Origin of the sequence: Bradyrhizobium sp. cir1, from assembly GCF_014198245.1 — a bacterium.
In the GTDB taxonomy this organism is placed as follows: domain Bacteria; phylum Pseudomonadota; class Alphaproteobacteria; order Rhizobiales; family Xanthobacteraceae; genus Bradyrhizobium.
Window position 1 is genome coordinate 1 of the sequence record NZ_JACIHE010000012.1, and the last position, 115,343, is coordinate 115,343.

Consider the following 115,343-nt stretch of genomic DNA (forward strand, 5'->3'; position numbering starts at 1 on the left):
TCTCTCGCCAAGGCATCGGCTGGTCCTCCCAGCCGACAGAGAACTGTCACCCATCCATCCGGTCTACTGTGTTACCTCTCTATCCGGTCTGGACATTCGCGCCACCTTCTCCCGCAAGGGGAGAAGGGAAGAGGCATCTCGTTCGATTTCCGCAGTCCCCTCCCAATAGCAATCGCCAACGAGATGCGGTTAGATGCCCGCGACAAGCGGGGAGGACATAAAGATGACAGAAACCAGCGGCGAACCCAAGGACGCAACGCCCACCATCATCGCGCAGCATGAGGCGATGCTGAATGCGCTGCCGTTTTCCGACACGCGGGATTTCGATGATGCCGCGCGCGGCTTCCTTGGCACGATCGAGCACGCGGAGATCACGAACCCGCAGGGCCGGACGGTCTGGAGCCTGAAGCCCTACGGCTTCCTGTCGGCCGAACAGGCGCCGCCCACGGTCAACCCGAGTCTGTGGCGGCAGGCGCGGCTCAACATGCATCACGGCCTGTTTGAGGTGGTGCCCGGCGTCTATCAGGTGCGCGGGCTCGACATCGCCAACATGACGCTGATCGAGGGCGACAGCGGCGTCATCGTCGTGGACACCCTGACCTCGAACGAAGGCGCGCGCGCTGCGCTCGATCTTTATTTCAAGCATCGGGGCCTGAAGCCGGTCGCGGCCGTCATCTTCACGCACACCCACACCGATCACTGGGGCGGCGCGCGCGGCGTGCTGGAGGAGGATGCGCTCGCCAGTGGCAGCGTGCCCATCATCGCGCCGAACCTGTTCATGGAACATGCCGTCTCCGAGAACATCATCGCAGGCCCCGCGATGCTGCGCCGGGCGCAATATCAGTTCGGCCCGTTTCTCGCCAAGGGGACGCGGGGGCAGGTCGACAACGGGCTCGGCAAGTCGATGGCGGCAGGCGGCGTTGCGCTGCTGCGCCCGACCGACCTGATCATGGCGACCGGCGACAAGCGTGTGATCGATGGCGTCGAATTCGAATTCCAGATGGCGCCGAACAGCGAAGCGCCGGCGGAGATGCATTTCTTCATTCCGCGCTACAAGCTGCTGAATCTCGCGGAGAACTGCACCCACAATTTCCACAATCTGCTGCCGTTCCGCGGCGCCGATGTACGCGATGCGCTGGCATGGTCGAAGTACCTGGGCGAGGCCTTGCAGCTGTGGAACGGCAAGGCTGAGGCGATGTGCGGCCAGCACCACTGGCCGGTATGGGGACGCGAGCGCATCGGCACGATGATCCGCCAGCAACGCGACCTCTACAAGTTCGCGCATGACCAGACCATCCGCCTGATGAACCATGGCCTCAACGCCGCCGAGATCGCCGAGACGATTCAGCTCCCGAAGAGCCTCGAGGGCGCCTGGCACGGCCGCGGCTATTACGGCCACATCCGGCACAATGTGAAGGCGATCTACCAAAAGTATCTCGGCTGGTACGACGCCAATCCGGTCAATCTCGATCCGCTGCCGCCGGTGGAGTCGGGCAAGAAGTACGTGGAGTATATGGGAGGCGCGGACGCTATCCTCGCGCGGGCGCGCGCGGATTTTGACAAGGGCGAATTCCGCTTCGTCGCGCAGGCGCTCGGCCATCTCGTCTTCGCCGAGCCCGACAATGCGGCGGCACGCAGCCTGCTTGCCGATACGCTGGAGCAGCTCGGCTATGCCGCCGAGAGCTCGACCTGGCGCAACGCCTATCTGTTCGGCGCGCAGGAGCTGCGCCAGGGCATGCCGAACATCCCGCCGCGTCCGCCGATGCCGCGCGAGACACTGGCCGCGCTGCGCACCTCGCAGCTTTGGGACGTGCTCGGCATCCGCCTCAATGGCCCCAAGGCGGAAGGAAAGCACATCGTGCTGAACTGGCGTTTTTCCGACACCGGCGAGACCTTCGTGCTCAACCTGGAGAATTCGGCGCTGACCTATACCGAGGGCGTGCAGGCAGAAGGCGCCGATGCCAGCTTCACGCTGGCGCGCGCGACGCTGGACGAGGTGATCGCGAAGCTGACGAGTTTTCCGGAGGCAGTCGCCGCCGGCAAGGTCAAGCTTGCGGGCAATCCGATGAAGCTCGCCGAGCTGATGGGCCTGATGGACGAGTTCCCGCGCATGTTCGAGATCGTGGAGCCGAAGCGGGCGGTGGTGAGGTAGGGGAGCGCGGTCCGCCGCGTTCTAGCGCTCGCTGTCATCGCCCGGCTTGACCGGGCGATCCAGTATTCCAGAGACCGCGGTGCTTGAGCCGAGAAGCTGCGGAGTACTGGATGCCCCGGTCAAGCCGGGGCATGACAGTGTGCCTTGAGGTGAGAGCGACCAGCTACTCCGCGCTGCTGACCAGCTTGATCCGCGGCGCTTGCTCCTCGGTCAGGCTGCGATAGGCGGCGAGATAGTCCAGCGCCATCCGCCGCGCGGTGAAGCGCGTCTCGAATTGCTTGCGGATCGCGGCGCGGCTCAGTTGCGGGAGCCGCTTGACGACGCCGGCGGCGCTGATGACGTCCTCGACCACGAAGCCGGTCAGGCCCTCGTCGATGATCTCAGGCACAGAGCCGCGGTTGAAGGCGATCACCGGCGTTCCGCAGGCCATGGCCTCGATCATCACGAGGCCGAACGGCTCCGGCCAATCGATCGGCAGGAGGAGTGCAAGCGCGCCGCTGAGGAAGTCGGACTTCTCGTGATCGCTGATCTCACCGATGAACTCCACCAGCGGATTGTTCTCGATCATCGGACGGATCAGCTCGTCATAGTAGTCCTGGTCGGCACGATCGACCTTGGCCGCGATCTTCAGCGGGATGCCGCAATGGGTTGCGATCTTGATGGCGCGATCGACGCCCTTCTCCGGCGCGATGCGGCCGAGCACGGCGAGATATTCCTGTTTCACCGGTTTCGGCGTCAGCAGGTTCTCCGGCAGGCCATGGTGGATCGTCGTCACCCAGCTCGCCTGCGGCACCGGCCGCCGCTGCGCGTTCGAGATCGAGATGACAGGCATTTTGGTGAAGGTATTGAAGACGGGCTGATGCTCCGGCAGGTCGAGCCGGCCGTGCAGCGTGGTCACGAACGGTGTCGGCTGCCGGTAGAACAGCGACCACGGATAGTAATCGAGATGGAAGTGGAGGAAGTCGAACTCCTCGTCGTCACATTTCTGCCGCACGCGCTCCAGGAGCACCATGTGCAGGGCGTTGGGGTCGCGTACGGAACCGTCGAGGCGAAGCGCCCGCGGCCATAATGCATCGAGCTTCGCAGATGTCTGCGAGTCGCCGCTGGCGAACAGCGTCACGTCATGTCCCAGGGCCACCAGCTCTTCCGTCAACCAATGCACCACCCGCTCGGTGCCGCCATACAGCTTGGGTGGAACAGCCTCCGTCAACGGAGCTACCTGCGCGATGCGCATCTCGCCATCTCCTCTGCGATCATGAATGTTGAAACCCCCGCCTGTACGGCACCGGCAATGCCAGCCAAGGGAACGTTCCCGCACTTGCGAAGTTCCTTCCCCCAAACGTTACTTATTCGACACGTTGGGGCTCGTCGCGATGATGCCACGACATCTTCGCAGATCGTCCGCATCCGCATGTCGTGATCACTGAGCCCGGGAACCGGGACGAAGCGGTCGATGTTCAAGTCGATCAGTACGAATTGAAAAAACCATCACGACGGGGCGATAGCCATATGGATCAGCTTTCTGGATACGCGCGCAGACCATTTGCCTTTGTATTGCGCTATCTCAGGCGTCGCCTCGCATCACATCTGGTGATCTTGACCGCGGTCGTTGCGGCGGTTGCCTGCTCCGTGGGCACGCAGTACGGCGTCAAATCCCTGGTCGACGGTCTGTCGGCGGGAACTTCGCATGGCGGCAGCGTATGGCTGGCATTCATTCTGCTCATGTCACTGATCGCTGCCGACAACTTCCTGTGGCGGATCGCGAGCTGGACGGCGAGCTTCACCTTCGTCCGCGTCACCGGCGATCTCAGGCGTGACATCTTTCGCCATCTCACCGGGCACGCGCCGAGCTATTTCTCCGATCGCATGCCCGGCATGCTGACGAGCCGCATCACAGCGACCTCGAACGCGGTGTTCACGGTCGAGAACATGTTCGTCTGGAATGTCCTGCCGCCGTGCATTGCCACAATTGCGGCAATCATGCTGATTGGAACCGTCAGTCCCTATATGGCGCTCGGCCTGATCGTGATCGCCGGCGGCATGGTGATCGCGATGTTCCACCTGGCCGCCGCCGGCAAGCCGCTGCACGACGACTTCGCGGACAAGGCGGCTGTCGTCGATGGCGAGATGATCGACGTCATCAGCAACATGCCGCTGGTCCGTGCCTTCTGCGGCATCAGCCATGAGCACGAGCGGTTCGATGCGACCGTCAATCGCGAGCTCACCGCGCGCGGCCGCAGCCTGCGCTATCTGGAGAAGCTGCGGCTGACCCATGCCGGCGTGACCGTTCTCCTGACGGTGGCGCTGATGGCCTGGGCCATCACGCTCTGGCAGCAGGGCGAGGCGACCACCGGCGACGTCGTGCTGGTCTGCACGCTCGGCCTCTCCATCCTCAACGCGACGCGAGATCTCGCGGTGGCGCTGGTCGATGTCACCCAGCACGTCGCGCGGCTGACGGAGGCGATTGCGACACTTCTCGTGCCGCACGAATTGCGTGACCATCCCGAGGCCGAACCCCTGGTCAAGAGCGGTGCCGCGATCGCGTTCAACAACGTCACCTTCGGCTATCCCGGGGCTGAGAAGATCTTCGAGCGTTTCAGCCTGCGGCTGCAGCCCGGCCAGCGCGTCGGTCTGGTCGGCCACTCCGGCGGCGGCAAGTCGACGATGTTCACGCTGCTTCAGCGCTTCTACGATGTCGACGAGGGCAGCGTCACCATCGACGGCCAGGACATTGCCAAGGTGACGCAACTGAGCCTGCGCGAGGCGATCTCGGTGGTGCCGCAGGATATTTCCTTGTTTCATCGCTCCATTCGCGAGAATATCCGCTATGGTCGCCCCAACGCCACAGACGACGAGGTGCTGCGCGCGGCGATCGCGGCGCGCTGCGACTTCGTCGAGAGCCTGCCCGAGGGCCTAGACACCATGGTCGGCGACCGCGGCGTCAAGATGTCCGGCGGCCAGCGCCAGCGCATCGCCATCGCGCGCGCCTTCCTGAAGGACGCGCCGATCCTGCTGCTCGACGAGGCCACCGCGGCGCTCGACAGCGAGTCCGAGGAGGCGATCCGCGAGGCGCTGACCCGCCTGATGCGCGGCCGCACCGTGGTTGCGATTGCGCATCGCCTTGCGACGCTGCGCAATTTCGATCGCGTGGTGGTGCTGAAGGCCGGCAGGATCATCGAGGACGGCGCGCCCGACCGCCTGATGCAGGGCCACGGCCCGTACCGTGAGCTGGTGACGCAGGAGATGAGCCGGCTCGCGAAAGTCGCCGCGTAAGCCCGACAGTCGCCTTCGCGTTGGTTGCGTCTCGAAACAAGCGCAGGGGAGCCGCTTATGGCAGCCGAAGTCATCACCAAGTTCGTCTCTATGGCGCGGACCGTGGAGCAGGTCGTGGAGCAGCCCTTCTATATCCCGATGACGGGGCCCTCGGCGCGCCCGCGACGCTCGCTCAAGCACGATGACACCTTCATCGTGCTCGACAGTCATGGCGACATCGGCGCATCGGCGGGCGGGCCGGACGGCCTGTTTCACCACGACACACGCTATCTCGCGCGGCTGGAGCTCGTGCTCGACGATCTCCAGCCCTTGCTGCTCGGCTCGAACCTGCGCGACGACAATTCGGCGCTGACCGTCGATCTCACCAACCCCGACATCTACCGCGAGGGCAGCCTCGTGCTGCAAAAGGACCTGCTGCACATCGTGCGCACGGTCTTCCTGTGGCGCGGCACGGCCTATCAGCGCATCGGCGTGCAGAACCACGGCGACCGGCGGGCCGGCTTCGAGCTGACGCTGCTGTTCGACAACGATTTCGCCGATCTGTTCGAGGTCCGCGGCGAGCGGCGCCCGCGCCGCGGGACGGGTACGAGCCGGTTGCTCGGGCCGACCGACGTGCTGTTCGAATATCGCGGTCTCGACGATTGCGAGCGCACCACCGGCCTGCATTTCGATCCGCGTCCGACGCGGCTCTCCGTCAATGCCGCCACGTGGCAGCTCGAACTGGATCCGCACGAATCGAAATCGCTGTTCGTGGCAGCATCCTGCAACCGGCCGATCGCGGAGAAACCGGCGCGCTTCTTCAGGGGCCTGCTCGCCCACCGCCGCGAGATGCGGCAGTCGACGATGGGCGCGGCCAGCATCGAGACCTCCAACAACATCTTCAACGAGGTGCTGTGCCAGGCCATGGCCGACCTCAACATGCTGATGACGGAGACGCCGCAGGGCCGCTATCCCTATGCCGGCATTCCCTGGTATTCGACGACCTTCGGGCGCGACGGATTGATCACCGCGCTGCAGATGCTGTGGATCGATCCGCGGATCGCCAAGGGCGTGCTCAGGCGGCTCGCGCATTTCCAGGCCAGGGCGATCGATCCGCTGGCCGATGCCGCGCCCGGTAAGATCCTGCACGAGATGCGCGGCGGCGAGATGGCGGCGCTGCGCGAGGTGCCGTTCGCGCAATATTACGGCAGCGTCGATTCGACCGCGCTGTTCGTGTTGCTCGCCGGAAGCTATTTCGAGCGCACCGGTGACCAGACGACGCTGATGGAGCTGTGGCCCGCAATCGAGGCCGGGCTCGCCTGGATCGACGGTCCCGGCGATCCCGACCAGGACGGCTTCGTCGAATACCAGCGTGCGACGGAGAAGGGGCTGGCCAACCAGGGCTGGAAGGATTCCTACGACGCGATCTTCCATGCCGACGGCCAGCTTGCGGAGGGCAATATCGCGCTCGCCGAAGTCCAGGGCTACGTCTATGCGGCCAAGCAGCTGGCCGCGCGCTGCGCGTTGCGCCTCGGCAAGCCCGACCTCGTGCGCAAGTTCGAAGCCGAAGCCAAGGCACTGGCCGAGCGCTTCGAGCAGGCGTTCTGGTGCGAGGAGCTCGGCACCTACGCCCTGGCCCTCGACGGCAAGAAGCGGCCCTGCAAGGTGCGGACCTCAAATGCCGGGCAGGTGCTGTTCAGCGGCATGATCCGGGAGGACCGCGCCCGTCTCGTCGCCGCCGACCTGATGCGGCCGCATTTCTTCTCGGGCTGGGGCATCCGCACGGTCGCGCAGGGCGAGGTGCGCTACAATCCGATGTCCTATCACGACGGATCGATCTGGCCGCACGACAACGCGCTGATCGCGCTCGGGCTCGCGCGCTACGGCCTGAAGCATTCGGTGGCGCATGTCTTCAAGGGCCTGTTCGACGCCGCCACCTATATGGACCTGCGCCGGCTGCCCGAACTGTTCTGCGGCTTCCGGCGCGAGAAGCGGCGCGGGCCGACGCTCTATCCGGTCGCCTGCGCGCCGCAGGCCTGGGCCAGCGCGACGCCGTTCACGCTGCTCGAGGCGGCGCTGGGCATCGAGTTCGACGTGGCGCGCGGCGAGATTCGCCTGCGCAATCCGCATCTGCCGGCGTTTCTGAACGAGGTCATCCTGCGCGATCTGCGCCTCGGCGATTCCAGCGTGGACTTGCGCGTCAGCCGCCATGGCGACGACGTCGCGCTGGAGGTGATGCGCACGCGCGGCCAGATCCAGGTGTCGATCGTGCTGGCGCGCTAGCGGCGCGCGGTGAGGAGGGTGTTATGCGTGCGATCGGAGTGCTGATACTCGGCATGGCCGTCGTCGCGGGCCTGGCGGTCGCCACCTCGCGCGCCGCCGACGGGCCGCCCGCGGGCCAGACTGAAGCAAATGCGCCGGCGACGGCTCAGCCGCCGACCTCGACCGTTCCGATCACGCCGAAGGACGCCGCACCGCCGCCGTCGGTCACCATCATCGGCGCGAGCGATGCACATGGCGTGCTCGGCCGCGACGTGCGTAGCGCTGCGGACGAGGACATGGGCCGCATCGTCGATGTCATCGTCGACCGGGACGGGCGCGTGCGCGCGGCGGTGATCGATTTCGGCGGCTTCCTCGGCGTCGGCAGCCGCAAGATCGTGGTGGACTGGAACGCGATGCGGTTCGGCAAGATTGCCAACAAGAAGGACAGCATCACGCTGGAACTGACCAAGGCGCAGGTCGCGGCCGCGCCGGAATACAAGGAAGACACGCCGATGGTCGTGCTCGGCGCGTCCGGCAGCCTTCAACCGCTGCAAACGATCCAGTGAGGTGTCGGGAGGGCTGACCGCCTGTGCTGTTGTCGAGGAAGCCGAAGCATGCAGATCGCGATGGCCACGTTGAACGGGACAACGTCGCCGCGCTGCCGCCTGCGGGCATTCCGGCGCCGTCGCGTCAGAGCCTGCGCGGCCTCGACTGGTTCATCTTCTTCCTCGCCGACGTGCAGACCGGCTTCGGTCCCTTCATCGCGGTCTACCTGACGACGCAGAAATGGACCCAGGTCGAGATCGGCCTCGTGCTGTCGATCGGCGGCATCATCGCCCTGATCGGACAGATGCCGGGCGGCGCGATCATCGATGCCGCGAAGTCCGAACGGCTGGTCGCAGCGCTCGCGATCGCGACCATCGGCGCCTGCGCGCTCGCCTATGCAGCGATGCCGGTCTTCCCCGTGGTGGTGACGGCCGCCACCCTGCATGCGATGGCGAGCTGCGTGCTGGGGCCGGCGATCGCGGCGATCAGCCTCGGTCTCGTCGGCCCGCTCGCGATCGGCGAGCGGCTCGGCCGCAACGCGCGGTTCGCCTCGCTGGGTAACGGCGTCGCGGCCGCCGTGATGGGCACGGCCGGATATCTGCTGTCGAGCCGCTCGGTCTTCCTCGTCACCTTCCTGCTCGCGATCCCGACTCTGATCGCGCTGTCGCGCATCCGCGAGGAGGAGGTCGACATCAGGCGTTGTCACGGCGAGATGCCGCCGGAAGCCGCGGACCGCGGCGACACCAATATCTGGCACCTGATCCGGCAGCGTCCGCTCATCGTCTTCGCGCTCAGTGTGCTGCTGCTGCAGCTCGCGAACGCGGCGATGATGCCGCTGATGGCGAGCGCAGTGACGGCGCGGTCGAGCCAGTGGGCGACGGTGCTGGTCGCGGCCTGCATCATCGTGCCGCAGGCGATCGTGGCGCTGCTGTCGCCAACCATCGGGCGCAAGGCGCAAGCCTGGGGCCGCCGGCCGCTGCTGTTGATCGGATTCGGCGCGCTGACGATTCGCGGTCTGCTGTTCGCGACCGTGCGCGATCCCTATCTGCTGGTCGCGGTGCAGGTGTTCGACGGTCTCACCGCGGCGGTGTTCGCGGTCATGATTCCGCTGATCGTCGCCGACGTCGCCTTCGGCAGCGGTCACTTCAACCTGGCGCAAGGCATCGTCGGCACCGCGACCGGCATCGGCGCGTCGCTGAGCACGGCGCTCGGCGGCTATGTCAGCGACAAGTTCGGCAACGCCACCGCCTTCATCGGGCTGTCCGGCGTCGCCGCGACGGGGCTGCTGCTGATCCTGTTCGTCATGCCGGAGACCCGGCGCACCGGCATGATCGTGACAAAAGAAATGGCCGGCTGAGGACTTCAGCCGGCCAAAGTGGGCAGGGAGGAAGAATGTCAGGCGTCGAGATTGTGCAGGCGCTGGCGGTTGCGTAGCACGATCTGGCGGGCGCCGGAGAAGCCGAGAATGCCCTGGGTGTGAAGCTGGGACAGCGCACGCGAGACGGTTTCGAGCGTGAGGCCGAGATAGTCGCCGATGTCGCGGCGGCACATCGGCAGCGCCATCATGCCGGCAACCGCGAGGCGGCGGTCCATTTCGAGCAGGAAGGTCGCAACGCGCTCCATCGCGGTTTTGCGGCCGAGGAGCAGCATGTGGTCTTCGGCGTGACGCAGCTCGGAGGCCGTCATGGCCCAGAGCTTGCGGGCGACCTGCACGTCGGTGCCGGCGGCCTTCTCGAGACTGCCGCGCTTCACGAGGCGCACGGTGGTGTCGATGATGGCCTCGGCGGCAAGGCGATGGCTGGGACCGGATTCGAGGCCGAACACGTCGCCGGGAAGATGGAAGGCGCCGATCTGGCGGCGACCGTCGGAGAGAAGCTTGTAGCTGCGCACCGCGCCCGACACGACCTGGTAGACATATTCGGCCGGCTCGTCCTCGCCGTAGATCTCCTCGTCCTTGCGGTAGGAGAACTCGGTGGCGACGAGACCGACATGGCCGGTGATCGCGCCGAACTGGTCGGAAACGGGGTGAGCAGGGGCAATCTTGCCACCGATTTGGGTGTTGATCGCCTGGGTCTTGAGTGTCTGGGTCAGCATCTGCGCCATCTCCGTTGTGATGACGCATTGGTACGCGGTATCGGGGGGTTCGAAAATTTCGAGCGATATCTTAAGGGGGTCTACCTACGTAGAAGCCCGTAGGTCGGCATGACATGGACCTGCAGCGCCAAATCAACGCAGGGCGCGCCGCGGTTTTCCAGAAAAATCATGCTCGAACAATCGGTTACCGAGGCCGGTCCTGGATGGCGCGGCGGATGCGCTTGAGCAGGTTTTCATCGAGAAGCGGCTTCAAGACCACGTCCTTGACCCCCGCTGCGGCCGCCCGGGTCGAGATGTTCTCGTCAGGATAGCCGGTGATCAGGATCACGGGCGTCTCGCTGTCGGACTTGCGCAGGCGGCCGGCGAGTTCGATGCCGTTGATGTCGGGCATCTTGTAGTCGATGACGTAGCAATCGGCTCCCAGCGCGCCGCTGGCATTGAGCAGCGCCGTGCCGCTCCTGAAGGTCCGCACGGCAAAGCCGTCGGTTTCCAGCAGGAACCGCAGGGATCCCAAGACGGCGGCGTCGTCATCAACCACAAAGACGGTAGGTTTTGCGGGGGACGGCAGCTGCTCATGGTGTGAGCTGACCTCGATCATTTTGCTTGGCTAGCACAGCACCGCGAAAGGGCCTTGACCTGCCTCAATCGTTGAGCATGCCGGCGCGCATCGCGAGGCGCACCAGCTCCGAGAGACTGTTGGCCTGCATCTTGGTCATGACGTTGGCCCGGTACACCTCGATGGTGCGCGGGCTGATGTCGTATTCGCGGGCGATCAGCTTGTTGGAAAGGCCTGCGATCAGTCCTTCCATTACCTGGCGCTCCCGGGGACTCAAGGACGCGACGCGGGCGGCGATGTCATGCGCCACGGCCTCGTTCTTGGCAGCCGGCTCGGCCTGGCGTATCGCCGCCTCGATCATCGCGGTGAGACGATCGTCCTCGAACGGCTTCTCCAGGAAGTCGACTGCCCCGAGCTTCATCGCCTCGACCGCGAGCGGCACGTCGCCGTGACCGGTCATGATCAGGATCGGAAACGAACTGTGCTGCGCCTTCATCCACTTCAGGAGCTCGATCCCGTCGAGGCCCGGCATGCGCACGTCGGAGACGACGCAGCCGAAGGCGAGGCCAGGCAGGGCGTCGACGAAGCTCTGCGCATTGTCGAACAGCGTGACGCCGAAGCCGGCGGAATCCAGCAGAAAATTCAGCGAGTCCCGCATCGCGTCGTCGTCATCGATGACGTAGACATGTCCCTTGGTCGTCATGCATCAATTCTCATCCGCTGCCGGGAGGGTGAAACGGAATGTCGCCCCGCCCGATGCGTTGCTCTCGGCCCACATGCGCCCGCCGTGAGCCTCGATGATCGAGCGGCTGATGGACAGTCCCACGCCCATGCCGGTTTCCTTGGTGGTGAAGAAAGTTTGAAACAGGTTCGGAATGACGTCGTCCTGGAAGCCGGAGCCGGTGTCGGACACCTCGATCTCGATCATGTCGTCGGCGACGGGGGTGTTGGTGACGACGAGCTCGCGCCGCGGCGACTGCGCCATCGCCTCCAGCGCGTTGCGGAACAGGTTGACCAGGACCTGCTGGATCTGCACCCGGTCGGCGAGAACGAGGTCTGCTTCCGGATCGAGGCTGAAGCGGAGCTGCACGTTCTGCTCGCGCGCGCCGGCGAGGCCGAGCGCGCCGGCCTCCTCGATCAGCTTGGACAGGCTCTCGACCCGCTTCTCCGATTCGCCGCGGGAGACGAAGTCGCGCAGGCGACGGATGATCTGGCCGGCGCGCAGCGCCTGCTCGGCGGCACGGTCCAGCGCGCTCTCGACCTTCGGCGTGTTCGGATCGACGCTGCCGGCAAGCAGCCGCCGCGAGCCCTTCATGTAGTTGCTGATCGCCGCCAGCGGCTGATTGAGCTCATGCGCGAGCGCAGACGCCATTTCGCCCATGGCGCTCAGCCGCGAGACGTGGACGAGCTCGGATTGCAGCTCCTGCAGCCGCGCCTGGGTCTGCTGGTGCTCGGTGAGGTCGCGGACGAAGCCGGTGAAATAGGGCTCGCCGCCGGACTGCATCTCGCCGATCGACAGGTGCATCGGGAAGGTGGTGCCGTCGCGCCGCCTGCCGGTCACGATGCGGCCGATGCCGATGATGTGGGGATCGCTGGTGGTGCGGTAGCGCGCAATGTAGCTGTCATGCCGCGAGCGATCGGGCTCCGGCATCAGGATGCTGACGTTCTGGCCGATCGCCTCGTGTTCGGACCAGCCGAACAGGCGCTCGGCGGCGGTGCTGAACAGCTGGATGATGCCGTGGCCGTCGATGACGATCATGGCGTCGGGGATCGTGTGGAGGATCGAGCGGAGGTGGGTCTCGCGGGTCCGGAGCGCACTCTCGACCTGCTTCTCCTCGTCGATATCGAGGAAGATGCCGCGGAGATGGCGGGCCGAGCCGGTTTCGTCCCGAATGACGCCCGCCCGGGCGCGAATCCACTGTCCTCCATTGGAGGCGCCCGCGACCTTGAAGGACACGTCGAAGCCGCCGCCGCGTTCGCTGACGTGCTTGATTGCGCTTTCGACGCGGTCGCGGTCCTTTGGCTCGAGCCGCGACAGGAAGAGGTCGTAGCTCGCCGGCTGGTCCTGCCCGATCCCGAGCAGGGTCCGCGCGGTATCCGACCAGTCCAGAGCCCGAGTTCTGAGGTCGAGATCCCAGGTGCCGACGCCGAATCCCTCGATCCGGACCCGAAAATGCTCGCCCCTGCCGTCGTCAGGCGGTTGCGTTACGCGGGTCGGCATCAAGCGGTCACTCCCCTTGTCATGCTGCGGGCAGGGTGCCGCAAGCGCGCCGGTAATTTTCGCCTAAGCGCGAGCCGGAGGCAAGTTCCGATGTTTGATTTTGTTGGTGTAATTCCGGCGATCCCGGACGGCGAGCGGTTTGATCTATCTCATCCCGCTTTGCGTCGGCAGGACTAGATTTCGCATAGTTCATTGCCTGCGGAGAATCCCGATGACATACGCGACCGTGATGGTCAGCCTGGCGCTCGATCAATCCAACGAGGCGCGTCTTCAGGTCGCGGGTGAGCTCGCCGAGCGATTCGAAGCGGCCATCGTCGGGGTCGCCGCGGCGCAGTTGGCCCCGCCGCTCTATTTCACCGACGGCGCCGAGGCCCAGAGGCTGATCGACGAGGGCGAAGCTTCCGTCAAGCGGCGCCTGGCGGGTCTGGAGGCGCAATTCCGTGCGGCGACGAAGAATCGTGGCGGGCACGTGGAGTGGCGCAGCGCCCTGGATTTTCCGGCGCGATTCGTCCTGGCGCAGGCGCGCTGCGCCGACATCGTCGTCAGCGGCGGGCACAGCACGGTCTTCTCCGACGCTTTCGCGCTGGCAAGCCCCAGGGATCTGGTGATGCAGGTCGGCCGTCCGCTTCTCGTCGTGCCCGACCGGGCCAACTGGCTCGATCTGCGCAGCGTGCTGGTGGCGTGGAAGGATACGGCAGAGGCGCGGCGGGCGGTGGCCGACGCGCTGCCGATGCTGCGCAAGGCGAGGGACATCACCATCGTCGAGATTCCGGAGCAGGGCGACGACCGTTCGAGCGTGATGGCCGGCGTCACCGACGTCGCTGCCTGGCTCGCCCGTCACGGCGTCACCGCGACCGCGCGCGTGCTGGACAGCGCGCGGAACGAAACCGCCGCCGCCCAATTGGAGAAGGCCGCCGGCGATGTCGGCGCCGGCCTGATCGTGGCGGGCGCCTACGGGCATTCGAGATTTCGCGAGCTGATCCTGGGCGGCGTCACCCAGTATCTGGTCACGCAATCCGCCCGCAGCGTGCTGCTGTCGCACTGACGGCCGGTCGGCCACAATAACAAGTTGAGGAGGACGCGCCGTGTACAGATTTATCGAGCAGACCGTCGACGGCTACATGACCCGCAACGTCAAGACGGTGCAGCGCGACCTCAACATGCTCCAGCTCAGCGAGATGTTCGAGCGTGACGATTTCAACTCCTATCCGGTCGAGGACGACGGACAGGTGGTCGGCATCGTCACCAAGTTCGACATCCTGAAGTGCTTCGCCTTCACCCCAAACCAGATGCTGCCGCGCTATCATGACCTGATGAGCCGCAAGATCGGCGACGTCATGACGCCGGAGTTCATCTATGTCAGCCCCGACACGCGCCTGACGCGCGTGCTCCAGATCATGGTCGAGCACCGCATCAGGAGCATCATCGTGCTCGACGGCACGCAGAAGCTGGTCGGAATCATCGCGCGCGAGGACGTCATCAAGGCGCTCAAGGCTACCGCGCGCGACTGACCTCTCCTGCTCAATTCCCTCGATCGAGCTCCGTGATTTCACGGCTACGCTTTCCCTTACCTTCTCCCCTTGCGGGAGAAGGTGGCGCGAAGCGCCGGATGAGGGGTGTCTCTCCGCGGAAAGACTCTTGTTGAGGAACTAACTCCTCACCCAACCGAGTTTGACGCAAGGTCCTCGCCGCCCTCTCCCGCAAGGGGAGAGGGAACTTCATCTGGCGCCACGCCGTCTCACATTAACAGAAATCCATCTGTCTTGATTTCAATCAATTCCCCGCGAGGGTGAATGTGGTTTCTGGCCCTGTGTTCTTTCAGAGAGAATCCGCATGAGCCAGCCCTCCATCTCCAAATCCATGACCATCGGTGAAAGCGGCTTGGCTGTCGTGTTCGCAGCCACCGCCTTCCTCTGCGTGATCGCCGCGGCCAAGGCGCTCGACGCGCCCTTCGCCTTCCATGCTGCGCTCAGCGCGGCGGCGAGCCTGGCGGCGGTGTTCTGCATCGTCAACCGCTACTTCGAGCGCCCGGCGGCGCTGCCGCCGGCGGAGATCAACGGCCGCCCCAATTACAACATGGGGCCGATCAAGTTCTCCTCCTTCATGGCGATGTTCTGGGGCATCGCCGGCTTCCTCGTCGGTCTCATCATCGCTTCGCAGCTGGCCTGGCCCGCGCTGAACTTCGATCTGCCCTGGATTCAGTTCGGCCGGTTGCGGCCGCTGCACACCTCGGCCGTGATCTTTGCCTTCGGCGGCAACGTGCTGATCGCGACGTCCTTCTACGTCGTGCAGAAGTCCTGCCGCGTTCGTCTCGCCGGCGACCTCGCGCCCTGGTTCGTCGTGCTCGGCTACAACTTCTTCATCCTGGTCGCGGGCACGGGCTATCTGCTCGGCGTGACCCAATCGAAGGAATATGCCGAGCCGGAATGGTACGCGGACCTCTGGCTGACCATCGTCTGGGTGGTCTATCTGCTCGTCTTCCTCGTTACCGTCATCAAGCGCAAGGAACCGCACATCTTCGTCGCGAACTGGTTCTATCTCGCCTTCATCGTGACGATCGCGGTGCTGCATCTCGGCAACAACCCGGCGCTTCCCGTCTCGGTGTTCGGCTCGAAGTCCTACGTCGCCTGGGGCGGCATCCAGGATGCGATGTTCCAGTGGTGGTACGGCCATAACGCGGTCGGCTTCTTCCTGACCGCGGGCTTCCTCGCCATCATGTACTACTTCATTCCGAAGCGCGCCGACCGGCCGATCTATTCCTACCGCCTGTCGATCATCCACTTCTGGGCGCTGATCTTCCTCTACATCTGGGCAGGTCCCCACCATCTGCACTACACGGCGCTGCCGGACTGGACGCAGACGCTCGGCATGACCTTCTCGATCATGCTGTGGATGCCCTCCTGGGGCGGCATGATCAACGGCCTGATGACGCTGTCGGGCGCCTGGGACAAGCTGCGCACCGACCCCGTGCTGCGCATGCTGGTGGTCTCCGTCGCCTTCTACGGCATGTCGACCTTCGAAGGCCCGATGATGTCGATCAAGGTGGTCAACTCGCTCAGCCACTACACCGACTGGACCATCGGCCACGTCCACTCCGGCGCGCTCGGCTGGGTCGGCTTCGTCTCCTTCGGCGCGCTGTACTGCCTGGTGCCGTGGGCGTGGAATCGCAAGGGCCTCTACAGCCTGAAGCTCGTCAACTGGCACTTCTGGGTCGCAACGCTCGGCATCGTTCTCTACATCTCGGCGATGTGGGTGTCCGGCATCCTCCAGGGCCTGATGTGGCGCGCCTACACCTCGCTCGGCTTCCTCGAATATTCCTTCATCGAGACCGTCGAGGCGATGCATCCCTTCTACATCATCCGCGCCGCAGGCGGCGGGCTGTTCCTGATCGGCTCGCTGATCATGGCCTACAATCTCTGGATGACCGTTCGCGTCGGCGAGGCGGAAGTCCAGATGCCCGTCGCTCTTCAGCCGGCGGAATGAGGAGCTCCAACATGTCGTTCTGGACACGCCACCAAGTCTTCGAAAAGAACTCGATCATCCTGATCGTCGGTATCCTGCTGGTGATCGCGATCGGCGGTCTCGTCGAGATCACCCCGCTGTTCTACCTCAAGAGCACGATCGAGAAGGTCGACGGGGTGAGGCCTTACACGCCGCTGGAGCTCGCCGGTCGCAACGTCTATGTCCGCGAGGGCTGCTATCTCTGCCACTCGCAGATGGTCCGGCCGCTGCGTGACGAGGTCGAGCGCTACGGCCACTTCTCGCTCGCCGCCGAGAGCATGTTCGACCACCCGTTCCAGTGGGGCTCCAAGCGCACCGGTCCGGACCTTGCCCGCGTCGGCGCCAAATATTCCGACGACTGGCACGTCACCCACCTGATCAACCCGCGCGCGATCGTGCCGCAGTCGGTGATGCCGGGCTATCCGTTCCTCAGCCAGAACGAGGTGGATCCGGGCACGATCGCCGACCACATGCGCACGCTGCGGACCGTCGGCGTGCCCTACACCGACGATCAGATCGCCAATGCAGGTGCCGATCTGAAGGCCCAGGCCGATCCGGACAATGCCGGCGGCGATGCCTTCAGCAAGCGCTACGCCAAGGCGGTGGTGCGCAACTTCGACGGCAAGACCGGCACGCCGACCGAGATGGACGCGCTGATCGCGTACCTGCAGATGCTCGGCACGCTGGTCGACTTCAAGATCTACAACGAGAAAGCCAATCTTCGCTGAGAAGGCATCAACGATGAAAGCCATTCTGACAGCCCACAATCTTGCGTCCGAGCTGGTGACGACGATCTGGACGCCGGTGTTCGTCGCGATCTTTCTCGCGATCATCGCCTACGCATTTTGGCCCCGTAACAAGGCCGCGTTCGACGAAGCGGCACACCTGCCGTTGCGGGAGGAGTGAGAGACCATGACCGATCATAGCGAAGTCGATACCGTCACCGGCAAGTCCACGACCGGACATGAATGGGACGGCATCAAGGAGCTCAATACGCCGCTGCCGCGCTGGTGGGTGATCACCTTCTACCTCACCATCGTCTGGGCGATCGGCTACTGGATCGTGTATCCGGCCTGGCCGCTGATCTCCAGCAACACCATGGGCGCGTTCGGCTACTCCTCGCGTGCCGACGTCGCGGTCGAGCTCGCCAATCTCGAGAAGATCAGGGGCGACAAGATGGTGGCGCTGGGCGCGGCCTCACTCGCCGACATCGAGAAGGACCCGGCCTTGCTGGCGCTCGCCCGCGCCAAGGGCAAGACCGTGTTCGGCGACAATTGCGCGCCGTGCCACGGCTCCGGCGGTGCCGGCGCCAAGGGCTTCCCGAACCTGAATGACGACGACTGGCTGTGGGGCGGCACGCTCGACCAGATCATGCAGACCATCCAGTTCGGCGCGCGTTCCGGCCACACCAAGACGCATGAGGGCCAGATGCTCGCCTTCGGCAAGGACGGCGTGCTGAAGGCCGACGAGATCGTCACGGTCGCGAATTATGTGCGCTCGCTGTCGGGCCTTCCGACCCGCAAGGGCTTTGACGCGGCCAAGGGCGAGAAGATCTTCGCCGAGAACTGCGTCGCCTGCCACGGCGATGGCGGCAAGGGCAACCAGGAGCTCGGCGCGCCGAATCTGACCGACAAGATCTGGCTCTACGGCTCGGATGAGGCCGCCCTGATCGAGACCATCAGCCAGGGCCGCGCCGGCGTGATGCCGGCCTGGGAAGGGCGGCTCGATCCCGCCACCATCAAGGCGATGGCGGTCTACGTCCACTCGCTGGGCGGCGGCAAATAGTCGATCGGCGGCCAATGGGTTCGAACGGGGGCGAACAAAAGCGCCCCCGTTTGAGCTGGATCAACTGACGCGGCGGTGTCGGGTCTAGGTTTAATCGCACCTTTTCGAGAAGCTCCAGGCGATGAACAAGACCGTGAACCCCAAAGACCTCACATCGGGCGATGACGACGGGCCGCTCTACGCAGCCCGGAAAAAGGTCTATCCCCAGAGCGTCTCCGGCACGTTCCGGCGGATCAAATGGGGCCTGATGGCGTTCTGCCTCGGCGTCTACTACTTCCTGCCCTTCGTGCGCTGGAATCGCGGTCTCGGCGCGCCCAGCCAGGCGGTGCTGATCGATCTTCCCAACAGCCGCTTCTATTTCTTCTTCATCGAGCTGTGGCCGCAGGAGGTCTACTACTTCACCGGCCTGTTGATCGTCGCCGCAGTGGCGCTGTTCCTGCTGAACTCCATCGGCGGCCGGATCTGGTGCGGCTATCTCTGCCCGCAGACGGTCTGGACCGACCTGTTCTATGCCGTCGAGCGCCTGATCGAGGGCGACCGGCGCGAGCGGATGAAGAAGGACGCCTCGACCGATCCGATGAAGCTCGAGCGCATCTCCGAGATCGTGCTCAAGCATTCGATCTGGCTGCTGATCGCCTGGTGGACCGGCGGCGCCTGGGTGCTCTACTTCAACGATGCGCCGACCCTGGTGAAGGAGCTCGTCACCTTCCAGGGGCCGATGATCGCCTATGTCTGGATCGGCATCCTCACCGCAACGACCTATCTGCTCGCCGGCTACATGCGCGAGCAGGTCTGCACCTATATGTGCCCGTGGCCGCGCATCCAGGCGGCGCTCACCGACGAATGGGCGCTCAATGTCACCTACCGCTACGACCGCGGCGAGAAGCGCACCTCGGTGAAGAAGGCGGCCGAGCTGCGGGCGCTCGGCCAGCAGGTCGGCGATTGCGTCGATTGCTACCAGTGCGTCGCGGTTTGCCCGACCGGCATCGACATCCGCAACGGATCGCAGATGGAATGCATCCAGTGCGGGCTCTGCATCGACGCCTGCGACAACGTGATGGCCAAGATCGGCCGGCCGAAGCGGCTGATCGGCTACGACAACGACATCAACATTCATCGCCGCCAGGAAGGCAAGGCGCCGATCTACCGGATCGTGCGGGCCCGTACGATCGTCTACAGCGTGATCATCGCCGCGGTCGGCGGCATCATGGTCTATACGCTGGCGACACGCAGCCTGCTCGACGTCAACGTGCTGCACGACCGCAATCCGGTCGCGGTCAAGCTCAGCGACGGCTCGATCCGCAACGCCTACACGGTGCGGCTGCTCAACAAGAGCGGCTATGACCGTGCCATTGCCATCGACGTGGAGGGGCCGGTCAACCCCACCATGCACGTCGTCGGCGCAGATTCGGTGACGCCGGACCGGCCGATCATCGTGATACCGCGCGACTCCACCAGCGAGCTGCGGCTGCTGGTCACCGCACCTGCTGAAAACAATCCGGAGAAGTCGATTCCGGTCCGCTTCCACGTCATGGATATCGGACTGGGCGTCGCCGCGAGCGCCACCGACAATTTCGTCTCGCCGTAGGACCAGGAGACTGCCATGGCATCCAAGCCGCTGACCGGAACCAAGGTGCTCCTGATGCTGGTCGCCTTCTTCGGCCTCGTGATCGGCGTCAACGTGACCATGATGAAGCTCGCGATCGCGACGCTGCCGGGCACGGACGTCGACAGCCCCTATGCCGCGGGCCTGACCTATGAGCGCGAGATCTCGGCGGCGCAGGACCAGGCCGCGCGCAAATGGCAGGTCAGCGCGCATATCGAACGCCGCACCGACGGTGGCGCCGCGATCCGGGTCGAGGCGCGTGATGCGAGCGGCCAGCCGCTCGCCGGATTGAAGTTCGGCGGACGCCTGGAGCGGCCGACCGACAAGCGCGCCGACCTCTCGGTCGAGCTCGCGGAAGCCGGCATCGGCGTCTATCGCGGCAATGCTGCGTCCGTCGCGCCGGGGCAGTGGGATCTGGTGATCGAGGGTGAGACGCGAGGAGCGCGTGTGTTCCTGTCGCGCAACCGCGTGATCCTGAACTGAGGCTCTCGTCATGCAGATCACGCGCGATTTCTCTCACTATGTTCGCGACGCCGGCGCGGGCGTTCAGCATATCGACCTCGCGGTCGAGGGCGTTCACTGCGCCGGCTGCATGGCCAAGATCGAGCGCGGCCTGTCCGCCATCCCCGACGTCACGCTGGCGCGCGTCAACCTGACCGACCGCCGTGTCGCGCTGGAATGGAAGGCCGGCACGCTCGACCCCGGCCGTTTCATCGACCGGCTCGAAGAGCTCGGCTACAAGGCTTATCCGTTCGAGACCGAGAGCGCGGAAGTGGCCGAGGTCGCCGAATCCCGCTTCCTGCTGCGCTGTCTCGGCGTCGCGGCGTTCGCCACCATGAACGTGATGATGCTGTCGATCCCGGTGTGGTCCGGCAACGTCTCGGACATGCTGCCGGAGCAGCGCGACTTCTTCCACTGGCTGTCGGCGCTGATCGCGCTGCCGGCGGCGGCCTATGCCGGCCAGCCGTTCTTCCGCTCGGCCTGGCGCGCGCTGTCGGCGAAGACCACCAACATGGACGTGCCGATCTCGATCGGCGTGATCCTGGCGCTGGGCATGTCCGTGGTCGAGACCATCCACCACGCCGAGCACGCCTATTTCGACGCGGCGATCATGCTGCTCACCTTCCTGCTGGTCGGCCGCTTCCTCGACCAGAACATGCGGCGGCGGACCCGCGCGGTCGCCGGCAATCTCGCCGCGCTCAAGGCGGAGACGGCGGCCAAGTTCGTCGGGCCCGACGAGATCTCGCAGGTGCCGGTCGCGGCGATCAATCCCGGCGACATCGTGCTGCTGCGGCCCGGCGAGCGCTGTGCGGTCGACGGCACGGTGATCGAGGGCCGTTCCGAGATCGACCAGAGCCTGATCACCGGCGAGACGCTCTATGTCACGGCCGAGCACGGCACGCCGGTCTATGCGGGATCGATGAACATCTCCGGCACGCTGCGGGTGCGGGTCTCGGCGGCCTCCGAGGCGACGCTGCTCGCCGAGATCACGCGGCTGCTCGACAATGCGCTGCAGGCGCGTTCGCGCTACATGCGGCTCGCCGACCGTGCCTCGCGGCTCTACGCGCCGGTGGTGCACGCGACCGCGCTGATCACCATTTTGGGCTGGGTCATCGCCGGCGCGAGCTGGCATGATGCAATCGTCACCGGCGTCGCCGTGCTGATCATCACCTGTCCCTGTGCGCTCGGGCTCGCGATCCCGACCGTGCAGACGGTGGCCTCGGGCGCGATGTTCAAGGCGGGTGTGCTGCTCAATGCGGGCGATGCGATCGAGCGGCTGGCGGAAGCCGACCATGTCATCTTCGACAAGACCGGCACGCTGACGCTGCCCGATCTCGAAGTGATGAACGCGGCCGATATCCCCGGCGACATTTTCGAGCTTGCCGGCCGCCTCGCGCTGTCGAGCCATCATCCGGTGGCCGCTGCGGTCGCGCAGGCCGCCGGCGCCAGGTCGCCTGTTGTCGGCGCGGTCGAGGAAGCCGGGCAGGGCGTGCGCGCGGTGGTCGACGGCGTCGAGATCCGTCTTGGCCGTCCGTCGTTCTGTGGTGCCGAAGCGCTGGCCGGCAGCGTCACTCTCGATCCCGAGGCCTCGATCGTGGCCTTCAGCAAGGGGACTGAAAAATTCGTCCTGACGGTGCGCCAGGGCCTGCGTCCGGACGCGAAGGCGGTGATTGCCGCGCTGAAGGCGCGCGGCATCGGCATCGAGATTCTCTCCGGCGACCGCGAGCAGGCGGTGAAGGCGGCGGCTGATGCGCTGGCGATCCCGGAATGGCGCGCCGGCGTCACGCCGGCCGACAAGATCGCGCGGATCGAGGAATTGAAGCGGCGCGGCGCAAAGGTGCTGATGGTCGGCGACGGCATGAACGACGCGCCTTCGCTGGCCGCAGCCCATATCTCGATGTCGCCGATCTCGGCCGCGCATCTGAGCCAGGCCACCGCCGACCTCGTCTTCCTCGGCCGGCCGCTGGCTCCCGTGGTCGCCGCCATCGACGCTTCGCGCAAGGCGCTGCATCTGATGCGGCAGAACCTCTGGCTCGCGATCGGCTATAATGTGCTCGCCGTGCCGGTCGCGATCAGCGGCGTCGTGACGCCCCTGATTGCAGCGGCCGCCATGAGCGGGTCGTCGATCCTGGTCATGCTGAATTCGCTGCGCGCGCGCAGCGCCTCGCGGGAGATCGTGTGATGGAGATCCTGGTCATCCTGGTGCCGCTGGCCCTGATGCTCGGAGGCGCCGGTCTCGTCGCCTTCCTCTGGTCGCTCCGAAGCGGCCAGTACGACGATCTCGATGGCGCCGCCTGGCGCGCCATCGCCGACGACGAGCCGCCGCAGGAAGCCCCGGTCAAGCGCTAGGGCTTCAAGGCGAAGGTGAGCAGGGCCGCCAGCACAAGGGCGGCGCCGACACCGGCGACGCAGGCGTACCAGCCAAAAGCGTCGAACAGCCGTCCGAGCACGGCCGTGCCGACCAGCCCGCCGCAGAAGTAGCAGGCAAGATAGGTCCCGCTGGCGAAGCCGCGGTTGTCGGTTGCCGCCTGTCCGACGAACCCTGTTGCAGCGGCCTGTGCGAAGAATGTGCCGACGCCGACCAGAACCATGCCGGCGAGGACTTCGCCGAGATGCGGCGCCAGCATCAAGGGCAGGCCGAGCCCGGCGACGGCGAGCGCGCCCCAGATCGTCGGCCGCGTTCCCAGCCGCGCGGCCACCTTGCCGGCCAGAAGCGTCGTGACGACAGACGGCAGGAAGACGACATAGACGAGACCCAGATCCATCATGCCGAGCGAGAGCGGCGGCCGCACCAGCACGAAATTGACGAATGTGAAGGTGCCGATGAAGGCGAACAGGATGCAGAAGCCGATGCCGAAGGCCGCGCGCAGCCGCCGATTGCGCCAATGCGCGATGGTGGCTTCGAACGGCGATGCCGCAGGCATCATCGCATGCATCGGCTGCACGCGTCCGATGGTGAAATAGACCAGCACCGCGCCGGCCAGATTGAGCGCTGCGAAGAAATAGAAATTCCAGGCGAGGCCGAGGCCGTCGGCAATGGCCGCCGAGATCAGCCGGCCGACGAGATTGCTCGCGACATTGCCGGTGATATAGGCGGCAAAAGCGCTGCCGGCGTCCGTGGCGCTGCATTGCTCGCCGAGATAAGCGAGGGTGAGCGCGAAGGCGGACGCCATGCACAGGCCTTGCGCGACGCGCAAGGCGGTAAAGACGGCAAGATTTGGCGCAGAGGCCAGCAGGCTGGTAGGGATCGCCAGCAGCGTCAGGCTGAGCAGGATGCCGGTCCGCCGGTCGATGTGCGGGCTGAAGAAGCCGACGACGAGGCTGGCTGCCGCCATGCCGAAGGTGCTGGCGTTGACGGCAAAACCCATAGCTGCGGGCGTGACGCCGTAGTGTCGCGTCAGCGAGGGCAGGATCGCCTGCGTCGCGAAGAGGTCGACGACGGTCAGGAATGCGGTGAGGCCGATCACGAGCGAGCGCAGCGCGAGGCTTGGTGAATGCGCATCCATCGGCATCGCCGCAGGTTTGATCGATGTGGAAAGTTCGGTCATGGCGTGCTCGTCTGTTGATCCGTCATTCCGGGCTGGTGCGAACGGGGCGCAGAGCGGCCCGGAGCACCAGACCCGGAATCTCGAGATTCTCAGGTGCGCAATTGCGCACCAGAGTTCGCTTCGCGCCCCGGAATGACGTCCCGCTCAGGCGCTCGTCACATGTGATGGTCGTTGGGATCCTTGCGGACGTCGCCGACATAGAGAATGACCGTCTCCTTGCCGAGGTTCTTCCACCAATGCGAGGTGCCGTAGACTTCGGGGCGGATGTCGCCGGCCTTGTGCACGATGGGGTCGACGCAGTTGGAGGCGTATTCGACGATTTCGCCCTGCTGCACGAAGATCAGCGCGGGGCGGTCGTCATGGCTGTGCCAGGGCACGATGCCGCCGGGCGCGATGGTCAGCTTGCGGAAGCGCAACTCGCGGCCCTCGATATGGGCCGGCTGCTTGCCGAGATCGATCGCGCCCAGCGTCACGTCGGTGACGCCGACCGGCTTATAGTCGACCATCTGCTGTGCGCTCGGCTTGATCTTGTCGGCCGGGCATTCGCCGGCAAGCACCGGCTGTGCGGAGAGCGTCAGTGCGCCGACGATGGCAAGGCCCGGCCAGATCAGGCGTGACAAAGCATGGCTCGTAAACATGTGAGGTCTCCTGTGTTGGCCGCGACCTCGGTGGTCGCCGGCAATGGCAGGAGCTTCGTCGAAACCGTCTCCATGTTGAAATGCCGGCTTGCTTTCGATGCGATAGCCCGGCGCTATATCGATGCGCGGCGGCTATCGAACCGATTGGGCATCGGCATTTCCGCTTTCGGGATATCCGTTGTCCGATGGCAGCGCGCCCGATTGGCGGGCGTCCACGTCAATCGGAGGAACATCCCATGACGAAAGTATCCAAGACCCTGATTTTTACCGCCGCCTTCGCGGTGATCGCCACGTCGGCCTTCTCGGAAGCGGCCTGGGATCTGAAGGCCGGCATGGCCTATGTCTATGGCGGGCCCGGCAAGATGTCGGCGATGGCCATGGCCCCGGCCGAGAGGAACCACGAGGCCATGATGAAGAACGCCAAGAAGGTGCCCGACAACACGGTGTTCTTCATGGACAACGGCACGCTGTATTCCACGTCGGGGCGGCTCGATCCCACCGGCAATTTCTACGTGAACTGAACCGGACCTCGCGCGCGGCCGCCCCTTGCGGGCGGCCGGACCTGGAACCTAAGATCACCCTTCTAACGCCGGAGCGGAAGATGACGTTTCTCTCTCCAGCCGACGCCGAGCAGCTCAGGCTCGCGTTCCAGCGCTGCCGCGACATGGAGGGGACGCTGAACGAGCAGCTCCGGGCCTATGCCGATGCCAGCCGCAAGGTGTTTCCGGCCTATGGCGAGGCGGTCGATCGCCTGGTGGTGCGATTGAACGGGAACGGCGGCGGCGAGACCGCGCCGCGTCCCGGCGATGCGATGCCGCCGTTCATGTTGCCTGACGAAAGCGGGCGTCTCGTCACGCTATCCGCACTGCTGGAGCGGGGCCCCATCGCAGTGATGTTCTTCCGCGGCCACTGGTGTCCCTATTGCCGGCTCAATGTCCGCGCCGTGGTGCAGGCGCAGGAGCGCATCAAGGCGATGGGCGCACAGGTCGTCGCGATCATGCCGGAGACGCAGGAATACACGAGGCAGGTCAAGGCCGACTCCGGCGTACCGTTTCCTATCCTGACCGATCTCGACAACGGCTATGCGCTGTCGCTCAATCTCGCGATCTGGCTCGGCGCCGAGATCCAGCGCCTGTTGTCCTATCAGGACATGGCAAAGTTTCACGGCAATGATGGCTGGATCTTGCCGATCCCGGCCGTGTTCGTCGTCGGCCGCGACGGACTTGTGAAGGCGCGGTTCGTCGACCCCGACTTCCGCAAGCGCATGGAGATCGATGATCTGATCGAAGCGCTGGAGAGCGCGAGCCGGGAGAATTGAGGGGAGGGGAAGCGCAGCGATCGTTGTCGCTGCTACCCCGCGATCTCCCGCCAATCGGCACCGCGCAGCATCCGCATCACTGCATTGGCGACGGCGGTGCGCTGGCGGCCGGCGACGCCGTAGAGGCTGACGGTGCGGCGCGCATCGAGGCCGGTGACTGCGGCGCGTCTTAGGCTCTCCGGCACCGGCGAGGTGTGGGGCATCATGGCGATGCCGATATCGGCCTCGACCAGCTCGATCAGGTCGCGCTCGCTCGAAATCTCGTGGTCATGATCCACGTCGATGCCGTGCTCGCGCAGGCTCGCGGAGATGCGTCTGGAATGCTCACAATAGCTCCGGCCGAGCAATTGCTCTGCGCGCAAATCATCCGGCTCGATCGTGTCGCGCCCGGCGAGCCGGTGCTCCCTGCTGACGACGAGATCGAAGCCTTCCGTGAACAGCGGCCATACGTCGAGCCGCTCCCAGGCCTCGTCGATCTCGGCGGCGATGCCGAGCTCGGCTTCCCCCTTCTTCAGGAATTCACCAACCTCGCGGCTCGTTCCGCGCAGGAAGCGCAATTCGAGCCGGTTGAACTGCCGCCTGATCTCGTTGAGATGCGGGATGAGCAGCGCGAGGTCGATCGAATGCGTCAGCGCGATGCGCAGCGCGCCGATCTCGCCGCTCCTGAACGAGGAGGCGAGCGAGCGCGCGCCGGTGGCGGCGTCGTAGCATTGCTTCAAGAGCGGATGCATGCGCTGGCCGAGCTCGGTCAGTTGCGCGGCCGGCCGTTCGCGGCGGAACAGGTCGCCGCCGAGCTCGGCCTCGAGCTGCTTGATCGCGCGTGTCAGCGAGGGCTGCGTCACGTTGCATTCCTCGGCGGCGCGCGTAAAATTCAAGAGCTGCGCCACCGCGAGGAAATAGCGGACCTGGTGCATTTCCATGGATCGGCTCCCCAGCAGGATCGACCGGAAATCTAGCCGATCCGGACAGGGAATGACATCCCGGGCTCAATAGCGCCTGCGTATGGTTATGGAAGCCAGCCGGCATTTCCAAAAGGCCCGACAATTGCCGAGAGTGGCAGGACGTAACAATGGCCTTACGCCTGACGAATGATAACCATAGGCTCGACAGGAGCGAGACATGAACGGCATGCAGGACAATTTGCAGCGTAAAGGTCTGGACCTGCCGGGGCAGGTCGTGCTCGTGCTGCAAGGCGGGGGCGCGCTTGGCTCGTATCAGGCCGGGGTCTACCAGGCCTTGCACGAAGCCGGCATCGAGCCGGACTGGATCATCGGCACGTCGATCGGCGCGATCAATGCGAGCCTGATTGCGGGCAACGCAAGGGAGCACCGCCTGGCGCGCCTGAGGGAGTTCTGGAAGCGGATGGAGCAGCAGCCGGTCTGGGACTGGCGCGCCACGTTTCCCGGCTTCAACGAGAAGCTGGCCTACTGGTCGACCGTCACCCACGGCATTCCAGGATTCTTCCGGCCCAATCCGCTGGCGCATGCGGGCGATTCCTATCCGCTGGGTGCCGATCACGCCGGCTTCTATTCGACCGCGCCGCTGGAGAAGACGCTGAGTGAGCTGGTCGATTTCGATCTGGCCAACCGCTGCACGCCGCGCCTGACGGTCGGTGCGGCTCATGTCGGCACCAGCGAAATGCGCTATTTCGACAGCCGTGACGGCGAGCTGACGGCCAAGCACATCATGGCCTCGGGCGCGCTGCCGCCCGCTTTCCCGGCGGTGCGCATCGACGGCGAGCTCTATTGGGACGGAGGCATCCTGTCGAACACGCCGACGGAAGCGGTGTTCGACGACAATCCGCGCAGGGATTCGCTGATCTTCTCCGTGCATCTGTGGAATCCCGTCGGGCCGGAACCGACCACGATGGCGGAGGTGCTGAATCGGCACAAGGACGTGCAATATTCCAGCCGCATCGCCAGCCAGATCGTGCGTCAGCAGCAGGCCCATCGCCTGCGCCATGTCATCAACCAGATCGCGGCGCGGCTGCCGGAGAGCGAGCGCAACGATGCCGCGGTGAGGGAGCTGATGGGCTACGGCTGCTCGACCCGCATGCATGTGGTGCGGCTGCTGGCGCCGCAGCTCGAGCACGAGACCCATACCAAGGATATCGACTTCAGTCCGTCAGGGATCACGCGGCGCTGGCACGCCGGCTACGCTCACACGCGATCGGTGCTGGCGCGCAGGCCCTGGATCGGCGAGTTCGATCCGCTCGCCGGCGTGGTGCTGCACGAGCATACGGACGAGATGCCGATTGCGGCGGAGTGAAGGCCTTGTCCGTCATTTGTCTTGTGCGGTGACGATGTCGCGAGCGCGCGGTCTGGGCTATGATCGCGGCGTCTTCGTCGTGAGACTCGCAAGTGGTCGCTGAGAAGGATCTGGAAGCAGCACTCGATCAGCTCCGCGCTGACGCGGCGGACCCGATCGCCGGCGTGTTCGGTCCTGACTCGGTGACCTGGCAGATCGACCGGGAGGCCGTGAACTTCCTCGGCGCCGGCCGCGCGCTGCTGCTGCAACTCGCCCACCCCTGGGTCGCCGCCGCCATCGCCGAACATTCCACAACCTTTGCCGATCCGATCGGCCGCTTCCATCGCACCTTCGACATCGTCTTCGCCATGGTGTTCGGCTCGCTCGATCGGGCCTTGCTGTCGTCCCGGCAATTGCACCGGCGCCACAGCATGATTGTCGGCGAGATGCCCGAGACGGTCGGCCCGTTCGCGGCCGGCTCGCGCTACTGCGCCAACGACATTCCGTCGCTGCGCTGGGTTCACGCCACGCTGGTCGAGACCGCGCTGATGGCGCATGACCTCGTCCTGCCACCGCTCTCGGCGGAGGAGCGCGAGCATTATTGGGCCGAGAGCCGGACGTTCGGCGCGCTGTTCGGACTGACGGCGGATGACCTGCCGGCGGACTGGTCCGGCTTCGCTGCTTACACCGCAGCGATGACGCAATCGGACACGCTGACGGTCAGCACCGCGGCACGCGAGATCGCGACGCAGATCTTCACGGGCGCGCGTCCGTGGTTGCGTCCGCCGCGCTGGTATCGCGCGCTCACGGCAGGGATGTTGCCGGAGCGCTTGCGTGCGGGTTTTGGTTTTGAGCTCGATGAGCGCGACGCCAGATCCGCCGACAATGCATTGAGATGGATCAGGCGCGTCTATCCGAAACTGCCTCACAGACTGCGCTATGTCGGCCCCTATCAGGAAGCACAGGCGCGGCTGCGGGGCGAGGCGCAGCCCGACTGGATGACCCGCTGTCTCAACCGCGCCTGGATCGGCCGGCCGCAGATGGACGTGCGCGGTAAGGGGTGATAGCCGCCGCCTTTTAGATCCGTCATCCTGAGGCGCGAGCGGCGCGATGCGGAAGCATTGCGCCGGGAGCCTCGAAGGATGCACGGCCCCGCTGCTGCAGCCGGGCCGTCGCCCTTCGAGGGCCGCTGAAGAAGCGGCCACCTCAGGTTGACGGTGATGGATGGGTGCGCTCGCAATGACGGCGTCTGAGGAAGCGTCGTCGCTTCCTCACACCGACGCCAGCTTGCGGTACAGCGCACTGTAGCTGCCGGCCGAGATGCTCCAGGAGAACGATCGTCCCATGGCGCTGCGGCGCATGGTGTCGAGCTGGTCCTGCGCCATGAAGGCCGAGAAGGCGCGGCGGACGCCGCCGAGGAAGGATTCATGCGAGGGCTTCGAGAACAGGAAGCCGGTCTCGCCGTCGCTGATGGTCTCGGCGAGCCCGCCGGTCTGGTGACCGATCGGCAATGAGCCGAAGCGCTGGGCGTACATCTGGCTGAGGCCGCAGGGCTCGAACCGCGACGGCATCAAGGTGAAGTCGCTGCCGGCAAAGATGCGCCGCGCCTGGGCGTCGTTGAAGCCGATCGCGACCCCGATGGCATCGGGACGGCGGCGATGGGCGTTGATCAGCTCCTGCTCGAGCGCCGGCTCACCGGAGCCGGTGACCACGATCTGCCCGCCGGCATCGATGATCTCGTCGGCCGCCGCCAGCACGAGGTCGATGCCCTTCTGGTGCACGAGGCGGGCGACGATGCCGAATATCGGTCCGCGCGACACCGCAAGCCCGAACTGCTTGCGCACGTAATCCGCATTGGCCTTCTTGCCGACCCAGTCGCCGGCGCCGAACTGCTGGGCGAGCTGCGCGCAATAGCGCGGGTCCCAGCTCTCGTCGATGCCGTTGAGGATGCCGGTGAGCTCGGCCGCATCCGAGCGCAGGCGGAGCAGGCCCTCGAGGCCGCAGCCGAATTCGGCCGTGGTGATCTCGCGCGCATAGGTGGCGCTGACGGTGGTGAGGTGCGAGGCGTAGACGAGTCCCGCCTTGAGGAAGGAGACCTGGTCGTAGAACTCGACGCCGTCGATGTGGAACGAGCTCTCCGGTGCGCCGATCCGTCGCAGCGCCTCCTTCGGGAAGAGGCCCTGATAGGCGAGGTTGTGGATGGTCAGGATCGACGGCAGCTTGGCGCCGCGCCAGGCGAGATAGGCCGGCACGAGCGAAGCCTGCCAATCGTTGGCATGGACCAGATCCGCTGCCCAATTCTTGTCCAGCTTGCCCATGGCAAGCTCAGCGGCCGCCGAGGCGAGGCGCGCGAAGCGGATGTCGTTGTCGGGCCAATCGCGCCCGGACTCGTCGCCATAGGGATTGCCGGGCCGGTCGTAGAGCTGCGAGCACAACAGCACATAGACCGGCAGGCCGTCCTTGGTCGCGGCACGGCCGAGCGAGCAGGCCGGCATCTCCGCGAACGGCGGGCAGCGGCCGACGATCTGGATATGCGTGAGCTGCTCGATGATGTCGCGATAGCCGGGCAGCATGATCCGGATATCGGCGAAGGGACGTAGCGCTCGGGGGAGAGCAGCAGAAACGGCTCCAAGTCCGCCGACGCGGACGAAGTCGTCCATCTCTGTCGTAACGAACAAGACCCTCAAGAACTGCCGCCCTCTTCCGATCCCCGTTTGCTGCTATGCAAGAACGGGTCCAGTTGCCCAGGAAATTCTCAAGCCCCCCGCAAGACGCCTCTGTTCCGTAAAGACTTTCCTACTCAGCCGCCGCCCTCTAGGGTCGCCGCACCAACAAGAGAGAACATCCACGGTTCCCAATGGGAGCCTCAGGGAGACGCGGCACGTATGCAGCTACCAGACAAGCATGAGGGGACGACGACAAAGGCTTTTGCGGGCCTGCGGGTCCTGGATTTTTCGACCACGATCGCCGGTCCGCACTGTGGGCGCATGCTAACCGACATGGGCGCCGAGGTCATCAAGATCGAGACCGACGGCGGGGAGACGATGCGGACCCGGCCACCGCTGCGCAAGGGGTGCAGCACCGCGTTCGGCCAGCTCAATGTCGGCAAGAAGAGCCTGGTGCTCGACCTCAAATCCGAGGATGGCAGGGACGCCGTCTACCGGCTGGCCGCGACCGCCGACATCCTGGTCGAGAACTTCCGCCCCGGCGTGATGCACCGGCTGCGGCTCGACTATGACAGGCTGCGAGTGGAGAACCCGAAGCTGATCTATTGCTCGATTTCCGGCTACGGTCAGACCGGCCCCTCGGCCGAGCTGCCGGCCTATGCGCCGGTGATCCACGCCGCCTCCGGCTACGACATGGCGCATCTCGCCTACCAGCCCGGCCGTCACAGGCCCGACTATTGCGGCATCTACCACGCCGACGTCGTCACCGGCACCTACGGCTTTGGCGCGATCGCCTCGGCGCTCTATCAGCGCACCGTGACCGGGCTCGGCCAGCACATCGACGTCTCCATGCTGGAATCGATGCTGACCTTGACCCTGACCGAGTTGCAGAGCTCGCAGTTCGCAGTGGCGCCGCCGCCGCGCCCGATGTTCGGACCGACCGAGACGGCCAGCGGCTATGTCATGATCACCGTCGCCAGCGAGAAGACGTTCCAGGCCTTGATGGGCGTGATCGGCCGCCCCGAATGGGTCTCCGATCCACGCTTCGCCACCTACGCCCCGCGCCGCGAGAACTGGGCGGCGTTGATGGACGGCGTCGAGGTCTGGTCGCGGCAGCTCTCGACCGATGCATGCCTCCTCGCGCTCGGCGCTGCCGGCGTCCCGGCCTCGGCCTATCGCACCGTGTCAGAGGCGTTGGCCGATCCGCAGCTTGCGCATCGGCAGGCGCTCTCCGAGGTGCGGGACGAGGGCGGCTCCTTTAGGGTGCTCAACCTGCCGTTCCGGATGTCGGGCGCCGACACGACGCCGGCCAGGACGGTGTCCGTGCTCGGCGCGCACACGGAGGCATTGCGTGAGGAGATCGGCCTTGCCGAGAAGGCGCCAATTCCGTCAGGCAAAACGGCCGCGACAGGCTGAACGGCTTCGTGCCGCAAGCAATGCGGCCCTGCGCGCCGCCGGATTGCCATCCTCGATCGCCGTAAACTAGACAGGAGCGAGTTTGTCTCGCTCCCCCGGGCATGGCATGGTGGCGTGACAACAAGAAGCATGCCGGGAGGACGCCGATGAAGAGTTTCAAGGTCACCGATTTCAAGGCGCCGCTGCAGGAGTTCGACGAGGCGACGCCGCAGCCCTCGGGCACGCAGGTGCTGATCAAGGTGAAGGCCGCCGGCGTCTGCCACAGCGACCTCCACATCTGGGAAGGCGGCTACGATCTCGGCCACGGTCGCAAGCCGCTGTCGCTGAAGGACCGCGGCATCAACCTGCCGCTGACCATGGGCCACGAGACCGTCGGCGAAGTCCTCGCTTTCGGCCCCGATGTGAAGCCGACTGACCAGGGCGACCTGAAGCTGGGCGATATCGGCCTGGTCTATCCCTGGATCGGCTGCGGCAAATGCGCGACGTGCCTTGGCGGCGACGAGAACATGTGCCTGACGCCGCGCTCGCTTGGCGTCTATTGCGATGGCGGCTATTCCGACCACATGCTGGTGCCGCATCCGCGCTATTTGCTCAATCTGAAAGGCCTCGATCCCGCGACGACCGCGCCTTACGCCTGCTCGGGCGTCACCACCTACAGCGCGCTGAAGAAGGTCGAGCAACACTTCGACACGCCGATCGTGATGTTCGGTGCCGGCGGCCTCGGCCTGATGGCGCTGTCGCTGCTCAAGGCGATGGGCGGTAAGGGCGCGATCATGGTCGACATCGACGCCAGGAAGCGCGAAGCGGCCGAGAAGGCCGGCGCGCTCTCAACCGTCGATCCCAAGGCGCCGGATGCGCTGGAGCAGCTTGCGAAGAAAGCGGGCGGGCCGATCCGCGCCGTGATCGACCTCGTCGGCAACTCTGCCACGACACAGCTCGGCTTCGATTGTCTCACCAAGGGCGGCAAGCTCGTCATCGTCGGCCTGTTCGGCGGCGGCGCGACCTGGGCGCTGCCGCTGATCCCGATCAAGGCGGTGACGATCCAGGGCAGCTATGTCGGCAACTTGCGCGAAACGCAGGAACTGCTCGATCTCGTTCGCACCAAGAAGGTGCCGCCGATCCCGGTGACGACGGCACCGCTCGCCAAGGCCAATGACGCGCTGCTGCAATTGCAGCAGGGCGCGGTGGTCGGCCGCACCGTGCTGACGCCGTAGCTAACACTCCATTCCCGTCATTGCGAGCGCAGCGAAGCAATCCAGAAATCCCTCTGCGGAGACAGTCTGGATTGCTTCGTCGCAAGAGCTCCTCGCAATGACGAGATCACTCTGACCTTCGCGCAGGAACCCCATGTCCGCAAACAACGCCTTCCACATTGCCGTGCTCGCCGGTGACGGCATCGGTCCCGAAGTCATGGCGCCGGCGCTCGAGGTGTTGTGCAAGGTCGGCGAAAAGTCCGGTCTCGGCTTCCGCTTCACGGAGGCCCCCGCCGGCGCCAACAATTATCTCGCCACCGGCAAGTCGATGCCGGATACGACGATCAAGCTGTGCGAGGAGGCGGATGCGATCCTGCTCGGCGCCTGCGGCCTGCCGTCGGTCCGCTACCCCGACAACACCGAGATCGCGCCGCAGATCGAGCTGCGCTTCATCTTCGATCTCTATGCCGGCGTGCGGCCGGCGCGGCTCATTCCGGGCGTGCCGAGCCCGATTGTCGGCGCGGACAAGCGCGGCATCGATCTCGTCGTGATCCGCGAATCCACCGAGGGCCTGTTCGCCTCGATGGGCAAGGGCGTCGTCACCCACGAGGATGCGCGCGAGACCATGGTGATCACGCGCCGGACGTCCGAGCGCCTGTTCGAATTCTCGTTCCGCCTCGCCGAGCGCCGCAAGGCGCGCGGCAAGCCCGGGATGCTGACCTGCGTCGACAAGGCGAACGTGTTCAAGGCCTTTGCGTTCTTCCGCGGCATCTTCGACGAGATCGAGAAGAAGCATCCTGACGTGAAGACTGACCGGCTCTATGTCGACGCCTGCTCGGCGATGCTGGTCAAGCGTCCCTGGGATTTCGACGTGATGGTGATGGAGAACATGTTCGGCGACATCGTCTCCGACATCACCGCGAGCCTGATCGGTGGTCTCGGCATGGCGCCGTCCGCCGACATCGGCGACAAATATGCCGTGTTCCAGCCCTGCCACGGCACCGCGCCTGACATCATGGGGCAGGGCAAGGCCAACCCCACCGGCATGATCCTGTCGGCCGCGATGATGCTGGACTGGCTCGCCGAGAAGCATGGCATCGAGAGTGCGGCCGAGGCGGGCGAGACCATCGAGCGCGCGGTGGACCAGGTCTATGCCGGCGGCATCAAGCCGATGGAGTTCGGCGGCAGCAACGGCACCGCCGACATCACGAAGGCGGTGCTGGGAGCGCTGTAGTCGAGAATGCCGTCAGGAGAAGGGGCCTGCCGGCCCCTTTCGTCATCTACCAGCCGCGCCAGTGGTGGTGATGATGCCAGCCCCACGGACGCGGGCCGTAAAAGCGTCGTGGGCCACCGTAATAGCCATAGGCACCGTAATAGTTCGGTCGCCACCAGCAGCGGCCCCAGGCATTGCAGACCATGCGGACCTGATCGACGTCGACAGCCGGGCCTTTTGCAATCTGGTCTGCCTGCGGAATGCCGTTCGGCATCGCCGCAAGGGCCGGTCCCGAAGCGAGCGCCATACCGCCCATGGCAGCCAGACCAAGAACAGCAAGTTTGAGTGTCATCGCAATCTCCCTCGTTGGTTGCGGGAGAACCGGCGGAAGATCAATTGGTTGCTACCGCGTCGCAGCTGGCCGAGGAATTTAATCTTCCTGAACGAAGGTTCAGCCTGCTCAGGAATACGGTTCCAAGTCTGTGGTTCGATCTCCCACGACGTCATTGCGAGCGCAGCGAAGCAACCCAGAATCCCTGCGCGGAGGCAGTCTGGATTGCTTCGTCGCAAGGGCTCCTCGCAATGACAGTGGTGAGAGATGTGCGCTCACAAATGCGCCTTGATTACTTCCCCTGGAACCGCGGCTTGCGCTTCTCCATGAAGGCCTGCCGGCCCTCGCGGAAATCCGCGCTGTCCATGCATGCGGTGCCGATCGCCTTGATCGCGTCCATGTCGCGTGCGCTCTCGTCCTTCAAGACCTGCGCGATGGTGATCTTGGCGGCCTTGATCGCGAGCGGGGCGTTCTGCGAGATCGTCTCGGCAATCGCCATGGTCTCGCCCCAGAGCTCGGCTTCCGGGAACACGCGCTCGACGAGGCCGATGCGCAGCGCCTCGGCGGAATCGATGCGCATGCCCGTGTACATCAGAAGTCGCGCCCAGGACGGGCCGACCAGCGACACCAGGTGCCGCAAGCCGTCATAGCCATAGGCGATGCCGAGCCGCGCCGCGGGGATGCCGAACTGGCTGCCATCTGCAGCGAGGCGGATGTCGGCGAGCATCGCGACCTGCATGCCGCCGCCGAGGCAAAAGCCCTGGATGCAGGCGATGGTCGGCTTCGGATAGTCGGCGAGCAGCGCGCGCTGGGCGACGCTGCGCCTGGCGTATTCCTCGGACGCGGCGGCGTTGTGGCGGGTCTTCTCGAACTGGCTGATGTCCGCCCCCGAGACGAACGCCTTGCCGCCGGCACCGCGCAGGATCACGACGCGCACGGCGTCGTCGTCGCGTAAGGCCGTCAGCGCCTCGCCAAATCCCTCCCACATCTCCAGCGACATCGCGTTGCGCTTGTCGGGATTGTTGAAGGTGATCACGCCGACGCCGTCAGTGGCGTGCTGGAGGATCTTGCCGTCGGCGTAGGATTTTTCACTGGAGATGTCGGGCATCGCGCGCTCGCTGTGTGGGCCGAGCGCAATGTGCGGCCGGGCTGAGGCCGCGGTCAACCGCGGCAAGGCGAGGGGCTTTGCACGAGCCTGTGCCGCGATTGCATGGCGCAAGAAGCGCCTACTGCGTCACATGCATGTGCGCAGTCAGCGGATGGTCGACGGCCCTGCCGAAGAACGCCGCCTCTTCGGCTGTCGCCTCCAGCAGCTGCTCGTCCTGGTTATAGACGTCGTTGCGGAACTGGATGGTCTGGTCCTTGGTCATCCACGCCGTGAGATAGATCCAGGCCACCGGCACCTTCTTCGCCATGGCGACCTCGAGGTGCTGGCCGCTGGCGATCTCCGCGTCAATCGCGGCGCGGCTCCATTTCGGCTGGTCCTTGAGCAGCCAGGCGGCGAGATCGCGCACATTGTCGACGCGCGAGCAGCCGTGGGAATCGAAGCGGTAGTCATCGCTGAACAGGTTGCGCTGGTTGGTGTCGTGCATGTAGACCGAATAGGAATTCGGCATGTCGATCTTGACCGCGCCGAGCGCATTGAAGGTGCCGTTGTGCTGGCGCACGGTGAAGTTCGGCGTGTGCGTGCCGGACCAGTCGACCGAATGCGGATCGATCGGATTGTCGTGCGCATCGAGCACCTCCATGTGCATGCGCGACAGATAGGTCGGGTCCTTGCGCATATGCGCCGAGATCTCGGTCTTGGCGATCGAGGCAGGCACCGTCCAGGTCGGATTGAGGACGACACTGGTGATATGGGCCGTCAGTGTCGGCGAGGGCTTTTCGGTCTTGCCGACGATGACGCGATAGCGCCGCACCACGACGTCGTTCTCGACCGCTTCGGCAAAGGCGGCGGGAATGTTGACCACGACATAGCGCGGGCCGAAGCTGAAATTCATGTTCTCGAGCCGCTCGAGCGAGGCCTCCAACTGGCGGATGCGCTTCTGCACGGGGACGTTCATCGCCGCGAGCGTGCGCGGCGTCACCGTGCCGGTCGGCGCGAGGCCGTGACGTGCCTGGAAGCGCTTCACCGCGTCGGCGAGATCCTGGTCGAAGGCGCCGCTGGCCTTGTCGGCGGAAAGATCCCCGGAAAGGATCAACCGCTTGCGCAGGAGATCGTCGCTTGCGCCCTGGACGCCGGGCGCGAACTTGGCATCCGCGGGGATCGTCGGCCAGCCGCCGCGCACTGCGAGCGCGGAATAGCTGAACGCGGCCTCCTTGATGCGCTGGGCGGAGCCTTCGTCATAGGTCGGCTCGTGCGTCAGCGCGAGCGCCGCGACCGAACGGCTTTCCGGCGTCGAAGCGGGCGTCGTGGCGGGTTTCGGCGCGGCCGCGTGGGAAGGGCTAGCCGCAGCCGGCACTGTACCGGCAGCGGTCGGCGGCTTCGGGCCGGCCTGTCCGGTGGTCTCGGTCTGCGCGAGCGCGGAGGCGCTGGCGACGAGGCCCATGGCAATGATCACGGCGTGGCGCTTCGACATCTGTCTTGTTCTTCCCCATGAGGGCGAGGCCCGGACGGGCGCTCGCATTGGCAATTCCCGGTCGCCGTGCCGTGTGCGCCGGTTGGTAAAATCGGCGGAAAGTTAAGACGTCAGGGTTGAGGTCCCATTAAGCACGGCAGTCGAAAGCTCCGCACGTCCGCCCGCGGAGGCTCTCGATTGGGTCGCGGCAAGGCCGGAATGGGTTCGCGAAAACCGCGATGGGAGAGAGAAAAGGGCAAGAAAAAAGGGGCGGTCAGGCCGCCGCGAAAAACGATGGCCACGCGCGAACCGCGCGCGGGCCAAATCTGGTTCAGAAGATCTGATCCAGTCGATCTCGTCCAATCCGGCCGCGCCCCCGCGACGCGGCGGATTGAACGTTGGCCGTCAAGGCCAGGCCGTCGATCGGCTCAGCTTTCGTTGGCCGCGATCGATTCCATCAGCGAGACGAGCTGACGCTGCACCGTCTGGTCCTTGATCTTGCTGTAGGCACGCAGCAGGCGGAGGCTGAAAGCCGAGTCGAGGAAGAGCAGGCTTTCGACTTCGCGCGCCTTGTTGTCGCCGTCATAGAAGAAGGTCACGGGCACGTCGAGGGCGGAGGCGATCTGCTGCAGGCGGGCTGCGCCGACGCGATTGACGCCCTTCTCGTATTTCTGGACCTGCTGGAAGCTCACGCCGAGCTTTTCACCGAGCTCGGCCTGCGAGATCTTCATCTCGACGCGCCGCAGACGGATCCGCTTGCCAAGCTCAATGTCCGGCTTGCCGGCACTGCGCTGCTTCATTCTTTTCGCCGCTGTTTTCATAGTCGTTTCTCACCGTTCTTCGGTTGAAAATCCCCCGAAGAGCTGGGTCAGGGGTTCGCCCATATACGAGTCCTTGAATTCATGCGGGTGCACGAACTCTTCCTTAAACCACGGGAAGCGAGCCGGATTGAAAGCCTCGATCAGCCAGTCAATCATGTGCCGTACGCGCGGGATGCGGCCGCTACCGGGATGGTAAGACAACCAGATATCCAGCGGTCGGTTCAATTCGACCTCCAGTGGAATCAACTTCCCGCCAAGCGCAATGGCGTAACTCGGGAATACGCCGATTCCGGCGCCATTCGCGACCGCCCAGTAATTGGCGCTTGAGACGTTCGTCTTCATGACCAGAAGGTCACGTTCAGGAACGCCCGGGAAGAAGCTCTCGAAAGTTTCCTTGGCGGCGAGCTGGTCGGCGAATTGCAGCACCAGGCGGTGCTTGATCAATTCATGGGCCGAGCGCGGCGTGCCGTATTTCTCGAGGTATTTCTCCGAAGCCCAGAACATCAGATGCATGCGGCCGAGCCGCACCAGCTTGACGTCGAGCGCAGAAGGCCGGGACAGGTGGATGGCGACATCGGCCTCGTGGCGCGAGACGTCGGCCGAGCGCATCGCGCAATGCAGGTCGACCAGGATCTTCGGATAGGCCTGCTGGAATTCGACCAGCCTCGGGGCGAGCCAGAACGTGCCGAGACCCTCGGTGACGGCGACGCGGACCTCGCCGGACAGGGCATTGCCGGTCGAATCGCTGGTGCGCAACACGTCGAACGCCGCTGCTTCCATCCGCTCGACGGCGGAGACGACGAGCGCGCCCTCGTCGGTCAGATGCGTGCCGTGGACGTCGCGGGTGAACAGAGTGGTGCCGGTCTGGCGCTCGAAATCATCGATGCGACGGCGGACAGCGTTGATCGACAGAGACAGCCGTTCGGCCGCCGAGCGGAAACTTCCGCTGCGGACGACTTCCAGGAAGATGCGCGCCGCATCCCAATCGGAGAGGCCGCTGAGATTTGTTTTTAGGCGTTCCTCTGGAGGAACGCCCCTTTCCGCCAAGGAGTGCATACAAGTCCCTTCAGGTGGCTAAACTGGCAGAATCTGGCGCAAACCACAACCACGGCGGGTTGCGGGGTTGCGAGTTTTGAACGGCATCCTTACTACCTCGCGGGTGGTATAATGGTGCGGTCATAGGCTGGGAATCGGGCAGACGATCGCCTGAATTGAGGGGTGTCGCGTGAGTTCCGTTGCGAGCCTTGAGATGGCTGCGGGATTGTCGGCGCTGTCCGCAATGAACGTCGTTGCGCAAGCCGCGCTTGCAACTCCCGGCGTGGATCAATCACAACGCAACGGGCGTTCTGTCCCTGGCGATGGCCAACGGTGCCGCGGGACGATATTCGCCGGAACCGCGGATTCAGCGCAAAAACACTTTGAAATCATGTTCAGAGGCGTAGCGGCCCCGTGTTATCCTTGGCCTTCGATGGGGGCCAAAGGGGTCGTCGCAAATACGTCTCGCAGGCCGAATTAACGGAAAGAACGCCCGGTGTCGCATTCAGACGAACAATTGCAGTCGGTGCTGGAAACGCTTGAGGAGTGCCGCAGGGCGCTCAACGAGATGAACAGTCGTGAGTCGGCCGAGCTGCTGTCGATTGTCATCCTCGACGTGCGGATGAAACTCAAAGGAATTGACGGTGCCGATCTCAAGGCGCTGTGCGACGAAATGCTGCGGAGCGCGGCAAGCGAACCGCAGCCCTCTTCCAAGCAGACGCAGGACCAGCCCCGGCGTCCGCTGCTCCGCGTGGTGAAGTAGCCGCGCCGCCGAGTCTCGCTTTTTGGCGAGGTTTGTGCGCGTCCCGATGCCGCATCTGTGATCACAGACGGCATCGGGAGGAGCCCTGGCTTTGTGCGCCTCTGTTGCGCATTCTCCGGCATCGGCTACACCAGAACCGGTGCTCCGGGCCGCGCGCATTTCCCGCGTGCCGCGCCGGCGCCTGAGATGGCTCCGACTGCATCATGCAAAATGTTTCGATCCCGGCGGCGCTGATTGCCGGCCTCGTCAGCTTCCTCTCCCCTTGCGTCCTGCCGCTGGTCCCGCCCTACCTGATCTATCTCACGGGCGCGACGATCGAGCATGTCGAGAGCGACGAGCCGGCCGCGGCCTCCAAGCGCGCGATCATGATGTCGGCACTGTTGTTCGTGCTCGGTTTCTCCACGGTGTTCGTCGCGCTCGGCGCCAGTGCCTCGCTGATCGGCGGATTGATCCGGGCCTGGTCGGCCGAATTGTCGATCCTTGCCGGCGTCGTCATCATCATCATGGGCCTGCACTTCCTCGGCCTTACGCGCATCGGCCTGTTGATGCGCGAGGGACGGCTGCCGATCCCAAAACCCGTCGGGCTCTGGGGCGCCTACATCATGGGGCTTGCCTTCGCCTTCGGCTGGACGCCCTGCATCGGCCCGATCCTGGCTGCGATCCTCTCGATCGCCGCGGCCGAGACCACGGTGACGAAGGGGGCGGGGCTGCTTGCGGTCTATTCGGCCGGCCTCGGCATTCCCTTCCTGATCGCCGCGCTGATGATCGAGCAGTTCTCCACGCTGTTCGCGCGCATGAAGGGCCATCTCGTCAATGTCGAGCGCGCCATGGGCGTGTTGATGGTGATCACAGGCGTCGGCTTTCTCACCGGCGCGGTCTCGAATGTGAGCATCTGGCTGCTCGAGACCTTCCCGGCGCTGCAGACATTCGGGTAGGGCGGGCGGCTTCCGGGAGTGGAGCCTGGGAGTGCTGCGATCATTCCATGCGTAGCAAAGCCGGAAGATCGCTCATTCGATGAAAGAGGTCGTCGCAGACCTCCGCTAACTCTCGCTCAGCTCCTGAATCCCCTCCGGTAAAGCCGAGGACTCTCATTCCTGCGGCCTTCGCCGCGCGAACTCCGGACAACGAGTCCTCAACAACGACGCAACGTGAGGGGTGAACGCCCAACGTTTGTGCGGCATGCAGAAACAGGCCGGGGTCCGGCTTCCACGAACCAACCTCATACGCGCTAAAGATGCGTCCTTCGAAATGCCCCAGCAGTTTCGTCAATCCGAGTGCATGCGTGAGCTTCGACATTGGGCCGTTGGATGCCACGCAAACCGGAACGTCGATTTCGGCCAATGCCGCATGGATTCCTTCGACGGGCTTCAGGTCGGCATCAAAAGCCAGCGCGGTTGCTCGCCGAACGTCGTCGATGAAAGTGTCTCGGACGCCGCGGCCTAGCCGGTGCTCGATTTCGCGCACGCAATCGGCCATCTTGACCCCGCGGAAAGAACGTATGGCGTCTTCGACGCTGATCGATATGCCTTCCTCGGATGCCGTTTGAACCAGCACGGTCAGTGCAATGATCTCGCTATCGACCAGGACCCCGTCCGAATCGAAGATGACAAGCTCGGGACTTGCAGAGACCATTCTTGCGATGCTCCAGGTACATCGTTCACTGGGATGTCTCGCTATATCCGGGACGATGGACGGAGGCCATACCGGGCCGTTTGGAATTGTCGCCGGCAGGACGGTGAGGACCCGAAGCGGATTCTCGAATTTGTCGCGGATGCCGAGTGTCTCACTGATGATTTGAACAGGGTGCGCACTCACAACGTCACGAGCACGCGCCCTGATTCGGCCTAACCCATCAAGCGTTCAGTAGTCCCAGAACACCGGCACCCAGCGATAGGCGTCGCCATCGACCGCCACCCGGCCCACGGACGGGAACGGCAAATGCGTGGCGACCAGCATCTCGCCGGTCGCCGCAAGCTCCCGCAGAAGCCTGGCGCGAACGCGCGCCGCCTCCTCGGGGTCGTGCTCGAAACCGTTGTGCCATTCGGGCTGCTCGAAGCCGACGGCAAAAACGGCATCGCCGGCAAAGGTCAACGCGTCACCGCCGGAGGCGATGCGAACCACGCTGTGTCCGGGGGTGTGACCGCCGGTGCGCCGGGCGATGACGCCGGGCGCAATCTCCTGCGTGTCATCGAAGGTCCGCAGCTGACTGCCGTACGCCTTCACGAACCGCTTGGCGGTTGCCCGAAGCGCATCCGGGAATCCCTGCGGCATGTTGGTGTGGGAGAAGTCGGGCGCCTCCCAGAACTTGACCTCGGCGGCCGCGACGTGGATGCGCAGGTCCTTGCGCAGCCGCTCCTTGACGCCGTCGACGAGCAGGCCGCCGATGTGGTCCATGTGCATGTGGGTCAGCACGAGGTCTGTCACGGACGACAGATTGATCCCGGCGGCTTCCAATCGTTTGATCAACTGCCCGGCCCGCGGCAGGTGCAGATTCGGGTCGGATCCGAGGCCGGCGTCGATCAGGATGGTCTTGCCGCCGCTCCGCACCATGACCGCATTCAGCGCCCAGTCGAAGGCGTCCTGCGGCAGGAACATGTCGTGCAGCCAGGCCGCACGCTCGGCCGGGGCCGCGTTGTGCGCCAGCATCGTGGTTGGCAGCGGAAGCACGCCGTCGCTGACCACCAGCACGTCGATCTCGCCGACCTTGAGCGCATAGCGCGACGGAACGAGCTCTTCGCGTCCCGATGCCGCGGGATATGAGGTGTTGTGCAGGTTCATGTTCGTCTCCTGTTTCGTGGAAGGCTTCTGGCTGGACTTGGTTGAGTGGCCGCGCCGCCAGGACGCGCGGCCGCTATGCTTCGCGCGTCTAGAGGTCGGTCACACGCTCCGGATCGGCCGAGGCGAGCGCAGCCGCGCGCTCGGCCTTCGGCGGATAGATCCAGACGGTGTTGATCTCCCGCTTCGTCTTCCTGGCGACGTCGCCGACCATCTCGACCTTGCGCTCCCAGCCGCGCGTGAACAGCGCGCCGGCTTCGCCGAGATCGAGGCAGGTGACGTAGGCTTTCTGGTGATAGGGCCTGGCCGGAACGCCCAGCAGCTCCGCGACGGCGTTGTTGCCGGCAAAGGCGCCCATGCGCGTGGCGTGCTGGCACGACATCAGCGCGTAATTGCCCTCGTCGTCGCAGGCGGCACGGGCGGCATCGCCTGTGGCGAAGACGCCGGCGACACCGGGCACGCGCAGATCGCGATCCACCAGCAGCCGGCCGAAATTGTCGCGCTCGGCGGGAATCTGCGCCGTCAACGGCGCGGCGCGGATGCCGGCGGCCCAGACCACTGTCTCGGTTTCGATGTGCTCACCGGTCGACAGCGTCACGCCGGATTTGTCGAGCGAGGCGACGCCGGCCCCGAGCCGGGTCTCGACGCCGAGCTTGCGCAGCGCTTCCTCGATGAGCGGGCGGGGACCTTCGCCCATGTCGGGTGCGATCACGCCGTTACGCTCGACGATGATCACGCGCGTCTTCGAGTCCTTGCCGAAGATCTTGCGCAGGCGGGCGGGCAGCTCGGTTGCGGCCTCGATGCCGGTGAAGCCGCCGCCGGCGACGACAATAGTGTCGCGTCTGTTGACGGCCGGCCGGTCGGCGAGAGCGTGCAGATGTTTGTCCAGTGCGACGGCGTCATCGAGCGAATCGACGCTGAAGCCGTGCTCGGCAAGGCCGGGAATGTTGGGGCGGAACAGGCGGCTGCCGGTCGCGATCACCAGGCGGTCGTAGGACAGGGTCTTGCGTGTGTCCCTGGACGTCGCGATCTGCACCGTCCGCGCCTCGGTGTTGACGGTCTCCGCGCTGCCCTGGATGTAGTTGACGTCGATCGCCTTGAGGACGTCGAGCAACGGCGCCGTCAGGGTCTCCGGCTTCGGCTCATAGAGCCGCGGGCGGACCACCAGTGTTGGCTCCGGCGCGATCAGCGCGATTTCGAGATCGTCGGGCGAGACACCCTGGATGTCGCGCAGGCGGGCGGAGGAGAGGGCGGCGTACATGCCGGCAAAGCCGGCGCCGATGATGAGCAGTCGCATGTGGTTCACTCCTGGATTGGGTTGATCGGGACAGACGTGCGTCGTCGCCGCTGCCCAAGGTCGGCGGTGCCTGCTGCGATCGGCGATGACGCGAAGAGGTGAAGCGGAGACTGATTGCCCGTTACGGAGCCGTGCAGCCTGGCAGTGACGATAGCAGCGCGGGGCTTCCACAGGCGGCCTGGCAGCTTCTCGGGCTCAATGGCCACCCGCGCAGGGCGACCGGCACTGCGGGTTTCCTCGGCCAATCGTGATTGATCAGGATTGACGCCAGGGGACTTGCGCTCTGCGCCGCTTGAGCCGGCGCTTCTTCGGCCGTCGGCGAGGTGAACCGCACGGTCAGTGAGAGCCCGTACAGGAGCGCCGTTGCGATGGCTTTCCGTCGCGGTGCGATGACAAGGCGTTTCCAGTCCATTGTTCGTCTCCGTCCGCGTGGTGTGTGTGCTATGCGATGTTTAGCGAACCAGGTATTCGACCGCGCCAGAGCGATTGCCGTCGCTGTCGAGAGATTGCTGCTAGCGCACGCGCCTGCGCCAATCGCTTGGCGTCTCGCCGGTCAGCTTCCTGAAGGCTGCTGCGAACGCCGTCTGCGACGAATAGCCAAGCGCCGCGGCGATCGAGACGACCGGTGCGTCGCTGTCGCGCAGCATGTTCATAGCCTGCTCGAGTCGGTGCTGGCGCAGCCAGGCATGCGGAGAAAGCCCGGTGCTCTCCTTGAACGCACGGCAGAAGTGGAAGCGCGACAGCCCGGCATCGGACGCCAGCGCATTGAGGGAGACGTCCGCATCGCTGTCCGAGCGCAATCGTTCGATCGCACGGAGCAGCACCTTCGGCGACAGCCCGCCCATGGTCGGTTGGAACGTGCTGGGCGAGCCCGTGTGGGCGACCAGCAGCCGCGTGGCCAGGAGGTCCGTCAGCTGATGCCGGAACAGCGTATCGAGGGCTCCGTTGCCCTCCAGCGAATCCGCCGCGCTCAAGATCAGCCTGGACGTGATCGGGTCAGGGTGCGCCGTACGCTCCAGCAGCTCGGCCGGCTTCGCGATCCCGGCTTCGCCGGCCACGCGCTTCAGTGTTGCATCCGGAAGATAGAGCTGGACCACATCGACCGGCTTCGGAATGTCCCATCGCGAGCTCGATCCCTCCGGAATGATGATCACGACTCCAGGACGAAACGTACCGATCGCTACCGATCTTCCCGAACGCCGCTCCATGCGCTGCATCATGCCGTTGTACGCCATGATCACGTGATGGCTCATCGGCTCGACCACGTCGTGCAACGGCTCGTGTTTCCAGTGGGCGATTCCGGCACCGGAGGCGTCCAGTGCCATGCGAGCGGGCTCGGTCCTGAGCACCCGCGCCATCTCGGCATCGGCGGCACGCCGCTCGGATGTCGCACTATCGTCCGGCTGTGCGCGAGGTATGGGTGGCAAGCCCTTGTGCGAGGGACTGCGCATGAGTGCGGTGCTCCCGGTCATCGTGTGGATCCTCGTGGTCGTCTCGGGCTACGCATCAGGTGTCCGTATTCGTACGGGTCGGCGCGCGTTGTATGCAGGCGGCGGCACAGCGTCTTTCCTGAAGCGGGCGTGCTTTGTCCGATCCTGCTCCGGGCGGGCGCGCGTTTTCGCAAACGCACGTCGGGCGCCGACCGGTCGCGGTATTGAACGGAGATCGTGCGAGAGGCGGCTAGATGCCGCTGAAATGGTGGGTGAAACAGCGGCTTGCTGCGAGGACGTGCGCGCGGACATTGGCAATCGTCATTGCCATTCGTTCGGTCCCTTCACCGCGCCTCGTCCAGCGTGCACGTCACCGTGCAGACGACGCCGCGCGGCAGGAAGTCGACGGTTGCCTCGCCGCCGAGCTGGTCGCGCGCGCTGCGCTCGATCAGGCGCGAGCCGAAGCCACGCTGCACCGGCGCGGTCACCGGCGGCCCGCCGATCTCGGTCCAGATCAGGCGCAGCTGCGGCTTCGGCGCCTCGGCGATGACCTCCCAGTCGAGTGTTACCCGGCCGGTCTCGTTCGACAGCGCGCCGTATTTCGCCGCGTTGGTGGCGATCTCGTGCACGATCATCGACAGCACCACGGCAAACCGCGGCGACAGCGGCACCGCGGGGCCGGCCATGCGGATGCGGTCGGGATTGCTCAGCAGGAACGGCTGAATCGCACGGGTGATCACGTCCCTCAGCTCCGAGCCCGCCCATTTCTCCTGGCTGAGCAGATTATGCGCCTCGGCGAGCGCGCCGAGCCGTCCCTCGAACTTGGCCCGCTCGTCACGGCTGGCGCTGCGAAAGGTCTGCACCGCGATCGCCTGCATCAAGGCCAGCGTGTTCTTGACGCGGTGGTTGAGCTCCTCGATCAGGAGATTGTGCAGCATCTCGCCGCGCGCGATCGTGGTTGCCATCCGCACCGCGAAGGTGAGGCCGATCAGCAGCAGGATGCCGCCGATCAGGCTGGTGATCGCGATGTTGCGCCAGAGCGGGGCGATCAATGAGCTTTCGGGGACGCCAGCGGCCACCGTCCATCCGGTGAGCTGAGATCGGGTGTAGGCGGAGGCGAGCGCGACGTCGTCCAGCGAGATCGACGATAGCGTTGCCTCGGGCGCACGAAACATTTCCGTATAGAGCGAGGGCGATGCGCGCTTGCCGAAGTTCTCAGCTGGGTTGGGCACGCGGGCGAATACCGTGCCTGTGGTGTCGAGCAGGGACACTGTCCACTTCTGGTCGGGCCGCTGCTTCTCGATCAGCTCCTGGAAGATGCCGATCGGCGGGCTGAAGCTGAGGTCGTAGATCACCTCGCCGTTCCGGAACACCGGCACTTCGACGGTCAGCACCTGACGTCCGTTGATTGCGCCGGTGAACAGGTCGGAATATTGCGGCGACCTGGTCGCAAACACCTTCTCGACGATCTCCAGATTGCCGCGCAGCGGCAGGCTCGCGGTGTCCTCCGTCGCGGTGGAGAACAACAGCCGGCCCTTGCGGTCGGAGATCAGCATCAGGCCACCCTTGCCGTACTGGTCGAGGAAGCCGAGCGCGATGCGGCGAAAGGTTTGGAAGTCGTCGTTGCGCAGCGAGTTCGTCAGCGCCAGCACCTGCAAGCTGCCGGTCATGCGCTGCACCTCGGAATCCAGCACGAGGCGCATGCTGCGCACGCTCTCCAGCACGCGGCGCGTCGCGTCGCTGCGGTCCTGCTTGTAATGATAGAAGGCGATGCCGACCGCGAAGACGATCATCGGCAGCGTCGTTCCTGCGACCAGGAGAGCGAGCCGGACCGGCAGGGTGAGCTTTGACAAGCGCGGGCGTCCCGGTTCCGGCGCGGCGGCGCCGGATTATGATTTTAGCGAGAACCATACGAGCAGCACTTGCATCGCGCCACGATTTTCGCGTGCGCGGCGCCGTCCGCTTGGATTTTGCATCGCAGTGCGCGGAGCCCTGCGCCTCAGCTCATGCTGATTGCGGTCAGTAGCAGACACATGGCGTAGACGGCCGCCAGACTGAGCCCGACGATCCGCGCCTCTCGATGCGGTTTCATACGGTCAACTCCGGCAGGCGGCCGCTTCGCAGCCGCCGCCCGTCAGTCCTGATCAATCGATTTCCTGAACGACGGTCCGCGTGCCCGGATCCACCAGCATCACGCGTTCGCCGGAATAGACGTAGCGATATTTGGTGAGGGACGGGCCCCAATCGGCCGGAACTGCTTCGAGCTCGACCTCGCTCGGCACCGTTGCGCCGACGATGATCTTCTCCTTCGTCACAACCGGTCGCACCCGGTGCTCGGTGACGTAGGATTTGATTTTCGTGCGATATTCCGGCTCGATCTGAACCACCGCGGCGTGACCGGTTCCGGTCGTGGTCACGGTGGATTGCGCGAATGCGCCGGTCGAAATCAGAACGGCCGCGGCGGATAACAGGAACAGCTTCTTCATCTTGTCCTCCTCACAAGCATAAGCGCCGCAACAACCTTTCGCCGCGCGCGACGTTCCTGCGCGCATAGGAACAAATCGCCATTTTTTCCCGTTTTCAGATCGGCCGGACCGAAGTCCGGCAACTGGAGGAGGAGACAAGATGAAGCTGAAGATGGCGACTGCAACACTGATGGTTGCTGCGTTTTCCCTGCCGGCGTTCGCGGCCGACGAGTTCTACGTGGTCCAGGACGTCAAGACCAAGAAGTGCACCGTCGTCGACAAGAAGCCGGTGGACGCTTCCATGACCGTCGTCAGTCCGTCGGGCACGATCTACAAGACGCGCACAGAGGCTGAGAGCGGCATGAAGACCGTCAAGGTCTGCACATCCAATTAAGGAGCATATGATGCCGGTATTCATTCTCTGGGCCGTTCCGGCGATCATTGTGATCGGTGGCGGCATCTATCTGATTGGTCACATGCACTAGGCCAGTCGAGGAAGACGCGCGGATCTCTGCGTGCAGCGCACCGGTCCGCGCGTCTTGCTTCGGCCGGGAGCGGGGAGGCCGTCCATGCGGCGTACCGCGCGCCGGGAGGAGCGCGAGTTGCAGTGCAACAGGTCGTGCAGGAGCAAGTCCTGCGACGAAGAGTACCTCCAGCGCGCGCGAAATGACTTCCGTCCCGCCGGGGTTTTTCATACGCTTCCCTCTCGCAAGCCGCATACCGGCTGCACGCACGGCCCGGCGACAGGGCCGGAGCATCAAAGGGAGGGGAGACGATGAAGCGAAGGTCATTTCTCGCTGGTATCGGTGCAACCACTGCGGCGGCCACGATCGGCATGCCGTCGATCCTCAGGGCGCAGGCGCCGATCACGCTGAACGGCGCGGTCCAGTTCAACGACGACCATGCCTTCAACCGGGCACTGATCCGGTTCGAGGAGCTGGTGAAGAAATATTACGGCAAGCCCGTCAATTTCACGCTGCACAAGAACTCCTCGCTCGGCCTCGAGAAGCAGTATTTCGAATACATGTCGCAGGGCAAGGCGGTCGATTACGGCATCGTCTCGCCGGCCCACATGTCGACCTTCGCCAAGGCGGCTCCGTTCATCGATGCGCCCTTCGTGTTCAGGGGCATCGAGCACATGAACAAGGTCGTCGAGGCCAATATCCTGGCGCCGATCGCCGACGAGGTCGCGGCCAAAGCCGAGGTCGTTCTGATCGGCTATGCCGGCGGCGGCATCCGCAACATCTTCGCCAACAAGCCGCTCAGGAACCTCGCCGATCTCAAGGGCCTCAAGGTTCGCGTGCAGGGCGCCCCGATCTGGTCGAAGACTTTTGCGGCCGTCGGCATGAGCCCGACGGTGATCGCCTATAACGAAATCTACAATGCGATCCAGAACGGCGTGATATCGGCCGGCGAAAACGAGGCGGCGGGCGTCGAGGCGATGAAGTTCTACGAAGTGGCCCCGCATCTCAGCCTCACCCAGCACGCCGTATCGATCCGGCCGATCTGCTTCTCGGTGAAGACGCTGAAGACGTTACCGAAAGATTTGCAGGACGCGATCATGAAGGCCGGCAAGGAGGCCGGCGACTACGGCCGTCAGCTCGAATCGAGCGAAGAGGTCGTCAAGCTCGACACGCTCGAGAAGGCCGGCAAGCTCAAGCGCGTTCCCTTCGAGGAGCGGGAGGCCATGAAGAAGCTCGCCGATCCCGTGATGGCCACCTACGCCAAGGAGATTGGCGCGGAGGGCATTTTCGAGAAGATCAACGTCGCCTGATCTCGTTGCATTCGCCAACGGCACGTCCGGGCAAGCCCCGCTTCTTGCCCGGCCGTGGCGGATGAGCTGCCGCACGGAGTCCCAATGTCTGAAATGCCCGTCCCGTCCACACCGTCGCTGTGGCGTCGCGTTACGGCGGCCTATGCGAAATTGCTGGAAATCCTGCTCGCCGCCTGTGTCGGCATTCTCGTCATCCCCGTGACGCTGCAGATCGTCTCGCGCTACACGCCCTTCATCCCGTCCTACATCTGGACGGAGGAAATGGCCCGCTTCCTGTTCGTCTGGACCATCATGATCGGCGCCATGGTCGGTGTGCGGGAAGCGCAGCATTTCGAGGTCGATGTGTGGCCGGACCTGTCGCGGCGGTCGGAGGCCGCGGTGCGGATCCTCGCGCGGCTCGGGGTGCTGGCGCTGGCACTGGTGTTCGTGTTCGCCGGCCTGGAGTTCACCCGCTTCGCCTGGAACAGAACTTCGGAACTGGCCGATCTGCCGCTTTGGCTGATTCACGTCGCCTGGCCCGTGACCGGTGCGACGTGGATCGTCTTTGCGGGTGAACAGATCGTCGCTGAAATGCGTGTTCTGCTCGGGGCACGGCGATGAGCGGCAATGTGCTCTCTGCCGGACAGGCTGCGATGGTGCTGTTCGGGGTGTTCATCGGCCTGCTCATCGTGCGCGTGCCGGTCGCCTTTGCGCTCGGCCTTGCCTGCGTGCCGATCCTTTTGATCGAGCCACGTCTGTCTTTGATGACGCTCGCGCAGGAGACCTTCAATGCGTACAATTCATTCATTCTGCTGGCGGTGCCGTTCTTCCTGCTGACGGCGAACCTGATGAGCATCGGCGGCATCACCGATCGCCTGGTGGCGTTGTCGCGCTCGATGGTCGGGCACTGGCCGGGATCCCTGGCGCAGATCAACGTCGTGCTGTCGGTGTTCTTTGCCGGCATCTCGGGCTCGTCGACCGCCGACGCGGCGAGCCAGTCCAAGATCTTCATCGATGCGCAGACCAAGGAGGGCTACGACCTCTCGTTTTCCATCGCCATCACGGCGGTGTCGGCGGTTCTGGCGGTCATCATCCCGCCGTCGATCCTGATGATCGTGTGGGGCGGGCTGATCTCGACCTCGATTGCGGCGATGTATCTGGCCGGCATCGTGCCGGGTCTGCTGATCGCGGGCGCGCAGATGGCGACGGTGCACATCTATGCGGTGCGCCGTGGCTACCCGACCTATCCGAAGGCGACCTGGGTCGAGATGCGACGCGCCATCTGGCGGTCGATACCGGCCATGATGACGCCGTTCATCATCGTCGGCGGCATTCTGCTCGGGTGGTTCACCGCGACCGAGTCCGCCTGCGTCGCGGTGCTCTATTCCGTGGCGCTCTCGGCGTTCTTCTACCGCGAGACGGGTCCTCGCGAATTGTACAAGGCCTTGCTCGACACCGGGCGCCTTGCCGGAGTCGCGCTGTTTTGTGTCGGCACCGCAAGCGCATTTGGCTGGCTGCTGGCCTATTACAGGATCCCGCAGGAGCTGCTGGCCAACGTCTCGGCATGGGGCATGGGCCCCGTCGCGGCCGGCTTCTTCATCTGCTTCTGCTTTCTGGTGGTGGGCTGCTTCCTCGACGCCATCCCGGCCATCATCATTGTCGGCACCGTGCTGGAGCCGCTGGCGAAGTCCGTCGACCTTCATCCGGTCCAGTTCGCGATCATATCGATCGTGTCGCTGGCTTTCGGGCTGGTGACGCCTCCTTACGGCTTATGTCTGATGATCGCCTGCGCGGTCGCCGGCGTGCGGCTGCGCTATGCGCTGAAGGACACCGTGATCATGCTGGTTCCGATGCTGCTCGTGCTGGCGGCGGTCATCGTCTGGCCGAGCGTGTCGCTGTTCCTGCCGCGTTTGCTCGTGCCGGAGATGCTCAAATGAGTTTCATCGTGCGATCCCGCGGCCGTCGGCCGCGGGATCGGTTCAACGGTTACAGATTGCTCTCGGTGATCGCGGCGTAGACCATGCTGCGCAGCTCGCGGCGGAGCGGATAGGCGCTCGACGGCAGCACCTGCGTCATGAAGATGGTGATCAGCTCCTCGGCCGGATCGATCCAGAACGAGGTCGTGGCCGCGCCGCCCCAATTGTATTCGCCGGGGCTGCCGGCGATCAGCGTCTCGGCCGGGCGCATGGTCACGGCGAAGCCGAGGCCGAAGCCGATGCCGTTATAGGCGGCTTCCGAGAACAGCGAGCGCGACACTTCCGGCAGCGCACGGCCGCCCGGAATGTGGTTGGTCGTCATCAGCGCCAGCGTCTTCGGCCCGATCAGCCTGACGCCGCCGAGCGCGCCGCCGTTGAGCAGCGCGCGGCAGAAGGTGAGATAGTCGGCGGCCGTCGAGCACAATCCGCCGCCGCCGGAGATGAAGGAAGGCGGGGACAGGAACGAGCTCGTCGTCGGATCGTCCTGAAGCGTCAGCCCCTCGCGGCGCTGGCCGGCATGGAAGGTCATGCCGCCGCCCGGGTCCGCCGAATAGCAGGCCGCGAGGCGGTGCGCCTTGGAGGCCGGGACGTGGAAATCGGTGTCGGTCATGCCGAGCGGATCGAGAATGCGTGCCTTCAGGAACTGCTCGAACGGCACGCCTGAGATCTTGCCGATGAGATAGCCGATCACGTCGGTCGCGACCGAATAGTTCCAGGCCTCGCCCGGCGAGAATTCCAGCGGGATTTTCGCCAGCCCCTCGATCATGGTCTGGAGCGTGCCCGACTTCTCAACCTCGCCGAGTTTCTCGGCGCGATAGGCGGCGTCGACATTGGAACGCTGCTGGAAGCCGTAGGTGAGGCCGGAGGTGTGGCGCAGCAGGTCGACGATCAGCATCGGCCGCGATGGCGGCCGGGTCAGGAAGGAAGGTGCAGTGCCGGCGACGAACACGCCGAGATCCGTCCATTCCGGAATGTATTTGGCGACAGGCTCGTCGATCGCGACGAGGCCCTCCTCGACCAGCATCATGAAGGCGACGCTGGTGAGCGGCTTGGTCATGGAATAGATGCGGTAGATGGTGTCGTCCTTCACCGGCACCTTGCGCTCGACATCGGCGAGGCCCTGCACCGAGCTGTGGGCGATCTTGCCGCGGCGATAGACCAGGAGCTGCGTGCCCGGGAAACGGCCGGCATCGATGTACCGCTTCTTCAGATGCGCATCGACGCGGTCGAGCGCAGCCTTGGACATGCCGACGGATTCGGGCGAGGCGGGGGTGGGTGCGAGCATCGGTTCCTCCGGGCAGTTTCTCGACCATGGTGATAGCCAAATGGCGGGCTCATTCCAAGCCGGTCGCGCTTAACGCGGGGCGGCCGACTGGTGTAGACTCCACCTTGGAACGCCTCCAGTGAGCCCGTCCGGGCCAACGAGAAAAACGCGAGGGCAACGCACCATGACCCAGTTCAACGAGACCGACCTCACCGAAGCCGTCGTCAAAAGCTTCGACCAGACGCCGAACCCGCGGGCAAAATTCCTGCTCCAGGAATTGGTGAAGTCGCTGCACGATTACGTGAGCAAGACCGGTCTCACCTTCGAGGAATGGGAATACGCCATCGATTTCCTGACCCGGACGGGGCAAAAATGCACCGATACCCGCCAGGAATTCATCCTGCTGTCCGACGTGCTCGGCGTCTCCATGCTGGTCGACGCCGTCAACCACCGCGACCGCGAGGGCGCGACCCAAACGACAGTGCTCGGGCCGTTCTATGTCGGCGAGCACAAGGTGACTGCGCATGGCACCGACATCTCGCCGAACAATCAGACGGGCGAGCGGATGTTCGTGCAGAGCCGCGTCACGGATCTGAAGGGAAAGCCGCTCGCAGGCGTTCCCGTCGATGTCTGGCATGCCGATGACGACGGATTCTACGATTCACAGAAGCCAAATTATGACGAGGTCGGCGCCTCGGCGCGGGCGCGCTTCATCACCGATGATGATGGCCGCTTCTTCTTCCGCACCATTTTGCCGTGCAGCTATCCGATCCCGACCGACGGTCCTGTCGGCGAGATGATTGTGCAGACCAAACGCCATCCGATGCGTCCGGCGCATGTGCACTTCCTCGTCAATGCGAAGGGTTACGAGCCGCTGATCACCCACGTCTTCATGGATGGCGACAAATATCTCGATTCCGACGTGGTGTTCGGCGTGAAGGACGACCTGGTGGCCAAGGTCGAGCCGCGCAACGAGCCGGTGATGCCTGACGGCACTAAGGCGAGCGGGCGGTGGCATCTGATGACCTACGAATTCCACCTCAAGCCGGGCGGCGGCATGGCGCCGAAGCCGCTGGGGGTGAAGGCGGCAGAGCCGGCGTGATCCGGTTATCGCAGCCGGAGCGCTGCGAGCAGCACGATGACCGCGCAGGCGAGGATCGCCGTGGTCAGCTTCCAGAACAGCAGCGGATTGCGCTCCAGCAGGGGCGTGGTTCGCGTGTTCAGATAGGCCGGATTGGGATTTCTGAGCTCGAAGACGAACTCGGAGAGGTCTTCGTGGCGCTTGTAGGGATCGGGATGCAGCGCTTTCCTCAGCGCGCCGTCGATCCAGCCCGGGATGCCCCGCTCGGCATCGACTGCGGGGCGGTATCGCAATTTCCACGCGTCCGATCGTCCCCGGATTTTAGCAAGCTGGGCGCCGTAGGGCAGATGCCCGGTGAGCATCTGGTAGCAGATGGCGGCCAGCGAGAACATGTCGGACCGGGGCGATCCGCCTTCGCCCAGGAAATACTCCGGCGCCGTGTACTGGACCGTGCCGAGAATTTCCGCGTCAGCCGATCTCGGCGCAGCTTCAGCGACGCCTGCGACCCTGACCGATCCGAAGTCGATGATCTTCGCGGTGCCGGTCTTGTCGATCAGGACGTTGTCGGGCCTGAGATCCTGGTGCAGCATCTCCATCCGGTGGAAGGCGCGAAGCCCGGTGGCGATCTGCTCGATGATCCTGCGCACCGTCTCCAGATCGGGACGGGGGTTGTCGAGCATCCACTGCCGCAGCGTCTGCCCCTCGACGAACTCGGTCGCGACGTAAAGATAGTTGCGCCGCGTCGTTCTCGACCGCGGCTTGAGCACGTACGGACTGTCGATCCGCCGCGCGATCCATTCCTCCATCAGGAAACGTTTCAGATAAGCCTGGTTGTCGCGCAGGTCGATCGACGGAATCTTGAGCGCGACCGTTTCCTCGGTGTCCGCATCGACGGCGAGATAGATGTGGCTGCGGCTGCTGCCGTGGATCTCCCTGACAATCCGGTAGCCATCGAACATCGCCCGCGGCTCCAGCAGAGGCGGCAGCGGCAGCGTCGAGCTCCGATCGAAAACGCCGGATTCCTCCGGCGTTGCGTCGATGCGCAGGATCTGCACGGTGATGTTGTCGTCGCTGCCGCGCCGATAGGCCTCCTCGACGATCGCCTTCGCCGCCCTGTCGAGTTCGGCTGCATGCTCGTTGATCGCGCTCGTGACGAAACGCGGCTCGACGAATTCGTACGCACCGTCCGTTGCCAGCAGGAAGGTGTCGCCGGCCTGGATCTCGACCGTCTGATAGTCGATCTCGAGCTGCGGATTGATGCCGAGCGCGCGGCCGAGATAGGTCTGCTCCGATGACACGATGATCCGGTGATCGTCGGTCAGCTGCTCCAGCGCCTTGCCGGCGACGCGGTAGATGCGGCAGTCGCCGACATGGAAGATGTGTGCGGTGGCCGCCTTGATGACCATGGCGCTGAGGGTGCAGACATAGCCCTTGTCGCGGTCATAGGCATATTGGCTCTTGCGGGTCTGCGCATGCAGCCAGGAATTGGTCGCCTCCAGCACGCGGCGGGCGGAGGTCTTCACTGTCCAGGATTCCGACGTGCAGTAATAGTCCATCAGGAAGCTCTTGACCGCCGACTCGCTGGCGATCTGGCTCACCGTGCTGCTGGAGATGCCGTCGGCGAGGACCGCCGCGATGCCCTTCAGGCTGAGCAGCGGCTCTTCCGGAATCAGGACGCCGTGAAAATCCTGGTTGACGGGCTTGCGACCCCTGTCTGAGTGCTGGCCGACCGAGATCTGGAGTCCGCGGGACATCGTCATCACCGGTAAAGGCATGGCTATCGCATATGGCTTCCTGGCGACGGCCTGAGCGCGCGCCTCGTCCTTCGAGACGACCGCTCCGCGGTCTCCTCAGGATGAGGCTAATCGGCATCGGTCGACGTTGAAACTGCTGCCGCACACTCCGCCCTCATCCTGAGGGCCCGCCAGAGGCGGGCGTCTCGAAGGATGGGCCGCAGGAACCGCTTTTCGCGTGCGATAGCCCTGCGAGCAAAGGGGAGCCTCACCCTGATCGGGCGAGGCTCCCCTGTCGAGACGTATTCGATCAGGCCGCGATGCGGGGCTTCGCAGCCTTGTCGGCCTGGCGCTTCGGCAGGGTCATGACGTGGGTGGCGTAGAGGGTCATGCCGGTGAAGGCGAGGCCGCCGACGAGGTTGCCGAGCACGGTCGGGATCTCGTTCCAGATCAGATAGTCCATGATCGAGAACTTGGCGTGCAGCATCAGGCCCGACGGGAACAGGAACATGTTCACGACGGAATGCTCGAACACCATGTAGAAGAACACCAGGATCGGCATCCACATCGCGATGACCTTGCCGGGGACCGAGGTCGAGATCATGGCGCCGACGACGCCGGTCGAGACCATCCAGTTGCAGAGCATGCCGCGCATGAACAGCGTCGCCATGCCGGCTGCACCGTGCGCGGCATAGCCCAGCGTGCGGCCTTCGCCGATATTGCCGATCGCCGCGCCGACCTTGTCGGGGGCCTGGGTGAAGCCGAAGGTCGTGACAAAGGCCATCATGAAGGCCACCGTGAAGGCGCCGGCGAAGTTGCCGACGAAGACGAGGCCCCAGTTGCGCAGCACGCCACCGAGGGTGACGCCCGGGCGCTTGTCGATCAAGGCGAGCGGGGAGAGCACGAACACGCCGGTCAAGAGGTCGAAGCCCAGCAAATAGAGCATGACGAAGCCAACCGGGAACAGCAGTGCGCCGATCAGTGGCTGACCGGTGTTCACGTTGATCGTGACGGCGAACCATGCGGCGAGGGCGAGGATCGCGCCGGCCATGTAGGCCCGGATCATGGTATCCCGGGTGGACATGAAGATCTTGGACTCGCCCGCATCCACCATCTTGGTGACGAATTCCGAAGGCGCGAGATACGACATCAAGGGTTCCTTTTGCTTCGTAAGTGAGATCGACACGCCCTCCCGAAGAGAGCGCGGCTGAACGTTTTGGCCGTGCGGACGGCTCTGCCGCGCACGAGGGCTATGGAAAGTCTGGAAGCCTTGGGAATCGCGTCACGACAAACTGAGCCGGGGAGGGCCGCGAAGCAGTTGAGCTTCCGGGATGCAGCCGGCAGAGGCTGCAACAATGCGGCAAGCCGCAGTCTTCGTTGACGCAAATGAAGAAGCAAGTTGCGTGCCGCGGCATGTAGGCCGAAAAAGCAAGTAAGATCAGTTAGATGCGTCCTGCTATGCGATGACCTTCGCGCGCCGCGCCGCCTTTTGCTTGGGCGCCTGCACAATGTTTGTGCGTCGCACAAGTATTGGGCAGATCGCAAGTTTCGCGAGCGGGACGGGCCTGCGACAGTCTGGCGCGGCGTCCATAACATATTGTTTTTTTGGTGCTTTTGACGGCGTTAGGCTTGGCATGAAGCTTGAATGTTTCCCGGCCGACGCCATTGAAGCCGTCCCGCGAGACTTCTCATCCGAATTGCTGACGCCACCCGAACGGGGGTCTCCCCGTCGCGCGTTCGCATGCGCTCTTTTGGAGCGTCACGGACGGACGGGCTGCTCGTGCGCACTGACGCAATCATTCCGCAACGACGCAAAAGGACGACATTACCGATGACCAAGCGCATCCGCCGGCCCTCCGAGACTGGCCTCAGCCGCCGTCAATTGTTGAAAGCCGCTGGCTCTACCGCTGCCCTTCTCGCCGCCGCCAAACTCAATTTCCCCGCCGGCGCCTTCGCGCAGGATGGAGGGCCCGAGGTCAAGGGCGCCAAGCTCGGCTTCATCGCGCTGAGCGATGCCGGTCCGCTCTTCGTCGCCAAGGACAAGGGCTTCTTCGCCAAGCACGGCATGCCTGACACTGACGTGCAGAAGCAGGCCTCCTGGGGCACCACGCGCGACAACCTCGTGCTCGGCTCCGAAGGCAATGGCATCGACGGCGCGCATATCCTCACCCCCATGCCGTACCTGATCTCGGCCGGCAAGGTGACGCAGAACAACCAGCCGACGCCGATGTACCTCCTGGCGCGGCTCAATCTCGACGCCCAGTGCATCTCGGTCGCCAAGGAATATGCCGATCTCAAGGTCGGCGCGGACGCCTCGGTGCTCAAGGCCGCGTTCGAGAAGAAGAAGGCCGAAGGCAAGTCGGCCAAGGTCGCGATGACCTTCCCGGGCGGTACGCATGATCTCTGGATCCGCTACTGGCTCGCCGCCGGCGGCATCGACCCCGACAAGGACGTCGAGACCATCACCGTGCCGCCGCCGCAGATGGTGGCGAACATGAAGGTCGGCACCATGGACGCGTTCTGCGTCGGCGAGCCCTGGCCCGGGCAGCTGGTCCACCAGGGCATCGGCTATACCGCCGTCAACACCGGCGAGATCTGGAGCAAGCATCCGGAAAAATCGCTCGGCATGCGCGCTGCCTGGGTCGACAAGAACCCGAAGGCCGCAAAGGCAATCCTCATGGCGGTGATGGAGGCCCAGCAATGGGCCGACAAGATGGAGAACAAGGAAGAACTCGCCACCATCATGGGCAAGCGGCAGTGGATCAACTGTCCTGTCGAGGACATCGCCGACCGCGCCAAGGGCAAGTTCGACTACGGCCTCCCCGGCAAGGTGGTCGAGAACTCGCCGCACATCATGAAGTATTGGCGTGATCATGCCTCATATCCGTTCCAGAGCCACGATCTCTGGTTCATGACCGAGGACATCCGCTGGGGCAAATACGAGGCCGGTTTCGACAGCAAGGCGCTGATCGCCAAGGTCAACCGCGAGGATCTCTGGAAGGACGCGGCCAAGACGCTCGGCGTCGCCGCCGCCGACATCCCGACCTCCACCTCGCGCGGCAAGGAGACCTTCTTCGACGGCAAGGTGTTCGATCCCGAAAATCCGGCTGCCTATCTGAAGTCGCTCGCAATCAAGCGCGTCGAAGTCTGATGGAGCCAGCGGCCGCCCCATTGGGCGGCCGCGTCGTCCTTTGCAGCCGGAGAGATATTGCGATGAACATGCCTGCCACGAAGATTGAGGTCGAGACCGCGACGCCGGCGGCCGCCGCCGCACCGGTCGTCGCGATGACGCCGAAGCGTCCGCCGCGCAGTGAGGCCTACGCACGGATGGCAAGGGAAACCGCCGTGCGCGTCATCCCGCCGCTGGTCGTGCTCGCGCTGCTGACGCTGGTGTGGGAGCTGGTCTGCCGCCGCGCCGGCTCGGCGCTGCCGCCGCCGTCCAGAGTGTTCAAGGATACCAAGGAGCTGATCTTCGATCCGTTCTTCGACCATGGCGGCATCGACAAGGGCCTGTTCTGGCATCTCTCCGCCAGTCTCCAGCGCGTCGCGCTCGGCTATTCGCTCTCGGCGATCGCCGGCATCGCGCTCGGCGTGCTGGTCGGGCAATCGGTCTGGGCGATGCGCGGGCTCGATCCGCTGTTCCAGGTGCTGCGCACCATTCCGCCGCTCGCCTGGCTGCCACTCTCGCTCGCCGCGTTCCGCGACGGCCAGCCCTCGGCGATCTTCGTCATCTTCATCACCTCGATCTGGCCGATCATCATCAACACCGCGGTCGGCATCCGCAACATTCCGCAGGACTACCGCAACGTCGCCGCGGTGGTGCAGCTCAACCCGCTCGAGTTCTTCTCCAAGATCATGATCCCGGCGGCCGCGCCCTACATCTTCACCGGCCTGCGCATCGGCATCGGCTTGTCGTGGCTGGCGATCGTCGCCGCGGAAATGCTGATCGGCGGCGTCGGCATCGGCTTCTTCATCTGGGATGCCTGGAACTCCTCGCATATCAGCGAGATCATCCTGGCGCTGTTTTATGTCGGCATCGTCGGCTTCGTGCTGGACCGCCTGATCGCGGGCCTCGGCAAGGTCGTCACCCGCGGCACCGCGACAAGCTAAGGAGTAGGGACACATGACCGCCTATCTGAAGCTCGATCACATCGACAAGATTTTTACCCGTGGCGCTGCGACGACCGAGGTACTGAAGGACATCAACCTGACGATCGAGAAGGGGCAATACGTCTCGATCATCGGCCACTCCGGCTGCGGCAAGTCGACCCTGCTCAACATCATCGCCGGGCTCACGACCGCCACCACCGGCGGCGTGCTGCTGGAGAACCGCGAGGTCAACTCGCCGGGTCCCGATCGCGCGGTGGTGTTCCAGAACCACAGCCTGCTGCCGTGGCTCACCGTCTACGAGAACGTCAGGCTCGGCGTCGACAAGGTGTTCGCCAGGACCAAGACGAAGGCCGAGCGCGACGCCTGGGTGATGCACAATCTCAACCTGGTGCAGATGGCCCATGCCAGGGATAAGCGTCCCTCGGAAATCTCCGGCGGCATGAAGCAGCGCGTCGGCATCGCGCGGGCGCTGGCGATGGAGCCGAAGGTGCTGCTGCTGGATGAGCCGTTCGGCGCGCTCGATGCGCTGACGCGGGCGCATTTGCAGGATTCGGTGATGGCGCTGCATCAGAAGCTCGGCAACACCATCCTGATGATCACCCACGACGTCGACGAGGCCGTGCTCTTGTCTGACCGCATCGTGATGATGACGAACGGGCCGAGCGCGCGCATCGGCGAGGTGCTGGAGGTGCCGCTGGCGCGCCCCCGCAAGCGGCTCGAGCTCGCGACCAACACCACCTATCTGAAGTGCCGGCAGCGCGTGCTCGAATTCCTCTACGAGCGTCATCGCTTCGTTGAGGCCGCGTAAACGAAGAAAGATGCCCGCGCCCAAATAATCGACATCAAGCCCAATCCTTGTGCGTCGCACAAGGATTGAGCGAAGCGCAAATTCAGCGTGCGAGAAAGTCCTGCAAAAACTTCGGGCAATACGAATAACGTCCTGAAAACCCAGCATTTCCAGCATGCGCGCAACTGGCACGGAAATTGAAGTGCATTTGCGCGACGCCAACGACGACGTCCCTCAACATCATCAATCAGCATCGTGAACTCGCCACCGGGGTGAAGCCCCGGAGCGCGCCTCCGTGACCGGCGGCAGAGCCTGCAACGACGCAGCGGTGAGACTGGAAGGGATAATGTATGACCAAGAATTCGTCTCTAAGTCAGACTTGGATTTCTGACTGGCGCCCCGAAGATGAGGCGTTCTGGAATGCGGGCGGCAAGACCATCGCCCGGCGTAACCTGATCTGGTCGATCGTGGCTGAACATATCGGCTTCTCGGTCTGGCTGATCTGGAGCATCGTAACCACCAAGCTGCCGCTGGCGGGCTTCCACTACAGCACGGACCAGCTGTTCCAGCTGGTTGCGGTGCCTGGGCTGATCGGCGCCTTCATGCGCTTTCCCTACACCTTCGCGGTGACGACCTTCGGCGGTCGCAACTGGACCATCTTCAGCGCGGCGATCCTGTTCATCCCGACGCTGTCGCTGGCCTATTTCGTCAGCCAGCCCGATACGCCGTTCTGGCTGATGCTGCTGGTCGCCTCCACCGCCGGCCTTGGCGGCGGCAATTTCGCCTCCAGCATGACCAACATCTCCTTCTTCTTCCCCGACCGGATGAAGGGCTGGGCGCTGGGGCTCAACGCCGCCGGCGGCAATATCGGTGTCTCCAGCGTGCAGCTCTTGACCCCGATCCTGATGACGCTCGCCGTCATCAACCTGTTCCAGGCAAGCCCCGTCGACGGCATCTATCTCCAGAATGCCGGTCTGATGTGGGTGCTGCCGATCGCGATCGCGGTGTTCGGCGCGGTGTTCTTCATGAACAACCTGACCACGGCCAAGTCGTCGGTCAGGAATCAGCTCGCGGTGGTCAAGCGCAAGCACACCTGGATCATGGCGTACCTCTATATCGGCACGTTCGGGTCCTTCATCGGCTACTCCGCGGCGTTCCCGTTGCTGCTCAAGACGCAGTTTCCGTCGGTGACGATCTCGATCGCCTTCCTCGGGCCGCTGGTCGGGTCGCTGTCGCGTCCCTTCGGCGGCTGGCTCGCCGACAGGATCGGCGGCTCGGTCATCACCTTCTGGAATTTCATCGCGATGGCGGCTGCGACGGTTGGTGCGCTCTATTTCGTCGGGCACAAGGACTTCATCGGCTTCCTGTCGATGTTCCTGATCCTGTTCGTGACGACGGGCATCGGCAACGGCTCCACCTACCGCATGATCCCCTCGATCTTCCGCGAGCAGAACCTGTTCAAGGTGCGCGGCAAGGGCGATGCGGCGCGCAGCGCTGCCCTGAAAACGGCGAGCATCGAGAGCGGCGCGGCGGTCGGCTTCATCGGCGCGATCGGTGCCGTCGGCGGCTATCTGATCCCGAGCGGCTTCGGCAAGTCGATCGCCCTGACCGGCGGCCCGCAGCTCGCGCTCGCGATCTATCTCGCCTTCTACGCCTCCTGCCTCGGCCTGACCTGGTGGTTCTATCTGCGTCGCAGCCCGCAGGGTGAGGGCGCGGCGGGCCTCGCCGAAGCGCGAGTCTGACACTTGGTACGAATCTCGCTTCTCCCCGTACGCGGGGAGAAGACTCTCTGATGACGTTTGACCCATGAACCTTGTCCGCAACGGCGCGGACAAAGGCAGACCGAAACAGACAGGAGAACATTATGACGCCCGAACAGATTACCCTCATTCAGCAGAGCTTCGCCAAGGTCGCGCCGATTTCGGAAGCCGCCGCGGTGTTGTTCTACGATCGCCTGTTCGAGGTGGCGCCGTCCGTGCGCGTGATGTTTCCCGAGGACATGACCGAGCAGCGCAAGAAGCTGATGGGCATGCTCGCCGCCGTGGTCGGCGGCCTGTCGAACCTCGAGACGATTCTTCCCGCGGCCTCGGCGCTCGCCAAGCGTCACGTCGCCTATGGCGCCAAGGCCGAGCACTACCCCGTGGTCGGCGCGACCTTGCTGTGGACCCTCGAGAAGGGTCTTGGCGAAGCCTGGACGCCCGAACTCGCTGCCGCCTGGACCGACGCCTACGGCGTGTTGTCCGGCTACATGATTTCCGAGGCCTACGGCGCACAGGCGCAGGCCGCCGAATAGGAGATGCCTTGTGAGTGAACCGCTGGTCATCGTCGGTAACGGTATGGCGGCCGCGCGGCTTGTCGACGAACTCGCCAAGACCGCACTCGGCCGCTACGCGGTTGCCGTCATCGGCGATGAGCCGCGGCTCGCTTACAATCGCGTGCTGCTCTCCTCCGTGCTGGCCGGCGAGACCGGTTCGCACGAGATCGAGCTCAGGCCGGCCGACTGGTGGCGCGAACGCGGCATCACTGTGCGCTACGGCTATCGCGTCACCGAGATCGACACCGGCCGCCGCGAGCTCAAGATCGCCGGCGAAGAGAGTATGGAATATTCCAAGCTCGTGCTCGCCACGGGATCGACGCCGCTGCGGCTCAACGTGCCGGGCGCCGATCTTGCCGGCGTGCACACGTTTCGCGATACGCGCGATGTCGACCTGCTGCTGACGCTCGCGGCCGCGAAGAAGCGCGTCGTCGTGGTCGGCGGCGGTCTGCTCGGCCTCGAAGCCGCCTACGGCCTCGCCAAGGCCGGCGCGCCGGTGACGCTGCTGCATCTGATGGACCGGCTGATGGAGCGCCAGCTCGATGCACCCGCGGCCGACCTGCTCAAGACGCTGGTCGAGCGCAAGGGCATCCGCATTCTGCTCAATGCCAGCACGAAGTGCATCCATGGCGACGGCCACGTCGAGGCCGTCGAGCTTGCCGACGGCAGCCGGATCGAAGCCGATGCGGTGATCTTCGCCGCCGGCATCAGGCCGAACGTTGCGCTGGCGAAGGAGGCGGGGATTGCGGTCAATCGCGGCGTTGTCGTCAACGATGTGATGCAGACCTCCTCGTCCGACATCTTCGCGCTCGGCGAATGCGCCGAGCATCGCGGCACCTGCTATGGCCTGGTCGAGCCCGCCTACGAGCAGGCGCGCGTGCTGGCGCGGCATCTCGCCGGCCGGCCCGCCGCCTATCAGGGCAGCGTGGTCTCGACCAACCTCAAGGTCTCCGGCGTCAGCGTGTTCTCCGCGGGCGACTTCATGGGCGGAGAGGGCAGCGAGAGCCTTGTGCTGTCAGACCGCAGGCGCGGCACCTACAAGAAGCTCGTGATCGCCGACGGCCGGCTCACCGGCGCGGTGCTGATCGGCGATACAATCGATGCGCTCTGGTATCTCGAGCTGATCCGCAATCGCGACAAGGTTGCGGCGATCCGCACCGACATGATGTTCGGCCGCGCGCTTGCGCAGCCTTCGAAAGCGGCTTGATATGACGGCGATCGATCCGAACCTCCGCGCGACCCGAACGACATGCCCCTATTGCGGCGTCGGCTGCGGCGTGCTGGCAACACCCGACGGCAAGGGCGGCGCCGCGATCGCTGGCGATCCCGATCATCCCGCCAATTTCGGCCGGCTGTGCTCCAAGGGCTCGGCGCTCGGCGAGACCGTCGGGCTCGAGAGCCGGCTGCTCTATCCCATGATCCGCTGCAAGGGCGTGCTGGAGCGCGTCGCCTGGAGCGATGCGCTCGACCACGTCGCCCATCGCATGCAGCACATCGTGGCCCGCGACGGCGCCGATGCGGTCGCGTTCTATCTCTCCGGCCAGCTCCTCACCGAGGACTATTACGTCGCCAACAAGCTGATGAAGGGTTTTGTCGGCACGGCGAACGTCGACACCAATTCGCGGCTCTGCATGTCGTCCTCGGTCGCCGGCCACCGCCGCGCCTTCGGCGCCGACACCGTGCCCGGCTGCTACGAGGATCTCGACCAGGCCGATCTGCTGGTCTTCGTCGGCTCGAATGCGGCCTGGTGCCATCCCGTGCTGTTCCAGCGCATGCTGAAGAACAGGCAGGAGCGCGGCGCGCGCATGATCGTGATCGATCCGCGCCGCACCGACACCGCAAGCGACGTCGATCTGTTCCTTGGCCTCAAGCCCGGCACCGACACCGCGCTGTTCTCCGGCCTGTTCGTCCACCTCGCCGACAACGGCGTGCTCGATCGGGACTACATCGCGCAGAACACCAGCGGTTTCGACGATGCGCTGGCGCGCGCGCGCAACATCGCCGGCAGCGTCGGCGCGACGGCGCTTGCCACGGGCCTCTCCGAGCAGGACGTCGCCACCTTCTTCAAGATGTTCCGTGACACCGAGAAGGTCGTCACGCTGTATTCGCAAGGGGTCAACCAGTCGGCGCAGGGCACCGACAAGGTTAACGCGATCCTGAACTGCCATCTCGCCACGGGCCGCATCGGCAAGCCCGGTGCCTCGCCGTTCTCGCTCACCGGCCAGCCCAACGCGATGGGCGGCCGTGAGGTCGGCGGGCTCGCCAATATGCTCGCCGCCCATATGGGCTTCACGCCGCCCGACATCGACCGCGTCAGGCGGTTCTGGAAGGCGCCGCGCATCGCCACCCATGAGGGATTGAAGGCGGTGCAGCTGTTCGAGGCCATCAACCGCGGCGAGGTCAAGGCGCTGTGGGTGATGGGGACCAATCCGGCGGTGTCGCTGCCCGACGCCGACATGGTCCGCGACGCCCTGAAGAAGCTCGAGCTGTTCGTGGTCTCCGAGAACGTGCTCTCCAACGACACCGTCGAAGCCGGCCCGCACGTGCTGCTGCCGGCGCTCGCCTGGGGCGAGAAGTCGGGCACGGTGACCAATTCCGAGCGGCGCATCTCGCGCCAGCGCTCGTTCCTGCCCGCGCCGGGCGAGGCGCGCCCCGATTGGTGGATCCTGAGCGAGACCGCAAAGCGTCTCGGCTTCGGCGAGAGTTTTAATTACAGATCGGCCGCCGATATCTTCCGCGAGCACGCCGCTCTCTCGGCCTTCGAGAACAATGGCAGCCGCGATTTCGACATCGGCGCGCTGACCTCGCTGTCGGACGAAGCGTTCGACGCCTTGAGGCCGGTGCAGTGGCCGGCGCGCGAAGGCGCTTTGCCGGGCGAACGTTTCTTCGCGCAAGGCGGCTTCTTCACCAATGACGGCAAGGGCCGCTTCATTGCGCCGGAGGTGCCGACGCTGCGTGGCGAGACCGGTCCCTCGCGGCCGCTGCGGCTCAACACCGGGCGCATCCGCGACCAGTGGCACACCATGACGCGCACGGGCCTCAGCCAGCGGCTGGGCGCGCATCTGCCCGAGCCGTTCGTCGAGATTCATCCCGACGACGCCGGCAAATACGGCATCGCCCATGACGGCTATGCCCGCATCACCACCGATTACGGCCAGTGCATCCTGAAGGTCGTCGTCAGCGAACGGCAGCAGCGCGGCACGCTGTTCGTGCCGATCCACTGGAGCGCGATGAACGCCTCGCACGGCCGCGTCGGTGCGCTGGTGCAGTCCTTCACGGATCCATTCTCGGGGCAGCCGGAAGCCAAAGCGACACCGGCCGCGATCGCGCCCTACGAATTCGTCTTCCGCGGCTTCGCGCTGTCGCGCAAGCAGCTCGACCTGCCGCAGAACCTGTTGTGGACCCGCGTCACGGTGGCCGGCGGCTTCGGCTACCTCTTTGCCGACAACGCGGACCTCGCCCGCTGGCCGGCCTGGCTCGACGGCGTCGCCGGCGAGGACGTCGCCGAGTACCGCGACTTCGGCGGCGGCGTCTATCGTGCGGCTTCGTTTGCAGGCGATCGCATCGAGACCTGCCTGTTCGTCGGACCCGCGCACGACGCCGGCGATTGGGAGGTGGTGAAGAGCCTGTTCGTCGCCGATCAGGTCACCGACGACCAGCGCCGCACGCTGCTGTCAGGTAAGTCCAGCGAAGGCGCCGCCTCGACCGGCCCGATCGTCTGCGCCTGCTTCGGCGTCGGCCGCGGCACCATCTGCGACACCATCGCCGGCGGCGCGCGCACCGCCGCCGAGATCGGCGCCAAGCTCAAGGCCGGCACCAATTGCGGCTCCTGCATCCCCGAGCTGAAGCGCCTGATCGCGACGACGGAGTTGCCTGCGCAGCAGGCGAAGGTCGCGGGCGCGGCTGGGTAGGGCTGGCTTTCTGGGGCGTCGCCGAATATTCCGCTGTCATCGCCCGGCTTGACCGGGCGATCCAGTACGCCGAGACATCTTTGACTAAGCGGTGAGGCCGCGGCGTACTGGATTCCCCGCTTTCGCGGGGAATGACAGTGAGGGCGAGGCGGCATGCCGCCCGCGCCAATCGACGCGCCCGCTAATGTGCCGTATGGTGCCGCGCTCTCCCCTCAACGCGCACAAAAACAATGATGTACCTGGAAACGCCCCCGCGCCTGATCGAGACCAGGCTGTTCTCCGCAATGCCCGACAAGTTCCGCCGCAAGGGCGAGCGGACTGATTGGGCTGACGCCAACCGCCCGGGTGTTGCGACCGACAGCTTCATCGAAGGGCCGTCATTCGACAGGGACGGCAATCTCTACGTCGTCGACATTCCCTTCGGCCGCATCTTCCGCATTGCGCCTGACGGCGAATGGTCACTCGTAATCGAATATGAGGGCTGGCCGAACGGACTGAAGATCGCAGCCGACGGCCATATCCTGGTCGCCGACTACATGCATGGCATCATGGAGCTCGATGCGACGGGAGGGCGGATCAAGCCCATCCTGACCGCGCGCAATTCGGAATCGTTCCGCGGCTGCAACGATCTGCATCTCGCGTCGAACGGCGACATCTATTTCACCGACCAGGGCCAGACCGGCCTGCACGATCCGAGCGGCCGGGTCTATCGGTTGGCATCGAACGGCCGGCTGGATTGCCTGCTCGACACCGGCATCAGTCCGAACGGCCTCGTGCTCGATCCAACCGAAACCGTGCTGTTCGTCGCCATGACGCGCGACAATGCGGTGTGGCGGCTGCCGTTCATGAAGGACGGCTGCGTGTCCAAGGTCGGCCGCTTCTGCTCGCTGTTCGGCACCAGCGGTCCTGATGGTATGACCATGGATGCGAAGGGGCGTCTGTTCGTCGGCCACGCCTCGCTCGGTCATGTCTTCGTGTTCGCGCCGAACGGGGAACTGATCGCGCGGATCAAGTCGTGCGCGGGACCGAATTGCACCAATGTTGCGATCGGTGGCGAAAACAGGGATCGGCTCTATATCACGGAGTCTGCGACTGGCAGTGTGCTGGTGGCGGATATCGGCGGACTCTAGAGCATCTGAAGGAATAAACATGAACACAAAACCCTTCGGCAAAGCCAACGCCAACGTCTCCGTCATCGGGCAGGGCACCTGGTATCTCGATCATGGCGATCGCAAGCGCGCGATCGCGGCGCTTCAGCACGGGCTTGATCTCGGCATGACCCACATCGACACCGCCGAGATGTATGGCGATGCCGAGCTCGTCATTGCCGATGCGATCGCGGGCCGGCGCGACGAGGTGTTCCTGGTCTCGAAAGTGCTGCCGAGCAACGCCTCGCGCCGGGGCACCATCGCGGCCTGCGAACGCTCGTTGAAGCGGCTGAAGACCGATCGGCTCGATTGTTATCTCCTGCACTGGCGCGGTTCCTATCCGCTCGAAGACACCGTCGCCGCCTTGGAGGAACTGGTGACATCAGGCAAGATCAAGTCCTGGGGCGTCTCCAATTTCGATGCTGACGATCTCGACGAGATTCTCGATGTCTCGGGCGAAGGGCGCATCGCCTGTAATCAGGTGCTCTATCATCTGAAGGAGCGTGCGATCGAGCACGCGGTGATCCCGTGGTGCGAGCAGCATGGCGTTGCCGTCGTCGCCTATTCGCCGTTCGGCCATGACGATTTTCCGGCGAGCAACAGCAAGGGCGGCGCGGTGCTCGCGCGCATCGCGGAGGCGCGTCGTGCGACACCGCGTCAGGTCGCGCTGAGCTTCCTCACCCGTGCGACTACGGTGTTCGCGATTCCGAAGGCCTCGTCGGCGGAACATGCCGGCGAGAATGCGGTAGCCGGCGATCTCGTGCTGACGAAAGAGGAGATTTCAGCGCTGGATGCGGCGTTTCCGCGCGGTCCGAAGCCGCGCAGCCTGCCCATGCTGTAGTGCAGCAAACGCTCAATATTAATGGAGTATTGACGCGCGCGGCGGTCTGCGCATATCGGCATCCTGTTTTCGGAAGTTGTGAAAGCGGCGCATTTGTCGTTTTTTACGAACGCACTCGATTCGCATTTTTCCCGAGTTCCAGCCGTGACCCCGCCGCCAGCCGCAGCCGCAAGGCTCGATAGTATTTCCGTGCCTATGCCCGAGAGGAAGCAGGTCGGTCGCCGCGCACCCGCGCGCGTCGATCATCCGTTCAAGGGCATCGCACTGATTTTGCTGTCGACGGTGTTTCTCGGCTGCTCCGACACCGCCGCGAAATATCTGTCGACCAGCCTGCCGTCGATCGAGATCACCTGGATCCGCTTTCTCACCTTCGCGCTGATCTTCACGCCGGTGATGCTGCGGTCCTCGCCGTATTACTCGATGCGCACCGAGCGTCTCGGATTGCACGTGATGCGTGGCGCGGTGCTGCTCGGCTCCTCGCTGTTCTTCATCACGGGGCTCGGCTTCCTCCCGATCGCGGAAGCGTCCGCCACCGGCTTCGTTGCGCCGCTGTTCGTCACGGCGCTCTCGATCGTCTTTCTCGGCGAGAAGGTCGGCATGCGCCGCTGGTTCGCGACCGCACTCGGCCTCGTCGGCGTGCTGATCATCCTGCGCCCGGGCACCAGCGCATTTCATCCGGCAGCTTTCTTCCCGGTGGTCTCGGCGGCCTGCTGGGCCGGTACGTTGATCTTGACGCGGATGATGAGCGGTCGCGAAGCCGTCGTCACCACCATGGCTTATTCCTCGCTGACCGGCCTTGCGATCCTCACCGCAATCGTGCCCTTCGTCTGGGTGACGCCGTCCTGGACCGCGATCGCACTCGGCATCTTCATCGGCATCGCCTCGACCGCCGGCCAGTGGATCGTCGTGCTGGCCTATCGCTATGGCGATGCCTCGGTGCTGGCGCCGTTCTCCTACTCGCAATTGTTGTGGGTGAGCATTCTCGGCTTCTTCATCTTCGGCGAGGTGCCGAGCATCTGGACCATCGTCGGCGCGGCCTTCATCGTCGCCAGCGGTCTCTACATCGCCCATCGCGAGCGCGTTCGCCGCGCCCAGCTGCTGGTGCTGGAAGAGCGTTCCCCGAACGCCTGACGCAAGTTCGCGCATCTCGCGTCGTGCTATCAATGGCTCCAACGATAAGGGAGGAGCCGGATGCGCGCCGCGATTTTCAGGAACGGTGAGATTGTCGTTGGCGAGATGGCCGAGCCGAAACCCGGCAATGGCCAGGTGCTGGTCAGGACGCTCGCCTGCGGCATCTGCGGCTCCGATTTGCATGCCCGCCAGCACGCCCCCCGCATGGTGGAGATGGCGCGGAAGACCGGGCGCAAGCCGATGGACCTCTCCCGCGACGTCGTGTTTGGCCATGAGTTCTGCTGCGAGATCGTCGACTATGGCCCCGGCACGGCGCGCAAGCTCAAGCCGGGCACACGCGTCTGTTCGCTGCCGGCGCTGGTGACGCCTGCGGGTATCGAGGGCATCGGCTATTCCAACGACAACATCGGCGGTTATGCCGAGGCCATGCTGCTCAGCGAGGCGCTGCTGCTCGAAGTGCCCGATGGTCTTGCGCCGGAACACGCCGCGCTCACCGAGCCGCTCGCAGTCGGTGTTCACGCCGTGGCCAAGGCCAACGTCAGGGGCGGCGAGGTGCCGCTGGTGATTGGCTGCGGGCCGGTCGGGCTCGCTGTCATCGCCGCGCTGAAGATCAGGGGCCTGCATCCGATCGTCGCAGCCGACTATTCCCCGGCGCGTCGCGCGCTCGCGGCAAAGCTCGGCGCCGACATCGTCGTCGATCCCAGGGTATCGCAGCCCTACGCGACCTGGGCCGCGCATGCGCAGATGTCGGAGGCGGAGAAGGCGGCGCGGCCGCCGCTCCAGGCCATGCTGCCGGCGCTCAAGCCCGCGATCATCTTCGAATGCGTCGGGGTGCCCGGCCTGTTGCAGCAGGTGTTCGAAGGCGCCCCGCGCGATGCGCGCATCGTCGTGGTCGGCGTCTGCATGGAGACCGACAGATGCGAGCCCATGATCGGCATCATGAAGGAGCTCAACGTCCAATACGTGCTCGGCTACACGCCGGAGGAATTTGCGGCGTCACTTCGGCTGATTGCCGAGGGGCAGGTGGATGCCGCGGCGATGGTGACGGCCGAGGTCGGCATCGACGGCGTCGCGAAGGCCTTCGCCGATCTCGCCAATCCTGAAGCCCACACCAAGATCATCGTGCAGCCGTGGCGTTGATTTTTCGCGTCGTAGGGTGGGTTAGCCTTGCGGCTGCGCGAAGCGCAGTCCGCACGGCGTAACCCGCCTGTTCTCTTGCCGCGGTGACAGACGAGGTGGGTTACGCCGATCAGATGCGTTTCGCGCATCCGATCTGCTAACCCACCCTACGAAACCTCAATACTTCGCCGGCACGTACATCTCCGGCGGGACCGGGCCGCGGTGATAGTCGGGATTGCGCACGCGCGGCGGCAGCACCACCGGGACGCGCGCGACCTCCTGGTACGGGATCTGGGTCAACAGATGCGAGATGCAGTTGAGCCGGGCGCGCTTCTTGTCGACGGCATCGACGATCCACCACGGCGTATCAGGAAGATGCGTGTGCTCCAGCATCGTCTCCTTGGCCTTGGTGTACGCCTCCCAGCGGCTGCGCGCCTCGACGTCCATCGGGCTCAGCTTCCACTGCTTGAGCGGATCCTTGATGCGCATGCTGAAGCGAAACTGCTGCTCGTCGTCGGTGATCGAGAACCAGTACTTGACCAGGATGATGCCGGAGCGGATCAGCATCCGCTCGAACTCCGGCACTGTCTTGAAGAACTCCTGGTACTCCTCCTCCGAGCAGAAGCCCATCACGCGCTCGACGCCGGCGCGGTTGTACCAGCTGCGGTCGAACAGCACGATCTCGCCGCCGGCCGGCAGGTGCGCCACGTAGCGCTGGAAGTACCATTGCGACCGTTCGCGCTCGCTCGGCGCGGGCAGCGCGGCGACGCGGCAGATGCGCGGATTGAGGCGCTGCGTGATGCGCTTGATGACACCGCCCTTGCCGGCGGAATCGCGGCCCTCGAACAGCACGACGACCTTCTTCTTCTCGCTCTGCACCCAGTCCTGCAGCTTGACCAGCTCGCCCTGGAGCCGCAGCAGCTCCCGGAAATAGAGTTTTCGGTCGACCGTTGGGTTCAGCGTATCGGTCTCGTCCAGGAGCTCGTCGAGACGGGCGTCGTCCAGCTCCATCTCCAGCTCTTCGTCGAGATCGTCGGCCATCTCCTGGATGATGCGCTCGCGCTTGGCGGTCTGGGCGGTGCGGTCTGTCATGGTCCTTCTCTCGGCTTGGATACGAGTAGGCCCACGACCATCGGCGGGGTTTGTTGCGCGAATGTGACAGCCGCGGTCACACCGGCAGCGCAATCGAATACTTCACCTGGCTCAGCGCAAAGCTGGACTCGATCGAGGCGATGCCGTCGAGCCGGGTCAGCTTGGTCTTCAGGAAGGTCTCGTAGGAGGCGAGGTCGGCAGCCACCACGCGCAGCAGATAGTCGCGGTTGCCGGTCATCAGGTAGCATTCCAGCACCTCGTCCCATTTCGAGATGGCGCGGGCAAAGCGGTTGAGGTCCTCCTCCTTCTGTCGCGCCAGCTTGATCGAGATGAACACGCTGACATGCAGTCCCAGCGCCTTCTGGTCGACGGTTGCGACATAGCGCGAGATGACGCCGCGCTCCTCCAGCAGCTTGACCCGGCGGTGGCAGGGCGAGACCGAGAGCCCGACCTTGTCGGCGAGCTCCTGCATGGTCATGCGGCTGTCGGCCTGGAGCAAAGCGAGGATTTTTCGGTCGATGGCGTCGAGCGCGGGCATTGGGATGGAACCTGTTCCTTGGGGCGGTCATTGGTAAAATATCCCAATATTGACGGGTATGGCGCGAAAAATTGAGAAGTTTGGCGCCGCTCGCAGGCGTATGATCCCGGAATCAGATTTCCGGAGCATCGCCATGCCCGTCGATTCCGCCCGTCTCGACACCTTGACCGCTCTCAGCCGCAAGGCGCTGTGGCTGTCGTCCTGGACCATCCACCACGCCAACCACATCCGTTCTAACGCTGATGGCCTCAAGGTCGGCGGCCATCAGGCTTCGTCCGCCTCGCTCGCGACCATCATGTCGGCGCTGTATTTCCATGTGCTGCGCCCCGAGGATCGCGTCGCGGTGAAGCCGCATGCGAGCCCGGTGTTCCACGCCATCCAGTATCTGTTCGGCCGGCAGAGCCGCGAGAAGCTGGAGAACTTTCGCGGTTTCAAGGGGGCGCAGTCGTATCCGTCGCGCACCAAGGACGTCGACGACGTCGATTTCTCCACCGGTTCGGTCGGCCTCGGGGTCGCGCAGACGCTGTTCTCTTCGCTGGTGCAGGACTACGTCAAGGCGCATGGCTGGATGAAGGATCGTCGCGAGGGGCGGATGATCGCACTCGTCGGTGATGCCGAGATGGACGAGGGCAACATCTTCGAAGCGCTCGCAGAAGGGTGGAAGCACGGCCTGCGCAACACCTGGTGGGTGGTCGATTATAACCGCCAGTCGCTCGATGCCGTCGTGCGCGAGGGGCTGTGGGAAAAGTTCGAGACCATGTTCCGCAATTTCGGCTGGGACGTGGTGATCGTGAAATACGGCCGCCTGATGCGCGAGGCCTTTGCCGAGCCCGGCGGCGAAGCGCTCAAGCGCTGGATCGACAATTGCCCGAACGCGCTCTATGCGGCGCTGTGCTTCCAGGGTGGTGCGGCCTTCCGCAAGCACCTGCACGACGAGATCGGCGATCAGGGGCCGATCACTGAACTGATCGACAAGCGCAGCGACGAGGAGTTGCTGGCGCTGATGTCGAATCTCGGCGGCCACGACATGGCGAGCATGCTGGAGGCGTTCGAATCCGTCGATCACGACCGCCCGGTCTGCTTCATCGCCTACACCATCAAGGGCGTCGGCCTGCCGTTCCAGGGCCACAAGGACAACCACGCCGGCCTGATGACGGTCGCGCAGATGGAGAAATATCGCGACAGCCAGAACATTCGTCCCGGCCACGAATGGGACAAATACGAGGGCCTCGCGCAGTCCGCTGCCGAGCTCGATGCGTTCCTCGCTAGCGTGCCGTTCAACCAGGACGGTCGCCGGCTGACCGCGCCTGTCATCGAGGTGCCCGCGCAGCTCGCCTTCAAGCCGTCGCCGCAGATGTCGACCCAGCAGGGCTTTGGTCTCGTGCTGAACGAGATCGCGCGCGGTGACAGCGAGCTGGCCAAGCGCATCGTCACGACCTCGCCCGACGTCACAGTCTCGACCAATCTCGGGCCCTGGGTGAATCGCCGCGGCCTGTTCGCGCGCGCGGAGAAGGCGGACTTATTCCGTAGCGAGAAAATTCCCTCCACCTACAATTGGGACGCTTCGCCCAAGGGCCAGCATCTCGAGCTCGGCATTGCCGAGATGAACCTGTTCATCATGCTCTCGGCGCTCGGCCTCTCGCACCAGATCAACGGCGCGCGGCTGCTGCCGGTTGGCACGCTCTACGATCCCTTCATCGAGCGCGGGCTCGATGCGCTGAACTATGCCTGCTACCAGGATGCGCGCTTCATGGTGGCGGCAACGCCGTCGGGCATCACGCTCGCGCCCGAGGGCGGCGCGCACCAGTCGATCGCAACGCCCCTGATTGGCATGGCGCAGGACGGGCTTGCCTCGTTCGAGCCGGCCTTCGTCGACGAGCTCGCCGTGATCATGGGCTGGGGTTTTGACCACATGCAGCGCGATCCAGGCGAGGGCGGTTCGGTGTATTTGCGCCTCTCCACGCGCTCGATCGAGCAGGCGCAGCGGATCATGTCGCCGGAGCTTGCGCAGGGCATCACGGACGGCGCCTACTGGCTGCGCAAGCCGGGCCCGAATGCCGAGGTCGTGATCGCCTATACCGGCGCAATCGCGCCGGAGGCGATCGAGGCCACCGGCTTCATCGGCGAAAGCCGCCGCGACGTCGGGCTGCTCGCGATCACCTCGGCCGACCGTCTCCACTCCGGGTGGACCGCCGCGCGAAAATTGCGGCGCGACCGGCGCGGCGTGCAGCATCTCAGTCACATCGAAAAACTGCTGGCGCCGCTGCCGCGCGACTGCGGCATCGTCACCGTGATCGACGGCCATCCGTCCGCGCTCGGCTGGCTCGGCAGCGTCCGCGGCCATCGCGTCGAGGCGCTCGGCGTCGAGCAGTTCGGCCAGACCGGCAGCATCGCGGACCTTTATCGGCACTACGGCATCGATGCCAACGCCATCATCGATGCGGCCGAAAGCCTCACCACCGGCGCGCCGGTGCTGCACCGGAAGATGGCGGTGTAAGTCTCCGTCGTCCTCCTGGCGAAAGCCAGGACCCAAACTCCGCGGCGGTTGTTGTCCGCCACAGGTGGTAGACGCCGGCGCAAACCAACTCGGCTTGGTGGTAATGGGTCCTGGCTTTTCGCCAGGACGACGTACATGCCCATCTTGCCTCCCTCCCGCCATCGGCTCATATAACCTCCGTCCGCCGCAACGCTGGCCCCGCATATGGCGGGTTCAATTGCCGGCGCTTTCGTGCAAGGATGCCTGCCGAAACGCCCCCTCCAAGCCCCAAGAAGAGGTTAACGATGGTCAATCGCATGCAATTCTACATCGACGGTGCCTGGGTCGATCCCGCCGTCAAGAAGTCCACCGCCGTGGTCAATCCAGCGACGGAAGAGGCGATGTACGAGGTTGCGCTCGGCTCCAAGGCCGATGTCGACAAGGCCGTTGCCGCCGCCAAGCGCGCCTTCGCAACGTTCTCCCAAACCAGCCGCGAAGAGCGCGTCGCGCTGCTCACGAAAATCATCGAGGTCTACAAGACCCGTCTCAAGGAGATCGGCGCCGCCGTCTCCGATGAGATGGGCGCCCCGCTGCCGATGGCGGAGAAGCTGCAGGCCGGCGCCGGCCTTGGCCATCTCATGACCACGCTCGACGTGCTCAAGAACTATCATTTCGAGGAGCCGGTCGGCACCGCCATGGTGCTGCGCGAGCCGATCGGCGTGGTCGGCATGATCACGCCCTGGAACTGGCCGCTCAACCAGATCGCCTGCAAGGTCGCGCCCGCGCTCGCCGCCGGCTGCACCATGATCCTGAAGCCGTCGGAGTTTACCCCGACCTCGGCGCTGATCTTCGCGGAAATCCTCCATGAAGCCGGTGTGCCCAAGGGCGTGTTCAACCTCGTCAACGGCCTCGGCCCCGAGGTCGGCGCCGCCATGAGCGAGCACCCCGACATCGACATGATCTCGTTCACCGGCTCGACCCGCGCCGGCATCGATGTGGCGAAGCGCGCCGCGCCGACCGTGAAGCGCGTCAGCCAGGAGCTCGGCGGCAAGTCGCCGAATGTCATCCTCGATGGTGCCGACCTCACGAAAGCGGTGACCGGCGGCGTGATGCACATGTTCAACAACTCCGGCCAGTCCTGCAACGCGCCCTCGCGCATGATCGTGCCGGCCTCGAAGATGAAGGAAGTCGCCGCGATCGCGAAGGCCGTCGCCGACAAGACCAAGGCCGGCGATCCGCGCGGCGAAGGCACGACGATCGGCCCCGTGGTCAACCGCGGCCAGTGGGACAAGATCCAGGGCCTCATCAAGAAGGGCATCGACGAGGGCGCAACGCTCGTCGCCGGCGGTCCGGGCCTGCCCGAAGGCGTCAACAAGGGCTTCTATGTCCGCCCGACCATCTTCGCCGACGTCACGCCCGACATGACGATCGCCCGTGAGGAAATCTTCGGACCGGTGCTGACCATCATCGGTGCCAAGGACGAGGCCGACGCCGTGCAGATCGCCAACGACACGCCGTACGGTCTTGCCGGCTACGTCACGGGCGCTTCGGTCGAGGACGCCAAGCGCGTCGGCCGCCAGATCCGCGCCGGCAACGTCAACCTCCAGGGCGTGCCCAACGACCGCACCGCGCCGTTCGGCGGCTACAAGCAGTCGGGCAACGGCCGCGAGTGGGGCAAGTACGGCCTCGAGGACTTCCTCGAAGTGAAGGCCGTCGCCGGCTTCAACGCGGCGTAAGTTTCAGCGACTGAACAAGCAAAGCGCCGGGGCGGGCAACCGCTCCGGCGTTTTTTATTTTGCTCTGCCGTCATTCCGGGGCGTCGCGAAGCGACGAGCCCGGAATCCATTTGTCCGCAGGCTTTGCCGCACGATGGATTCCGGGCTCGCGCCGAAGACGGCGCGCCCCGGAATGACGGTGGAGAGAGGAACTATCCCCGAGACTTCGTAGGGTGGGCAAAGGAGTGTAGCGACGTGCCCGCCATCTCGCGACGAGTAAGAAGAGGTGGGCACGTTTCGCTTTGCCCACCCTACGAGACCGTCACGGCGGCGGCGCTATCCCCCCAGCGCACCTTGCGTGTTCACGTACAGCGCGTAGATCGACTGGCTCGCCGCCATGAACAGGCGGTTGCGCTTGACGCCGCCGAAGCAGAGATTGGCGCAGCGTTCGGGCAGTGCGATGCGGCCGATCATGACGCCGTCGGGCGCGAACACCACGACGCCGTCGAGCTCGGGATCGCCCATGCCCCAGCCGCACCAGAGATTGCCGTCGATGTCGCAGCGCATGCCGTCGGGCGTGCCCGGACCGGCATCGATGTGAACGCGCTTGTTCGAGATCGAGGTGCCCTCAGGCGAAACGTCATAGGCGAGGATCTTTCGGTTGGGCACGCCGCGTGATTCCACGACGTACAGGATCTTCTCGTCCGGCGAGAAGCACAGCCCGTTCGGCCCGAGCACGCCCTCGGCGACGATGCTCGCTTTGCCCGTCGCGGGATCGAGCCTGTAGACGTTCGGCTCGATCTCGGGCTCCGCCTTGTAGCCCTCGTAATTGCCGAGCAGGCCGAAGGTTGGATCGGTGAACCAGATCGAGCCGTCGGATTTCACCACAACGTCATTGGGTGAGTTCAGCCGCTTGCCGCCAAACGAGTCCATCAGCACGGTGATGCTGCCGTCATATTCGGTGCGCACCACGCGCCGCCCGCCATGCTCGCAGGTGATGAGCCGGCCCTGGCGATCCCTGGTGTTACCATTGGCGAAGTTGGAAGGTTTCCGAAACACGCTGACGGCGCCGGTCTCTTCCTCCCATTTGATGATGCGCTGGTTCGGGATGTCGCTGCAGAGCAGATAGCGTCCGTCGCCGAACCACACCGGACCCTCGGCCCAGCGCAGCCCGGTCGCCAGCCGCTCCACCGCCGAAAGCTTCAGCCAGTATTTTTCGAAGCGCGGATCGAGTGCCTTGATCGCCGGATCGGGATAATAGCTCGCCGGTCGCCAACCTGGCCGCTCCTGGGTGTGGGACGATGCCTCATTCATGTCGGTTCTCTCGTTTCGTTCCCTCTGGACAATTCTGCTAGCATTAGAGACATGTGACCGCAAATCGGTCCGCACAGGCGAGGGAAGACATGCCGCGTATTTTGATGACGGGAGCTTCGGGCGGAATCGGCACGAGCCTGCGAAAGCTGCTGCCGCCGATCTATCCGGATCTCCTGCTCTCCGACATCAAGCCGCCGGCCGATCTCGGCGCGAACGAGAAATTCAAGGCGGCGGACCTCGCCGATCTCGCGCAATGCGAGGCGATCTGCGAGGGGGTCGACGGCATCATCCATTTCGGCGGCTATTCGGTTGAAGGCAGCTGGGACCAGATCCTTCAGGCCAACATCATCGGCGGCTACAATCTGTTCGAGGCGGCGTACCGCAAGGGCGTCAAGCGCGTGGTGTTCGCCTCGTCGAACCATGCCGTCGGCTTCTATCCGCGTCACCACAAGATCGGCACCGACGTCACCCCGCGTCCCGACGGGCGCTACGGCGTCAGCAAGGTGTTCGGCGAAGCGGTCGGCGCGCTCTACGCCGACAAGCACGGGCTGAAGGTGACATGCCTGCGCATCGGCAATTTCGGCGACATGCCGCTCGACCAGCGCCGGCTCTCGATCTGGCTCAAGCCCGAAGATCTCGTGCAGCTTTGCCGCATCGGGCTAGAGCATCCCGACATCCATTTCGAAATCTTCTACGGCGCTTCTCTCAACGAGCGCGCCTGGTGGGACAACCATCGCGCCTACGAATTCGGCTATCGTCCCACTGGCCGCGCCGAAGATTTCCGCGAGCACGCGATGGCCGAGCAGGCCAAGCTGAAGCCGGATCCGGTCGGCGATTATTTCCAGGGCGGTACGTTCTGCAGCATGGAGTTCGACGCCGACCCGAGCCGCATCATCGACTGGACCAAGCGCTAGCGTCGACAATGCAGGTGCGCCCTCCCGGCTCGGCTTGCGGGGCCGGGAGAGGGTCACGCTCGCGATTACGGCGGAGGTTCTGAACGGCCCCTTGCGTCTAACGTCTGAATTCACACCGTAAAGTTCCGGATTTCCGTTTTCGGAAATAGGCGTTCTACTGTCGGAACACTTGAGCGTTTCTTCTATGCATTGCGTTGCGCGGAAGTGACTGCCTTTTCATTCTAGCGATTGTGGAAACAAAATGCGCAAGATGGTTCTCTCAGGGGCCGCGGTGTTGACCGTCGTCCTCGTCGCGGCGGTATCCTGGCCCACGCCGCGCCCGGATGTGGAGCGATTCGGGGACAGCGTCTACGAAACGATCTGGTTCTGGCGCATCCCGGCCTACGCCCACAATCCAGCCTGGAGCGTGCGCTGGACGTTGAACGATCCGCTTCGCGCGCAGGCAAGATGCTGCCGGGCCACGCCGCAGCCGATTTCCGAACCGGGCTCGCAGGTTCCTCCGGCCAGTCAGGCGATCGCGCGCCTGGCAGGCAAGTAGAAATGCGCGTGGTTATCTGGTTTGAAGTGTCCGGCTGCATCGCGCGCTGTGCCAGGTAGACGCACATGGTTCCGGAGATAGCTCGCATTTCTCTCAAATAAGTTCCTTGCTTTAAGCTTAACCAGAAACCTAATCCTCGATTTACAGCTTCAATCTACAGTTTACCTTGTTCTTGAATCGGTCATTCAAGGACACCACAATGCGCCGCTTAGCGCTCAACCCATGTCTCGTGATTGTTCTGGTGGCATCGGGTTTCGGCGCGTACGCCGACGAGAACAAGGCCGGTGGCGGCAGCTCGGCGTCACTGGCTCCGCATGCGAAGATCGAATGCTCGCTCAAGCGCAAGCCTGGTGAACCTCTCGATCCTCCGTCAACGGCCGCCATTCCCGTTGCCGAATCCTTCGTTGCGAGCGAGCATTTCAGGGAGGACATTACGCCGAACGCGCCCGTCAAGATTTCGTGGCTCGGCGCGACCTTCGCACGCCGGTTCGCCGTCAAGGTCGAAACCACGGACGATACGTCTCTGCAGACTCACGTCTTGAACAATCCTGTGAATGCCGCGCAGATCGCTGATGAGCTGGGCGCTCGCGCCGAGAGCAAGCTTGCCGATATCTGGTGTCTTCTGAAGCTGCAGGCCAACGGCGAAAGCGGGGCGCTGCAGACCAGCTCCGCTCCGAACCTCTTCTTTGTCCGTGATGGCGCCGGCGATCTCGGCGTGGTTGACGCCCTGTGGGGTGGCGCGGGCTGGGAAATTGGAGCCAGTCCGCTGAGAAACCCGCGGGCATGGACTCCCGGCACGCGCGTCTTCTCGCACTGACATGATCTGACCCTCGCCCGGCCTTGGGACGTTGGGCGCTTTCGACCCATTGATCTGGATCAACGCTGCTTGGCGGAGCTGATGCCCCAAGGAGACGACTCGCGCGACCGCAATTCGCGGCCAGAGCCTCGATCGCGGATAGCCACAGGGAGAACCGCGGCAGTGAAAACAATGCCCGCCGTCGCGATGCTCGCACTCATCGTTTCAGGGGCGGCGCAAGCCGCAACGCTCAGCGAGGCCGAAGCGACGTTTCTCGACCAGCTCGTCACCGCATCCGCGGTGCTGGAGCAGCGATGCGCCGGCTATGAGGTCGATGGCTCGGGCAGCGTTCAGCTCGGCGCCCGGCTTCTCGGCAGCCCTGATGCCGCGATGGCGATAATCGACGCCTATGCTGCAGCCATCAAGGCCCACGATGGCGAGAGCTACGATCCCGGAAAATTCCGCCCCGAGGTGGCCGAGGCCGCCAGACAGACATTCAAGCGGGTCCGGACGGACTTGATCAGGAACCCGAAACGGGCTTGCGCCGATCATGGCGAGACCGGCGTGGCGGGCGGTCTGTTGAGACGATATTGAACCGACCTTGCGCGCCATCAACCGCTGGCGATGTCCCGACCTATCTTTTGCAGTCGCGTAAACGCAGCCCACGCTTTTGGATATTCGGCCTCCTTTGCATCGATCGTGAGCAGCGCGCGGCATGCCTCGTTGATGTCCTCCGGTGAAGGACGCATCGAGATGTCGGCCGATGACGCCGCCTTCTTCCAGCGGTCCTCGACGTCCTTCGCCAGGGCCAGTGCTTCGGACGGGGTTCGCTTCCGGGTTGATCGCGCCAATGCGTGATCCGGAGGGAAGGTGGGCCAGGCGGCCGGAGGCCGATCGGCTTGCCACTCACTCTCCTTCTCCTTGGCGCCCCCACGGGCCGCAGGCGGATTTGGCCCCTGTCCATTTGCAGCATCAGGCGGAACGGTCTTGGCGGCGAGCTCACGGACCTGCTGCTCCAGTGTGCCGCCAGATGACGATCCGCCCGCTGAACCTGCAGGCGACGTCAGAACGGGTGCAACCGACGTCTGCACGTCGGGGGCGACTTTCTGAACGGTTTTGACGACCGCCGCCACGCCGGGTGACACCCCCGGCCGCTGCTGCGCGACCTTGTCCTCAGTGGGGCAAGGTCTGTATCCCGAACGCTGATGCGTGATCCGTCCGTCGTCATCGATGCGGGCAAAATCAATGGCCACGGTGTAGACGAAAGCGACATCGATGGAATGGCCGGACTTGTCCCTTGCCTTGACACCGCCGCAAACATACCTCGCCGCGCCGGCCTCGACTGAATGCAATGCGCTGAATTTGGCCGAGTCCGGATCGATCAGCGCATGTTTGACGGCTGCGCGCGCTTTCGAATGTTCCGAGGAGAACGTGCTGAGCAGGACGTTCGGGTCGAGGAAAGCGGGTTGGTAGTACCACACATACTCCGCGGCGAAGAATGCTCCGCCGAAGGCCGTTGCGATCAGGAAACCAGGTACATTCATAGGACTGTTCCGGGAAATGGAACCCGGCATGGTTGTTATGTGTTTCTGAAACCATTTGAAATAGAGTCCTCTAACAACCGGTTAATCGGTTGAGTGATTGCGCGGCATCTACCAGAAGATTATTCGTCCGGTTAGATGAGTTCCACCACATGCCATTGCACACGGCTGCATTGCAGGTGCGCTCCCTCTCCCCGCTTGCGGGGAGAGGGTTGGGGTGAGGGGGAGTCTCCGCGGGGACGGCGAGAGTTGGACTCGCGGAGAGTCCCCCTCACCCGGAATTTGCCGCGCAAATTCCGGCCTCTCCCCGCAAGCGGGGAGAGGCGAAAGAGTGGCCAGCGCTAGCTATCGCCCGCAATCCTTGCCAGATAATCCGACTTGCTGAACTGCATGTGATCCACGCAGAGCTGCGCCAGCGCCCAGCTGTCGCGGCCCTTCAATAGCTCGATCATCAGCTCGTGCTGGCGGCGCGATTGCGCAAGGCCCTCGCGGTCGGCGAGGTTCTTGGCGCGCATCGGCAGGGTCAGGTTCATGTAGTCCTGAAGCGAGCGCACCAGGTAGGGATTGCCGCAGGCGGAGAACAGCGCGAGGTGGAAGGCGTCGTTGGCCTCGTGGATGCCGCGCAGGTCCTGCGCGTCGGCCTTGGCGCAATATTGCCGTTGCAGCGCGCTCAGCTCGTCGATCCGGCCTTGCGGCGCGGGCAGGGGGATCATCAGTGCGGCCTGGCGGGTCAGCATCTCTCTGACCTCGTAGATCTGCCGCACCTCCTCGGCCGAATAAAAACGCACGGTGGCGCCGACATTCTTCTCACGGCGAACGATGCCGCGCCGCTCCGCATCCACCAGCGCCTGCCGCACGAAGTGCCTGGAGGTGCCGTAGCGCGACATCAGCGCGTCCTCGGTGAGGCGCGCGCCGGGCGCGAGGCGGCCGAAGATGATGTCTTCCTCCAGCCGCGCGACGACGTCGTCCGGATCGTCGCGCCGGACCGTCATGACGTCTGCGGTGTGGATGTCGGACATGCCCTCAGCCTCCCGGCCTCGGGCCGGTCCTGACTGTGGAGCAGGGAAGGCGAGGATTGTCAATAATCTGGTCGCTTAGTGGTGTCGCGTTCCAGAGAATTGCGGTTCCGGCGCCTATCTTATTGACAATCAGGGGGCAGGCTGTACCACAATGGCAACTTCAGGAGTGGCATGATGACGAGTGGTTTGCGCAAGGGTCTGACGAGCTATGGCGATGCCGGCTTTTCGCTGTTCCTGCGCAAGGCGTTCATCAAGGCCATGGGCTATTCCGACGACGCGCTGGAGCGGCCGATCGTCGGCATCACCAACACCTATAGCGACTACAATCCCTGCCACGGCAACGTCCCTGAGATCATCGAGGCCGCCAAGCGCGGCGTGATGCTGTCGGGCGCCATGCCGTTCGTGTTCCCGACCATCTCGATCGCCGAGAGCTTTGCGCATCCGACCTCGATGTATCTGCGCAATCTGATGGCGATGGACACCGAGGAGATGATCCGCGCCCAGCCGATGGATGCGGTGATCGTGATCGGCGGCTGCGACAAGACTCTTCCCGCCCAGGTGATGGCGGCGATCAGCGCCGACCTGCCGACCGTGGTTATCCCCGTCGGGCCCATGGTGGTCGGCCATCACAAGGGCGAGGTGCTGGGCGCCTGCACCGACTGCCGCCGTCTCTGGGCGAAATATCGCGCGGGCGACATGGACGATGCCGAGATCGAGGCGGTGAACGGGCGTCTCGCGCCATCCGTCGGCACCTGCATGGTGATGGGCACGGCCTCGACCATGGCCTGCATGATCGAAGCCATGGGGCTGTCGCTGCCGATGAGTGCGACGATTCCCGCGCCGCATGCCGAGCGTTTTCGTCTGGCTGAAGCCAGCGGCAAGGTCGCCGCCGAGATGGCCAAGGCCAAGGGCCCGAAGCCGAGCGAACTCCTGTCGCCCGCATCGTTCAAGAACGCGCAAGTCGTGCTCCAGGCCATCGGCGGTTCGACCAACGGCCTGATCCATCTGACGGCGATGGCACATCGCTCGCCGCACCGGCTCGACCTCGAGGCTTTCGACCAGATCGGCCGCGAGGTGCCGGTGCTGGTCGACCTCAAGCCATCGGGCGAGCATTACATGGAGCATTTCCACCACGCCGGCGGCGTGCCGAAGCTGCTGGCGCAGCTCGGCGATCTCATCGACCTCGACGCGAAGACCATCAGTGGGCAGACGCTGCGCGAGGTCGCGGCGAATGCCGAGGACGTGCCCGGCCAGGACGCCATCCGTCCGCGCGACAATCCGATCAAGAAGGAAGGCGGCCTCGCCATCCTCCATGGCAATCTCGCCCCGCGCGGCGCGGTCATCAAGCAGTCGGCGGCGAGCCCGAAGCTGCTGAAGCATACCGGGCGCGCGGTCGTGTTCGAATCCGTCGAGGACATGACCCTGCGGGTCGACGATCCCGACCTTGATGTGAACTCTGACGACGTGCTGGTGCTGCGCAATGCCGGCCCCAAGGGGGCGCCCGGCATGCCCGAGGCGGGGTACCTGCCGATCCCGAAGAAGCTCGCGCGCGGCGGCACCAAGGACATGGTGCGCATTTCCGACGCGCGCATGAGCGGCACCGCCTTCGGCACCATCGTGCTGCACATCACCCCGGAATCCGCCGTCGGCGGGCCGCTGGCGCTGGTGAAGAATGGCGACATGATCAGCCTCGATGTTGCCGAGCGCAGCATCGAGCTGCTGGTCGACGCCGCCGAGCTGGAGCGTCGGCGCGCCGCCTTGAAGCCGGCCGCTGCGCCCGAGGAGGCACGGCGCGGCTACGCCTGGCTGTTCAATGAGACCATCATGCAGGCCGACGAGGGCTGCGACTTCGATTTCATGCAAAGGACTGGGAAGACCGAGAAGGGCTGATAACAACCGAACGAACGCCCAGACCGCACAAGCGGCGGGCGATAAAACAGGGGGAAACGATGATTGCGCGATCCATGTGTGGGTTGGTGGCCATGGCCGCCGTGCTGTTCGTCGCAGGCGCCGGGGCACAGGAGGTGAAGCATTATCGCTTCGCCTATGACCAGCCGCGCAACACCGGCTATTCCATCGCAGGTGACCTCTTCGCCGACAAGCTCAAGGAATTGAGCAAGGGCACCATGATCATCGACCAGTATCCCGGCGCGCAGCTCGGGCAGGAGCCGCAGGTGCTCCAGCTCGTGAAGGCCGGTGACGTCGAATTCGCCATCATCTCCTCCGCCAACACCGCGACGATCTCGCCGCAGGCCGGCGTGATGTCCCTTCACTTCCTGTTCCGCGACGAGAACCATGTGATCAAGGGCCTCGCCGACCCCCGCGTGTTCGAAGCACTCAGGATCATGATCGACGAGACCACGCAGGGCCTGCACGTGATCGCGACCGGCTCGCAGGGCGTGCGCCACATGTACTCGAAGAAGGAGATCCACAATATCGGCGACGTCAAGGGCCTGAAGGTCCGCGTGCAGGCAACCGCGACCGAGGACACCATGTTCCCGGCCTACGGCGCCCAAACCGTGCACATGCCGTTCGGCAGCGTCTACACGAGCCTGCAGACCGGCGTGGTCGACGTCGCCGAGAACAGCATCAACGTCTACCTCGTCAACAAGCACTACGAGGTCGCGCCTGTCCTCAACATCACCGAGCACGAAGCCAACAACGCGCTGGTGTTCGTCTCCGACAAGCTCTGGCAGAGTCTCTCCGCCGAACAGAAGGGGTGGGTGCAGACCGCGGCCAACGAAATCAGCACCAAGGAGCCGCAGAAGGCGTTCGAGCTCGAACGCACCGCGGCCGACAAGCTGAAGAAGATGGGCGTGAAGATCGTCGACAATGTCGACAAGAAGAGCTTTACGGCGATCGCAGATCCCTATCTCGACAAGCTCGCCAAGGATCTCGGCCCGCATGCTGAGAAGATCAAGAACTTGATCCGGTCGATCAATTAGGGTCGCCCGTGGCCATCCTTCGAGACGCCCGCCTGCGGCGGGCCCTCAGGATGAGGTCGCGCTTCGCGGCGAGATTTTAACCCTCATGGTGAGGAGCCCGCCAAAGCGGGCGTCTCGAACCATGCAGGCCGAGCACGATCGGCAGCTTCCCAGCTGTCACATCCGATAGCTTTGGGACGACGGGGACATTCATGGCCATCGCCGACAAACTTCTCGTTCGACGCCAACGCCATCTGAAATGGCGCGCGCTCGATTGGCTCGAGCTTGCGCTGATGATCCTCTGCGGCGTGCTGTGCTTCGGCTTCTCGCTGTCGGTGACCGCCGACATCGTGACACGAACCATCGGCCATCCCTGGCTATGGCTTCAGGAGGTCACCTCGACACTGTTCATCTACGCGATCTTCATCGGCACGGCGGCCGCGACCCGTCGCAACGATCACCTCTATCTCACCGCGGTCTCCGAGGCGATGCACGGAACGCCGCGGCTGATCGTCGAGGTGATCATCCGCCTCGTCGTGCTCGGCGTCGCCTTCTGCCTGATCTGGTACGGCTATCAGAACTATCTGCGCGGCTTCGGCAGCTTCCGTCTGCCGTCGGGCACGCCGATCGCTTCGCTCTATGCGATCATCCCGCTCGCGGGCGTGCTGATCGGCCTGTTCACCATCGAGCAGCTCGTCAACGGCCTGCGCAACGGCTTTGACCGTCCGGAGCCGCCCGAAGAAGATGCTGCGCCAGGCCTTACCGAGGCACAGATGAGGGCGCAGCCGTGAGCGCACCTGTCGTCCTGGCATTGATGTCGATCTGCTTCCTGTCGTTCGGCTATCTCGGCGTGCCCGTGCCGTTCTCGCTGATGGCCGGCGTCTTCATCGGCGCTATCCTGTCGGACGTCTCGCTCGCCGCCATCATCCAGAAAATCTTCGACGGCGTCGATTCCGAGGCGCTGCTGGCGATCCCGTTCTTCCTGCTGGTCGGCGAGCTCATGAGCTCGGCGAACGTGGTGGTGCGGATCGCGAACCTGTCGGTGTCGCTGGTCGGGCATATCAGAGGCGGGTTGTCGCAGGTCGTGGTCGTCTTCAGCATGTTCTTCTCGGAAATGTCGGGCTCGACCACCGCCGACGTCGCCGTGATGAGCCGCGCGCTGGGCGGCCCGATGAAGCGCGAGGGCTACGAGCCCGCCTTCATCGCCGCGATCATCGCCTCCGCCTCGACGATTGCGGCGCTGGTGCCGCCGAGCATCACCGCGGTGGTCTATGGCGCCGTCGGCAATGTCTCGATCGCCGGCCTGTTCATGGCGGGTGTCGTGCCCGGCCTGATGATCGGCTTCGGATTGATGATCTACTGCTATTTCTTCGGCCCGTCCGGCCTGCGCAAGCCGCGCGCGCCGCTGCGGCAGGTCGTGTTTGCCGCGGGCGATGCGGCTTTGCCGCTGATGATCCCGGTCATCCTGCTGGGGGGCATCCTCACCGGATGGTTCACGCCGACGGAGGCGGGCGTCGTCGCCGTGGTCTGGATCATCCTGGTCGTGATCCCCGCGCTCAACCGTGGCCACTTCCGCAAAATTCCCTACGACTTCTGCCTCGCCGGCCTGATCTTCTCGCTGCCGCTGATCACCATCGGCGCGGCCAATGCCTTCGGCTGGATGCTCGCCTATTTGCGCGGCGCGACCTATATCGCCGAGTGGATCACGTCCATCGCGGGCAATGATCCGCATCTGATCATGCTGCTGATGGTGCTGCTGTTCACCGTGGTCGGCGACTTCATTGAGCCGGTCCCGACCATCATCATCTTCATGCCGCTGGTCAATGCGCTGACGGAGGCCGGCGACATCAACGGCGTCCACATGGGCGTGGTGCTGATCGCAACGCTCGCCTTCGGCCTGATCACGCCGCCCTATGGGCTTGTCCTGCTGATGGCCTCGAAATTCGTCGGCATCAGCTTTGCCAAGGCGCTACGCGCGGCACTGCCGATCTACGTCGTGTTTTTCGCCACCATCGCGTTCGCGATCTATTTCCCGAGCGTGGTGCTGTGGCTGCCGCGGCACGTGCTCCCGGAATCGGTCGGCTGCTTCAAGTCGCCGGCGGGGACGGGCTATATCTGTCCGCAATAGCGACCTGCTCGATCCGCCAGTCAGCTCCCTCGCGAACGTAGCGGAACGGCGTGCCGTGGCTGTTCTTGAAATAGCTGCCGCAGAGCGCGTTCGCCATGCCCTGCATCACCGCGTCGTGGCAGACGAACAGGAGCTCATCGTCGGGATGACGCGCGACCCACGCCGAGACGCAGGCCAGCGAGCGTCCAGCCATGGCGTCCCAGTTTTCGCCGTCGGCCGGCAGGATCGAGACGAGGCCCGTCGCCGACTTGACGCCGTGCTTGATCATGAGGTCGCGGACGGGGAGGCCTTCAAAGCTTCCGAAGTCGAACTCGATGATGCCGTCGTCGATCGCGAGCGGGACCGAGATCGCGTCCGCGATGATCTCGGCCGTTCGCGCCGCGCGCACCAAGGGACTTGCGACGATGCGGCTGATGCCGACGCCGCGCAACATGTCCGCGGCTTCGTGCGCTTGCCGCAGCCCGTCCTCGTTCAACGGATTGTCGGTGCGGCCCTGGAATCGCCCCTCGCGATTCCAGTCGGTCGCGCCGTGGCGAAGGCCGTAGAAGCTGCGCGCGGGTGTCACTTCGACTTGCTCGTGAACTTCTTCACGGCGGCGCGAAACGCTTCCGTGTTCATCGCCATGATGATCCTGTGCTCCTCGGCCTCGAGCTGCTGCTTCACCGGTGTCGTCGCGGCCTGGTAGACCAGCTGCTTGGTGCCGGCGATGGCGGCCGGCGGGTTCTGCGCCAGCCGCTCGGCGAGCTGTCGCGTCGCCGCCTTCAATTCCGCGGCGGGAACGGTCTTGGCGACGAGGCCCCATTCATAGGCCTGCTGCGCGGTAAAATTGTCCTCGGCGAGAAAGATCTGCAGCGCACGGCGGAAGCCGACCGTGCCGACGATCCCGACCGTGGAGCCGCCATCCGGCGACACGCCGATCTTGGCATAGGCCGGCGTGAACTTGGCATCCTCGGCGGCGATGCAGAGGTCGGTGACGAAGGCGAGGCCCATGCCTGCACCGGCGGCTGAGCCGTGCACGCTCGACAGCGAGATTTTCGGCATGCGCCTGATGATCTCGATGAAGGCATGGTAATGCTTCAGCAGCTCGCCGACGACCGGCGTCACCGTGCCTGCTTCGGCGGCAGCCCCAATCGTCTGCAGATCGCCGCCGGCCGAGAACGCGCGGCCTTCGCCTTCGATCACCAAAACCCTGATGGCGTCGTCGCCCTCGATATAGGCCGCGAGCTGCTCGAGCTTCTGCGCAATGGCGAGGTTGATCGAGTTGAACGCTGTGGGGCGGTTGAGCGTGATGGTTGCAATCGGGCCGTCGATCCGCAGCAGGGCGGGATCATCGGGCTGGGAGGCTGGAGCTGGCATTTGGAATATCCCCGGCAGGAGGGCGAGGCTCGAACTAAATCGCAGAAGGCGAGGGGAGACAATCCCCGGCCGCTCTTGCGCCGGGCGGAACGATAGGCTCAAATGGACCCGCTTTCGCCAAGGGACGGACACGAGCGCCGGCTCCTCGAAAGGCCAGCAAACCAAAATCAGCGAGAGAGGAGACGACATGGGTCACGCTCGTGTCTTCCGGAAATGGGCTGTCCAATGACCGGCGGTCCGGTGATCATCGTCGGTGCCGGCCATGGCGGCTACCAGGTCGCGGCATCCCTGCGCCAGGCGGGCTTTTCCGAGCGCATCTGCCTGATCAATGACGAGGCGCATCTGCCCTATCAGCGGCCGCCTTTGTCCAAGGGCTACATCAAGGGTTCGGCCGGGCCGGAGAGCCTGATGTTCCGCCCCGAAAAATTCTACCTGGACCAGACCATCGAGCTGATCGCGGGACGCGCGGTGTCGATCGACCGCGCCGGGCGAAAAGTTCATCTCGCCTCTGGCGAGACGTTGCCTTACGGGCATCTCGTGCTGGCCACCGGCGCGCGCAACCGGCTGCTCGACCTGCCCAACGCCAATCTGCCCGACGTGAAATATTTGCGCATCCTCGACGACAGCGAGGCGCTGCGGCAGATCATGCCGTCGAAAAAGCGCGCCGTCATCATCGGCGCCGGCTTCATCGGGCTCGAATTCGCCTCCACCGCGCGGATCAAGGGGCTCGAGGTCGACGTGCTCGAGCTCGCCCCGCGCGTGATGGCGCGCGCGGTGACGGCCGAGGTCTCCGAGTATTTTCAGGCGCGCCATCGCGAGGCGGGCATCCGCATCCATCTCGGCGTCCAGGCAACCTCCATCGAGGCTGAGGGCGGCAAGATCACCGGCGTGTCCTTAAGCGACGGCCGGCATCTGCCCGCCGAGCTCGTCGTGGTCGGCGTCGGCGTGCTGCCGAATATCGAGCTCGCGGCCGAGGCGGGGCTGCCGGTCGCCGCCGGCATCATCGTCGATGAATATCTCTCGACGGCTGACCCGAACATTTCGGCCATTGGCGACTGCGCGCTGTTCGCAAGCCCCCGCTTCGGCAGCTCGCTGCGGCTGGAATCGGTGCAGAACGCCACCGACCACGCCCGCTGTCTCGCCGCGCGCCTCACCGGCGATCGCAAACCTTACGACAGCCACCCCTGGTTCTGGAGCGATCAGGGCGACGACAAGCTCCAGATCGCCGGCCTGACCACCGGCTACGACCGCGTCGTATTGCGCGGCGATCCCGCCAAGAAGGCGTTTTCGGCGTTCTGCTATCACGGCGACAGGCTGCTCGGCATCGAGTCCATCAACCGCGCCGGCGACCACATGTTCGGCCGGAGATTGCAGGGCATGGACCGCTCGATCACGCCAGAGCAGGCCGCAGACGAGAGCTTCGACCTGAAGAGCGCGCTGGCGTGAGGCCTCTTCTCCCTCTCCCCGTTCTTACGGGGCCGCGACGAGCTTCGCTCGCGCTGAGAGGGCAGGGGTGAGGGCCTCTATCCGCGCAAACGGTGGCAGTCGGACTCGCGGAGGCTCCCCCTCACCCGCCACGCTTCGCGTGTCGGCCTCTCCCCGCAGGCGGGGAGAGGCGAAGAAGGCGCAGCGATCTACAGCACGGCCGCCACCTCCGCCGCCGTCGGCATCGACGGCCCGGCGCCCATGCGCTGCACGCTGATCGAGGCGGCGGCGTTAGCGAAGGTGAGGGCTGCGCGCAATGGCGTATCCTCAGCGAGTTGCGCCGCCAGCGCACCCACAAAGCAGTCGCCGGCGCCGGTGGTGTCGATCGCCTTCACCACGCGGCCGGGTACGGCAATCTCCTCGTGCCCCGCCAGTGCAAGTACGCCGCGCTTGCCGAGCGTGACGCAGATGGTCTGATCCTCGCGCGCCTGAAGTTTTCGCGCGACCTCGATGATGCGCGCGGCCTCGTCGCTGTCGGACAGCTCCACGCCGGCAAGAAAGCCGAGCTCGGTCTCGTTCAGCACGAGAATGTCGACCAGCGCCAGCAACTCGCTCGACATCTTCTGCGCCGGTGCCGGGTTGAGCACGGTCACGGCGCCCGCCTCGTGCGCCCGCCGGAAGAACGCGGCGATGGTCGGCAACGGGATCTCGAACTGGCTGACCGCGACGTCGCCCTTCAACAGCGGCACGACGCTGACGTCCTCCGCGTCGACCTGCGCATTACTGCCGGGGATGACGACGATGGTGTTGTCCGCTTCGGCCACCGTGATGATGGCGGTGCCGGTGTGAGCCTCCGCCGTCTCCTGGAGGTAGCCAAGGTCGATGCCTTGAGCGCCGAGGAAGGCTTTCAGCTCGGCGCCGAAGGAGTCCTTGCCCAGCCGTCCGATCAGCGTCGTCCGCGCGCCGAGCCGCGATGCCGCGACCGCCTGGTTCGCGCCCTTGCCACCTGGAAAATACAGCACCTGCCGCCCCGCGACGGTCTCGCCAATGCGCGGGTGGCGATCGGCCGTCGCCACCACGTCCATGTTGATGCTGCCGGCGACGAAGACGCGCCCCATAGGTCCCTCTGCGAAGTCTAGACCTTGACCTCGAACTCGTGCCTGACCTTGGCGATGTCGACAAGCGTCGGCAGGCCGGCCTCGTTGCCGAGGCGCTGGATCTTGTAGGTCGAGGCGGCGCGGGCGAAATCGAAATGCTCGCGCCAGCTTTTGCCGGGATGGGCGAGATAGGAATAGACATAGGCGCCGTGGAACACGTCGCCGGCGCCGTTGGTGTCGATCACGCGCTCGCGCGGGATCGGCATCGCCGGCATCGTCTCCACCGTGCCCGTCTCGTTGTACCAGAGCAGGCCCTTCTCACCCATGGTGATGCCGCCGATCTTGCAGCCGCGGCTCTTCAGGTAATCCAGCATCTTCTCCGGCGTCAGGTCCATCTGCTCGCACAGGCGCTCGGCGACGATGGCGACGTCGATGAATTCCAGGAGCTCATGCGTGTTGGTGCGCAGGCCGCCGCCGTCGAGCGAGGTCAGGATGCCGGCCTCGCGGCACACTTTGGCGTAGTGGATCGCCGCATCCGGCTGGTGGCCGTCGACATGCAGCGCGCGGCAATTGCCGAGATTGAGGATCGGGAAGGGGTGGATGTGGGAATCGTCGCGGCAGCGAACGATGGCGCGCTTGCCGTCCTTGGGCATGATGAAGGAGAGCGAGGACTGGTTCACCTTCCGCGCATGCAGCGAGATCGCGTATTTCGCGCACATGTCCTGGAACATGCGCCCCAGCCAGTCATTGGCGGCGGTGGCGATCAGGTCCGGCACGATGCCGAGCTTGGCGCAGCAGAACGCCGCCGTCACCGCATTGCCGCCGAAGGAAACCGCGTAGTCCGAAGCCACGTGCTTCTCGTCGCCGGTCGGCATGTGGTCGGTGATGAAGACGACGTCGATATAGGTCTGTCCGATAAAGAGAGCCTGCATTGGTTGTCCGTGATGCGCTGGGTGGTCCCGACCGGCGGCTTACCTTAGCACCGCTTCCGCGGGAGCCAAAATATTCGCAAAGTCATGGCGATAGACGCTTGAGGTCGGCCTGGGGGCAGAATACGACCGTGGCTGGGCGAGCTGCCCGGGCAGAGCCAACGACGCCCAAGGTCCTTATCTTGGGCGTTTCGGTTCCGGCCCGTTGCGGAGGAGGGAACATGATCACCGGCCTCGATCACATCGTCGTTCTGGTCAGGGATATCGGTGCGGCCAGGGCGGCCTACCAGACGCTGCTCGCCCGCGCGCCGGCCTGGCAGAATTCGGGCGAGGGCGCGGACCGGGTGCTGTTCACCCTCGAGAACATGACGATCGAATTGATGGCGCCGAGCGGCTTCAGCGTCACCGCCGACCGCATGCGTACCCTGCTCGACGACCAGGAGGGCGTGCTCGCCAGCCTGTGCTTTCGTGTCGCAGACATGGCCAAGATGCACCGGCGGCTGGAGCGGGTGGCGCTCAAGCCGGATCCGGTCGCCGAGGTCGAAAGCAGCGATGCCACGACCGACGCCGTCCTGCACTGGAAGCGCACCCGCGCCGCCACGGAGCTGACGCGCGGTGTGCGCATGTTCTTCCTCGAGCTCGCCGACGAGCGCCCCAAATCGGTCGCGACCGACATCGCGCCGATCGACGGGCTCGACCACGTCGTGATCACGACGGAGGATTCCGAGCGCGCCGCCGCGCTCTACGGCGCGCGGCTCGGGCTCGATCTCGCGCTCGACCGTTCGCACCAGGATTGGGGCCAGCTGATGTTCTTCCGCTGCGGCGACCTCATCGTCGAGGTGGTGCGCCGCCCCGTCGCGGGCGGCGATGCCGCCCATGACCGGCTCTGGGGCCTGAGCTGGCGCGTCGCCGACATCGACGCCACCCGCGCCCGCCTGATCGCCGCCGGCCTCGACGTCAGCGAGGTCCGCAACGGCCGCAAGCCGGGCACGCGGATCATGACAGTGCGGAGCGGCACCTGCGGCATCCAGACGGTGCTGCTGGAGCGCTCGCCGAAGCCGGGGGATTGAGGTTGTCATTCCGGGGCGTCGCGAAGCGACGAGCCCGGAATCCATTTCTCCACACACTCTGACGCGCGATGGATTCCGGGTTCGCGCCCAAGAGGGCGCGCCCCGGAATGACGAAACTATGCGGCGGGCTGCCTGCATGATAAAGGCGAGCTAGCGATCACCCCAGCGAGCACCCGGTTTGGCAAAGGCAAAGCGAACTCTGAAATGGCAGCGCGATCCCGAGGGGATGCGGCTGCGCATTCTCGAAGCCGCCAAGCAGGAGTTTTCCGCCCACGGGCTCGCCGGCGCGCGCGTCGATCGCATCGCGGCCAAGGCCGGCGCCAACAAGCGCATGCTGTATTACCACGTCGGCAACAAGGACGAGCTTTATCTGGCGGTGCTCGAAGGTGCCTATGACAAGATCCGCAGCGAGGAGCGCGGGCTCGATCTCGAGCATCTCGATCCGCCCGAGGCGATCCGCCGCCTGATCGAGTTCACCTGGACTTACTTCCTGCGCAATCCCGAATTCCTGTCGCTGCTCCAGACCGAGAACCTCGCGCGCGCAAAGCACCTGAAGAAATCGACCAAGGTCAAGTCGATGCACTCGCCCTTCGTCGAGATGATCCGCACCGTGGTGCGGCGCGGCGTCGATAGCGGCGACTTCCAGGTCGCGGTCGATCCGGTGCAGCTCTACATCTCCATCGCGGCGCTCAGCTTCTTCTATCTCTCCAACTCGGCAACACTCAGCGTGATCTTCGGCCGCGACCTGCTGGACAAGAAGGCCAAGGACGAGCGCCTCGCGCACATGTCCGGCCTGGTGCTGGCCGCGCTGACGGGGCGTTCGGCGGAACTGTTCGAGATTGCGAAGGCGCCGAAGTCGCGCAGCGCGGTGGTGCAGACGGTTTAGCCCCCTAATTCTCTCCGCTGTCATTCCGGGGCGGTCCGTAGGACCGAACCCGGAATCTCGAGATTCTCAGGTGCGCAATGGCGCACCATAGTTCGATGCTTCGCATCGCCCCGGAATGACGACGCGGAAGCCCCCGCCACAAAACGTCACAGGGAATCCTCTGGACAGTATTTATCCAACGGGTTAATTTCTCCCCACAACGAAGAAGACTGCCGGGAGTGAAAATTGGCCGAGCCGAAGCCACAGAATGCGATCTCCAAGTTGCTGAATGCGGCCTGGGTTCGGCCGTTCTTGTTCCTGGTCTTCATCGTCATCGCCTGGGATCTCGCGATCCGCCTGTTCAGGATTCCCGCCTACCAGATCCCGTCGCCGGCCGATGTCGTCGCCGTGCTGCGCACGGAATGGCCGGAGCTGCTGCGCCAGTCCTGGCCGACGACCTATGCGACCGTCTGCGGCTTCCTGCTGTCGGCGCTGTTCGGCATTCCCGTCGCGATGCTGATCGCGGGCTCGAAGACAGTGGAGAGCTACGTCTATCCGCTGCTGGTGTTCTCGCAATCCGTGCCGAAGATCGCGATCGCGCCGCTGTTCGTGGTGTGGTTCGGCTTCGGCATCATTCCGAAGGTGATTTCGGCGTTCCTGCTCGGCTTCTTCCCGGTGGTGGTCTCCGCCGTGCAGGGCTTCAAATCGGTCGACCCCGATATGGTCGATCTCGCCCGCGCGATGCAGGGCAGCCGCCTGCAGGTGTTCCGTGCGGTGAACCTGCCGCATGCGCTGCCGGCGATCTTCTCGGGCCTCAAAGTGTCGGTGACGCTCGCCGTGGTCGGCGCCGTCGTCGGCGAGTTCGTCGGCTCCAATTCCGGCATCGGCTATGTCATGCAGCGCTCGATCGGCACCTTCGATCTGCCGACGATGTTCGCAGCCCTCGTGATCCTCGCTTTGCTCGGCGTGATCCTGTTCTGGATCGTCGACCGGATCGAGAAGCTGGTCATTCCCTGGCATGTCAGCCAGCGCGAGGACGTGATTTTCGCCTCTTAAACCAGAGCAAACGGCCACCAATGGCCGAAACAACAACGACAGGGAGAGTGACGATGAAGCGGTGGATTGGGGCTGCATCAGTGGCGCTGCTGGTGCTTGCGGCCGTGCCGGCGCAGGCAGCCGACAAGGTCGTGCTGATGCTGAACTGGTATGTCTATGGCGAGCACGCGCCGTTCTATTACGGCAAGGCCAAGGGCATCTATGCCGCCGAGGGCATCGACCTCGAGATCCAGGAAGGCCGCGGCTCGGCGGCGACCACGCAGGCCGTTGCCGCCAAGACCGCAGACTTCGGCTATGTCGACGTGCCCACCATGATGCGCGCCGCGATCAAGGGCGCGCCCGTGGTTGCGACCGGCGTGCTGCTGCAGACCAGCCCGATGTCCGCCATGGGCTTCGTCGACAAGAACATCAGGAAGCCCGAGGACATCAAGGGCAAGACGGTGGCGATCACGCCGGCGGATTCGATGACGCAGATCTGGCCGCTGTTCCTGAAGAAGACCGGCCTGAAGGAAAGCGACTTCCAGACGGTGGCCGGCGACGGCCAGACCAAGCTCAACGCCGTCATCAACGGCCAGGCCGATCTGCTGCTCGGCTACGTCATGGACCAGTCGATGAAGATCAAGGACGCCACCGGCAAGGACGTTTATCCGATCAAGTTCGCCGACTACGGCATCAACATGGTTTCATCAGGCATCATCGCCAACGCCGACTACGTGAAGGCCAATGCCGATCTCGTCCGCCGCTTCATGTCGGCAACGACCAAGGCGGTCGAGGCCGCCGAGAAGGAGCCGAGGGCCGCGGCGCAGTCGATCCTCGATGCCAATCCCAAGGGCGGCAAGATCGACACGCTGACGCAGGGCTTTGAGCTGACCATCCCGCTGTACCGGACCGCGGAGACCAAGGCCAAGCGGCCGTTCCAGGTCACCGACCAGAACATGACCGAGACCGTCAATCTGCTCGTCGAATATGGCGGCCTCGACGCCAAGGCCAAGGAGAATCCGAAGGCCTTCTACACCAACGACTATCTGCCGAAGAGTGGCTCGTGAGCCAAATACTGTCATTCCCGGAATGACGGTTCGTATCGTCGAGCGGATTTGATCGAATGAAAGCAGCAGAAGCGAGATCTCCCGTGCAGCCGGCCGCGCATCTGAGACTGGTGAGCGACCGGGCCGGCGATGCGTCGGGCATCAAGCTGTCGGGCGTGTCGAAGACCTACCGGACGCGCGACGGCGATGTGCCGTCGCTGCGGCCGCTCGACTTCCACATCAATGACGGCGAGTTTTTCGTCGTGGTCGGCCCAAGCGGCTGCGGCAAGTCCACGCTGCTCAAGCTGATCTCGGGCCTGCTGCCGCCGACCACGGGCGAGATCCTGGTCGAAGGTGAGAAGGTGACGACGCCGCACGGCAATGTCGGCATCGTCTTCCAGAACGCGCTGCTGCTGCCCTGGCGCAACATCCTCAACAACGTGATGCTGCCGATCGACATGAAGCGGCTGCCGCGGCAGGAATATCTCGATCGCGCCAAGTCGCTCCTGAGGCTGGTCGGGCTCGAAGGATTCGAGAAGAAGCTGCCCTGGCAGCTCTCCGGCGGCATGCAGCAGCGCGCCTCGATCTGCCGCGCACTGGTGCACGATCCCAGGATCATGCTGATGGACGAGCCGTTCGGTGCGCTCGATGCGCTGACGCGCGAGCGCATGAATGTCGAGCTGATGCGGATTCAGCGCGAGACGAAGAAGACGGTGCTGCTGATCACGCATTCGATTCCCGAGGCCGTGTTCCTGGCCGACCGCGTGCTGGTCATGACCGAGCGGCCCGGCGCGGTCGCCGCGATCTACGACGTGCCGCTGCCGCGCCCGCGCTCGCTCGACGTGATGGCCGACCCTGTTTTCACCGAGCTGGTGCAACGCATCCGCAAGCACTTCTTCTCGCAAGGTTCGCTGGACTAAAACCATGGCGCCGCGCCTGAAGCTGCGAGACATCACCTTCTTCGAACGTCCCGTGCAGTTCGCGCGGCCGTTCCGCTTTGGCGCGATCACGATCAATGCGACGCCGCAGCTGTTCGTGCGGGTCGAGATCGAGGTCGAGGGCAGGGGCGTTGCGGTCGGCGCCAGCGCCGAGCTGCTGGTGCCGAAATGGTTCGACAAGCGGCCGGAGCTATCGCCGGCGCAGACGGTCGACGGCTTGCGGCGGTCGCTGGAGATCGCGCGCGGGCTTTATGTGGCGCGGACTGGATTCCAGACGGCGTTCGATCTGCATGCCTCCTGCATCGGTGCCCAGATCGCGACCTGTGCGAAAAAGAACATTCCGGCGCTTGCCGCGGCTTACGGTCCGGCGGAGATCGACAAGGCGATCCTCGATGCGCTCTTGCGCGCGGCGGAGACGAACTTTTTCGACGGGATGGCGGGCAACATCGCGGGCATCGATGCGCGGCTCTCGCCGGATCTGAAGGACATGGATCTCACGACGTTTCTCACCGACCGCAAGCCGCTGCCGCGCGTTGCGATCAGGCACACCGTCGGCCTCGACGATACCGTCGAAGGCGAGGGCAGTGTCGCGGATGCCCACGAAAACGCCGGCGCCAACTACTTCAAGCTGAAGTTGTCGGGCGACCCCGCAGCCGATGCTGCGCGGCTGGTGCGTATCGGCAAGGAACTCGACGCGCTCGGGCGCGACTACAGGGTGACGCTCGACGCCAACGAACAGTATGCTGATCTGGCCGCACTGCAGGCGCTGATGGACCGGCTCGATCGTGATTCCGCGTTGCGGCCGATCGCCTCGCGCCTGCTCTATGTCGAGCAGCCGATGCCGCGCGATATCACCAGGCAATCGCCGCTGGGATCGCTGGCTGCGCGCGGCTTCATCATCGACGAGGCCGACGATTCCTATGATGCTTTCCCCGCAGCGCGGGCGCTCGGCTATCGCGGCATTTCCTCCAAATCCTGCAAGGGACTCTACAAGTCCATCGTCAACGCGACGCGCGCGGCGAAGTGGAACGCGGGCGGCGAAGCCTTCTTCGTCACCGGCGAGGACCTGACCTGCCAGGCGGGCCTTGCCGTGCAGCAGGATCTTGCGCTCGGGGCCTTCATCGGCGTCACTCACGCCGAGCGCAACGGACATCACTATGTGGACGGCTTTGGCGAGACGCCTGCCACAGAAGCTGCCGCCTTCGCGGCCGCGCATCCCGATCTCTATGCCGATGCCGGGCAGGGCATCCGGCTCAAGATTCACAACGGCGATCTCCTGACCGGATCGCTTCATGCAACGGGCTTTGCGACGTCGGTCCATCCCGACTGGTCGGCGCTTCGCCCGCTCGAACTGCCAAGATCACCTAGGGAGCAATTGGCATGACCACCCAACGCCTCGGCCTCATCATGAACGGCGTCACCGGCCGCATGGGGCTCAACCAGCATCTGATCCGCTCGATCGTCGCGATCCGCGACCAGGGCGGCGTCCGCCTCAAGAACGGCGACCGCGTGATGCCCGATCCGATCTTGGTCGGCCGCAGCGCCGAGAAGGTCGAGGCGCTTGCGAAACGCTACAACATCACGCGCTGGACCACTGACCTTGATGCTGCGCTCGCCGACAAGAACGACACCATGTTCTTCGACGCCGCGACTACGCAGGCGCGCCCTGGCCTGCTGACTCAGGCCATCAATGCCGGCAAGCACGTCTATTGCGAAAAGCCGATCGCGACGAATTTCGAGGAAGCGGTCGAGGTCGTGAAGCTCGCCAATGCCAGGGGCGTCAAGCACAGTACGGTGCAGGACAAGCTTTTCTTGCCGGGCCTGAAGAAGATCGCCTTCCTGCGCGATAGCGGCTTCTTCGGTCGCATCCTCTCGGTGCGCGGCGAGTTCGGCTATTGGGTGTTCGAAGGCGGTTGGCAGGAAGCGCAGCGGCCGTCCTGGAACTATCGCGACGAGGACGGCGGCGGCATCATCCTCGACATGGTCTGTCACTGGCGCTACGTGCTCGACAACCTCTTCGGCAATGTCCAGAGCGTGGTCTGCATCGGCAACACCGATATCCCCGAGCGTTTTGACGAGCAGGGCAGGAAGTACAAGGCGACCGCTGATGATTCCGCCTACGCGACCTTCCAGCTCGAAGGCGGCATCATCGCCCATATCAACATGTCCTGGGTCACGCGCGTCTATCGCGACGATCTCGTCACCTTCCAGGTCGACGGCACGCTCGGCTCGGCGGTCGCGGGCCTCACCGACTGCATGATCCAGGCGCGGCAGGTCACCCCGAGGCCGGTGTGGAATCCCGACGAGAAGCGGCTGCACGATTTCTACGGCGACTGGCAGAAGCTGCCCGACAATGTCACCTACGACAACGGCTTTAGGGAGCAATGGGAGATGTTCATCCGCCACGTCTACGAGGGCGCTCCTTACAAGTTCACGCTGCTCGAGGGCGCCAAGGGCGTGCAGCTCGCCGAATGCGCGCTGAAAAGCTGGAAGGAGCGGCGCTGGATCGACGTCGCCCCGATCAAGGTTTGAGGAGGGAGCTATGAACAAGCCCGTCCAGCCGATGTCGTCATTGTCGCTCAAGCTCCCGAAGGCCGATCGCTCGATCGAGAGCTATCGCCTTGCGGCATCGCGCACGTTCCCTGCAAAGCTCGAGGGCCCGCTGAACCGCATCGCCTTCTCGGCCGTGCACACGGTGGCCGATCCCTTTGCCGACAACGACCCCTGGCTCTCGGTTGCCGTCGACTGGGACAAGACCATCGCCTTCCGCGAGCACGTCTGGGACCTCGGCCTAGGCGTTGCTGAAGCGATGGATACCGCGCAGCGCGGCATGGGGCTGGACTGGCCGACCTCGCTGGAGCTGATCACGCGCTCGGTCGCCGCCGCCAAGCGGCGCAACGCGCTGGTCTTCTCGGGCGCCGGCACGGATCATCTCGCGGTGGAGGACGCGAGGAACCTCGACGACGTGATCCGCGCCTATGAGGAGCAGATCTCGGCGGTCGAGAAGGTCGGCGGCCGCATCATCCTGATGGCCTCGCGTGCGCTCGCAAAACTCGGCCACAACGCCGACGACTACGCCAAGGTCTATGACCGCGTGCTGTCGGGGGTAGCGCAGCCCGTGATCATCCACTGGCTCGGCGACATGTTCGATCCGGCGCTGACCGGCTATTGGGGCACGAAAGATCTCGACAAGGCGATGGACACGGCGGTCGCCATCATCAACGGCAACGCCGCCAAGGTCGACGGCGTAAAAGTCTCGCTGCTCGACAAGCAGCGCGAGATCGACATGCGCGGGCGTCTGGACAAGCGCATCAAGATGTATACCGGCGATGACTTCAACTATGCCGAACTGATCGCCGGCGATAGCCAAGGTTTTTCGCACGCGCTGCTCGGCATCTTTGATGCCATTGCGCCGGCGGCGTCCTATGCGCTGTCGCGGCTGGCGGCGGGCGATGAAGCCGGCTTCCACGATGTGCTCGGGCCGACGGTGCCGTTGTCGCGTCACATCTTCAAGGCGCCGACGCGGTTCTACAAGACCGGCGTGGTGTTCATAGCCTATCTCAACGGCCACCAGGACCATTTCACCATGGTTGGGGGGCAGGAGAGCACGCGCTCCACGTTGCATCTGGCCGAGCTGTTCCGTCTGGCTGACAAGGCCGGCCTGCTCGCCAACCCCGAACTTGCGACGCAACGGATGAAGACCGTGCTCGCCACCCACGGTATCGAATCCTGATGCGCGATTTTTCGTCCGACCACCGATGGCTGTCGCTCAACACGGCGACCGTCCGCAAGCAGGGGGATCTCGTCGAGATCATCGATGCCTGTGCCAGGCACGGCATCCGCGCCATCGATCCCTGGCGCGACCAGGTCGCCGCCGTCGGTCTCGACCGCGCCGCGCGCGCGGTGCGCGAGGCCGGCCTCGATCTCTCAGGCTATTGCCGCGGCGGCATGTTCACCTCGGATACCTCCCGCCGGGGCGAGGTGCGTGACGACAACCGGCGCTGCGTCGATGAGGCCAAGGCGCTGGGCGCGCCCTGTATCGTGCTCGTCGTCGGCGGCTTGCCGCAATATTCGCGGCCGGGCAGCGCGGCGTCGAAGGACATCGTCGCAGCGCGCGGGCAGGTCGAAGAAGCGCTCGCCGAGATGCTCGACTATGCCAGGCAGGCCAACCTGCCGCTGGCGATCGAGCCGCTACATCCCGCTTATGCGGCCGATCGCGCCTGCGTGAACACCACAAAGCAGGCGCTGGATATCTGCGACCGGCTCGACCCTGATCGTACCGGCATGCTCGGCGTCGCGCTCGATGTCTATCACATCTGGTGGGACCCGGAGCTGATGGGCCAGATCGCTCGCGCCGGCAAGGATCGCCTGCTCGCATTCCATGTCTGCGACTGGCTGGTGCCGACCAAGGACATCCTCAACGACCGCGGCATGATGGGCGACGGCGTCATCGACATCAAATCGGTGCGTCAAGCAGTCGAGGCGAAGGGCTTTGCCGGCTATTCCGAGATCGAGATCTTCTCGAACGACTGGTGGGGCAAGCCGATGGATGAGGTGCTGCAGACCTGCATCGCGCGTCACAGGACGGTGGTATAGTTAACACAAGCGCCAGAGCGTTCCCTCGTTCCCGAAGGGAGAGAATGCTCCGACAAGTCATTGGACGCGACCGAACCCGTACAGCAGGTGTGATCGTCTACGAGTGCAGCGGTCTGATGTTCTGGTTCATGTGGAAGAAGTTCGTCGGATCGTACTTGTCCTTCAAGGCGACGAGGCGGTCGTAGTTGTCGCCGTAAGTGGCCCTAAGTCTGTTGTCGTCTCCATCCTCCATCATGAAATTCACATAGCCGCCGTCGGCCGAGTAAGGATGCACGGCCTCCCAATAGCCCTTGGTCCAGCGTGTAATTTCGCCTGCTTTTTGCGGATTGGGATCGATGCCGGCGATGACCATCGACCAGGTCGCATTGCGCGTGTTCCAGGCGGTATCGCTCTTGCCGACGCGATGGACGGCGCCATCGATCGGATAAAGGTGCATGAGCGACAGCGCGCTCGGTGCGTTCCGGATCTGCGCGATATGGGCGTCAATCGCGTCGTCGGTCAGTTCTTTCACGAAATCGCCGCGCCAGTACCACTGCAAGCCTTTCGGGAAGAACGGGTCGAACATGGACTGGAGCGCCGGATAGGGCATTTCGCCCATCCAATTGAAGAGCGGCGGGGGCAGATCGCCGAGCAACTTCGCCATGACCGCCTTGCCGTCTTCTGTCGGACCATTGTAGCAGGCAATGATGGCGCAGGCGCGCTTGCCCTGATGATCCGCCGGGAACGGGTCCATCGGCGGAACGGTCTTCAAGCCGACAAAGGCCCCGAGCTCCTCGGGAGCGCTGGAAAGGAAATCCCTGTACTTCTGCATCACGGTCCGGGCATTTTCGAGATCCCAGAAGATCGGACCGGCATACACCATCTTCACAGGATGAGCCTGGAACAGGAAGCTCGTGACGATGCCGAAATTGCCGCCGCCCCCGCGCAGGCCCCAATAAAGGTCGGCGTTCTCCGACTTGTTGGCGGTGACGATGCGTCCATCGGCGAGCACGACATCGGCCTCAAGGAGATTGTCGATGGTGAGGCCATGCTTGCGGGTGAGGTATCCTGTGCCGCCGCCGAGCGTAAGGCCGGCGATCCCAGTGGTCGATACAATGCCGGCCGGCACGGCAAGCCCGTAGATATGCGTGGCGTGGTCGACATCGCCTTGCGAGCAGCCGGGACTGACGCGGACGGTACGAGCGCCGGGATCGACCCGCACGCCTTTCATCATCGACATGTCGATCATCAGTCCGTCTTCGACACTGCTGAGGCCCGGCCCATTGTGGCCGCCTCCGCGGATCGCGACCTGGAGATCATTGTCCCTTGCAAAATTGACCGCTGCGACGACGTCAGCGACGTCGGCGCATCGCGCGATCATCATTGGACTCTTGTCGATCATTCCGTTGTAGAGGCTCCGCACGGCGTCATAGTCGGCATCCATTCGCCTGATAACCGGGCCGCGCATATTGCCGATGAAGGTTTCGGTGGCCATGCTCTGCATGATGTCCTCCTGTTCCACCCATGATCGGTCATTGGGTCGGAGGTTGCTCGCAGGGCTGCTCGAGCGTTCTCCGCCCGTTATGAAATGGTAGATCAAGCGCAGCGCGATAGCCATCGCAAATCGACTACGCGTATGCGTCTATTCGGAGATCGAGATCTTCTCCAACGACTGGTGGGCAAGCCGATGAATGAGGTGCTGCGCACCTGCATCGAACGGTACAGGAAGGTGCCTCCGCTTTCGGCGGTAGAACAGACATTGGTTGGACTTGCTGCCCGCTCGCCCGGGGCGCGAATGCCCCATTGCGAGCCAGAACACAGGCGAAGCAGCGAGCTGGTCGGAGTACCACCAATGATGAGGTGGACTGCCATCAGCTTTCGGGCAGAATATCATCATCCCGATGCCGCGGCCGCGCCACAGTCTGTGCCAGATCGGATGCGGTAATCAGTGGCATCAACGATCGGCAGGCACGGCGGATGTACCCATGCCTGTTGATCTTGAATGGCCCCGACGTGCAACCGTCGGGGCCATTTGCTGTGCTTGTGATGATAGTCGAATTGCCGGCGAAGAGCCGAATTCTCGCAATTCGTCCGCTTCGCGAATTTGTGGAAGCGGGCGGACTGCTCGCATATTCAATGACATGCCGGACAGCTATCGCCGCCTCGAGTGAGGTCGCGAGAAGCTCTACAGGTTCAGATATCGCTGCATGTCTCCGACTGACGCCACACCCCTGGCACTTTTTGCATAGTCATCTGGGCCTCTCGACAAGGAAGAGGCGACCTCGCTCGATTGATCTAGATCAACAAATGAAGGTTGTGCCGCTGCGAACGTGCGACCGCTTCAGATGTTCGATTGGTCATGTTGACTGACTAAGATGTTGAGCCGCACTCGTCCCCGGCAGAATCGACGCTAGGAAGCTGCCGAGAGATTCTTGCGGGCGCCCCTTGTAATTCTTGAAACTCGGTCGCTGGGAGCAGCGCATGCACGAAGTTGGCGTTGCGGCAGGCGTACCTTTGTCGGATGGACCCAGCCAAGGGGGCATGAACTGGATTCCCGGCGGCACGTTCCGCATGGGCTCCGACAGGCACTACGCCGAAGAGGCACCCGTCCATCGCGTCTCGGTGAACGGCTTTTGGATGGACCGAACGCCGGTCACCAATCGCGATTTCCGCAAGTTCGTCAACGCAACAGGCTACGTGACGTCAGCGGAGACGCGGCCTGACGCAAAGGATTATCCAGGCGCGTTGCCACACATGCTCAAGGCAGGCTCGCTGGTTTTCACGCCACCGAAGCGTCCGGTCGATTTGCGCGACTGGTCGCAATGGTGGAGTTTCAAATTTGGCGCCAACTGGCGCCGGCCATACGGCCCCCGCAGTTCGATCAGCGGCCTCGACGATCATCCCGTGGTCCACCTTGCCTATCGCGATGCTGAGGCCTACGCGACATGGGCTGGCAAGGACTTGCCGACCGAAGCCGAATGGGAGTTTGCCGCGCGCGGCGGACTCGACGGAGCCGAGTTCGCCTGGGGCGACGAGCTCATGCCCGGCGGCAAGCCAATGGCGAATACCTGGCAAGGCGCATTTCCGTACGAAAATCTCAGCAGGGATGGTCACGCGCGGACCTCGCCGGTGATGGCGTTCCCGCCGAATGGCTACGGCCTCCATGACATGATCGGTAACGTCTGGGAGTGGACCACGGATTGGTGGTCCACCAGACATGAGCCCGATGCGGCCAAGGCGTGCTGCATTCCGCACAATCCACGCGGCGGGCGTGAGCAAGACAGTCACGATCCGTCTCTGCCCAGGATCAAAATTCCCCGCAAGGTTCTCAAAGGCGGCTCGCATCTCTGCGCGCCGAACTACTGCCGTCGCTATCGCCCGGCTGCGCGTCATGCGGAAGCGGTGGATACGTCCACGAGCCACGTTGGCTTTCGATGCATCATAAGGAAGGGAGCAAATGATGAGCGATGAGAAGAAGGATAACAAGGCGCGCGATATGAGCCGCCGCAATGTTCTGCTCGCGACGACAAGCATTGCCGCCGCGTCCGCATTGGGCGCCGCCGCATCGGTTGAAACGGCACTGGCCCAGGCGCAACAGGCACCGAGCGGACAGCGGCCCAATATCGTCGTCATCATGGGCGACGATATCGGCATCTGGAATATCGGTGCCTACCATCGTGGCATGATGGCCGGCCGGACGCCGAACCTCGACAAGATCGCCGCAGAAGGCATGCTTTTTACCGATTACTACGCCGAGGCGAGCTGCACCGCAGGCCGCGCCAACTTCATCACCGGCGAGCTGCCGATCCGCACCGGCATGACGACGGTCGGCCAGGCCGGCGCCCCCACAGGCTTGCCGGCGGAGGCCGTGACCATTGCCACCGCGCTCAAAGGCATGGGCTATGCCACCGGCCAGTTCGGCAAGAACCACCTTGGCGACAAGAACGAATTTCTGCCGACCGTGCACGGCTTCGACGAGTTCTTCGGCTATTTGTATCACCTCGACGCGATGGAAGATCCGGCTCACCCTGCCTATCCGCAGGAGCTGTTGAACAAGGTCGGCCCGCGCAACATGATCCATTCGTGGGCGACCAATGTAGACGACGCCACCGTGGATCCCCGCTGGGGCAAGGTCGGCAAGCAGAGGATTGAAGACGCCGGAACGCTCTATCCCAAGCGGATGGAAACGGTGGACGATGAGATCCGAGACTTCGCGTTGTCGTTCATTGAAAGGGCCAAGGCCGATAACAAGCCGTTCTTCCTGTGGCTCAATCCGACCCGCATGCACATCGTCACGCATTTGTCGCCGAAGTACCAGGCGATGCGCAACTCCAAGAACGGCTGGTCGATTCATGAAGCCGGCATGGCGCAGCTCGACGACGATGTCGGCCTCGTCATGAAAAAACTCAAGGACATGGGCGTAGATGACGACACCATTGTCATCTTCACCACGGATAACGGCACCGAGGTCTTCACTTGGCCGGATGGCGGACAGACACCCTTCGCGCAGAGCAAAGGTACGGTCATGGAAGGCGGCTTCCGCGCGCCGGCGATGATCCGCTGGCCGGGCAAGGTGCCGGCGGGCAAGGTCGAGAACGGCATCATCTCCGGGCTGGACTGGTTCCCGACCTTGCTGGCGGCTGCCGGCAACCCGAACATTGTCGAGGAACTGAAGAAGGGCAAGCAAATCGGCGACCGCACCTACAAGTGCCACCTGGACGGTTACAATCAGATGGACATGATCACCGGCAAGGGGCCGTCGAACCGACACGAAATCTGGTACTTCGGCGAGAGCGAGCTGGGGGCCGTGCGCATCGACGACTACAAGTATCGTTTCATCGACCAGCCCGGGGGGTGGCTGGGCGAAAAGGCCAAGGTTGACGTCCCCTACCTGATCAACCTTCGCCTGGATCCGTTCGAGCGAACGGGCTGGCCCGATAGCGGGACCAAATACGGCGCGCAACAATACTTCGACTGGTTCAAATATGAATTCTGGCGCTTCGTGTTCGTTCAACAGGAGGTCGAGAAGCTGGCCATGACCGCGATCGAGTTTCCGCCGATGCAGAAGGGCGCTAGCTTCAACCTCGATTCCGTGAAGGCGAAAATCGAGGCCGCCAGGACGGCGATGGCAAAATAACCTGTATTCATGATCAGCATGGCGGGGCGGCCTCTTAGGCCGCCCCGCGCAGCGCCGGGGGAAGTGTCTCTTCCTGTGCCCATCGCGACATTTGCTGCGGTTGCACAAAGGGGTCGGTGTCGAGGCGAACCGGACATCGACGATGCGTTCGCACGCGCTCTGGTTTTGCGATGACTGTTCGGTGAAAAGTCAGACGATTGCGCTGTCATCGATTCACCGTCAAACACCGGACTATCACCCGTCAATTCGATCTGCGAAGCTGTGACAACACAAATGCGCTTGCAAACAAGCGAGCGTGAGGGGAGGTTCGCAGTGGATAAGGTGCGACGCTTGCGTGCGATGAGCTCACTGTGCCGTCAACAGGCCGCCTACAACAGCATGAACAAGTGGAAGCTGCTCGCAGAAGCAGAATACTGGGAGCATCTGGCCGATCTTGCGTTGTCTTCTCACTTCCAGCAGTGCAACGCGACCACAAGCACGAATGATGTTGAGCCGAAGACGATTTCCGCGTGAGGTCAGAAACGAGGCTGTTCTTACTTCGCCGGCCGGCTCGCTTTTTGCGCGACGTCAATCGAATCCGCGGCGCGTTCTCGCATCGACACCGCTACGACGGCGCCGGAAATGAACGTCAGGACGGCGATCGAGATGATGGCCGCCGAAAGTCCGAATCGATCCGCGATGATGCCGGCCGATAACGCTCCGATTGCGTAGCCGAGATCGCGCCAGAAGCGGTAGACGCTGAGCGAGCGCGCGCGCCAGCTTGGGTGCGAGGCATCGGATACGGCGGCGATCAAGCTCGGATACACCATGGCGGTGCCAAGTCCGAGCAGGAGGCTGCCGACGAGCCACCACTCGAAACGACTGGTCGCCCCGGTCAGGAGCAAACCCGCGGCCTGCACCCACATGCCGGCTACGATCAGGCCCTTGCGGCCCCAGCGGTCGGACAGAGGACCCGTGGCGACCTGGAGGATGCCCCACGTCGCCGGATAGACGGCCTTCAATAGGCCGATCCGATCGACGGCGAGACCGAAGGAGGCGAAAAACAGCGGGAAGATGCCCCAGCTCATGCCATCGTTGAGGTTGTTCACCAGCCCCGCTTGCGACGCGGCGAACAGATTCCGATCCCTGAACGAGGTGAGGACGAAGATCTCCCGGAAGCTGATCGGAGACGCCTGACACGCATGCGCCGCAGTCTCCAGCCGGACGTGCTCGCGCGTGTCGCGCACCAAGAGGATCGAGAGCGCGGCGCCGGAGATCGCATAGGCCACACCGAGGTAGATCGGCGCCGGCCGCAGCCCGTACTTCGACGCAAGATATCCGGTGAGATAGGCCGTCACGCCGACCGCGAGATAGCCGGCGAATTCGTTCAGGCCCACCGCCAGGCCGCGCGATTTCGGTCCGACGAGATCGATCTTCATGATCACGGTCATCGACCAGGCAAGGCCCTGGTTGATCCCGAGAAGGGCATTGGCGGCGATCACCCATTCCCAGCTTGGCGCCCAGATGATCATGAAAGGCACGGGAAGGCCGACGAGCCATCCGAGGATCAGAACGGACTTGCGTCCCCAGGCGTCGGCGAGCTGGCCTGAGATCAGGTTGGCGCACGCCTTCACCACGCCGAAGCTGACGATGAAGGAGACGACAAGAGTTGTGGAGCCGATCTTGAACTCCTCGGCACCGATCAGCGGCACGACGGTTCGTTCGATTCCGACCATCCCGCCCACGAAGGCGTTGATGAGGACGAGGAGAGCGAACTGTGGCCAGTTTTCCGTCAGCCCTAGCTTGACCGAATTCGGACCTCCCGGGGCAGCTGCCGCGTCGCTCATGGCATCAGGCCGCGGCGGCCGTGACGCCCGAATTGGCGGCCCTGATCTTCGCGGCTTCCGGCGGCGCCGGCGGAATCTCGGCGACCATGAAGCGAACAAACTCGACTTCGTTCTCGATCGCGAACGCTTGATTGTGCCGCTTCTCGAAGCCGATGGTCGACCATGGTTTCCCGCTCAGCCGGCGACCGCAGACCGATCCTGCATAGGCGCCGGGCAGTACCTCGACATGGTCCGGCAGGCCCTGCAGCCTGCGCATGCTGCGAAACAGTTGTTTTGCGCCTTCCTCAGCGCTGACCGCGAGTTCGGTACGGCCGAGATCCCCGACCATCAGGGTGTGGCCGGTCAGAACGAACCAGGGTTCGTCTGCGCGCGTCCGATCCGTCACAAGGATGCAGATGTGCTCGGGCGTGTGGCCCGGCGTGTGCAGAACAGTTGCCGTGACGTTGCCGAGCGGAAGGACTTCGCCGTCGCTCACACCCTTGAACGGAAACGACACGCTCGCGGCCGACGAGAGCACGTAGGGTGCCCCCGTCGCCTCGGCGAGAGCCCGGCCCGCCGAGAGGTGGTCGGCATGGACATGCGTATCGATGACGAAGTGAATCCGCATGCCGGCATTGTCGGCGGCTCGCAGATAGGGCTGGATATCGCCGACAGGATCTACGACCGCGCCGGCTGCCTTGCCGCCGCAGCCGAAGAGGTAGGAGATGCCGACGGGATCGCTATGCAAGAACTGGCGCAGGATCATGGGCTTGCACTCCTCTCCGAGAGCAGCTAGATAATATTCAATCGATCTGCTGAATGATATATTCAGGAGCTGCCGTGTCAAGCACCGGACCGAAACACGCGATCTATGAAAATCTCGCCGAGGTGGCGCAGGCGTTGGGCCATGCACATCGGCTTGAGCTGTTGGAGCACCTCGCCCAGGGCGTGCGCAGCGTCGAGGAGCTATCGGCCCGTGCTCATCTGACGTTCGCCAATACATCCCGCCATCTGCAGATCCTCAGGCGCGCGCGTCTCGTCGAGACCGAGCGGCGGGGTAAACATGTTCTCTATCGCTTGGCCGGCGATGCCGAAGTGGTCGCGCTGACCAAGGCGCTGGGTCGTGTCGGCGAGCGGAACATCGCAGAGATCGGCCGCGTCGTGACCGACTACTTCCACGCCCGCGACGCGCTCGAGCCGGTCTTGCGAGATGATCTGGTCGCGAGATTGCACGACGATCTGGTGACGGTGCTCGATGTCCGGCCCGAAGACGAGTTCGCTCTTGGCCATCTGCCGGGCGCGCTCAACATCCCGCTTGCCGAACTGGAGCGACGCCTCGGCGAACTTCCTAAAGGCCGCGAGGTGATCGCCTACTGCCGCGGTCCCTGGTGCGTCCTTTCGTTCGAAGCGGTTGCTGCGCTCCGGCCGCGAGGCTATCGCGTCCGCCGGCTCGAGGACGGCTACCCCGAATGGAAAGCCGCCGGCCTGCCGGTCGAATCCGTCGCTTGAGACACGCGGATCTGGTGCAAGCGCCGAGAGGTCTGCTTCGCGTAGGTGCCTGAACAGGGCGATGCGAGCGGGCCAAGGCAGCCCTTGACCCAAGGTGGACCTTCGCCGAAGAGCCCCTGCGACCAGGCAAAGCTACTCACCGGCCTGAAGGTCGGCGACAGACCTTCAGGGTTCATCTCGATGGCTACAACTTCCAGCCATTCCTGAAGGGTGACAGGCGCAAGACGCTGTTGCAACCCAACATTGATCTAAATCAAATCGGATCGCGACACGTCTGCAGGCTATTTCGCGCGGGCCGGTGTCGTGCTCAGGCCTCGGCCGCGCGCTGCCGTCCGTCATATTGGAAAGGGAGTGTTTGATGCAAAAGCGATCGACCCAGAGTCCGCACGGGCTGACGAAGCGCGATTTTCTCCGATCTGCCGCGTTGGCGACGATTACGGCAACTGCCGCAAGTTCAAGCCGAGCCTGGGCTCAGTCCGAGCGTCCGGGATTCTTCAAGGCCAAGGACATCGCCGAGGCCGGCTTCATCTATGGCCTGCCGATCGTGATGTCCTATGGCATTATGTACGAGTACGCCGTGGACAAGTCGTCAGGGCAGTACAAGGCGCCGTTCAATACGCTGGTCAACGAGGCGCGCGTTTACACATACGAAGATACGGCCATCGTCACGCCCAACAGCGACACGCCGTATTCGTTCGCATGGCTGGACCTGCGGGCCGAGCCCCTTGTCTTTTCGGTGCCGGCGATCGATCCCAGGCGCTACTATTCGCTGCAGCTAAACGACCTCAATACGTACAATTTTGGCTATGTCGGCACGCGCGCCACCGGCAGCGATGCGGGAAGTTATATGGTCGCCGGCCCGCGATGGACTGGTTCGACACCGGCCGGCATCAAGAAGGTGTTTCGGTCGACCACCGATTTCTGCTTGGGACTGCTCCGCACGCAGTTGTTCGACCCGGCCGATATCGAGGCCGTCAAGAAGATTCAGGCCGGCTACAAGGCGCAGCCACTTTCCAGCTTCCTGAACCAGCCCGCGCCCACGCTGGCGTCGGCGCTTTCTTTCCCCAAATTCGAGAAGGATCTCGTCCGCACCGAGTTCTTCGAATATCTGGATTTCGCGCTTCAATTCGCGCCGGCGCTGCCGGAGGAACGCTGGATCCGCGAGCAACTGGCGCGGATCGGCGTGGGGCCGGGCAAGAGCTTTGATTTCCGCAGCCTGTCGCTGGAAGACAAGGCCGAGATCCTGCTTGGCATGACGGAGGGCGAGCGCAAGGTCACCGAGGCGGTTGCGAGCCTCGGCAAGGACGTCAACGGCTGGCGCGTCAGCGCGGCGTTCGGTGATGCCGCATTCTTTCATGGCGACTGGCTCCTGCGCGCAGCAGCCGCGAAGGCCGGCATCTATGGCAACGACGCGGTGGAGGCCATGTACCCCCTGGGCAAAGTGGACGCCGATGGCAAGGAACTCGACTGCTCGAAGTCGAACTACACGCTGACCTTCCCGGCGGGGCAGCTGCCGCCGGTCAACGCCTTCTGGTCGGTGACGATGTATGACGGCAAGACGCAGCTTTTGGTGAAGAACCCGATCAACCGCTACCTGATCAACTCCCCGATGCAGCCGCACATGAAGCTCGGCTCCGACGGCTCGCTGACGATCTACGTCCAGAACAAGTCGCCCGGAGCCGACAAGGAGGCCAACTGGCTGCCGGCGCCGGATGGTCTGGTCTATGTGGTCATGCGGCTGTACTGGCCGAAAACCACGCCGCCATCGATCCTGCCGGCTGGCGAGGGGACGTGGAAATCTCCGGGCTTCAAGCGCGTGTCCTAAAGCATGATCCGGAAAAGTGCGAAGCGGTTTTCCGGAAAGATCATGCGTGAACAACAACCTAAACCGCGATGACGATTCATCCAAATCTCATCGCGCTTTAGTGCGGGATGAGATTTGGTTGAATCGATGTGGGCTCAGGGCTCGATTTACCTCTCCCCGTCGGGGAGAGGTAAAGCGGCGCTTTTGACCCGAAGCTGCTCTTGCACGCGGTCGTAGTGTGTGCGGGGGGCGTAGGCGAAGGCTGGGACCAGAGGATCAATATTACTCGTGCCGAATTAATGAGACAGGCTACACGTTTCGGAGGAGGTTCGAAATGTACGCGCGCGTTCTGGGACTCACGATATCCGCTCTCATGCTGACGTACGGCCCGGTCGGTGCGATCGCACAGGACCGAATGACACCCCAGCCAGATCAGCAACAAATGCAATCCCATCCCACGGGCCAGGAAGGCGCGAGCACGATGGGGCAAGGCGGCATGATGGGGCACGGAATGATGGGAGGACGTATGATGGGGCGCGGCATGATGGGTGGGAGCGCGATGGGATCACCCTTTATGATGCGCATGATGTTCGCTCTGATGGACGGCGACGGCGATGGGACCATCTCACTGCCGGAGTTTCAGGCAGCTCACGAACGGATTTTCAAGGCGATGGACAGCAATAAAGATGGCAAGCTGACCCTGGAGGAGATGCAAGTGTTCATACACGGCACCAGGTGATCGGCTCCGGAAGTGCCGGCAAGCATTCATGCCGAATGAACGGGCGTCGATCAAGGCCGATCGCATCGCGGCAGTCGGAGACGCTCCATGCGTGGCGCGGCAAGATTTAGCTCGATCGAGAGCTCTGAGCGGAGTCGATTCTCGTGGGGCACGCCAGCCAGAACCTCATCCGCTATTTCTGTTGGATCCGATAGAGATAATCCACGAGTAAGAGGATTCGGGTGCGCACGTAAGCCTCTGGATCGTAGGGGGCATCAATGTAATGCTCCGCAGCCTTAACGCTATACTCCGTACCCCACACTGGCATCTCGCGTGGGCCATGCGCTTGCACGGCTGCTCTTCCATCGATTACTTCATACACTCGGTTGATGGGGAACACGCCGTTATTTTTCTTTGCAAGTACAGTAAGGTCTACCGGCGCGATCTTCAAAAACTCTCTGTATGGGGCCGTCAGGGCCTTGCCATCGATAGCATGGCAGACTGCGCAATTAGCTCGATATTCTTTCTCGCCGAGATCGACTTTCTTGTCCTGCGCCCAGGCTGCTGCACCAAATGCGATCAGCACGGCCAAAAGCGAAAAGATTCTCAAGGTCATAGAACTCATTGCTCCCTTCAGACGCCTCATGAGCCTGCTTGCAGTTATATGATGCTCCTGCGACCTGTTGGAGGTTAACCCGACACCGGTCGGCCAGCCGCTTAATGAGTACTAGTCATCTCGCTTCGTTCGACCGCTGCGCAAATCGCAACGAGAGAACGGGGGCCCGTCTCACGGGCCTGCGACCTGCTGCAGCGTGTTGAAGCGCGCCTTCTGCTCGCTGCTCAGCGTGGCATAGAACTCGTCCAGCGCAGGCTCGACCAGCTTGGCGGCCGTCAGCATCGCCTCGAGCCGGTGCTGCATCGCCTCCAGCCGTCCGACCGGTGTCAGCGGTACATCGTTCGGGCAAGCCGCCTGCAGGCCTTCAACGCCCTTGGCTGTCGCTTCACTGAGGCGGTCGAGCGCCTCCTTCTGCTTGCCGGCGGGGTGGAGCACAGCCTCGATCCTCTGGATCGGCAGCTGGGTCAGGCCGGATTTCGGATCGCCACAGCCTTCGGCACTGGCTTGCTGCTGCGGCGAGCGCTCGCCGACATTGGGACCGAGCGCATTGAAGCGGGCCTGCTGTTCGTCACTGAGCGAGTTGTAGAAATTCTCCAGTGCCGGTCGCACGATCTTGACGGCCTCCAGCGTCGCGCTGACGCGGTTCATCATCGCGCGCAGGCGGCCGGGCGGGGTCAGTGCATAGGTGTTCGCACAGGAATCCTTGAACACATCGGCTGCGTTGGCCGCCGCGGTCTTCAATTCGTCGAGCAGTGCGCGTTGCTCCGGTGTCGGCCGAACCGCCTGCGCGATGTCGGCCAGCGGCCAGGCGGTGACGCCCTTGTCCGGGGTACCGCACAATTGCTGCAGCGTTTGCGGGCTCACGCTGGCGCGCTGGCGCGCGCGGTAGCCGCCGCCGGCTTGCGGATAATCATACGGGCTGATGCTGGCATAGGCGGAATAGGGACTGTCACCGCCCCAGTACACGGTGTCGACGAAGTCGTCATATGCGTACGCCCAATAGCCGGGGTCATAGGCATAGGACCAGAACGTGTAGTCGAAAATGTCGGAATAGGCGTAAGGCCA

At 64.3% G+C, this 115,343-nt stretch carries 104 protein-coding genes (1 of these 104 running past the window's edge); 67 read left to right on the plus strand and 37 right to left on the minus strand.

All coding sequences use genetic code 11. The features are described 5' to 3' along the window. Positions 1–223: 223 nt before the first annotated feature. Entirely contained in the window at positions 224–2,152 is a 1,929-nt protein-coding gene (locus tag GGD63_RS23175; protein ID WP_183245466.1) for an alkyl/aryl-sulfatase, read from the plus strand. A gap of 163 nt (positions 2,153–2,315) precedes the next feature. Here the strand turns inward: GGD63_RS23175 and GGD63_RS23180 are convergent, their stop codons facing one another. Beyond that, positions 2,316–3,386 (minus strand): glycosyltransferase family 4 protein, encoded by a 1,071-nt coding sequence (locus tag GGD63_RS23180; RefSeq protein WP_183245467.1) that lies wholly within the window; start codon positions 3,384–3,386, stop codon positions 2,316–2,318. Between the two features lie 275 nt (positions 3,387–3,661). Between GGD63_RS23180 and GGD63_RS23185 the strand changes: the two genes are divergently transcribed. The 4 genes from GGD63_RS23185 to GGD63_RS23200 are packed head-to-tail and all read left to right on the plus strand — an operon-like array spanning position 3,662 to position 9,569. Then, on the plus strand, positions 3,662–5,425 hold the full coding sequence (locus GGD63_RS23185) for an ABC transporter ATP-binding protein (protein ID WP_183245468.1): 1,764 nt from the start codon (positions 3,662–3,664) through the stop codon (positions 5,423–5,425). 57 nt (positions 5,426–5,482) lie between these two features. Next, complete coding sequence (locus GGD63_RS23190) at positions 5,483–7,687, plus strand: amylo-alpha-1,6-glucosidase (RefSeq protein ID WP_183245469.1); 2,205 nt, start codon at positions 5,483–5,485, stop codon at positions 7,685–7,687. A 23-nt stretch (positions 7,688–7,710) separates the two neighbouring features. Beyond that, on the plus strand, positions 7,711–8,232 hold the full coding sequence (locus GGD63_RS23195; protein WP_183245470.1) for a PRC-barrel domain-containing protein: 522 nt from the start codon (positions 7,711–7,713) through the stop codon (positions 8,230–8,232). Positions 8,233–8,255: 23 nt separating this feature from the next. After that, complete coding sequence (locus GGD63_RS23200; RefSeq protein ID WP_183245471.1) at positions 8,256–9,569, plus strand: MFS transporter; 1,314 nt, start codon at positions 8,256–8,258, stop codon at positions 9,567–9,569. Positions 9,570–9,607: 38 nt separating this feature from the next. Here GGD63_RS23200 and GGD63_RS23205 read toward each other — a convergent pair whose 3' ends face one another. The 4 genes from GGD63_RS23205 to fixL form a co-directional block, all read right to left on the minus strand. Then, complete coding sequence (locus tag GGD63_RS23205; RefSeq protein WP_183245472.1) at positions 9,608–10,306, minus strand: helix-turn-helix domain-containing protein; 699 nt, start codon at positions 10,304–10,306, stop codon at positions 9,608–9,610. Between the two features lie 184 nt (positions 10,307–10,490). Beyond that, positions 10,491–10,904 (minus strand): response regulator, encoded by a 414-nt coding sequence (locus GGD63_RS23210; RefSeq protein WP_183245473.1) that lies wholly within the window; start codon positions 10,902–10,904, stop codon positions 10,491–10,493. Between the two features lie 43 nt (positions 10,905–10,947). Then, positions 10,948–11,565: a response regulator FixJ gene (gene fixJ / locus GGD63_RS23215; protein WP_183245474.1), complete on the minus strand. Its 618-nt coding sequence runs from the start codon at positions 11,563–11,565 to the stop codon at positions 10,948–10,950. Between the two features lie 3 nt (positions 11,566–11,568). Beyond that, complete coding sequence (fixL, locus tag GGD63_RS23220; protein WP_183245475.1) at positions 11,569–13,086, minus strand: sensor protein FixL; 1,518 nt, start codon at positions 13,084–13,086, stop codon at positions 11,569–11,571. Positions 13,087–13,294: 208 nt separating this feature from the next. Here fixL and GGD63_RS23225 point away from each other — a divergent pair, with 208 nt between their 5' ends. The 10 genes from GGD63_RS23225 to ccoS all read left to right on the plus strand — a co-directional run bounded on the left by GGD63_RS23225 (position 13,295) and on the right by ccoS (position 22,825). Further along, the gene (locus GGD63_RS23225) at positions 13,295–14,128 is read left to right on the plus strand and encodes a universal stress protein (protein WP_183245476.1); all 834 of its coding nucleotides are present in this window, start codon (positions 13,295–13,297) and stop codon (positions 14,126–14,128) included. 40 nt (positions 14,129–14,168) lie between these two features. Further along, the gene (locus GGD63_RS23230) at positions 14,169–14,594 is read left to right on the plus strand and encodes an HPP family protein (RefSeq protein WP_183245477.1); all 426 of its coding nucleotides are present in this window, start codon (positions 14,169–14,171) and stop codon (positions 14,592–14,594) included. A 322-nt stretch (positions 14,595–14,916) separates the two neighbouring features. Next, positions 14,917–16,566, plus strand: a complete 1,650-nt coding sequence (gene ccoN / locus GGD63_RS23235) for a cytochrome-c oxidase, cbb3-type subunit I (protein ID WP_183245478.1) — start codon at positions 14,917–14,919, stop codon at positions 16,564–16,566. A gap of 11 nt (positions 16,567–16,577) precedes the next feature. Then, positions 16,578–17,312, plus strand: a complete 735-nt coding sequence (gene ccoO, locus GGD63_RS23240; protein ID WP_183245479.1) for a cytochrome-c oxidase, cbb3-type subunit II — start codon at positions 16,578–16,580, stop codon at positions 17,310–17,312. Between the two features lie 13 nt (positions 17,313–17,325). Then, positions 17,326–17,490 carry a cbb3-type cytochrome c oxidase subunit 3 gene (locus GGD63_RS23245; RefSeq protein ID WP_183245480.1) on the plus strand — a complete coding sequence of 55 codons (165 nt, stop codon included), beginning with the start codon at positions 17,326–17,328 and terminating at the stop codon, positions 17,488–17,490. A gap of 6 nt (positions 17,491–17,496) precedes the next feature. Beyond that, entirely contained in the window at positions 17,497–18,369 is an 873-nt protein-coding gene (ccoP, locus tag GGD63_RS23250) for a cytochrome-c oxidase, cbb3-type subunit III (protein WP_183245481.1), read from the plus strand. Between the two features lie 121 nt (positions 18,370–18,490). Continuing rightward, positions 18,491–19,957 carry a cytochrome c oxidase accessory protein CcoG gene (gene ccoG / locus GGD63_RS23255; RefSeq protein WP_183245482.1) on the plus strand — a complete coding sequence of 489 codons (1,467 nt, stop codon included), beginning with the start codon at positions 18,491–18,493 and terminating at the stop codon, positions 19,955–19,957. Positions 19,958–19,972: 15 nt separating this feature from the next. Next, complete coding sequence (locus GGD63_RS23260; protein WP_183245483.1) at positions 19,973–20,458, plus strand: FixH family protein; 486 nt, start codon at positions 19,973–19,975, stop codon at positions 20,456–20,458. A 10-nt stretch (positions 20,459–20,468) separates the two neighbouring features. Continuing rightward, positions 20,469–22,658, plus strand: a complete 2,190-nt coding sequence (locus GGD63_RS23265; RefSeq protein WP_183245484.1) for a cation-translocating P-type ATPase — start codon at positions 20,469–20,471, stop codon at positions 22,656–22,658. Further along, positions 22,658–22,825: a cbb3-type cytochrome oxidase assembly protein CcoS gene (ccoS, locus tag GGD63_RS23270; protein ID WP_008138466.1), complete on the plus strand. Its 168-nt coding sequence runs from the start codon at positions 22,658–22,660 to the stop codon at positions 22,823–22,825. The genes GGD63_RS23265 and ccoS overlap by 1 nt, the downstream gene beginning before the upstream one ends. Here the strand turns inward: ccoS and GGD63_RS23275 are convergent. Continuing rightward, positions 22,822–24,024, minus strand: coding sequence for an MFS transporter (locus tag GGD63_RS23275; RefSeq protein WP_183245485.1), 1,203 nt, complete (start codon positions 24,022–24,024; stop codon positions 22,822–22,824). The genes ccoS and GGD63_RS23275 overlap by 4 nt on opposite strands. Positions 24,025–24,179: 155 nt before the next feature. Beyond that, on the minus strand, positions 24,180–24,662 hold the full coding sequence (locus GGD63_RS23280) for a cupin domain-containing protein (protein WP_183245486.1): 483 nt from the start codon (positions 24,660–24,662) through the stop codon (positions 24,180–24,182). A 12-nt stretch (positions 24,663–24,674) separates the two neighbouring features. On the opposite strand from GGD63_RS23280, the gene GGD63_RS23285 reads away from it, so the two are divergent. The 3 genes from GGD63_RS23285 to GGD63_RS23295 all read left to right on the plus strand — a co-directional run bounded on the left by GGD63_RS23285 (position 24,675) and on the right by GGD63_RS23295 (position 25,980). After that, positions 24,675–24,902, plus strand: coding sequence for a hypothetical protein (locus tag GGD63_RS23285; protein ID WP_183245487.1), 228 nt, complete (start codon positions 24,675–24,677; stop codon positions 24,900–24,902). Further along, a complete protein-coding gene (locus GGD63_RS23290; RefSeq protein WP_183245488.1) occupies positions 24,899–25,183 on the plus strand; it encodes a hypothetical protein in 285 nt (94 codons plus the stop codon). Before GGD63_RS23285 ends, GGD63_RS23290 begins: the two co-directional genes overlap by 4 nt. Positions 25,184–25,263: 80 nt before the next feature. After that, complete coding sequence (locus GGD63_RS23295; protein WP_183245489.1) at positions 25,264–25,980, plus strand: peroxiredoxin-like family protein; 717 nt, start codon at positions 25,264–25,266, stop codon at positions 25,978–25,980. 32 nt (positions 25,981–26,012) lie between these two features. Here the strand turns inward: GGD63_RS23295 and GGD63_RS23300 are convergent, their stop codons facing one another. After that, on the minus strand, positions 26,013–26,900 hold the full coding sequence (locus GGD63_RS23300) for a LysR family transcriptional regulator (protein WP_183245490.1): 888 nt from the start codon (positions 26,898–26,900) through the stop codon (positions 26,013–26,015). Between the two features lie 199 nt (positions 26,901–27,099). On the opposite strand from GGD63_RS23300, the gene GGD63_RS23305 reads away from it, so the two are divergent. Beyond that, positions 27,100–28,248: a patatin-like phospholipase family protein gene (locus GGD63_RS23305; RefSeq protein ID WP_183245491.1), complete on the plus strand. Its 1,149-nt coding sequence runs from the start codon at positions 27,100–27,102 to the stop codon at positions 28,246–28,248. Between the two features lie 92 nt (positions 28,249–28,340). After that, a complete protein-coding gene (locus GGD63_RS23310; protein ID WP_183245492.1) occupies positions 28,341–29,291 on the plus strand; it encodes an oxygenase MpaB family protein in 951 nt (316 codons plus the stop codon). Between the two features lie 207 nt (positions 29,292–29,498). On the opposite strand, the gene glgA is transcribed toward GGD63_RS23310, so the two are convergent. Further along, complete coding sequence (glgA, locus tag GGD63_RS23315) at positions 29,499–30,914, minus strand: glycogen synthase GlgA (RefSeq protein ID WP_183245493.1); 1,416 nt, start codon at positions 30,912–30,914, stop codon at positions 29,499–29,501. 198 nt (positions 30,915–31,112) lie between these two features. Here glgA and GGD63_RS23320 point away from each other — a divergent pair, with 198 nt between their 5' ends. The 3 genes from GGD63_RS23320 to GGD63_RS23330 all read left to right on the plus strand — a co-directional run bounded on the left by GGD63_RS23320 (position 31,113) and on the right by GGD63_RS23330 (position 34,736). Then, positions 31,113–32,309 carry a CaiB/BaiF CoA-transferase family protein gene (locus GGD63_RS23320; protein WP_183245494.1) on the plus strand — a complete coding sequence of 399 codons (1,197 nt, stop codon included), beginning with the start codon at positions 31,113–31,115 and terminating at the stop codon, positions 32,307–32,309. Between the two features lie 146 nt (positions 32,310–32,455). Then, positions 32,456–33,523: an alcohol dehydrogenase gene (locus tag GGD63_RS23325; RefSeq protein WP_183245495.1), complete on the plus strand. Its 1,068-nt coding sequence runs from the start codon at positions 32,456–32,458 to the stop codon at positions 33,521–33,523. 133 nt (positions 33,524–33,656) lie between these two features. Beyond that, a complete protein-coding gene (locus GGD63_RS23330; protein ID WP_183245496.1) occupies positions 33,657–34,736 on the plus strand; it encodes an isocitrate/isopropylmalate dehydrogenase family protein in 1,080 nt (359 codons plus the stop codon). Positions 34,737–34,782: 46 nt separating this feature from the next. On the opposite strand, the gene GGD63_RS23335 is transcribed toward GGD63_RS23330, so the two are convergent. The 5 genes from GGD63_RS23335 to GGD63_RS23355 all read right to left on the minus strand — a co-directional run bounded on the left by GGD63_RS23335 (position 34,783) and on the right by GGD63_RS23355 (position 39,481). Continuing rightward, positions 34,783–35,067, minus strand: a complete 285-nt coding sequence (locus tag GGD63_RS23335; RefSeq protein WP_183245497.1) for a hypothetical protein — start codon at positions 35,065–35,067, stop codon at positions 34,783–34,785. A 271-nt stretch (positions 35,068–35,338) separates the two neighbouring features. Next, positions 35,339–36,154, minus strand: a complete 816-nt coding sequence (locus GGD63_RS23340) for an enoyl-CoA hydratase (RefSeq protein WP_183245498.1) — start codon at positions 36,152–36,154, stop codon at positions 35,339–35,341. A gap of 118 nt (positions 36,155–36,272) precedes the next feature. Next, a complete protein-coding gene (locus GGD63_RS23345; RefSeq protein ID WP_183245499.1) occupies positions 36,273–37,625 on the minus strand; it encodes a murein L,D-transpeptidase in 1,353 nt (450 codons plus the stop codon). Positions 37,626–38,032: 407 nt separating this feature from the next. Next, positions 38,033–38,404 carry a helix-turn-helix domain-containing protein gene (locus tag GGD63_RS23350; RefSeq protein WP_020608151.1) on the minus strand — a complete coding sequence of 124 codons (372 nt, stop codon included), beginning with the start codon at positions 38,402–38,404 and terminating at the stop codon, positions 38,033–38,035. A gap of 30 nt (positions 38,405–38,434) precedes the next feature. Then, on the minus strand, positions 38,435–39,481 hold the full coding sequence (locus GGD63_RS23355; RefSeq protein ID WP_183245500.1) for a LysR family transcriptional regulator: 1,047 nt from the start codon (positions 39,479–39,481) through the stop codon (positions 38,435–38,437). Positions 39,482–39,956: 475 nt separating this feature from the next. On the opposite strand from GGD63_RS23355, the gene GGD63_RS23360 reads away from it, so the two are divergent. Together GGD63_RS23360 and GGD63_RS23365 are read left to right on the plus strand one after the other, a co-directional pair. Next, a complete protein-coding gene (locus tag GGD63_RS23360) occupies positions 39,957–40,223 on the plus strand; it encodes a hypothetical protein (protein WP_183245501.1) in 267 nt (88 codons plus the stop codon). A gap of 203 nt (positions 40,224–40,426) precedes the next feature. Then, complete coding sequence (locus GGD63_RS23365) at positions 40,427–41,158, plus strand: cytochrome c biogenesis CcdA family protein (protein ID WP_183245502.1); 732 nt, start codon at positions 40,427–40,429, stop codon at positions 41,156–41,158. Positions 41,159–41,198: 40 nt separating this feature from the next. On the opposite strand, the gene GGD63_RS23370 is transcribed toward GGD63_RS23365, so the two are convergent. From GGD63_RS23370 to GGD63_RS23395, 6 genes are all read right to left on the minus strand, one after another. After that, entirely contained in the window at positions 41,199–41,855 is a 657-nt protein-coding gene (locus GGD63_RS23370) for an HAD family hydrolase (RefSeq protein WP_183245503.1), read from the minus strand. Between the two features lie 228 nt (positions 41,856–42,083). Then, a complete protein-coding gene (locus tag GGD63_RS23375; protein WP_183245504.1) occupies positions 42,084–43,001 on the minus strand; it encodes an MBL fold metallo-hydrolase in 918 nt (305 codons plus the stop codon). Between the two features lie 88 nt (positions 43,002–43,089). After that, on the minus strand, positions 43,090–44,295 hold the full coding sequence (locus GGD63_RS23380; protein ID WP_183245505.1) for an NAD(P)/FAD-dependent oxidoreductase: 1,206 nt from the start codon (positions 44,293–44,295) through the stop codon (positions 43,090–43,092). Positions 44,296–44,807: 512 nt separating this feature from the next. Next, positions 44,808–45,767, minus strand: a complete 960-nt coding sequence (locus GGD63_RS23385; RefSeq protein WP_246785620.1) for an AraC family transcriptional regulator — start codon at positions 45,765–45,767, stop codon at positions 44,808–44,810. A gap of 302 nt (positions 45,768–46,069) precedes the next feature. Next, positions 46,070–47,578 (minus strand): sensor histidine kinase, encoded by a 1,509-nt coding sequence (locus tag GGD63_RS23390; RefSeq protein ID WP_183245506.1) that lies wholly within the window; start codon positions 47,576–47,578, stop codon positions 46,070–46,072. 291 nt (positions 47,579–47,869) lie between these two features. Next, positions 47,870–48,211 carry a DUF1236 domain-containing protein gene (locus GGD63_RS23395; RefSeq protein ID WP_183245507.1) on the minus strand — a complete coding sequence of 114 codons (342 nt, stop codon included), beginning with the start codon at positions 48,209–48,211 and terminating at the stop codon, positions 47,870–47,872. A 139-nt stretch (positions 48,212–48,350) separates the two neighbouring features. Here GGD63_RS23395 and GGD63_RS23400 point away from each other — a divergent pair, with 139 nt between their 5' ends. From GGD63_RS23400 to GGD63_RS23415, 4 genes are all read left to right on the plus strand, one after another. Continuing rightward, positions 48,351–48,584: a hypothetical protein gene (locus tag GGD63_RS23400; protein ID WP_183245508.1), complete on the plus strand. Its 234-nt coding sequence runs from the start codon at positions 48,351–48,353 to the stop codon at positions 48,582–48,584. 381 nt (positions 48,585–48,965) lie between these two features. Then, positions 48,966–49,964 (plus strand): TRAP transporter substrate-binding protein, encoded by a 999-nt coding sequence (locus tag GGD63_RS23405; protein WP_183245509.1) that lies wholly within the window; start codon positions 48,966–48,968, stop codon positions 49,962–49,964. An 84-nt stretch (positions 49,965–50,048) separates the two neighbouring features. After that, entirely contained in the window at positions 50,049–50,564 is a 516-nt protein-coding gene (locus tag GGD63_RS23410) for a TRAP transporter small permease (protein WP_183245510.1), read from the plus strand. After that, the gene (locus tag GGD63_RS23415; RefSeq protein ID WP_183245511.1) at positions 50,561–51,880 is read left to right on the plus strand and encodes a TRAP transporter large permease; all 1,320 of its coding nucleotides are present in this window, start codon (positions 50,561–50,563) and stop codon (positions 51,878–51,880) included. The genes GGD63_RS23410 and GGD63_RS23415 overlap by 4 nt, the downstream gene beginning before the upstream one ends. A 49-nt stretch (positions 51,881–51,929) precedes the next feature. Here the strand turns inward: GGD63_RS23415 and GGD63_RS23420 are convergent, their stop codons facing one another. Next, positions 51,930–53,204 (minus strand): serine hydrolase, encoded by a 1,275-nt coding sequence (locus tag GGD63_RS23420; protein ID WP_183245512.1) that lies wholly within the window; start codon positions 53,202–53,204, stop codon positions 51,930–51,932. A 163-nt stretch (positions 53,205–53,367) separates the two neighbouring features. On the opposite strand from GGD63_RS23420, the gene GGD63_RS23425 reads away from it, so the two are divergent. Then, positions 53,368–54,285 carry an intradiol ring-cleavage dioxygenase gene (locus tag GGD63_RS23425; RefSeq protein ID WP_183245513.1) on the plus strand — a complete coding sequence of 306 codons (918 nt, stop codon included), beginning with the start codon at positions 53,368–53,370 and terminating at the stop codon, positions 54,283–54,285. A 5-nt stretch (positions 54,286–54,290) separates the two neighbouring features. Here the strand turns inward: GGD63_RS23425 and GGD63_RS23430 are convergent, their stop codons facing one another. Next, positions 54,291–56,024 (minus strand): bifunctional protein-serine/threonine kinase/phosphatase, encoded by a 1,734-nt coding sequence (locus GGD63_RS23430; RefSeq protein ID WP_183245656.1) that lies wholly within the window; start codon positions 56,022–56,024, stop codon positions 54,291–54,293. A 283-nt stretch (positions 56,025–56,307) separates the two neighbouring features. Beyond that, the gene (locus GGD63_RS23435; protein WP_183245514.1) at positions 56,308–57,147 is read right to left on the minus strand and encodes a formate/nitrite transporter family protein; all 840 of its coding nucleotides are present in this window, start codon (positions 57,145–57,147) and stop codon (positions 56,308–56,310) included. 681 nt (positions 57,148–57,828) lie between these two features. Between GGD63_RS23435 and GGD63_RS23440 the strand changes: the two genes are divergently transcribed. From GGD63_RS23440 to GGD63_RS23490, 11 genes are all read left to right on the plus strand, one after another. Next, complete coding sequence (locus GGD63_RS23440) at positions 57,829–59,148, plus strand: CmpA/NrtA family ABC transporter substrate-binding protein (protein ID WP_183245515.1); 1,320 nt, start codon at positions 57,829–57,831, stop codon at positions 59,146–59,148. 62 nt (positions 59,149–59,210) lie between these two features. Then, on the plus strand, positions 59,211–60,107 hold the full coding sequence (gene ntrB / locus GGD63_RS23445; RefSeq protein ID WP_183245516.1) for a nitrate ABC transporter permease: 897 nt from the start codon (positions 59,211–59,213) through the stop codon (positions 60,105–60,107). A gap of 13 nt (positions 60,108–60,120) precedes the next feature. Beyond that, positions 60,121–60,915, plus strand: coding sequence for an ABC transporter ATP-binding protein (locus GGD63_RS23450; protein ID WP_183245517.1), 795 nt, complete (start codon positions 60,121–60,123; stop codon positions 60,913–60,915). Positions 60,916–61,244: 329 nt separating this feature from the next. Next, positions 61,245–62,636, plus strand: coding sequence for an MFS transporter (locus tag GGD63_RS23455; protein ID WP_183245518.1), 1,392 nt, complete (start codon positions 61,245–61,247; stop codon positions 62,634–62,636). A gap of 122 nt (positions 62,637–62,758) precedes the next feature. Further along, a complete protein-coding gene (locus GGD63_RS23460; RefSeq protein ID WP_183245519.1) occupies positions 62,759–63,187 on the plus strand; it encodes a globin family protein in 429 nt (142 codons plus the stop codon). A 10-nt stretch (positions 63,188–63,197) separates the two neighbouring features. Next, positions 63,198–64,415 carry an FAD-dependent oxidoreductase gene (locus tag GGD63_RS23465; RefSeq protein ID WP_183245520.1) on the plus strand — a complete coding sequence of 406 codons (1,218 nt, stop codon included), beginning with the start codon at positions 63,198–63,200 and terminating at the stop codon, positions 64,413–64,415. Between the two features lies 1 nt (position 64,416). Next, on the plus strand, positions 64,417–67,119 hold the full coding sequence (locus tag GGD63_RS23470) for a nitrate reductase (protein WP_183245521.1): 2,703 nt from the start codon (positions 64,417–64,419) through the stop codon (positions 67,117–67,119). 233 nt (positions 67,120–67,352) lie between these two features. Continuing rightward, on the plus strand, positions 67,353–68,249 hold the full coding sequence (locus GGD63_RS23475; RefSeq protein WP_183245657.1) for an SMP-30/gluconolactonase/LRE family protein: 897 nt from the start codon (positions 67,353–67,355) through the stop codon (positions 68,247–68,249). A gap of 19 nt (positions 68,250–68,268) precedes the next feature. Continuing rightward, on the plus strand, positions 68,269–69,108 hold the full coding sequence (locus GGD63_RS23480; protein WP_183245522.1) for an aldo/keto reductase: 840 nt from the start codon (positions 68,269–68,271) through the stop codon (positions 69,106–69,108). A 189-nt stretch (positions 69,109–69,297) separates the two neighbouring features. Then, the gene (locus tag GGD63_RS23485; RefSeq protein ID WP_183245523.1) at positions 69,298–70,239 is read left to right on the plus strand and encodes a DMT family transporter; all 942 of its coding nucleotides are present in this window, start codon (positions 69,298–69,300) and stop codon (positions 70,237–70,239) included. A gap of 60 nt (positions 70,240–70,299) precedes the next feature. After that, positions 70,300–71,379, plus strand: coding sequence for a zinc-binding dehydrogenase (locus tag GGD63_RS23490; RefSeq protein WP_183245524.1), 1,080 nt, complete (start codon positions 70,300–70,302; stop codon positions 71,377–71,379). Between the two features lie 156 nt (positions 71,380–71,535). Here GGD63_RS23490 and ppk2 read toward each other — a convergent pair whose 3' ends face one another. Continuing rightward, the gene (gene ppk2 / locus GGD63_RS23495) at positions 71,536–72,450 is read right to left on the minus strand and encodes a polyphosphate kinase 2 (protein ID WP_183245525.1); all 915 of its coding nucleotides are present in this window, start codon (positions 72,448–72,450) and stop codon (positions 71,536–71,538) included. A 76-nt stretch (positions 72,451–72,526) separates the two neighbouring features. Further along, entirely contained in the window at positions 72,527–72,988 is a 462-nt protein-coding gene (locus GGD63_RS23500) for an Lrp/AsnC family transcriptional regulator (RefSeq protein ID WP_183245526.1), read from the minus strand. 133 nt (positions 72,989–73,121) lie between these two features. Here GGD63_RS23500 and GGD63_RS23505 point away from each other — a divergent pair, with 133 nt between their 5' ends. After that, entirely contained in the window at positions 73,122–75,485 is a 2,364-nt protein-coding gene (locus GGD63_RS23505) for a transketolase (protein ID WP_183245527.1), read from the plus strand. Between the two features lie 284 nt (positions 75,486–75,769). Beyond that, positions 75,770–77,200 carry an aldehyde dehydrogenase family protein gene (locus GGD63_RS23510; RefSeq protein WP_183245528.1) on the plus strand — a complete coding sequence of 477 codons (1,431 nt, stop codon included), beginning with the start codon at positions 75,770–75,772 and terminating at the stop codon, positions 77,198–77,200. A 315-nt stretch (positions 77,201–77,515) separates the two neighbouring features. Here GGD63_RS23510 and GGD63_RS23515 read toward each other — a convergent pair whose 3' ends face one another. After that, complete coding sequence (locus GGD63_RS23515; protein ID WP_183245529.1) at positions 77,516–78,493, minus strand: SMP-30/gluconolactonase/LRE family protein; 978 nt, start codon at positions 78,491–78,493, stop codon at positions 77,516–77,518. A gap of 89 nt (positions 78,494–78,582) precedes the next feature. On the opposite strand from GGD63_RS23515, the gene GGD63_RS23520 reads away from it, so the two are divergent. The 4 genes from GGD63_RS23520 (at position 78,583) to GGD63_RS23535 (ending at position 81,335) form a co-directional block, all read left to right on the plus strand. After that, on the plus strand, positions 78,583–79,407 hold the full coding sequence (locus GGD63_RS23520) for an NAD(P)-dependent oxidoreductase (protein WP_183245530.1): 825 nt from the start codon (positions 78,583–78,585) through the stop codon (positions 79,405–79,407). Between the two features lie 241 nt (positions 79,408–79,648). Next, a complete protein-coding gene (locus GGD63_RS23525; protein ID WP_183245531.1) occupies positions 79,649–79,945 on the plus strand; it encodes a hypothetical protein in 297 nt (98 codons plus the stop codon). 199 nt (positions 79,946–80,144) lie between these two features. Continuing rightward, positions 80,145–80,762 (plus strand): hypothetical protein, encoded by a 618-nt coding sequence (locus GGD63_RS23530; protein ID WP_210315936.1) that lies wholly within the window; start codon positions 80,145–80,147, stop codon positions 80,760–80,762. Between the two features lie 171 nt (positions 80,763–80,933). Next, positions 80,934–81,335 (plus strand): hypothetical protein, encoded by a 402-nt coding sequence (locus GGD63_RS23535; RefSeq protein WP_210315947.1) that lies wholly within the window; start codon positions 80,934–80,936, stop codon positions 81,333–81,335. A gap of 17 nt (positions 81,336–81,352) precedes the next feature. On the opposite strand, the gene GGD63_RS23540 is transcribed toward GGD63_RS23535, so the two are convergent. Both GGD63_RS23540 and GGD63_RS23545 read right to left on the minus strand, forming a co-directional pair. After that, positions 81,353–82,285, minus strand: a complete 933-nt coding sequence (locus GGD63_RS23540; RefSeq protein WP_183245533.1) for a hypothetical protein — start codon at positions 82,283–82,285, stop codon at positions 81,353–81,355. Positions 82,286–82,623: 338 nt separating this feature from the next. After that, positions 82,624–83,301 carry a GntR family transcriptional regulator gene (locus GGD63_RS23545; RefSeq protein WP_183245534.1) on the minus strand — a complete coding sequence of 226 codons (678 nt, stop codon included), beginning with the start codon at positions 83,299–83,301 and terminating at the stop codon, positions 82,624–82,626. A gap of 174 nt (positions 83,302–83,475) precedes the next feature. Between GGD63_RS23545 and GGD63_RS23550 the strand changes: the two genes are divergently transcribed. From GGD63_RS23550 to GGD63_RS23565, 4 genes are all read left to right on the plus strand, one after another. Further along, the gene (locus GGD63_RS23550; protein WP_183245659.1) at positions 83,476–85,191 is read left to right on the plus strand and encodes an IlvD/Edd family dehydratase; all 1,716 of its coding nucleotides are present in this window, start codon (positions 83,476–83,478) and stop codon (positions 85,189–85,191) included. A gap of 59 nt (positions 85,192–85,250) precedes the next feature. Continuing rightward, complete coding sequence (locus GGD63_RS23555) at positions 85,251–86,246, plus strand: TRAP transporter substrate-binding protein (RefSeq protein ID WP_183245535.1); 996 nt, start codon at positions 85,251–85,253, stop codon at positions 86,244–86,246. A 191-nt stretch (positions 86,247–86,437) separates the two neighbouring features. Beyond that, positions 86,438–87,016 (plus strand): TRAP transporter small permease, encoded by a 579-nt coding sequence (locus GGD63_RS23560; protein ID WP_183245536.1) that lies wholly within the window; start codon positions 86,438–86,440, stop codon positions 87,014–87,016. After that, entirely contained in the window at positions 87,013–88,353 is a 1,341-nt protein-coding gene (locus tag GGD63_RS23565; protein ID WP_183245537.1) for a TRAP transporter large permease, read from the plus strand. Before GGD63_RS23560 ends, GGD63_RS23565 begins: the two co-directional genes overlap by 4 nt. On the opposite strand, the gene GGD63_RS23570 is transcribed toward GGD63_RS23565, so the two are convergent. After that, positions 88,313–88,918, minus strand: coding sequence for a histidine phosphatase family protein (locus GGD63_RS23570; protein WP_183245538.1), 606 nt, complete (start codon positions 88,916–88,918; stop codon positions 88,313–88,315). The genes GGD63_RS23565 and GGD63_RS23570 overlap by 41 nt on opposite strands. Continuing rightward, positions 88,915–89,709, minus strand: coding sequence for an enoyl-CoA hydratase/isomerase family protein (locus GGD63_RS23575; RefSeq protein WP_183245539.1), 795 nt, complete (start codon positions 89,707–89,709; stop codon positions 88,915–88,917). Before GGD63_RS23575 ends, GGD63_RS23570 begins: the two co-directional genes overlap by 4 nt. 225 nt (positions 89,710–89,934) lie before the next feature. Here GGD63_RS23575 and GGD63_RS23580 point away from each other — a divergent pair, with 225 nt between their 5' ends. Then, entirely contained in the window at positions 89,935–91,155 is a 1,221-nt protein-coding gene (locus GGD63_RS23580; protein ID WP_183245540.1) for an NAD(P)/FAD-dependent oxidoreductase, read from the plus strand. Positions 91,156–91,343: 188 nt separating this feature from the next. On the opposite strand, the gene rbsK is transcribed toward GGD63_RS23580, so the two are convergent. Beyond that, positions 91,344–92,252 carry a ribokinase gene (gene rbsK, locus GGD63_RS23585; protein WP_183245541.1) on the minus strand — a complete coding sequence of 303 codons (909 nt, stop codon included), beginning with the start codon at positions 92,250–92,252 and terminating at the stop codon, positions 91,344–91,346. Positions 92,253–92,269: 17 nt separating this feature from the next. Further along, positions 92,270–93,163, minus strand: a complete 894-nt coding sequence (locus GGD63_RS23590) for a sugar kinase (RefSeq protein WP_183245542.1) — start codon at positions 93,161–93,163, stop codon at positions 92,270–92,272. A gap of 218 nt (positions 93,164–93,381) precedes the next feature. Here GGD63_RS23590 and GGD63_RS23595 point away from each other — a divergent pair, with 218 nt between their 5' ends. The 9 genes from GGD63_RS23595 to GGD63_RS23635 all read left to right on the plus strand — a co-directional run bounded on the left by GGD63_RS23595 (position 93,382) and on the right by GGD63_RS23635 (position 102,710). Next, positions 93,382–94,230: a VOC family protein gene (locus GGD63_RS23595; protein WP_183245543.1), complete on the plus strand. Its 849-nt coding sequence runs from the start codon at positions 93,382–93,384 to the stop codon at positions 94,228–94,230. Positions 94,231–94,408: 178 nt separating this feature from the next. Next, positions 94,409–95,116: a TetR/AcrR family transcriptional regulator gene (locus tag GGD63_RS23600; protein WP_183245544.1), complete on the plus strand. Its 708-nt coding sequence runs from the start codon at positions 94,409–94,411 to the stop codon at positions 95,114–95,116. A gap of 225 nt (positions 95,117–95,341) precedes the next feature. After that, the gene (locus GGD63_RS23605) at positions 95,342–96,151 is read left to right on the plus strand and encodes an ABC transporter permease (RefSeq protein ID WP_183245545.1); all 810 of its coding nucleotides are present in this window, start codon (positions 95,342–95,344) and stop codon (positions 96,149–96,151) included. Between the two features lie 53 nt (positions 96,152–96,204). Next, positions 96,205–97,197 (plus strand): ABC transporter substrate-binding protein, encoded by a 993-nt coding sequence (locus GGD63_RS23610; RefSeq protein ID WP_183245546.1) that lies wholly within the window; start codon positions 96,205–96,207, stop codon positions 97,195–97,197. Positions 97,198–97,253: 56 nt separating this feature from the next. Next, the gene (locus GGD63_RS23615) at positions 97,254–98,096 is read left to right on the plus strand and encodes an ABC transporter ATP-binding protein (protein WP_183245547.1); all 843 of its coding nucleotides are present in this window, start codon (positions 97,254–97,256) and stop codon (positions 98,094–98,096) included. A 4-nt stretch (positions 98,097–98,100) separates the two neighbouring features. After that, on the plus strand, positions 98,101–99,498 hold the full coding sequence (locus GGD63_RS23620; protein WP_183245548.1) for a hypothetical protein: 1,398 nt from the start codon (positions 98,101–98,103) through the stop codon (positions 99,496–99,498). After that, entirely contained in the window at positions 99,495–100,646 is a 1,152-nt protein-coding gene (locus tag GGD63_RS23625; RefSeq protein WP_183245549.1) for a Gfo/Idh/MocA family protein, read from the plus strand. Before GGD63_RS23620 ends, GGD63_RS23625 begins: the two co-directional genes overlap by 4 nt. A gap of 10 nt (positions 100,647–100,656) precedes the next feature. Beyond that, on the plus strand, positions 100,657–101,847 hold the full coding sequence (locus GGD63_RS23630; RefSeq protein WP_183245550.1) for a dihydrodipicolinate synthase family protein: 1,191 nt from the start codon (positions 100,657–100,659) through the stop codon (positions 101,845–101,847). Further along, positions 101,847–102,710, plus strand: coding sequence for a sugar phosphate isomerase/epimerase (locus tag GGD63_RS23635; protein WP_183245551.1), 864 nt, complete (start codon positions 101,847–101,849; stop codon positions 102,708–102,710). Before GGD63_RS23630 ends, GGD63_RS23635 begins: the two co-directional genes overlap by 1 nt. 97 nt (positions 102,711–102,807) lie before the next feature. Here the strand turns inward: GGD63_RS23635 and GGD63_RS23640 are convergent, their stop codons facing one another. Beyond that, positions 102,808–104,193: an FAD-binding oxidoreductase gene (locus GGD63_RS23640; RefSeq protein ID WP_183245552.1), complete on the minus strand. Its 1,386-nt coding sequence runs from the start codon at positions 104,191–104,193 to the stop codon at positions 102,808–102,810. Between the two features lie 977 nt (positions 104,194–105,170). On the opposite strand from GGD63_RS23640, the gene GGD63_RS23645 reads away from it, so the two are divergent. The 3 genes from GGD63_RS23645 to GGD63_RS23655 all read left to right on the plus strand — a co-directional run bounded on the left by GGD63_RS23645 (position 105,171) and on the right by GGD63_RS23655 (position 108,339). Next, positions 105,171–106,160: a formylglycine-generating enzyme family protein gene (locus GGD63_RS23645; protein ID WP_183245553.1), complete on the plus strand. Its 990-nt coding sequence runs from the start codon at positions 105,171–105,173 to the stop codon at positions 106,158–106,160. Beyond that, the gene (locus tag GGD63_RS23650) at positions 106,147–107,826 is read left to right on the plus strand and encodes an arylsulfatase (protein ID WP_409334088.1); all 1,680 of its coding nucleotides are present in this window, start codon (positions 106,147–106,149) and stop codon (positions 107,824–107,826) included. Before GGD63_RS23645 ends, GGD63_RS23650 begins: the two co-directional genes overlap by 14 nt. A 312-nt stretch (positions 107,827–108,138) precedes the next feature. After that, complete coding sequence (locus tag GGD63_RS23655; protein ID WP_183245554.1) at positions 108,139–108,339, plus strand: hypothetical protein; 201 nt, start codon at positions 108,139–108,141, stop codon at positions 108,337–108,339. Positions 108,340–108,359: 20 nt separating this feature from the next. On the opposite strand, the gene GGD63_RS23660 is transcribed toward GGD63_RS23655, so the two are convergent. Continuing rightward, positions 108,360–109,652 (minus strand): MFS transporter, encoded by a 1,293-nt coding sequence (locus tag GGD63_RS23660; protein WP_183245555.1) that lies wholly within the window; start codon positions 109,650–109,652, stop codon positions 108,360–108,362. A gap of 4 nt (positions 109,653–109,656) precedes the next feature. Then, entirely contained in the window at positions 109,657–110,397 is a 741-nt protein-coding gene (locus GGD63_RS23665; protein ID WP_183245556.1) for an MBL fold metallo-hydrolase, read from the minus strand. A gap of 74 nt (positions 110,398–110,471) precedes the next feature. Here GGD63_RS23665 and GGD63_RS23670 point away from each other — a divergent pair, with 74 nt between their 5' ends. The 3 genes from GGD63_RS23670 to GGD63_RS23680 all read left to right on the plus strand — a co-directional run bounded on the left by GGD63_RS23670 (position 110,472) and on the right by GGD63_RS23680 (position 113,683). Further along, a complete protein-coding gene (locus GGD63_RS23670) occupies positions 110,472–111,140 on the plus strand; it encodes a metalloregulator ArsR/SmtB family transcription factor (protein ID WP_183245557.1) in 669 nt (222 codons plus the stop codon). A gap of 358 nt (positions 111,141–111,498) precedes the next feature. Beyond that, positions 111,499–112,965, plus strand: coding sequence for a DUF1254 domain-containing protein (locus tag GGD63_RS23675; protein ID WP_183245558.1), 1,467 nt, complete (start codon positions 111,499–111,501; stop codon positions 112,963–112,965). 313 nt (positions 112,966–113,278) lie between these two features. Next, positions 113,279–113,683, plus strand: coding sequence for an EF-hand domain-containing protein (locus GGD63_RS23680; RefSeq protein ID WP_183245559.1), 405 nt, complete (start codon positions 113,279–113,281; stop codon positions 113,681–113,683). Between the two features lie 172 nt (positions 113,684–113,855). On the opposite strand, the gene GGD63_RS23685 is transcribed toward GGD63_RS23680, so the two are convergent. Together GGD63_RS23685 and GGD63_RS23690 are read right to left on the minus strand one after the other, a co-directional pair. Beyond that, the gene (locus tag GGD63_RS23685; RefSeq protein WP_183245560.1) at positions 113,856–114,287 is read right to left on the minus strand and encodes a hypothetical protein; all 432 of its coding nucleotides are present in this window, start codon (positions 114,285–114,287) and stop codon (positions 113,856–113,858) included. 162 nt (positions 114,288–114,449) lie between these two features. Continuing rightward, positions 114,450–115,343 carry the 3' portion of a Spy/CpxP family protein refolding chaperone gene (locus GGD63_RS23690; RefSeq protein WP_183245561.1) on the minus strand. 600 nt of this gene lie beyond the right edge of the window, so the window shows 894 of its 1,494 coding nt (coding positions 601–1,494); its start codon lies beyond the right edge, outside the window; the stop codon is at positions 114,450–114,452.

Coding starts and splice junctions, on each gene's coding strand:
- ccoP (WP_183245481.1), top strand. CDS start 17,497: ATGACCGATCATAGCGAAGTCGATACCGTCACCGGCAAGTCCACGACC.
- GGD63_RS23505 (WP_183245527.1), top strand. CDS start 73,122: ATGCCCGTCGATTCCGCCCGTCTCGACACCTTGACCGCTCTCAGCCGC.
- GGD63_RS23455 (WP_183245518.1), top strand. CDS start 61,245: ATGACCAAGAATTCGTCTCTAAGTCAGACTTGGATTTCTGACTGGCGC.
- GGD63_RS23280 (WP_183245486.1), bottom strand. CDS start 24,662: ATGTTTACGAGCCATGCTTTGTCACGCCTGATCTGGCCGGGCCTTGCC.
- GGD63_RS23415 (WP_183245511.1), top strand. CDS start 50,561: ATGAGCGGCAATGTGCTCTCTGCCGGACAGGCTGCGATGGTGCTGTTC.
- GGD63_RS23355 (WP_183245500.1), bottom strand. CDS start 39,481: ATGCACTCCTTGGCGGAAAGGGGCGTTCCTCCAGAGGAACGCCTAAAA.
- GGD63_RS23635 (WP_183245551.1), top strand. CDS start 101,847: ATGCGCGATTTTTCGTCCGACCACCGATGGCTGTCGCTCAACACGGCG.
- GGD63_RS23345 (WP_183245499.1), bottom strand. CDS start 37,625: ATGTCGAAGCGCCACGCCGTGATCATTGCCATGGGCCTCGTCGCCAGC.
- ccoG (WP_183245482.1), top strand. CDS start 18,491: ATGAACAAGACCGTGAACCCCAAAGACCTCACATCGGGCGATGACGAC.
- GGD63_RS23365 (WP_183245502.1), top strand. CDS start 40,427: ATGCAAAATGTTTCGATCCCGGCGGCGCTGATTGCCGGCCTCGTCAGC.
- GGD63_RS23675 (WP_183245558.1), top strand. CDS start 111,499: ATGCAAAAGCGATCGACCCAGAGTCCGCACGGGCTGACGAAGCGCGAT.
- GGD63_RS23440 (WP_183245515.1), top strand. CDS start 57,829: ATGACCAAGCGCATCCGCCGGCCCTCCGAGACTGGCCTCAGCCGCCGT.
- GGD63_RS23395 (WP_183245507.1), bottom strand. CDS start 48,211: ATGAAGAAGCTGTTCCTGTTATCCGCCGCGGCCGTTCTGATTTCGACC.
- GGD63_RS23615 (WP_183245547.1), top strand. CDS start 97,254: ATGAAAGCAGCAGAAGCGAGATCTCCCGTGCAGCCGGCCGCGCATCTG.
- ppk2 (WP_183245525.1), bottom strand. CDS start 72,450: ATGACAGACCGCACCGCCCAGACCGCCAAGCGCGAGCGCATCATCCAG.
- GGD63_RS23385 (WP_246785620.1), bottom strand. CDS start 45,767: ATGACCGGGAGCACCGCACTCATGCGCAGTCCCTCGCACAAGGGCTTG.
- GGD63_RS23515 (WP_183245529.1), bottom strand. CDS start 78,493: ATGAATGAGGCATCGTCCCACACCCAGGAGCGGCCAGGTTGGCGACCG.
- GGD63_RS23450 (WP_183245517.1), top strand. CDS start 60,121: ATGACCGCCTATCTGAAGCTCGATCACATCGACAAGATTTTTACCCGT.
- GGD63_RS23620 (WP_183245548.1), top strand. CDS start 98,101: ATGGCGCCGCGCCTGAAGCTGCGAGACATCACCTTCTTCGAACGTCCC.
- GGD63_RS23205 (WP_183245472.1), bottom strand. CDS start 10,306: ATGCTGACCCAGACACTCAAGACCCAGGCGATCAACACCCAAATCGGT.
- GGD63_RS23425 (WP_183245513.1), top strand. CDS start 53,368: ATGACCCAGTTCAACGAGACCGACCTCACCGAAGCCGTCGTCAAAAGC.
- GGD63_RS23625 (WP_183245549.1), top strand. CDS start 99,495: ATGACCACCCAACGCCTCGGCCTCATCATGAACGGCGTCACCGGCCGC.
- GGD63_RS23555 (WP_183245535.1), top strand. CDS start 85,251: ATGATTGCGCGATCCATGTGTGGGTTGGTGGCCATGGCCGCCGTGCTG.
- GGD63_RS23540 (WP_183245533.1), bottom strand. CDS start 82,285: ATGAATGTACCTGGTTTCCTGATCGCAACGGCCTTCGGCGGAGCATTC.
- GGD63_RS23265 (WP_183245484.1), top strand. CDS start 20,469: ATGCAGATCACGCGCGATTTCTCTCACTATGTTCGCGACGCCGGCGCG.
- GGD63_RS23550 (WP_183245659.1), top strand. CDS start 83,476: ATGACGAGTGGTTTGCGCAAGGGTCTGACGAGCTATGGCGATGCCGGC.
- ccoN (WP_183245478.1), top strand. CDS start 14,917: ATGAGCCAGCCCTCCATCTCCAAATCCATGACCATCGGTGAAAGCGGC.
- GGD63_RS23430 (WP_183245656.1), bottom strand. CDS start 56,024: ATGACGATGTCCCGCGGACTCCAGATCTCGGTCGGCCAGCACTCAGAC.
- GGD63_RS23295 (WP_183245489.1), top strand. CDS start 25,264: ATGACGTTTCTCTCTCCAGCCGACGCCGAGCAGCTCAGGCTCGCGTTC.
- GGD63_RS23400 (WP_183245508.1), top strand. CDS start 48,351: ATGAAGCTGAAGATGGCGACTGCAACACTGATGGTTGCTGCGTTTTCC.
- ccoS (WP_008138466.1), top strand. CDS start 22,658: ATGGAGATCCTGGTCATCCTGGTGCCGCTGGCCCTGATGCTCGGAGGC.
- GGD63_RS23190 (WP_183245469.1), top strand. CDS start 5,483: ATGGCAGCCGAAGTCATCACCAAGTTCGTCTCTATGGCGCGGACCGTG.
- GGD63_RS23680 (WP_183245559.1), top strand. CDS start 113,279: ATGTACGCGCGCGTTCTGGGACTCACGATATCCGCTCTCATGCTGACG.
- GGD63_RS23500 (WP_183245526.1), bottom strand. CDS start 72,988: ATGCCCGCGCTCGACGCCATCGACCGAAAAATCCTCGCTTTGCTCCAG.
- GGD63_RS23665 (WP_183245556.1), bottom strand. CDS start 110,397: ATGATCCTGCGCCAGTTCTTGCATAGCGATCCCGTCGGCATCTCCTAC.
- GGD63_RS23370 (WP_183245503.1), bottom strand. CDS start 41,855: ATGGTCTCTGCAAGTCCCGAGCTTGTCATCTTCGATTCGGACGGGGTC.
- GGD63_RS23650 (WP_409334088.1), top strand. CDS start 106,147: ATGATGAGCGATGAGAAGAAGGATAACAAGGCGCGCGATATGAGCCGC.
- GGD63_RS23210 (WP_183245473.1), bottom strand. CDS start 10,904: ATGATCGAGGTCAGCTCACACCATGAGCAGCTGCCGTCCCCCGCAAAA.
- GGD63_RS23520 (WP_183245530.1), top strand. CDS start 78,583: ATGCCGCGTATTTTGATGACGGGAGCTTCGGGCGGAATCGGCACGAGC.
- GGD63_RS23300 (WP_183245490.1), bottom strand. CDS start 26,900: ATGGAAATGCACCAGGTCCGCTATTTCCTCGCGGTGGCGCAGCTCTTG.
- GGD63_RS23470 (WP_183245521.1), top strand. CDS start 64,417: ATGACGGCGATCGATCCGAACCTCCGCGCGACCCGAACGACATGCCCC.
- GGD63_RS23480 (WP_183245522.1), top strand. CDS start 68,269: ATGAACACAAAACCCTTCGGCAAAGCCAACGCCAACGTCTCCGTCATC.
- GGD63_RS23330 (WP_183245496.1), top strand. CDS start 33,657: ATGTCCGCAAACAACGCCTTCCACATTGCCGTGCTCGCCGGTGACGGC.
- GGD63_RS23460 (WP_183245519.1), top strand. CDS start 62,759: ATGACGCCCGAACAGATTACCCTCATTCAGCAGAGCTTCGCCAAGGTC.
- GGD63_RS23475 (WP_183245657.1), top strand. CDS start 67,353: ATGTACCTGGAAACGCCCCCGCGCCTGATCGAGACCAGGCTGTTCTCC.
- GGD63_RS23510 (WP_183245528.1), top strand. CDS start 75,770: ATGGTCAATCGCATGCAATTCTACATCGACGGTGCCTGGGTCGATCCC.
- GGD63_RS23340 (WP_183245498.1), bottom strand. CDS start 36,154: ATGCCCGACATCTCCAGTGAAAAATCCTACGCCGACGGCAAGATCCTC.
- GGD63_RS23180 (WP_183245467.1), bottom strand. CDS start 3,386: ATGCGCATCGCGCAGGTAGCTCCGTTGACGGAGGCTGTTCCACCCAAG.
- rbsK (WP_183245541.1), bottom strand. CDS start 92,252: ATGGGGCGCGTCTTCGTCGCCGGCAGCATCAACATGGACGTGGTGGCG.
- GGD63_RS23660 (WP_183245555.1), bottom strand. CDS start 109,652: ATGAGCGACGCGGCAGCTGCCCCGGGAGGTCCGAATTCGGTCAAGCTA.
- GGD63_RS23375 (WP_183245504.1), bottom strand. CDS start 43,001: ATGAACCTGCACAACACCTCATATCCCGCGGCATCGGGACGCGAAGAG.
- GGD63_RS23545 (WP_183245534.1), bottom strand. CDS start 83,301: ATGTCCGACATCCACACCGCAGACGTCATGACGGTCCGGCGCGACGAT.
- GGD63_RS23645 (WP_183245553.1), top strand. CDS start 105,171: ATGCACGAAGTTGGCGTTGCGGCAGGCGTACCTTTGTCGGATGGACCC.
- GGD63_RS23685 (WP_183245560.1), bottom strand. CDS start 114,287: ATGAGTTCTATGACCTTGAGAATCTTTTCGCTTTTGGCCGTGCTGATC.
- GGD63_RS23335 (WP_183245497.1), bottom strand. CDS start 35,067: ATGACACTCAAACTTGCTGTTCTTGGTCTGGCTGCCATGGGCGGTATG.
- GGD63_RS23575 (WP_183245539.1), bottom strand. CDS start 89,709: ATGCCAGCTCCAGCCTCCCAGCCCGATGATCCCGCCCTGCTGCGGATC.
- GGD63_RS23560 (WP_183245536.1), top strand. CDS start 86,438: ATGGCCATCGCCGACAAACTTCTCGTTCGACGCCAACGCCATCTGAAA.
- ccoO (WP_183245479.1), top strand. CDS start 16,578: ATGTCGTTCTGGACACGCCACCAAGTCTTCGAAAAGAACTCGATCATC.
- GGD63_RS23245 (WP_183245480.1), top strand. CDS start 17,326: ATGAAAGCCATTCTGACAGCCCACAATCTTGCGTCCGAGCTGGTGACG.
- GGD63_RS23175 (WP_183245466.1), top strand. CDS start 224: ATGACAGAAACCAGCGGCGAACCCAAGGACGCAACGCCCACCATCATC.
- GGD63_RS23595 (WP_183245543.1), top strand. CDS start 93,382: ATGATCACCGGCCTCGATCACATCGTCGTTCTGGTCAGGGATATCGGT.
- GGD63_RS23260 (WP_183245483.1), top strand. CDS start 19,973: ATGGCATCCAAGCCGCTGACCGGAACCAAGGTGCTCCTGATGCTGGTC.
- GGD63_RS23225 (WP_183245476.1), top strand. CDS start 13,295: ATGACATACGCGACCGTGATGGTCAGCCTGGCGCTCGATCAATCCAAC.
- GGD63_RS23350 (WP_020608151.1), bottom strand. CDS start 38,404: ATGAAGCAGCGCAGTGCCGGCAAGCCGGACATTGAGCTTGGCAAGCGG.
- GGD63_RS23290 (WP_183245488.1), top strand. CDS start 24,899: ATGACGAAAGTATCCAAGACCCTGATTTTTACCGCCGCCTTCGCGGTG.
- GGD63_RS23405 (WP_183245509.1), top strand. CDS start 48,966: ATGAAGCGAAGGTCATTTCTCGCTGGTATCGGTGCAACCACTGCGGCG.
- GGD63_RS23410 (WP_183245510.1), top strand. CDS start 50,049: ATGTCTGAAATGCCCGTCCCGTCCACACCGTCGCTGTGGCGTCGCGTT.
- ntrB (WP_183245516.1), top strand. CDS start 59,211: ATGAACATGCCTGCCACGAAGATTGAGGTCGAGACCGCGACGCCGGCG.
- GGD63_RS23275 (WP_183245485.1), bottom strand. CDS start 24,024: ATGACCGAACTTTCCACATCGATCAAACCTGCGGCGATGCCGATGGAT.
- GGD63_RS23305 (WP_183245491.1), top strand. CDS start 27,100: ATGAACGGCATGCAGGACAATTTGCAGCGTAAAGGTCTGGACCTGCCG.
- GGD63_RS23580 (WP_183245540.1), top strand. CDS start 89,935: ATGACCGGCGGTCCGGTGATCATCGTCGGTGCCGGCCATGGCGGCTAC.
- GGD63_RS23490 (WP_183245524.1), top strand. CDS start 70,300: ATGCGCGCCGCGATTTTCAGGAACGGTGAGATTGTCGTTGGCGAGATG.
- GGD63_RS23435 (WP_183245514.1), bottom strand. CDS start 57,147: ATGTCGTATCTCGCGCCTTCGGAATTCGTCACCAAGATGGTGGATGCG.
- GGD63_RS23320 (WP_183245494.1), top strand. CDS start 31,113: ATGCAGCTACCAGACAAGCATGAGGGGACGACGACAAAGGCTTTTGCG.
- GGD63_RS23590 (WP_183245542.1), bottom strand. CDS start 93,163: ATGCAGGCTCTCTTTATCGGACAGACCTATATCGACGTCGTCTTCATC.
- GGD63_RS23610 (WP_183245546.1), top strand. CDS start 96,205: ATGAAGCGGTGGATTGGGGCTGCATCAGTGGCGCTGCTGGTGCTTGCG.
- GGD63_RS23525 (WP_183245531.1), top strand. CDS start 79,649: ATGCGCAAGATGGTTCTCTCAGGGGCCGCGGTGTTGACCGTCGTCCTC.
- GGD63_RS23535 (WP_210315947.1), top strand. CDS start 80,934: ATGCCCGCCGTCGCGATGCTCGCACTCATCGTTTCAGGGGCGGCGCAA.
- GGD63_RS23630 (WP_183245550.1), top strand. CDS start 100,657: ATGAACAAGCCCGTCCAGCCGATGTCGTCATTGTCGCTCAAGCTCCCG.
- GGD63_RS23420 (WP_183245512.1), bottom strand. CDS start 53,204: ATGCTCGCACCCACCCCCGCCTCGCCCGAATCCGTCGGCATGTCCAAG.
- GGD63_RS23185 (WP_183245468.1), top strand. CDS start 3,662: ATGGATCAGCTTTCTGGATACGCGCGCAGACCATTTGCCTTTGTATTG.
- fixJ (WP_183245474.1), bottom strand. CDS start 11,565: ATGACGACCAAGGGACATGTCTACGTCATCGATGACGACGACGCGATG.
- GGD63_RS23640 (WP_183245552.1), bottom strand. CDS start 104,193: ATGCAGAGCATGGCCACCGAAACCTTCATCGGCAATATGCGCGGCCCG.
- GGD63_RS23380 (WP_183245505.1), bottom strand. CDS start 44,295: ATGCGACTGCTCATCATCGGCGCCGGCTTTGCCGGCATGTACGCCGCC.
- GGD63_RS23530 (WP_210315936.1), top strand. CDS start 80,145: ATGCGCCGCTTAGCGCTCAACCCATGTCTCGTGATTGTTCTGGTGGCA.
- GGD63_RS23195 (WP_183245470.1), top strand. CDS start 7,711: ATGCGTGCGATCGGAGTGCTGATACTCGGCATGGCCGTCGTCGCGGGC.
- GGD63_RS23325 (WP_183245495.1), top strand. CDS start 32,456: ATGAAGAGTTTCAAGGTCACCGATTTCAAGGCGCCGCTGCAGGAGTTC.